The organism is Paraburkholderia sediminicola (assembly GCF_046026895.1).
Taxonomy (GTDB): Bacteria; Pseudomonadota; Gammaproteobacteria; order Burkholderiales; family Burkholderiaceae; genus Paraburkholderia; species Paraburkholderia sediminicola_C.
In genome coordinates this window covers 1-115,343 of sequence record NZ_JAQQEU010000008.1, presented here as the reverse complement: position 1 = coordinate 115,343, position 115,343 = coordinate 1, and the positions used below count along the sequence as shown (strand labels likewise).

Sequence of the window (115,343 nt, the reverse complement as noted above, 5' to 3'; positions counted from 1 at the left end):
TCAGCTATGCCGACCAGGTGACGATCACGCAGGGCAACAAGGCCTACGTGGTCAATGGATTGAGTCAGATCGACAGCAATCCGCTTACCGTGGAAAGCAGCCACAATGGCCGCCAACTCGACCAACAGACCCCGGACGGCTATACGCTCGCCGCCAATAGCGCCGGCACGGGCTGGATCGATCCGCAGACGGGACGTGCACCGACTGCGGCAGACTTCAGCAAGGTCTGACCGTAGCAGCCAAGGTCGCCGAAAAACGGCGACCTTGGCTGCACTGGATTTTAACTACCGAAGTCTCGCACGGACTATGGCGACGGGTTCCATCCGGCGTTAGATCATCAATCGTCGGGATCGCTATCGTCCTGCTGCGCAGCGATGAGACGATAGCGATCCCGCGCATAGTCCAGCCCGCGCATCTCCTTTTGCAGAACATGCAGCGCAGTCACGACTCGTTGCTGTGCTTTCTCCGCGGCATGGCATGCAATGGCAAGCGCCGATTGCAGAGCGAATTTACCGGAGTCGTGCCGATGCAACGCCATGCGCCACAGCGACGCGCCCCTCTCGCCAGAGGAACATGCGGCCAGAATTTCGCACCGCCTTGCCTCATGCTCCGCGATGACATTCCTTTGCCACGCAGTATCTGCTGCCGCCCGCTGAACGCCAAGGCGCGCCTCGTTCAACAGGCGACGCGCGCGCTGGACCCTTAGCTGCCGCACACGTGCGAGCAGGGTCCATACGCGCAACTGGGTCGCGTTCTTCATTGGCGCGCCACACGGCAAAGCGCGCGCAACGATGACATCGTGCTTTCCCAATCGCAATACTGGTCATGCGGCTGACTCAGGAAGCGTTCAATCAAATTATGACGATCGATCGCGAGATCGCTTTCGGAATCGTTGCCACGCCGATACTCGCCTATCTGCAACAACAGTTCGACTTCCTGATACCGACTCATCCAGCCGCGCACGCGGTTTGCATCGTCGCGATGGTCCTGACACGTCACGCGTGTCATCACGCGGCTCTTGCTCTTCAGCACGTCAATGGCCGGATAGTGTCCCGCCGCACCGAGTCGCCCCGAGAGCTGGATATGTCCGTCGAGCAGCGAGCGCGCCTCTTCCGCGATAGGGTCCGTCATTTCTTCATCTTCGGCCAACACCGTAAAGAACGCGGTGACCGAGCCCTGCCGCGTCAGCCCCGCCGCTTCGGTCAATCTCGGCAACTCGGCGAACACTCGCGGCGGATATCCGCGGCGCACTGGAGGCTCGCCTACGGCCAGACCAACTTCGCGCAGCGCGCGCGCATAGCGCGTCAGAGAATCGAACAGCAGCAGGACCTGCTTTCCCTCAGCGCGCAGCTCGCTCGCGACGCTGCACGCCAGCTCGGCGGCCTTGATGCGCTCGGCCGCCGGACGCTCGGCCGTCGACGCGATCACAACCGATGATGCGCGCCGCGGACCAAGATGATCGTGAATGAACTCGGCCACTTCGCGGCCACGCTCGCCGATCAGCGCGACGACAATCGCATCGACGTTCGCCCCGTTTGCGATCATACCTATCAGCGTGCTTTTGCCGCCGCCTGCCGGCGCGAAGATGCCGACGCGCTGGCCAACTCCGCAAGACAAGAGGCCGTCGATTGCTCGTACACCGGTCGCGAACGGCGTCGAAATCACCGGACGGTCGAGTGGATTGACAAGCGGCAGCATGTCCGCCGGCTGCCGCGCGTTCGCCGTCGTCGGGGCGGCGCCGTCATCGAGCGGCCGCCCAAGTCCATCAACCACTCGTCCGAGCAGGGAAAGTGCGTCGAAGCTACGCCAGTGGAGCCCGCAGCCCTCCACCTGGGTGATATTCGACAATCCCGTCAGTCCGTCGAGCGGTACGACGAGCGCCCCGTCCTGCGCGAAGCCGACCACTTCGCCGATCTGCGCCTCCTGGGTATCGGGCCGGATAAGACGCACCATTTCGCCGACGCGCAACGAGGCGCCGACCACACGCACGATGACACCCCGCGCTTCTACAATCCTCGCATTGAGCACGAGCTTCGTCGAGAATAGTGGCGTTTGCGGCACAAGCATTTTCCTCTTGCTGTTCATTGGCTGCATGGATCAACCCGGTTCGAGCGTCGCGATCACGTGGACGCGATACGTGTCGAGCGGAATTTCCTCCGTCGCGAGCACATCGGTGCGAATGCCAAGCGTGCGCAGAACGCGCGCGAGATGAGGACGCAGAAAAGCCGTCGTCACCACGAGCCGCACCGTATCCCGTTGCGCGGCAAAGGCTCGCTGCAGGATTTCCAGTCGATCGGCGTCGAGCACGCATTGTGGTTCGCCATCGGGGCCGACTTCAATCTGCGCTTCGAGATCGGCTTCCCACGCCGGTTCGAGCACGGCCGCATTGACTACCCAGTTGTTCAGATCGGCAAGCGGGCGCACCACTTGCTGCCCAAGCGTGATGCGTGCCTCCCGCACCATCCGGTCGAGCGAGCGCCCCGCATCCGGCACGCGAAGGATTGCCTCGAGAATGCCGCGCAAATTGCGGATCGGAATTCGCTGCTCCAGCAGACTGCGCAGCACGCAAGCAAGCTGCACCGTGGTTATCACCTGCTGAATCTGCTTCACGAGTTCACGGAACTCGATGCTGATCTGATCAAGGAGAAAGCGCGTCTCCTGCGTTCCGATGAACGACGACGCATGCTGCTCACACACGTCCATCAGGTGATCGCAGAGCGCCGCATCGACGCTCGATTTCATGACGCGTGCGTCGTCGATCACGGCGGCCGACTGCTCAGGCACCCAAACCGATTTCTCCGCCTGCGGGTGATAACCCGGAATGCCATCCACCGTCACCAGGGATTCATCACCGCTCACCAGCACGTGTCCGGCAACCAGCGTACCTCCGTAGAACGACACGTCCGCGATATCGACGATATAGCGATTTTCGTCGAGTTGCGCATCGCGCAAGAGCCCGACGCCCGGAAACGGCACACCGAGCCGAACCATCAGGTCGCGGCGCATGAGCGCGAAGCGGCGGTTGAGTTCGGCTGGGTGCAGCGCGTCGCACGCCTTGACGCCGAGACGCACACGAAGCGGCGAACTCGTGCCAAGCTCGACATCGTCGAGAATGCGTTGCACGTAGGTTCCACCGTCGCGCGTCATCGCCGGCATCCGTGGCCGCTCCAACCTGTCCAGCGCCGCGCGCTGGCGCTTCGTCACGACAGCCAGGCCGATCTGCGTGACCGCCGCGAGGATGAACTGGACGTGAGGAAAACCCGGAATGACGGCGAGAGCAAGGCACGCAACGCCCGCCATCGTCAGTGCTGCCGGATGCAGCGATAACTGCCGGAAGATATCCTGGCCGAGATTCGTACTGCCGCCGCTCGACGAGACGCGCGTGACCAGCAAACCCGCCGATATCGATACGATCAACGACGGAATCTGCGACACGAGACCATCGCCAACCGTCAGGATCGTGTACGTGTGCAGCGCGTCGCCGAACGACATACCACGTTGCCCGATGCCAATGGTAAGACCGCCGACAATATTGACAAGTGCGACGATGAGCCCCGCAATGCTATCGCCCTTGACGAACTTCATCGCTCCATCAAGCGATCCATAAAAGTATGTTTCGCGCTCCAGCACGGCACGTAGCCGGCCGGCTTCGGAGGGCGCGATCTGGCCGCTGCGCAGATCGGCGTCGATGCTCATCTGGCGCCCGGGAATGCCGTCGAGCGTAAAGCGTGCCGACACCTCGGCGACGCGGTCAGCCCCTTTCGCCACGACGATGAACTGGATCACCGACAACACGACGAACACCACGATACCAACCGCGACATTGCCGCCAACCACCATTTCGCCGAACGCGCTGATGATCTGTCCGGCGTGCGCGTCGAGGAGAATCATTTTCGTCGACGCAACCGCGAGGGCAAGCCTCAGTAAAGTCGTCACGAGGAGCAGCGACGGAAAGCTCGACAGCTCCGCCGGTCTCGCCGCGTAGATCGTTGCCGTGAGCATCACGAAGCTGGTCGTGAAGCTCACGCAGATGAACAGATCGAGGATGAACGGAGGAACCGGCAGGATCAGCAGCACCAGCACGCAGAGCAAGCCGGCCCCCACGCCAAGGTCCGCGTAACGCGTCAACAGCCCCGGCAAATCAACATGGTTCAAACGGGTTTTTTCGAACATCTTATTGGCTCAACTCCCTATGCATGGCCCGGCGACGCCCCTTGACAATGGGATCACCTTCTTCGTCGCGGTATTCGCGCTTGATTTCGCTCTTGTCCATTCTCAAACGCCGCCGCCACTGAAAACGCTGCAATCCGACGTCAACGGCTGCGGGTACGAGTTGCGACGCGCTCATCATGGCCAGCAGACGCGCAAGCGACTGGCAGGCGGCGCTCAGTTGGCCGTCGAACGAAAGCGCAAACGAAGGCACCAACTGCGCACACCACATCTCGAACGCATAGCGGAAGATGAAAAGCAGGATAGAAAACTGCGCCAGCGTGATTGCGGACTCAATCAACGTCTTCAGCCCGAACAGGTTCTTCAATCCCCACACCGGGTTCAGGCGTTTAATGTCTGGCGCCGCACGCTTGAATGCAATCAGACCGCCGGTCTGCGCCGCTTCGGGCACGATGATCGCGATCATGCTCACGCCGAGCGTTGCGATCACGCCCGGCAGCATCGCGGCGAGCGCACTTCCCACCTGCATGAAGCGCTCATCGAATCGCAGCGTTTGATCGATTTGCATCACAGACTCCACCACATGAGTGCAGACCTGATACATGTGCGCCCCTTCGATCACCAGAAAGAGCCACCAGAAGATGCCACTCGCCGCAACAGTCATATGCGCACTCTTCGCAATATCGCCTTCTTTGCGCGCACGTCGCAGCCGCTCGGGAGTCGGGGCTTCGGTCTTCTCACTCATTGCAGTATCGCGCCCGCCAGGAAAATAGCGTTGAGTCGTTCCAATAGAATCGGTGCGCAAAAGACAATCGCGAACGACAACACGATCGCCTTGACGGCGGGCGCAGTCATGAACGGATTGATCCGCTTCGCGTAGCGGGACATCAATCCCAGCGAAATATCGACGAGGAACATCAGGCCGATGAGCGGCATCGCCAGTTTTACGCCCTCGACGATCGACAGCGCCGGTCTTCTCTCCGCCAACTCCTGCATCACTCGCATGTAATCGGGACGTGGCGCACCGGGCGGCCAGAGCGCCCATGCATCGGCGAAGAAGCCGTAGACGGCCCGCAGGCCCGTTCCGGTGAAAAACGTCAACGTTGCGCACCAGACGAAAAGCCTCTCGAAGTGCGCTGCTTCGTCGCGGAAATTCGGATCGTAGGACGCGCCGATCATGTACCCGCCTTGCTGGTCGATCAACGCACCGGCAGCCGCAGCCGCGTGAAATGTCACGCTCAGCAGGAGGCCGAGCGTCAGGCCGATCAACACTTCAACCCCGATTGCGATGACCGGATTGTCGGGCCAACCCGCCTGATGCGGCAGCACGGCGAGCAGCAACGTCAACGGCAGCCGCAACGCTATGCCGAGCGACTCCGTGCCCGCAAATGGAATCAGCGATAGCGCGACGATCGGGCGGATGCTGCAAAACGCTAACCCCTCGATATATCCGATGTAGTCGGTCATCATTGCCCACGTCCCGTTGCAATATATGAAAACGTCTGATCGAGAAAATGAAAAACCTCGTTCTCGCCCCACGGCACCGCGATCATCAACACAAGCCCGACACCGATAATCTTCACGCTATACGGCAGAGCTTGATCCTGAATCTGCGTGATGGACTGCACGAGACCAATCAGCAGACCGATCACCGTGGCGACCACGAGCGCAGGCAACGAAAGCCAGAACACAAGCAACAATGCATCGCTCGCCAGCGAGTGAAGTGAAGGACTCCAGTTCATTTTGCGTAGCTGACAATGAGGCCGTGCATCAGTTTTGAAATACCTGACACGGACACGAGCACAAAGAGCTTCAACGGCGTCGAGACTGTCGTGGGCGACAGCATCACCATGCCCATCGCCATCAAGACGTTGGCCACGACGAGGTCGATGACGAGAAATGCGATGTAAAGCAGGAAGCCAGCTTCGAAGCCGCTCGAAATCTCGCTGATCATAAACGCCGGAATCAGAACCGAAAAATCGGTTTCCTGCACATTGTCCGCAGGATTGAGGCGCCTGACGGCCGTCACCATAAACGCGCGCTCCGCGGGCCTTGAATGTTGGAGCATGAAATCACCGAGCGGCCCCCTTACGCCCCGATAGAGGTCCGTGACGTCGGGCAGCTCACCGCGCTCGATGCGCTCGTTGATGGTCGGATCGGCGCCGATCTTCTCCAGTGTCGGCGCCATCACAACCAGGGTCGCCGCGAGCGCCAGCGCTGAGATCGCCATGTTGCCCGGCGCCTGCTGCACGCCAACTGCGGAACGCAGCAATGTCAACACGATGCTGATCTTCGTGAACGAAGTGGTCATGGTGACGATCAGCGGCAGCAGTCCAAGGAAGAAAAACAGGACGACGAGCTGAAGATTGACAATCTGATCTCTCATGACGAACTTTGCTCCGCCATGTGCGCCAGATCGACAATGCGTACACCCAGCGCGTCATCGACGTCGATCAACTCGCCACGGGCGAACGGTACGCCCTGGCACAGCAGCAATACCGAGTTTCTGCGCACCGGCAACTGCAATGACACGATCGAGCCCGGGCGCAGGCGAGTCAGCTCATCGAGTGTCAGCGACAGTGTGCCAATCACCGCATCGAACGAAAACGTGAGGGCGCTAGCGGGAACCAGCTCGCTTGTCATCTCTACGGATTCAGTGTCTTCGTCGATCATCGGACGGTCTATCATCATGTAGTCCCCTGAAGGTTTGAGAAAAATACGGCGCGCCCCACGGCAGAGCGGCAGGCGCAAATACAGCGACGAGCGGTTAAGAAGCAGCGCGTCACCGCGTCTGATCCTGCGCAGGCGCCGCAGCGTCAGCGCGGGGCCGGCCTTGCACACGGGCACGGGCACCAGCAGCCGGTGCGATAGACGGGCCATATCCTCCACGGGAACAGGTTGAAGTTTCAACCATTGATCAATTGCTTCGCTGTCCAGCGCGAAGTGTGCTGTGCGATGGCTCCTCGCGTGCGTGAGGACGAGGCCATATGCGCCGGGCTGCGGTGCCACATCGAACGAAATGCCGCTCACGTCGACCGTGAATCCGAACACGCCTTCGAGTGCACTCAGCCAGTCCTCGAAGGCTTGCATGATCAAGCCATGGGCCCTGGCTCCGGCCTGCATCAGCGATTGCAGGGCCAGCTCGGGAAAAAGCGCCTGTGCGTCGCAGTCGAGCGTAAGCGTCGCCCCCCCTGCTTGTCCGTGAAGCCGCAATGGATAGCTGGCACGACACGGCTCGAATTGCAGCGTGAACGTTTGTTTGCCGGCGTTGACCGGATAGGCCGCGCCGAAGTGCAGCGCGGCAACGTTTTGCCGCCGGGCATGCTCAAGCGAGATCCGCTCGATGTCTCGCCACGGACTCATTTGCCCTCCCCGTCATCCTGCCCATCTGTCGGCTCCGCAAGCACAGCGATCACCTCGCGCAAACCGCTCTCGACCACGCCAAACTGCCTTGCCGAGTCGTCATCGATGTAGCGGTACTCATCGAGCAGCGTCTTGATTGCATCCCTCATGCCATGTTCCAGCGCGCGTAGTTGCGGTGTCAGGCTGCCGTCGATCACACCGCGCTCGGTTTCGACGACAAGCGAATGGGGCGGCAAGCCCGCATCGGCCAGCACCGTGAAAATGGGGGCGCTCAATTCCTGTTCGATCTTGCGCACACTGCGTTGTGTCTCTTCGTAATCGTCTGCCGACACGCGCACTGAGAGCACCTGTTGCGCACATGACGCATCAAGGCATTGCCGCAGCCGACTCGGCAACACCACGTCAGCAGGCAGTTCTCCGAGTATCCCCGCGACCGTCTTCAGCACCACGTCGGCGAGCCGTCCTGCCAGACAACGCGACGTGAACGATACGGCTGCCGGTTGCGCAACGAACTTGTACAGTGCGGCGCGCCGGCCAGCCTCGTACCCTCGGCGCCACGCGCGGCGCTTCAGTGCGCGCACGCGGTCCGCGAGGCGTGCTGCCTCGCGTTCGGCCTCCTGTGCGCGGAACGATTCCATTTTCGACAAGCCGTCAAGCCCGTAAAGCTCCGTGGACGACACATAGCCATCGGACTCCACGCGCCACTCACCTCTTCGGCAAATCAACATGCTTCACCTCTTGCAAGCGTGTACGCAGCATCAAGCAAATCGTGGGCGGTCTTTACACGCGTGTCGCACACTTCAAAATGCGTCATGCGCTGCACGACGGTGCGCGGCAGACGCAATTCCATCAACACGCGCAGCGAAGGGTCATCAATCGCACGCAACGCCACCCTAAGGCCGGCCGCCGTCATTTCCGCGCGGTCCAAGACGTTTAGCGTCATGCCCGGCTCCACATCCTCCTCATCTCCGCGTATATCGCGTTGAATCGCGTGTAGCACGTGCGGCGCAATACGGACGGCAAAAATCTTCTGCGCCTCCGCGCTGACGACCCTGCGCAGCAAACGCGCGTACGCGAGCGCCGCGGTCACACGCAAAACCTTCGCGCATGCCGGCCGCGGCAATGCGGCAAACGGCGGCATGGCTGGCTTCGTCTGCATCGCGGCCAGTTGCGGGAAGCGCGCGAGCAGATCGGCGTTCGCGTCAGCCTGTGCCCGCTCTGTAATCGCGCGTTCACCACGCGGCAGCCAACTGAAGTGCGCCCACTTCGACAAGTCGAGTACGGTGATGCGGGTCATGACGCGTCTTTTCCACTGGAGGTGGCCGCCTTCTTCCCGGCAGACTGCTCTGCCGTCATCCTGATCTTTCTGCGCCGAAAGAATGTCGGTGCGAACGAGCGAATGCCTTTGCCCCACACCCACGCCGAAACGATCAACGCCATCGCCATCATCATCATAACTATCAGCGTCAACGTATGGGCGCGGCGCGGTTTGTCATCGGACGCGGCGACGCACGCCCTCCTGTTGCTGCTCGCATCGCCCGATTCGACGATAGGCGTGACCGGGACCAGCGTCAGATAAACATGGTCGGGCGTCAGCCCCTCCACGCTGCCTGCCACCAGACCGCGAATCTTGTCCCTCATGTAGTCGAGGTTGTAGTCGCTGCGATAGCGAATCATCACCGACGCCGATGGCGCCGTGACCTGCCGCATAAGCGGATCGCGCTCCGGTTGTACTATGTGTACGCGCGCAACGAGCACCCCGTCGATTTTTTCTAGCGTCTCCGATAACTCTTGCGTAAATCCATACACGTAGCGCACCTGGTCTTCCCCAGGATTCGAAATCAATCCTTGACGGCTGAACAGTTCGCCCAGATTCGCATGGCCGCCATGAGGCAACGCATATTCGCGCGTGATTTCAGTTGCGGTGACGACGTTCTGGCTGTCCACGGAGACGTTCCATGTCTTGTCGGCATTGCGTTCCTTGACGCCATCAACACCGTGCTGGCTCAGCACGGCGATGATCTGGTTTGCCTGGTCCTCGTCCAGGTTTTCGAACAGTGACGATTTGCAGCCGACGAGGAATAGTAGCGGCAGCAGGATCAGTGCGCGGCGCATCAGTTTCTCTGTGTAAGTGTGGTCAATGCCTGACTAAATTGATTGGCGATGTTTTTCGCCATCGTGGCGCTGACTTGCATGTCGTCGAGGTCGTACTGCAGCTGCAGGAGATTGAGAAGTTTCGCCGTCGAGGACCGGCTCTTCGCGTGCGCGTCGAGATCGTCAGCAATACGCCTGTCCTGAGCCTTGCAGATTTCTTCTGCACGCTCGAGGATCTGAAGAAAGGGAGAACTCCCGGTGTCGCCAAACGTGTTGGTGGACGAATGGATCTGCCACGAATCCGGAACCGGATTCCGGGAAAATACATTCATCACCACGGGTTGCAGTAGCATGTCGTTGTCTCTTCATGGTGGTCACATTCGAGGCGCCGTCACCGCGGCGCCTCAATCAGGTAATTACTTCAGGTTCGCGATCACGCCCATACGGGTTTGATTGCGCTTCGATTCCATGTTGCTTTCTTTGGTGATTTCTTCCTGGAAAGCGTTTTGAGCCTTTTGATCCTGAAGATCCTGAGTGGTCTGCCCATTGCCCGCACTGGCCGCCGGGCTTGCGCCACCCGTATTTCCAGCGTAAGGAGAGTTCATACCAACGCCACCGATTTGCATACTAAATACTCCTAATCACAATAAATAACGCGCGTTTTATTTATGTCGACTTATTGCGCGCCGAGCCACGCGCGTACATGCCCGGCAGGCAAAACCTGTCCGGCTACTCAGTTACACTTCTTGTTGCCTTCGTCGCCCTGAGCGGAAAGCTCATATCGCGTTCCATCGTCGTTGCGCACAATCTTCACCGTGCACCCCGATATCCCCGTAATCCTGCCAAGCGGCAGCTGTGCGCCTATGAAATAACGCGCACCCCGCGTATCGACGAGCCAAGTGCCATGGGCCGAGCGCGCCAGGTTCATGCCAATGGCTCCGAGCGGCGCTCGCACCAGACCGCTATCCGAAACATGGCCTTCGAACCCAAGGTCGCGCAAGCCGTTGATCGATTCGTAGGCAAGGCGCGCGACGCGTGCGTAATCCCACGATTCCGGCAGAAGGTAACCCTCTTCAGCCGGAGGAATGACAGTGAACGCGCCCGGAGCGCCTGGCCTGATCTGCGCGCCGCGATAATACCTGGTCAGAAAGTCCGCAAGTTGCTCCTTCATCTGATCGACGACGACCACGCGCATCACCGACGCACACGTATCGCGGCGGACAATGGCTGCCAACGTGGCAAGATCCGGCGAGGTCGACACATAGCCATCGTAGATATACGCATGCGTTTTCGGATCTTCATGCACCGTCACGAAGCGGAATGCGCCGTCGAGTTTCGGCGTCCCGCTCTCGACGTCACGCGGGCCGTACGTTTGCCATATCGCGCCTGCCCCGGCTGACATCAGCACTAGCATCAGCATTAGCTTCACGCCGCGCGAAGCCAGCGCCCAACGTTTCGCCACATAGGCGAGGGGCGCATGCGCCATCATCCACGCAAGCTCTGCCGAGCGCACTGCAGCCGGCGTCAGCAAGTCGCGACCGCTGAACTGTATTTGCGCATCGCCCACCGTGAACGACGCACCCTGTCTCAACACGGTTGTTTTGCCCGGTGCCAATGCGTGACCGAACACCCGCACGCCGTCATGGTGCGCAGTCAGTCTCAGCAAATTGCCGTTCAGGCAAATGATCGCGTGGCGTGCCGCGATGCCGTCATCGACAAGCACGAAATCCGCGTCTTCTCCGTTTCCGATCGCCATGTCATGAGCATCGGACAAAAGCACGGTGGCCCCGGCATGAATGCCGCCGGTAACGGTAATGATTCCGCCGGTGCTCATCGGATTCGCCCCTTCGTCGTGGATGAACCCGGCAACGAGCCGGAAGGAAGCGGGGGAGGCGAATCAGTCCACCCCGGCGTGTACCCAGCAGGGTGCATCAGCGGCGTGTGCGGGGTCGCGTCGCCAACGCCGACTTGACCTATCGGCTGCTGAAGGCTCGATGGCAAAGGCTCCCTGCCGACAGCAGGTCGGACAGCCTGGTTCGTCATCGACTTGATACGTGGAGTGATCAGGATCAGCCGTTCGAGACGCTGCGTTTGCTCCTGCTTATCGCTGAACAAATGACCAACGAATGGCAGATCCGACAGCACGGGCACCCGCGACGTGGAGTTCGTGTTGCGCTCATACTCATAACCGCCGACGAGCAGGCTTTCTCCGTCCACGATGACGGCTTGCGTCACGATGGAGTTGTGACTGACCTTCGGAATGCCATCGACCGATGCAGACGAATCGAATGCGCCGTCTTCGATTTGCACGCTCAGCAGGATATTCTTCGCGTCGCCCTGCACCGACTCCACAGTGGGTGTCACCTTCAATGTCAGCCCGGTATCGACGTTATAAAGGTCGACATCCTGATTACCTGCTACCCGCACATAGACAGAATTGCGCGATGACAGAACCGCTTCCGTGTTGTTCAACGTCAGCACCTGCGGCCGCGACAAGATGCGTGCCTTGCCGCTTTCTTCGAGCGCGCGAATCTTTGCGAATAGATAGGTTGTCGGACTGCCGATCATCGTCGCAAGATTGACGCCCGGCAATATCGGTACGTTGGGCGCGTTCTGTTCGGACGACAATGCGCCCGTAATGGCGGAAGCCGCGCCCCACCCGCCCCTCGCCCCGCTGGCCAGGCGTATGCCCAGTTCACTCGCGGCATCCGTCGACACATCGATGACTGCCGCCGTAATTTCGACGAGATCCTGTGGTTTATCGAGCATCGCGATCGTGCGTTCATAGTTCGGCATCATCGATGGCACGTCATAGATCACAACGGAATTCGTGCGCGCATCGGCCATGATATTGCGTCGCATTGGCGCAGCAATGGCATGAATCACGGCAGGGTCGGGCAACGACGTGTCGATCTCCGCCGCCGTATCTGCCAAACCCAAGCCGCGCAGGCTAGGCAGCGGCGGAGGGCCGCCACTGGCCTCCCGGCGCCGGCTGCGCACTGTCACCGGCGTTTCCGGGCTGGGCACGGAAGCCGGGACATCCGCCATCAGCTTGCGCAATAGCGATGCCACGCCGGGCACAATCTGCTGTTGGTTGCCGGTCGTGTATGTGATGTCCTGTGCCTGCGCGTAGTGAAGCGGAAAGACGCGGATCGCCATCTCGCTGACCGCCGGGCTGACGACAGTCTGCTCCTGTGCCTGCGCAACGGCATCGGCGACCGCATCGACGTACTCGGACGGACCGGATACGCCAGCGGTCGTATCCGAATAGCGAACCGGCAGGTGACTGTCATCGAGACCGAGATTAGACAACAGGCTGGCCACATCCCCGCGCGTCAAGGGCGCGAACGGAATAGTCCGGCTTCGGATGTCGCTCGTGCGAGAGACGTGAATGACATGTCCATCGAAGTACCAGGCGAGTCCGTACGCCTCGATCAGCCTGGCGAACACGCGTTCTGGAGGTTCGTTGAACCCCCCGTTGACAGACTCCTTCACACCCGGCGAGATTTTCATCTGAAGGCCGCCCGCGCTCACCACCTCTCTCAAAAGCTCTGGCAGAGGCGTGTCTCGTGCGAAGTAATGCATCGGGTTCCCGCGCCAGACCGGCTGGACGGCATTGCCTAGCGAAGCGTGCAACACGATTCCAGCAACCAGGGCCCCGCGAATGCCTACGGCGGCTCGATATCGCCCGACACCTATTTTTTCGTTTCTTGAACGCTCGCTTCGCCGCGTCATGAACATATGAATTTTCCCAAATGGGCATTGGATTTGACGTGACGAGACTTTATCGTGGCTTTTGTGCATCAAGGTCATACGCATATATCACCGACAAAAATCTCAGCCCTAGAGCATTGCAAGTACCTAAATTACTCTGGACTCCAATGCTGCGAACAACGTATTGCAATTTCAACACCGATCTTCTAAAGCTCAGACAGCGATCAGTTCGCCTCAACGGTATCGCTACGTGTCTGAGGCTGGAAGAAATCTACTGGTCGATCATCGAGGAACTTGCTCGTGAAGAATCACTAACTGTAGGAAAGTTGATATCACGATGGGCCATGGAAATGGATCTCGCGCACGAGTCCACATGGAACTTTACGGGCTACGTACGCGTAGTCTGTGTTGTTCAACTGATGAGGCGCGCGGATCCGGCTCGTCAGATGGATCTTGCCCAATACCCCGTTGTTACCTGAAGCGCGCGACGCTCTGTAATGCTTGTCGCTGAACGTGACGCATTCGTGCATCGGGAGGTTCCAATGTAAAAATTTGTCTTTGCACTCCTACATCGCGGGCACTGCTGTGCCTATCGCAAGTTTGCCTTTCCTAAAAGGCGTCTTTCATTAAGGAAATAAACATGTCGGTCAATATCTCGCAAATGAGTGCCACGCAGTTCTCCTCCGTTGGTAATTCTGGTTGCACGCCTTGTTCGCCCGCCGCCCAGCAAGGCCAGTCGGCTCCGATGTTTTCTCCTGATTCTGCCTCGAATGGCGATGGCGGGACGGGTGGCCAGGGCGATCTCCTCAAAGACCTGATGAAGCTCGTCCAGGATGTGATGGGCCTCGCGGGCAACACCAGCGGCATGCCGGGGGGCACGGGCGGCATGATGGGCTAACGCACATTATTTGCCGCTGAGAGGGCCGCCGCATTGACTGTATGGGAGACGTCATCCGTATCTGGTGTTGCGGCGGCCGGCGCAAACGAGTCAGGTAGACGAAGGTGGATGCACGATTCCGTGACCCTTGAGCCCGAACCGGAATTAGTCCCGGTCTGAAGTAGAAATTTCCGGCCTGGTTGAGTAATCAGGCGGGGCGGAATCCCTTTCCCGATGGGCGAATCTGGCGGGTGTTATCCACTGTAATGCGGAGGGGGACATTCGGCCGTCGCGCTTTCCCAAGCCTCGAAGGCCTGGCTGCGTAGCGCCCGCTTCTGCTTTGCGACGTTGTGGTAACGGCAATGCGTCAACAGATTGACTACCTGACCGAGGATCGAAGCGAACCGTTGCAGGTGACGTGCCGACTTGAATCGGCGCATTACCTTCTCGCGCACCCGAGTCGGCTGGTGCGAGTTCTCTGCCCGGTTGTTCAGCCCCTTGTGCTGGCGGTGTTCGACGTCGATCCCCACATCCCGGTTCGCCGCCGCATCGCTCTTGAGTTCGTCGGTGATCAATACACGTGGGGCGCGCCCTTGCTTCCTTAGCAGCTTGCGCATCAGGCGCCGGGCCGCGCGCCGGTCGCGCCGGCTTTGCACCAGCACGTCGAGCACCACGCCATGCTGGTCCATTCTCGCCCCATCTCCCTCAACCTGCCAACCACGTGACAAAACCAGCCAGTCTTATTTGAAATTGACGAGAAAGGTAGCGATGGTGTTGATCGCACCTGGCGTGACAGTAGCCTGGGTCTGCCGCATGCGCGCATAAAACATCAGGCTTGCTGTCTTATTTGAAGTCGTAATACCCGACTTGGTCCAGTTGGTACTCAGATCATTCGGTCTGAGCAAATTCTGGCGGGTAGTGCTGTCGGATTGCAGCAACTCCACCGCCACTCCCGTGGCGTTGCCGTCGCCACTCATGTTGCCGATCAGATCGGCACTGGTGGTGTCAGGATAATCGGTCGCGAAACCGTAATACACGCTGCCGCCGGAAATCATACCGGGACAACTGATCGTGATCGGAACTGGCACGTTGCTGGTTGTTTTTCCGACCGCACTAAAAAAATTCAGCGGATAAGTTCCGAGGTTAACAACGGAGTTTTGCATGACAAGCGGGTCGCACGGTGCGGATGTCGATTGCGTGGGCGAGATCTGAAAAAGACCAAGGACGTGGTTGTAGTTTGCGCTACCCCAATTGGTAAAGAGCAGATTCAGGCTCACGCGGCTGTAGCCGCCAAAATTGGCGACCGAACCGACCGTTGTCTGTTTTTCAAGCTCGGCCGTGACAGTCAACGGGATGAGCTGCATCAATCTCGCGAGCGTCAGATTGTAGGTTCCGGCCGGCTGATTGTTGAAGTTAGCGCTTCCGAGCGAGGGGTTCAGGGGGCCGCCGCCAATATCGGCGACATCGGGAATCGCATTGGGAATGGTAATGATGTTGCCCGCGCCCGTGGTGCTCATCCACATGGATTGATTGCTGGTGTCGGTTCCGAGGGTGAACCGGACATTGATGTTGGGTGACGACGTTTGGAGAAACCCCGGCGAGCCACGAGGCGTCGGGACATACTGATCGGCGACGATCTTTATCCGCAGATCGCCGGGTTTTCGGCATTGCAGGATGATGACCGAAGGATTGTTCAGCCCCGATGATGGCGCGTTCCAGGTCTGCGTGGCGACGGTGGTGCCTACCGCCGCCGCATAGGGCACCGCCACATTCGCCCCGAAGTTCACCTGGTTGACCGTATTGACCGACCCTGACAGACCACTCGGCCGACAATCGGCATCGACTGCATACGCAATGGAAACTTTGCCCATCAGCAAGGTGGTAAAAAAAAGTGCGGTACCGACGTATTTAAGTAGTCTGTCAATCATGCTGTTCATATCATTCCCCTTTGACGGCCATGCAGGTCCCGGTGACATGGGTCATGGCACGCGCTGCGGCAGAGTTCTGGTTCTGTTTCGGCAATGCATAGGCATACGTGCATTGCTGCGTATCCGACTCGCCCCATCTGATGGTCCACGTTCCCGCGTCGTGCGCGCTGCGCACAAAAGCGCGGCTACCTTGACCGAAGACACCGATTGGGTCGTTGCTTTGGTCGTACACGTCGGCCCCCGCGGGAATCGGCTTGCCAGACGGCTGTTTCAGGTCGAGCAGCACGCCGCGCCCGTACTGAGTCGCGAACTTCAGAAGTACTCCAGCCCCGGCATAAGGCGCCACCGTTTGACTCGTCTGCTTGAGCTCGATGTCCGGGCTCAGCCCTTCGGGCGAGAGCATGACTTCATTCATGCGGAACGCAGAGAGATACGGAACGATGGCGTAACCGGAACTGCCGACGTAGGTATTGTTGGCATTGAGCACCTTGGCGCCTTGTGCGCCCGGCGCATCGACGACGGCGAACGATTCACCGAGCGTATGACCGAGCGTCACGCCGCCCGGGTGAGCGACGACGCTGCCCGCAAGCCCCGCCGAATACTGGCGATAGCCACCGGTCTGCGATGCCGCCGCCTGCACGTCCACGTTGCGGAACTGACGGTCGACATTGACGCCTGCAGCCGTCTGCGCCCCTGCCTGGTCGTAACTCATGTGCGCGCCATAAGATAGCGAATTGTCCGCCAGCGCCGTGCCAAAGATCTGCGTTTGCACGTTGTAACTGCCGCCGGTACTCGTCAGGTTCGTGGTCGAGTTCAGCGTATGTTTAGACTGGTCGCCGAGCGGAATCGTAAGGCTCAGGAATACGCTGTTCTGCTGCCTCTGCAAGCCGGCGCCCGTAAGCACCCGGCTGAAGTTGAGCGAGTAGCTGACGCGCTTGAACGTATTGGAGTAACCCAACTGGAGCTGCGTGATCTGTCCGCTAGCATCCCATTGATTCATCGTCGAACCGACGACATATAGTTGCCCGTATGTGCCAAGCGGCTGGCCCAAGGTCAGGTCGAAGCGGCTCTTTGGGCGCGGCAGATTCATCGAAGCAGTGCCATTCGCGTCGATCTGGTCATTCAGGTACGCAGCTTGGTTCAGCGTCAGGTAGCCGCCAGTCGAGTAACGGTATGCCGCAACCGAAATGCTGGTGTCACTGGTAGGAACCAAATAGCTGTGGGTCAGCTTCAGGCTCATACCCTGCCGCGCCCCAAGCCGATGGAGCGTCGCATGCGACATTGTCACGTCGGCCGTCACCGCTCCGAATGGCGTGTTGACGCCCATTCCGCCCAAAGCGGCGAAATAATTGTTGGCAAATTGCGTTGCCCCGTATGCCGTGATGAAATTGTTCACGCCCCGGCTATAGGTGAACTGGGAGAACATTGGCTTGTTGCGCAGGCCCGGGTCGCGCAGTTGTCCGGCGGTTGCCGAATAACGCCACTGACCTTCGCGCAGCATGTTCGGCACAGAGGCGTATGGAACAGCGAACGACTGCACGCTGCCATCGGCTTCGGTTACGGTCACCTGCAGATCACCGCCGTAGCCGGTCGGGAAAAGATCATCCAGCTCGAATGGACCCGGTGGCACCGACGTTTCCAGCAACACATAGCCGCCCTGCCTGACCGTTACTTTGGCCTGCGTCCGCGCTACCCCGCGAATTACCGGGGCATAGCCGCGCTCGGCGTCGGGAATCATCCGTTCGTCGGTGACGATTTCGCCGCCGGTATAGCCAATGCTGTCGAAGAACTGGCCTGAGGTAAACGACTGGCCGACGATTACGCGACTCTTGATTTTCGGCAGGCTGGCTTGCAGGTAGGACTGCTGGTTCTGCCAGTGATAACCGTTGATCGAATCGCCGGTATAGCTTGCGTTCGAACGTAGCTGAATCGGTCCGAGATTAATGCCGCTGTTAACGTTCAGGTAGTCATTGCGAACCATGTGGCGTCCGTCCTGACCGAAGCCGGGCTGACTCGACAAATAGGTGTTGTAGTTGTAATTGGCAAACGCTAGCGGTACGCCCTGATCCCACAGTGAGGGGTCGACAAAGCCGCGACTGCGCTTCGACAGAGCGATTTGCGGCACCTCTACATTCAAGCGCAACTGGGTGCCATCGTACTCGCTGGACGCTTGCGGCCACAGCTGCGCAATACGCGCGCAACCATCGCCCTGCTCGAAAAGCGCGTGCTGTGCATCGTCGAGTTTTCCGAGGTCCAGCCCCCAGGAGGTCAGCATCTCTTTCGGAAAACAGGCTTGCGGCGTGTCCTGTCCTTCGACGCGAACAAACAGGACGTCGGTCGACGATACGCGGTTGTTGTTCAGGTAGATGTCGACGAGATGTTTGCCCGGCTCAAGCGGCGTCTTTTTGGAAAAGCGCGAAACGTCAACCTTTTGCGCGCCGTACAGGAAGGCGTCATTGAAGATGACGGTGTCGTCGTCGGTGTTCGAGGCAGGCGACGGCAAGGCATCGGCGGCGAACGTCGTGCCGCTCAGCGAATAGCCGGTGATGCCCGTCATTGCAAGGACGAGCGCTTTAACTTTGAACGATGACACGGCAATCAGTCCTTCGTCGTGGACTGCGAGGACGTGCCAGCATCCAGATGGGCGGTCCCGGCGATCGCGGCGCCAATGTCGTCGATCAGCTTGAATTGAACGTCTTTTGCCTGTCCTGACAGCCGGGTTGGTTTGAGCAGCGGGAAGGTCGCGCGTTCCCCCGGGCCGACCATATCGGTGGCCAGCTCGTACGAGGTCCCGTCAACGGTCACGTAGGCCTCGAGGAAAGAAGCGAAGAACGGTGTCGGGTTTTTGACGGTTACGCTCGTGTGCTCGCCCTCACCGGTGACTTGCCACTGAAGCTGCCTGACGAGGTCCTTCGGCCCGTCGGCAAGCGCCGTGGGCCGGAAGAACAGCTTGATGCGATTACGCACAGCGATCTGCAGCGTATTTGTCTTCCCGATGGCAGCCGACTTCGGCGGAATCTCCAGGACGTTGAGCCAGAAAACCGATTCCTTGTCTCCGGGCAGGGCTTCTCCTGTATAGCTGATGCGCAGCATCTGACCTTGGTGCGCGTTCATCCGGAAAACGGGCGGAGTAATCACAAACGGTACTTGCTGTTCTGCTATCGGCTTGTCTTCTCCTGTGTCCAGCCACGCCTGGATCAGCAGCGGTACAGCGCCTTCATTGCTCAACCGGACCAGCGTCTCGCGCGATGCTTCGTTATAAATCACGCGAGTGCCATAGATCAGCACCGCCGCGTGCGACGACGCGATATTCAGCGCCGCCAACAGGAAAACAACGCCTAGCCTTCGTAGAAATCTCGTGATTCGCATATCAGGTCACTCACACTCTGTTTTTATAAGGAATACTGAACAAGGCATGGTTTGAGACTCATACCCTGTCCTGTTCAGTACACCCTCGCCCTGAAAAACAGAGACGGCGTGCGGACTCGCTCGTCCCTGTCCACCATCCGTAAACCGCTTACTGATACGAGAGTGTGTACGTCGCGTTTGCGTTGGCGGTACCCACCGTCGCCGCACCCGTCGCTGCGTACCAGGCGCTGTAGTTCAGGGTGGCGGCGCCGCCCGTCAGCGTCTGATATGCGCTGGGAGCCGGAGCCTGGCCGAACTTGTTGTCGGTGTCGGTGGTGTCGAAAATGGCAACCTGGACGTTCTTCGCAGTGCTCGAAGCGTCGAGCGGCAAGTGACCCGTTGTCGGGTCTGCGAGGCCCGATTCGAACTTGGCCGCGACCTTTGTCGAACCACCGGTGCAGCCGGTCAGCGCGATCTGAAACGCGGACTGGCCTGCCCGCTGGCCTGCCGAGGCAAGTGCGCTGGCCGGCACGTTGCCGAGGTCGATGTTCAGATTAGGCGAATTGGCGTTGATCACGCAGCTATTGGCTGTGATGTTGCCGGTGAAATTCAACGTACCGTCGGCAGCATGAGCGGCCGGCACAATAGCGATCAAAGCGGCAATCGCAACCGGGACAGTTGAAATTGTTAATTTTTTCATTTGGTGATCCAAAATGTTATGTAAGACACCGTACTTAGCTGTAGCGCCCGCTATTTGCGACTGAAATGAACGAGGCGCAGCGCATTCTATGGATCACCTCTGTCGGAGGCTATTGGACGAGTATTAGATTCTTTCAATTTGTTATTTTGAGGGGCGAGAAGGGTATTGCACGTTGTCGGCAGGTTGAGGGAGACGGGGCGAGAATCCGGGGTATGAAACGAAGCACATTGGCGCAGCGTGCGCCGGCCACTGACACCATTTCCTGTGCCGGCTATCGGTTTCGCCTGATGTGCTCAGGTACGCGCTGTGGCTGTACTACTTTCCCGTTCAGCCTGCGCATGGTTGAGGAACTGCTGGCTGCACGCGGCGAACTAACCTACGAGACGGTGCGGCGCCGGGCAGTGAAGTTCGGCCTGGGCATGGCCCGGCCTATCCGGTCCACCGCCCAGGCGCGAGGAGCCCAGTGGCACCTTGATGAGGTCGTCGTCACGACCAACGGCAGAAAGCACTAGCTTTGGCGCGCAGTGGACCAGTGTATGGCGCGGTGCTCGACTGCATCGGGACAGTGGGACGGAGCAAAGTCGATGTCAACGGGCGGGCGCATCCAGACGGACGTCTGCGACGACCTGGCGGAACAGACAAGGACGTTTCTGGAGCAGGACACTTATCCCTAAGGGGAGTTATGTGAACGCATACCGCAATAGCGCGGCGCGGCTGGATCAGGTTTGCTTGATGGAATGCGCGTGCACCGATCGGAAGATCGAAATGCGCGCTGATCCGCGCGACCACAACACGACCCGGGCCCGGACGCCGGGTCTACCGTTCGTCCGGGTGGGGAGGCGGGGCGGCGCGAAACCACCCCGCTCTGTGCGAAGCATCACGCCTGGCAAAACCTGTAGCGCTTCACCGCGAGCGGCCCGGTACGCAAGCAGCGCCGCTGCGCATTCGCGGAGTAACCATGCGCGTGATTCATCGAACTCAAGTGCCGGGACGTGGCCTGCGCGGGCTTAATGGTCGGCTGCCAGCGCTTTCAGATGCGCGTCGCCAGCATCCTTCGCGGCGGCACGCGTTTCGTAGGTGCCGTCCGAAACGAGCGAACGCTTCACCTCCCGGCTGCCGAAGTCGACTAGCGTGATGACCCAGACGAAGCCCCCGGTTTGCTCGGCCGTCTGTACGAAAGCTTGCGTGTCGCTCCTGTTGTCCGCATTCATCGTCATCTCCTGAGGAAAGTCGCGCGAGTTAGGGGAGCCGAGCAATAATCGAGCCGATGTCGTCCTTATTGAAAGCCCGTAGCGTCTGTGTGCGGATATTGCCCGCTGAACCCAGCGCCAAACCGAAGGCGGTGAAACTCTGGTCGTCGGCCGCCTCGATGACCGTGACGATGTCGTATTCGCCTAACGTCCAGTAGATCTGTTTCATTTCACAACCAAAACTTTTCGCCATCTCCGCCGCCTGAACAGCTCGCTGAGGACTGTTCTTGATCGTGCGGATGCCCTGATCGGTAAATTGCGCCAGAACCACATAAGTCACCATAATAATTCCCCTTACGATTGAAACGTGTTGGGACCCGCGCGCCGCCGACACCGCAACATCCCATTTCATTTTCCGTATTGCCAGGGCCGTCCCGCGCGTAAACTGATTCTAGGCAATCCATTCGCGCGCCACGCGCTATTTGCCCGCATCTGGCGCAGCGCTGGAATGCGACGCGCGGGCAGGCGCGCGCCGGCTGCAATACGGAGGTGGCTATGACTGACTTCAAGGAGGCCCGTGAGTGGATGGTCGAGTGGCAGATCGAGCGGCGCGGCATTGGCAATCCCCGCGTACTGGCCGCAATGCGCTGTGTGCCGCGTGAGGAATTCGTGGCCGCCGAGCTTCGGCAATACGCGTACGAGGACACGCCGCTACCCATCGGCAACGAGCAGACCATTTCGCAGCCCGCGATGGTCGCGTCGATGATCGATGCAGCGGAACTGAGCCCGGGCGACCGGGTGCTCGATGTCGGCACCGGCTCGGGCTACGCCGCCGCCGTCGCCGCAGCGATCGCGGCTCACGTGCACTCGATCGAACGGCACGCCGGCCTCGTCGATACGGCTCGCGAAATCCTGGCGCGGCTGGAAATCACCAATGTGACGGTTCATCTCGGCGACGGCACGCTCGGCCTCGCGGAATATGCACCGTACGATGCGATCATCGCGGCGGCCGGCGGACCGCGCGTTCCCGACGCGTGGTGCAAGCAGCTCGCGCTCGGCGGGCGGATCGTCATGCCGGTGGGTCGCGATCAGCACTATCAGCGGCTCATCAAGGTCGTCCGGCGCACAGAAGCCGACTTCGACAGAAGCTGGCTCGGCGACGTGAGATTCGTGCCGCTCGTCGGGGAAGACGGCTGGCCCGTGCGGGACGGCGAACCGCGCAATGCGGGCAGCGGTATCTGCAACGGACGGCTCGGCGCAATTGCGCGCGCCGCTTGCATCGGCTGCGGATAGCAGAGAAAGGACGCGGATTCGCTCAGCCGAAGCGGCGAGAAGGAAACTGAAGCTCTCGTCGCGCGGCTCTTCTGATTCTGCGCAGGCGTGCCGATTTCCATCAGGACTTCTGCGCATCAAAAAGCTTCCGGTTTGATGATCTCGGTCCAGGCAAGCACGATTCCCAGCGGAGTAAGATGCAAACGCGGCTACGCCCATGAGCAGTCGCGCATCAGCCGCGCCGTGTTCGCTGTCGGCACCGGTCTGTCGAAGGAAGTGCGAGCACCCTTGTGAGATGCTGTTGACCCAAACCGGAAGGAGACGTTCATGACCGCCATGATGAAAGCCGCCGTATTCATCGAACCAGGCCGTATCGAACTTGCCGACAAGCCGTTGCCCGACGTGGCCGCCAACGACGCGCTCGTGCGCATCACCACCACCACGATCTGCGGCACCGACGTGCACATCCTGAAAGGCGAATACCCCGTCGCCAAAGGCTTGACGATCGGGCACGAGCCTGTCGGCGTGATCGAAAAGCTCGGCAACGCGGTGGTCGGCTATCAGGAGGGGCAGCGCGTGATCGCCGGCGCCATTTGTCCCAACTTCAATTCCTATGCTGCGCAAGACGGCGTCGCGTCGCAGGACGGCAGTTATCTGATCGCCCGGGGCCAATGCGGTTGCCACGGCTATAAAGCGACCGCGGGCTGGCGCTTCGGCAATATGATCGACGGAACGCAGGCCGAATACGTGCTCGTGCCCGATGCGCAGGCGAACCTCGCGCCCATCCCCGACGGCTTGACCGACGAGCAGGTGTTGATGTGCCCCGACATCATGTCGACGGGCTTCAAGGGGGCGGAAAACGCCAACATCCGTATCGGCGACACCGTGGCCGTGTTCGCGCAAGGACCGATCGGCCTGTGCGCCACGGCGGGCGCGCGACTGCTCGGCGCCACCACGATCATCGCGGTGGACGGCAACGACCATCGTCTCGGCATGGCCCGCAAGATGGGCGCCGACGTCACGCTCAATTTCAAGAATTGCGATGTGGTCGACGAGATCCTCAAGCTCACCGGCGGGCGCGGCGTGGATTCGTCGATCGAAGCGCTCGGCACGCAGGGCACGTTCGAGTCGGCGCTGCGCATCCTCAAACCGGGCGGCACGCTTTCGAGTCTCGGCGTGTACTCGTCCGATCTGACCATCCCGCTTGCGGCATTCGCCGCAGGCCTCGGCGATCATAAGATCAACACCGCGCTGTGTCCCGGCGGCAAGGAGCGCATGAGACGCCTGATGAACGTGGTGGAGTCGGGGCGCGTCGACCTTGGCGCGCTGGTCACGCACCACTACAAGCTGGACGACATCGTCGCAGCATACGATCTGTTTGCGAATCAGAGAGACGGCGTGCTCAAGGTGGCAATCAAGCCGCATTGAGCGGAGTGGGGTGCGGGAGCCGGTCCGTTGTGCGAAGGCGCGCAGTGGACCGTTGCCGGGCCTGGCCGCTGTTGGTGGCATGGGTCCCGGCGCGCGCCCGCCTGCCGATGGCGATCCGAGTTAAACCAACAGGCCACCCGGACCATGCAAGCTACGGAACTCGAACAGCGCATACTCAAACGATCGCTGCTCGGCACGGTGCTGATTGCGGTACTCGGCATCACGATCGGCATTCTCAGCGGCTCGCTCTCGATCATCTTCGACGGGATGTTCTCCGCACTCGACGCGGCCATGTGCAGCCTCTCGCTGCTCGTGACCCGCCTGCTCAGCCAGCAGGCCAGCAGACGTTTCCAGCATGGCTTTTGGCATATCGAACCGCTGGTGCTGACCTTCAACGGCAGTCTGTTAGCGGTGCTGTGCTTTTACGCGTTCGTCAACGCGATCAAAGGCATGCTCGATGGCGGGCATGAACTGGAGTTCGGTTGGGGCATGTTCTATGCCGTGGTGGTCAGCCTCTTCTGCTTCTTCATGTTCTTCAGACAGCGTCGCCTGAATCGCAGCATCGAATCCGAACTGGTCGGCCTCGACACCAAAAGCTGGCTCATGTCGGCCTGCATCACCTCGGCGCTGTTGCTCGCTTTTTCGATAGCATGGATTCTGGAAGGCACGCGTTACCGCCATATGACGCCGTACATCGACCCCGGCGTGCTGGCGCTGCTGACACTGGTCCTGATACCGATGCCGGTCGGCACGGTCATCGGCGCGGTCAAGGAAGTACTGCTCATTACCCCGCACGACCTCGACCGCACGTTGCGCGAGCTGATGCACGCATTGACGTCGGACTATGGTTTCGTGGCGCACTCGCACTACGCGACACGCGTGGGGCGCGGCCTGTTCGTCGAAGTCCATATCGTTCTGCCCGAGGCGATGGAGCACGCCGGCATCCGTCAGCTCGACCTGATCCGCGAGCGGATCTCTCACGCGATCGGCGAACCGGGCCCCGACCGCTGGCTGACCGTGGCGTTCACACGCGACGCGCGCTGGCTGTAACGCCCCGCCCGAAGCGAAAGCAAATTCCGCGCGCGATCCGGCCCGCGGTTGATTTGCCCCAGGTTGTCACCTAGAATTTTCGCTAGCGCCCTCTTCTGGAACCTGAAGACGTGACTTCGAACAGCGGAAAACCGGTGTCGTCATTGGTTCCTCAGGGCATGCCAGGCCTGTGGGTCATCCTGTTCGTCATCTGGATGATCGCCAACGCGTCGCTGGCCGTGGAGCCCACGCTCGTCGGCGCGGCGATCACATTCGTTCTGGCCCGCGTCTTTGCGTCGTCGAGCGAAGCATGGAGCCGGCTGCGGCTCACGCCTCGCGCGCTCTATCACTTCGTCGCCTATAGCGGCACTTTCGGCGTTGAACTGGTGCGGGCCAATCTCAACATGATGGCGTATGTGTACGCGCCGCGCATCGATATCAAGCCGGGCATCGTCAAGGTCCGCACCCGTCTGAAATCGCCGATCGGCCGCCTCGCGCTCACCAATTCGATCGCGCTCACGCCGGGCTCGCTGGTCATGGATATTCGGGACGACACACTATTCATCCACTGGCTCGACGTCAAGACAACGGATATCGACGAGGCCACGCAAGCGCTGGTGACCCCTTTCGAGAAGCATCTGGAGAAAGTCTTTGGCTGAGATCATGCTGCGGATCGCCACGGTATTGATCTTCTTCGCGATCCTGTTCGGCGTGATCCGCCTCATCCTCGGCAAGACGCTGATCGACAGGATCGTCGCCATCGACATGCTCACCGTCATCTCGATCTCGCTGATCGCGCTGTACGCGCAGTTGTCGGGCCGTTTCGTCTATATCGATGTGGCGCTCGTCTACGGGCTGCTCAGCTTTCTTGCCGTGCTCGCGATGGCTCGCTTTCTGGAACGGGGGCTTTGAACCGTGCTCGAATTGCTCCTGCTGCTGGTGTGCGCCAGCATTCTCGTCAGCGGCATTGTGGCCGTCTGCCTGAAGAACCTGATGGCCGCGATGGTCAGTTCGGGGCTCGCGAGCCTGTTCACGGCGGTGGCTTTCCTGCTGCTCGCCGCGCCCGACGTGGCGATGGCCGAGGCGGCGATCGGCTCGGGACTCGCGACGTTCATCTTTCTCTACGCGATTCGTAAAACCGGCTATCAGAAGGGCTAGCGCATGATCGAACTGATCGGCAGCGTGTTCATCCTGGCGGGTGCGATATTCCTGTTCTCCGCCGGCCTCGGCCTGTTGCGCATGCCGGACGCGTACACCCGCATCCAGGCCGGCACCAAGGCCTCGACGCTCGGCAACATGCTGGTGCTGATCGGACTCGCCTTCTATCACCCGAGCTGGACGTTCAGGCTGATCCTCGTCATCTATTTCGTGCTGGTGACGAACCCGGTGTCGTCGCATGCGCTGTCGCGCGCGGCGTGGCTGATCCGCACGCCGATGACCTCGTCCACCGTGACGGACGCGCTCGCCGCCGAGGACGAACGCGGCGCCGCGCCGAAGGAGTCGTGATGCGCCGCGTGTTCGTGATAGTGACGGTCGCGCTGTTCGCGCTCGTGTTCTGGCGCCTCATCGACGGCTACAGCGAGTTGCAGGCGCTGCGGCCGCTCGCGCAATACTACGTCGTGCAGGGGCCGATCGAACTCGGCGCGCCGAACATCGTCACCGGCATTCTGATCACTTACCGTGGCTTCGATACGCTTGGCGAAGTTGCGGTGCTGTTCATGGTCGCGGCGAGCGTCGGCTTGCTGTTGAAAAGCGAAGGCGCTGCAACTGCAACCGCGCCAGCTACAGAAGCCCAAGCCGAAGCCGAGGCCGACAACGGTCCGCGCAGGCAACCTGGCGAGATCGTGCGAACCGGCATGCAGGTGCTGCTGCCGATGATCCTGACCTTCGGCGCGTACGTGATCGTCAACGGCCATCTGTCGGCGGGCGGGGGCTTCCAGGGCGGCGCAATCGTCGCTTCCGGCGCGATGCTGATGCTGCTCGCGCGGCCGGGCGCGGAGTTGAACGTCGCGCTGCTGAGCGTCGTCGAATCGTTCGCCGGCGTGATCTATGTGATGATCGGCATCCTGGGTCTGGTGCTGGCGGGCGGCTTTCTCGACGCCCGCTTTCTGCCGCGCCGCGAGTTCGGCGCGTTTTTCAGCGCCGGCGCGATACCGCTCATTTCGGCGTTGCTCGGCATGAAGGTCGGCGCGGAGCTGAGCGTCATCATCGACCGGTTCAGAAGCTGACCGAGGAGAACGACGCATGACCACGGGCCTGCCGGTTTCGACCATCCTGCTGATCACGGGCTTCTGCCTCGCGTTGATCGGCTTGTGGGGGATGCTGACCCAGCGCAACATCCTGCGCATCATCATAGGCTTCGCGGTGATCGACACGGGGCTGCATATCGTGATGGTCGCGACGGGCTATATCCGCGGCGGCACGGCGCCGATCATCGACGCCGCGTTGAGCAAGGCGGACGCCGCGCGGCGCGCGATCGACCCGGTGCCCTCGGCGCTGGTGGTCACGGCGATCGTGATCGGCCTGTCGGTCACGGCGGTCATGCTGGCGTTCGCGATCCGCCTGTACGCGGCGAAAAAGACACTTTCCATCGACGCATTCACCGAGTCGAAATGGTAGCCGCGCTGTTTCATCCGCTGCATATCTTCATTCTCGGCCTGGGGGGCGGCTTCGTCATTCCGCTGCTGTACCGGCTCGGCAAGCCGTGGCTGACCGCCGGCTTCTTCATCGCGCTCGCCGGCATCGTGCTGGTGAGCGGTGTGTCGTTCTTCGGTCTGCTGGACGGCGGCCAGACGATCGAAGTGCTGACGGCGGGCGCACAGCCGCCGGTCTCGATCAATCTGCGCTTCGGCATCCGGGAAGGCTTCTTCACGCTCAGCGTCAACGTGGTGGCGCTGCTCGGCGCGCTGCAATTGTGGGACCGTCTGCGCGGCAATTACGCCGCGCTGCTGCTGTATCTGATTCTCGTGATGGGCATCGACGGGATGGTGATGACCCGCGACCTCTTCAATCTGTTCGTGTTTATCGAGATCGTCTCGATCGCCACCTACGGGCTGCTCGGACTGGACCGCACGCCAGCCGCGCTGGCCGCCGCGTTCAAATACATCATGGCGACCGTCATCGCGTCGACCCTGTTCCTGTTCGGCGCGGTGCTGCTTTACTACGTGACCGGCACGCTGAACATCGACGACCTGATCGCGGTCCGCGCGGGCCTCGACAGTCCGATCGCCGTCACGGCGGTGCTGCTCGTGTTCGCCTGCCTCGTCATCGAACTCAAGCCCTTTCCGGCCAATGGCTGGGGACTCGACGTCTACGAAACCGCGCCGAGCGGCATTGCCGCGATGGTGTCGGTCGGCGTGTCGGCCGGCGTGTTCTTCGCGCTGCTCAAGCTGCTGCCGCTATTTGAAAATCTACTCGGGCTGATTGCGGTCTCCGGCGGCCTGACCTTTCTGTTCTCCAATCTGCTCGCGCTCAAGCAGACGAAACCGCAGCGGGTGCTCGGCTATTCGTCGATCGGACAGATGGGCCTGCTGATGCTGGCGCTCGCGCTGTTGCGGCAAGTGGGAGCCGATACGTCGATCCCGCTGGTGGTCGGCGGGTTGTTTATCAACCATCTGTTCGCCAAGGCAGGGCTGTTCTGGCTCATCGGCATTCTCAGGCGGCACGGCATCCACGCTCGCGCGGTGCTGTCGCGCAGTCCGCTGCTGATCGGCCTGCTCGGCCTCTTCATGGTCGCGATTGCGGGGCTGCCGCCGTTTCCCGGCTTCTGGGCGAAATGGGAACTGGTCCTGCAGTTGACCGTCGCCGGCAAGCCCTACTGGATCGTGCTGATTCTGACCGGCTCGCTGCTCGAAGCGGCCTACATGTTCCACTGGTTCGTGCGGGCGCTGCATCCGGCCGACGACGAGGTCACGGCCGGCCCCCAGCCGGCCGCGCTGCTGCCGCTATTTGGCGTGGCGGTGCTCCTGATCGCCGCGGGGTACGCCGGCGCTTCGTTCTCGGGCGCGGGATCGGCATGGCTGTTTTCGCCGCTCGTCGCGGGCGCGCTGTTCTATGCGGGCGATCGTCTGCCGGGCCGGCTCAAGGGCGTGCTGACGCTGATCGCCGTCGCACTGGTGGGCTCGTGGCTCGCCGAAGCGGCACATGGGATCGCCGAGCTGTTTGCGTGGCTGCTGCTTGCGGGCAGCTTCGTCATCGCGGCGGCGAGCCTCTATCGCAACGATGTGCGCTCGGGCTTCTATCCGATGCTGGTGGTTCTACTGCTGTCGATCCCAGCGCTGCTGCGTGCCACCACGACGCTCGAATTCTTCTATAGCTGGGAGATCATCACGCTGTCGTCCTGCTTCCTGATTGCCAAATGCCGCAGCGCCGGACCGCACGTGCTGACCTTCCTGCTGTTCTCGCTGCTGTCGGCGTTCTTTCTGCTGGCCAGCTTCGCCGCCGTCGCCGCGCTCGACGGCAGTATCGAACTGGCGGCGTTCTCCCGATCGGGCCCGGACGTGAGCCGCGCATTCGTGTTGCTGGCCGCCGGCTTCCTGATCAAGGCGGGCGCGATCGGCGTGCATGTGTGGATGCCGGGCGCGTACACGGAAGCGGAAGACGACGTGACCGCGATGCTGTCGGCGGTCGTCAGCAAGGTGGCGATGTTCGGCCTGCTGATCGGCACCTATCTGACGATACGCTCCGAAGTCGGACTCGACCTCGCGCACGTGATGGCGTGGATCGGCATGCTGACGACCCTCGCGGGCGCACTGATGGCGTTGCGGCAAAACGACTTCAAGCGGATGCTGGCGTATTCCAGCATGAGCCAGCTCGGCTATATCGTCACCGCGATAGCGTTGATGAGCCATCTCGGCTGGGTCACGGCGCTGTATCTGGTCGCCAACCACATGCTGGTGAAGGGGATTCTGTTCCTCGCACTGGCGGGCATCATCCTGCGCACAGGCACGCGCAACTTCGCCGAAACGGGCGGCCTTGCCCGTGCGATGCCGTTCACCTTCGCGCTGGTGCTGGTCGCCCTCGTTTCGATGTCGGGCTTGCCGCCGCTGATGGGCTTCGGCGGCAAGCGGCTGCTGCTGAGTGCGATGACGGACAAGGGCTGGTACGGCCTCGCGGTGTGCGCACTGATGGCGACCTTCGTCGGCTTTCTCTACATGATCCGTTTTGTCAGCGGTCTGTTCCTCGGGAGTCGACAGGCGGGACAGCCCGAAGTGCGCGAAGCGCCGCTTCTGCTGCTCGTGCCGCAACTGGTTCTGGTCGCCGGCATCATCGTGTTGTCATTCTTCCCGAAGCTTTTGATCGAACCGGTTTCGGCGGCGATCGATCCGCAGTTTGCCTCGACGCTGGTGTGGGAAGGCATGTCGCTGGAGAGCATCTACGGTTTCTGGAATCCGACGCCGGTCGTGCTGGTCGTGCTGGCCGTGGCTGCTGTGCTGTTCGCGCTGTTCATGCTGTTCTATCGCAGCCGGCGCCGGAAGGGCAGCGTCCCCGGCTTTTTCAGGTTCTACCGGCCGATCCTCGCGCGTACGGTTCCGCCGTTTGCGATGATATTCTGGCGCGGCGTGTCGCACTTCGCGCTCGCCGCCGCGGGCAGGATACGCAAGGTCTACACCGGCAATGCGCAGACCTACGCGCTTTACGTGCTCGGCTATTTTCTGGTGATTTATTTCGCCAGCACAGGGCTTGGCGGCGGGTGGGCGCGTTAGGGACCGCGCTGATAGCGGCCCGCGGTTTCGTGTCCGCTGCCTAACGTCTTAGCGCAACTCCTCTGTAGTTTTGGCGATCGCCCTTGCGAACTGCGCGATCTGCCGGCCGTGTTCGATCAGATCCATCGCCAGCCGGAAGGTCTGCACATCGGCCTTGTCCGCGAGTTGCAGTTTCGCCAGCACCACCTGGCGCGCCGCCGACGCCAGCTTCTCGATCTCGCCTTTCGCCGCGATGACCGCGGACGCTTCGCTCGCGCCGGCCTCGTCGATCGTGCGGATCGCCTGTTCGAGATTGCGCATCACGACGTCCGTGAACTGCGTGGTCGCCGGATCGCGCAAACGCGTGAGGTCGATCTGGTGCATCAGCCTCTGCTGGCTGGCCGACACGAGGTTGGTCCCGACAATGCCGCTGATGCTCTCCAGGTTGGACGCGACCTGCGTGAACCCCACCATCTGCCGGCCCTCGTCCTCCGAGTGCTCCACCTGTGACAGGTGGCCGATATAGTTAAGGATCTCCAAGGCCAGCCGGTCGGTCTCCTTGTCGTGATCGAGCAGAAGGTTGATCTCTTCGATGGTGCCGTTGGACACCATCTGGGTGCCGCGCCGGACGATCTTCAGTACTTCGTTGCCCAGTCGCATCAGCTCGATGCGCACCCGCTGAAGTCCAACCGAAGGCACCGTCAGCGACGACTTGTCGAGATAAACCGGATCGCCTGCCCGTTTGGGCTCCTGCGCGCGCTTCGGCACGATGAACTTGGCAAGCCGGGCAATCGGTCCGGTGAACCAGATCAGGATCAGCGTGCTTGCCACGCTGAATATCGTGTGAGCATTGGCGACCTGGCGCGGCGTTTCGGCCGCCAGCCGCGTCACGCCTTGCAGCTCCGGATACGACGGCGAGACATGCCGCACCATGTCCGCCATCTGCGGGATGAAGAACACCCAGAACAGCACGCCCAGCAGATTGAAGATCAGATGCACGGCACCCACCTGGACCGCTTCGGCCGTCTTCCCGATCGACGCGAGCAGCGCCGTGCCGCACGTGCCCACTTTGGCGCCCAGGATCACCGCGATGCCCACTTCGAGCGGCATCAAGCCCTGCGCGCCTAGAGCGATCACGATGGCGAGCGTCGCCGCCGAGCTTTGCACGACGGCGGTGAAAATGGCCCCCACCAGGATGCCGACCACCGGGTTCTCCATGTCCTGCATCGCGTCGATGAAAGGCTGGAACGTGCGCAGCGGACGCGTCGCGTCGCCCATCAGTTCGATGCCGAGGAACAACAGACCGAGCCCGAGCAGCACCCGGCCGATCTGCCGCAACAGATCACGCCCGCCGAACGCGTGCAGCACGAAGCCGATCGCCAGCATGAACGGCGTCAGTCTCGATACGTCGAAAGCGATGATCTGCGCGGTGACTGTCGAGCCGATGTTCGCGCCCATGATCATCGGCACCGACTGGGTCAGCGTCATCAAGCCGGAGGAAACGAACCCGACCATCAGGACCGTGGTGATGGTCGACGAATTCAGCAGCGCGGTCACGACGGCGCCGGCCAGCACGCCGCGGAACCGGCTCGCGGTCAGCATGCCCAGCAGCGCCTGCAACCTCGATCCGGCGATCGCCTTCAGGCCGCTGGTCATGAACTCCAGGCCGAGCAGGAACAGCGCGAGGCCGCCGATCAACAGCCCGAAGATCTGGACCAGATTCAGGCTGCTGGCATCTATTCCTGCGGAATAAGGAGTCATGGTGCTGTGCCTTTGGTCATGATGCGCGTTCATGAGAAGAATCACCGCGAACGGTCTGCCGGTTCCTTCCGGCTCGCGCGATGACGCGCAACAAAGCGTTCGTTCCTGTTCGGCCGCCTCACGCGACCGGCGAGTTTTCACCGTAATTCAGCCGGCCGTTTTTCGACAACAAAACCGCGACGGGCCTCGTCATTTCGAACTCCGAGAAGATGATGATCACGATGACGGTGATCGGCACCGCGAGGAACGCGCCGGAGACGCCCCAGATCGCCGACCAGATCGCCATGCTCGCCAGGATCGCAAACGGACTCAGGTTCAGCGAGTTGCCCATCAGGTAAGGGTCGAGTATGTTGCCGATCACGAATTGAATGGCGGTCAGCGACAACAGCACGATCAGTATTTCGTTGCGATGCCAATTGGCACAACGGCACCGGGTTCGGGCCATTCGTTCCGGCACGGCAGCTATGCCTTCACCTTCGCCGCGACCTGCGAGATCCGATCCCTCACGACGCCAATCGCCTGCTTGAGCGCATACACGTCCTGAAAGTAGCGATGCGGAATCCGTATCTCGCTCGCATGCGCATCGATGTCGTCGATTTCATCGCGCCACTTTGCAATCTGGCTTGCGCTCGGCTGCGTGTTTTGCCACGTTTCATCTTCCAGCGATTTGATTTCCCGGTACCACACGACCAATCTCTTTTTGATCCGCGCCTCCACCATGCGCGGCAACGCCTGCAGCAACCCGATCAACAAGGCCATGAACGGCAGCAGAATAAGGAATCGTCTTTCGATCAGACTGGCCAGCCAGAAGGGAAGGTAACGCTGCAGGAACGGCCGGCCGGATTTGAAATAGCGCGTGCTTTCGTCGGAGAGGGGAAACTCCTCGGTGTTCAGATTGGGAAACGTACCGAGCGGCGTGAAGTAGTCTTCGCCGCCGTGGACCGTTTTGGCCGCGTCCAGCAGCAGGTAGACCAGCGCCGGGTGCAGCGTGTCCTTCGAGACCAGCAAAGCCGTGGCGGCCAGCAGCGTGACATCCTCGCGCGGCAGATCCTTGGCGATATTGGTCGACGCGCGCGGGTAGATGAGCTTCGAGAGCGACGGGAATTTCTGCACCAACGCTTCGGCCTGCGCGAAGCTCATCAGCTTGAGGTCGCTGTTCAGCAGCGCTTTCTGCCTCGGCGCGTCGGGTCAGATGATGAGAACCCGCCGGCGCTCCCGGGTCATGCGGGCTTTCTTGACACGATGAAGCACCGGATTGTGTCTGACCATGCAAGCCCTCTTTCGTCAGGCTTTCCTTGGGTGGACTGGCTCGCGGCAAGCGTTGTTTTGCAGCGCAGTTGGTGCTCGCCGGAACCTGGATGTGTTCATTGCCTCACGCGTGTGGCTTGCTCGCCCGCTTGCCATGCCGAACAGAAAACCGGATAACGCGGCCGCTCGCGAATCCTGAGCCACCGCTTTCGTGTTCATTCTGGTCGCTCAATTCTTCCGGTTCTCCGGTCTTACGATACCAGATTGTCTTGTCGCGACGACGGCCATCGAGCGCTGAAAAGCCATTGAAAGCCCGCCGAAGGTCAAAGCGCAAATCCGGTTGCGGTCGGTATGTTGCGAGACTTCTGCTAGCGTTCGCGTGGTGATTACTTATACGTCATCCTATCACTTACCAATTCTTAGAACACTTTCCGAACCCGTGCCATTCCCCTGCTATCCCTATACTTATAGGTATATAACAAAAATTTGTCCTGCACTTCGGGTAAATACGGCATGTACGACGACGGCCATATCCCATAGAATTGATACGTCATCGTATACCCTGTATCTGGAGACACGATGAACGGGGATTCTGCCGAACGGCGCGTGCATGGGCGCAATGTCTCTCCATTCTCTGACTCTGACCGGCCACGTCGCGAATGAGAAATCAGCCCGTTCCGCGCGGTCACAGTCAGCGCGCATTCGTCAACGTGATCGATGTGCCGGCTCACGTATCGCCGCTTCAAAGCGCATTCCAGTTTGATCGACAACTAACCCAAGCCACCAATCATTCCGGGCGACGGCCCGGTCGCCGGACTCGTCGAGAACAAAAAGAGAGCCTCCGCAACCCCGTTGAACTGAATCGACGAAGCATCTTAATAGTTAGTATTCTTTATTAAACGGATCGTCCATGCTTTATAGATTTGGCGTTATCCCATGTTTAGTCGTCACCCTCGCCGCCTCGCTGGCCGCTTGCGGCAGCGGTGACAACTCGCCGTCCGCTTCGACCGGCAACGCCGCCACGACGCCCGCGGCGCCGCCCGCTCCGTTCAAGGTCGGCGTGACGACGACCGATGCCGCGCTTCCACCGGCACCGCAACTGCCTACGGACGCCCAAGTCTGCAGCACGCTCCAGGCAAGCAACTCGCTGGTGCGCCAACCCAGCGGCGCGCTTGGACCCGAGGCCGACAACGGCACGACGTCGGCCATTCTGAATCCGGATCAGGCGCGCATTCAGGCGGCGCTCGACGCGTGCGGCGCCGCAGTCGACGCCCAGGTCGGCGCGGCCATCTCCGCAGCGGACGCCGCTGCCGCGGCATCGCAGACTGCCGCGGCGGTGCCGAACGTCAACATCGCGGGTGCGTCCGCGCAGCAACTGGCGGCTCCGAAATACCGCGCGTCGCAGTTCGCCGTGCGTCTGGTCGTGTCGAGCACCGGTCCGGGCAATGCGTTCATCACCGGACCGCTCACGTTGCCGTCCGGCGTCACGCTGTGGATCGATACCGGCGTGACCGTCTACGCGACGCGCGACGTGATGGCCTATGCGCCCAATGCAGCCGGCCCGTATTGCGCGAACACGGCCGTCAGTTCGACCAAGGCCGGCAGTTCGAGCAACTGTCTGCCGCTGATCGGCGGCAGCTATCTCGTGAATTCGGCGGTGGTCGGCGGCGGCAGCATCGACAGCCGGGCCGCGTCCGAGATCGTCAGCTCGAACAACCTCTATCCGCTGATGCGCATCGACCTGACCTGCACGAACACCTACGCGGCCTATTCGCAGGGTCTGCAGGCCACCACCGGCACGCCTTGCGACGACGGGGGCACCTTCGTCAACACAACGGCCTCGGCCCGGCACATGACCTGGTGGGATCTGGCATGGCTCGGCAACATGATCGAGAACGGTACGACCGGCGTCGGTTCGCAGTCGAATTTCCGCATGATGGTGTTCAACTACGCGAAGAACCTGACGCTGTTCGGCATCACGCTGAACAACAGCGCCAACTTCCACGTGGTGCCTAGCGGCGTCGACGGCCTCACGGTCTGGAACGTCAAGGTTCAGACGCCCTCGCTGTCCGCTTCGGCGAGCCCCGCGGGCAACGGCAATCCCAACTATCTGGGCATGGTGCCGACGGTCGACACGGCCAAGAACACCGACGCGTTCGATCCGGGTTCATCGTCCAAGCCCATGGTTCAGGCGTTGACAATCGGCAGCACGAAGATCTCGACGGCCGGCAAGATCTCGTTCGACGGCTACCTCAAGAATGCCGTGTTCGCCTACAACTACATCAGCACCGGCGACGACGACATTTCCCCGAAGGGATCGAACAACCCGAGCCCGGCCGGCTCAGGACTGTTCGGCATCGACGGTAATCGCGACGTCGCGACCGACCGGAAGTACGGTTTCGTGATCGCACACACCCATATCTACGCGGGCCACGGCATCTCGATCGGCAGCGAAACCAATGCAGGCGTCACGAACATCCAGGTCTACGACAATTCGTTCGACGGCTCGGAACAGGCACTGCGCATCAAGTCGGACTGGGCGCGCGGCGGCATCGTGACCAACATCAACTACAACAACATCTGTATCCGCAATAGCGGTCAGGCGCTGCTGTTCACGCCGTACTACAGCACCAAGGCGTTGCCGAATCCGACCTCGCCGCTGTATCCGGACTTCCACGACATTTCGCTGTCGAACATTCATATCATCGGTGGCACGTCGGCGATCTTCGAGGGATTCGAGGCGAATAGCGGCGGCATCACGCACGCGGCACTCCCGCTCGGCATGACGCTCACCAACGTTCTCGCCGATTCGCCGAGCAACGTGGCGGTCACCACGTCCGACGCGAACCTGACACTGAACAACGTGAATCTGCCGATCTTCCCGTCGACCGCGAACCGGGTCGTGCTGAACGGCAGCGCATCGCAGTCGCTGAGCACCGCGAACGCGGTGGATTGCAGCAGCGCGTACGTCGATTTTCCGGGCATCGGGGATTCGTCGCCGTCCGGTCAGACGTGGACGGGTTCGCAGTAAGCAGGGTGAGCGATAGCGTGCAGCGTGAATCACGCTGCACGCACTGATGCCGACGCTAGCGCTGACGCATCCGTTTGAACGGCCCGTTCGAGGTTTCTCGAACGGGCCGTGCTGTTTTTACGTTGCACCTGGTCGCTGCTTGGCAGATGGAACGGGTGCGCGGCCGACAAGCTGCGCCGATAGTCACTGACCTTCCGGCCGAGGCCGACTATGCCCGATCACTCGCTCGCCGAATCGACGGGAATTTCAGACCCGCTGTCGTCCCTCTCCTCTCGTTTTGGCCGCCGGACTGCTCTCACCTTGCCGCTGTTTCCGCCGCCGCAGAAGAAACGCTCGTCACCATCGGACTCCAGCCCCGACACGGTCACGCCGTCCGGCATCTCGACGCTCTCCAGCACTTCCCCCGTTCGAGGATCGATCCTGCGCAGCTCGCTCGCGTCATCTTCCCAGGTGCCGTGCCACAGTTCGCCATCGACCCAGGTGACGCCGGTGACGAAGCGATTGGACTCGATCGTGCGGAGAATCGCGCCCGTTTCGGGATCGATCTGATAAATCTTGCGCTCCGGATACTGCCCCACCCAGAGGGTCCCTTCGGCCCAGGTGAGCCCCGAGTCGGCACCGCCGCCAGGCGCGGGGATGGTCGCGAGCACCCGGCCGGTGTTGGGGTCGATCTTCCGGATGCGGCCGCCGGCGATCTGGAACAGATGCTCGCCGTCGAAGGCCGTGCCCGCGTCCGCGGCGACGTCGATCGAGCGCAGCGCGTTGCCCGTCGCGGGGTCGAAGGCGTTCAGCCGGTCGCCGCCGGCAATCCAGACTCGCTGGCCGTCAAACGTGACCCCATGCACTTTATCGACATCCGGAAAGGGCCCATATTCACGGATGATTTCTGCCGCCGATCGCTTCATGTCGCCATCCTAATCACAGGGTAGTGGAGAGGGGAGTAACAAGGTCGTCGCGAATCCGGGCACGGGCGGCGTCGACCAACGCTGCGCTCGCCCGCGGCCGAACGACTGCACCTTGCCCGCCGCCGCGAGCGAGTCGAGTGCGCGCTGCACGGTGCGCTGACTCGCGCCGAGCACCAGCGCGAGCGCCGAACTGGACCACGACTCGCCGTCGGCTAGAAAAGCGAGCACTTGTGCATGCTCGCCGTCCACCGGCCGCGCGAGCACGACGACCTCGCTGGCGCGGCGCGGTATCAGCGCGAATCCGCGCCTGGTCGCGCTCACGCCGGCTAGCGTTCCAAGCGCCGCGCGCAGCCGCCCGAGTTCGACACGCAAGCGCGCGCGGTGCGATTCGTCCGCGCGCTTCGCCCGGAACGCACGCGCGACGAGGGAGTCCCTCGGCACGTCGTCGGGCCACGCTTCGCCCAACGCGCGGACAAGTGCGAATAGCACCGGCCGGCTGGCAAGCGAAACGATCGTGCTGCCGTCACGCACGACATGACGGCACGCATCCACGACGAGCGCTTTCGACGCCAGCAAGGTTTCGACCTCTTCGAGCAGCAGGAGCCGCTCCTCGCCACGCGCAATCAGACGCGCTGCTGGCGTGTTCAACAAGAGCATCGCACTGTCGACCTCCGCCAGCAGCGCCGGAATGCCGGACTGGCGCGCGGCGCGCTCGGCCCGTGCCAACGCCGCGCGCGCGGTCTTCGTGTGCAGGCGCCGCAGCGCGACGCCTGCCGCGACCAGTTCATGAGCGGCCCTCAAGGCCGGCGGGAAAAGTGTAGGGACGAGTCCGGCAAGCGCCCGTTCCGCGTCGTCTAGATGCCCGACCAGCAGCAGACGCCGCACCAGCAGATAGCGCGCATGCGCAGCGTTCACGCGGTCTCCGTGCGCTTCGAGCGTGGCCCGCGCCGCGTCGAGCACCTTCGCGGGCCAGCCCAGCTCGCGCGAGGCGAGCGCGATCTCGGCCTCGGCGACGACACATCTCGCGCGGGCCACGGGGTCGCCGGACCCGAACGCTCGCGCCGCGCTTCGCACGAGCAGCCTCGCCCGGGAGAAATCGCCGAGCTGCGCCATCGCGATGCCTCGCAGCGCGAGCGCCGCCGCGTCGCCGCGCAACGCGACCCGGTTCAACGCGCCGAGTGGATCACCCGCCGCGAGCGCTCGCGCCGCGGCCGTGATCAGCGAATCCATGGGTCATCCCAATCCCGCCACACTTGTCACTCCCTTCCGCCGGATGTCCGGTACTAATCTAGCACGACCATCAACCCGTACACGACGCCGTAGCGGGAATGGCTCGCACGGCGACGCCCAACCCATGGAGGAACTCATGATGACGACACACATGACCGGAACACGTGAAGAGTGGCTGGCCGCGCGGCGCGAGCTGCTCAAGGCGGAGAAGGAATTCACGCGGCGCGGCGACGAGCTGACGCTGCAACGCCAGGCGTTGCCGTGGGTGAAAGTCGACAAGGACTACCGGTTCGAGACCGATGAAGGCAACGTATCGCTGGCCGGGCTCTTCAAAGGACGCTCGCAGCTGCTCGTCTACCACTTCATGTTCGGGCCAGACTATAAGGCGGGTTGCCCCTCGTGCTCGTCGATCGCGGACGGATTCGACGGCTTCGCGGTGCACCTGGCGAATCACGACGTGATGCTGTGCGCGGTATCGCGCGCGCCGCTCGCGAAGCTGCAGACGTACAAGCGGCGGATGGGCTGGACGTTTCCGTGGGCATCGGCGGCGGGCGGCGATTTCAACTTCAACTTCAATGTCTCGTTCACCGAGGAACAGCAGCGCAACGGCGACATCGAATACAACTTCGCGCGCGGCGGCCACGCGATGGACGCGACGCCGGTGCCGCCGCCCGTCGCCGAATTCGCGGCCATGTCCGGCACCGACGCGGCCACCTACTCGCGCGAACGGCCGGGCGTGAGCGCGTTCATACTGGAGGACGGCGTGGTCTATCACACCTATTCCACCTACGCGCGCGGCGTGGACGCGCTGTGGGGCATGTACCAGTGGCTCGACCGCGCGCCCAAAGGGCGTAACGAGACGGGCATCTGGTGGCGCCGCCACGACGAGTACGGCGAGCGATGAAATCGCTCGCGCGTGCCGTGCACGCCGCCGTGGCCGTGCAGCGCTCGCGACGCGTGACATCCGACGCGGTTTTCGTCGGCGTGTGCGCGCTGTGCTTCGCCGCCAGCACGGCGGCGACGATCGCGGGCAGCGCGTCGATGTCGGCGATGGGCGAATTGCCGATGCCCGGCGGCTGGACGATGTCGAGGGCGTGGATGCCGATGTGCGGACAGACGTGGGCCGGTGTCGCCGCGTCGTTCGCCGGCATGTGGGTCGTCATGATGGTGACGATGATGCTGCCGTCCCTCATGCCGATGCTGTGGCGCTATCGCGAAGCGGTTGGCGGGACGCGCGTCGGGCGGCTCACCGTGCTTGTCAGCGCGGGGTATTTTGGCGTGTGGGCGATGTTTGGCTTCGCCGTTTTCGCGCTGGGCGCCACGCTTGCCGCGCTCGTGATGTGGTCGTCCGCGCTGGCGCGCGCCGTGCCGCTTGCGCTCGGCATGGTCGCGCTGCTCGCCGGCGCGCTGCAGTTCACCGCGTGGAAGGCTCGCCACCTCGAATGCTGCCGCGCGACACGAGGCCACTGCCGCAAGCTGCCGACGGATGCCCACGCCGCGTGGCGGCACGGTGTGCACCTCGGTCTCCACTGTTGCCACTGCTGTGCGGGACTGACGATGATCCTGCTGGTCGCCGGCGTGATGGATCTGCGCGCGATGGCTGTCGTGACAACGGCCATTACGTGCGAGCGTCTGGCGCCGGGTGGCGAGCGCGTCGCGCGTGTGGTGGGCGCGGTGCTGGTCGGCGGTGGGCTGTTCCTCGTCGCGCGCGGCGTCGTGACCGGATGAAAGCGCGGCAATTGCAGTGTCCTGGCGCCGCTGCGTTCGGCTACAGGAAGTGGCTCGAATGAATCAATCTTCGGGTGCCCATTGGGTTTCTCAAGCATCGTCAGCTCGAGGCCGCGGCCGGCCGGTCTCGATCCCTCCCGACATCCGGCATCCTGGGGGATTGCCCGGCAGTGCGAAATGTCGAACACACGTTGACCGACATCGCGAAATACGTGCTCAGCGAGCGGTCCAAAGTGGCGCTACCGGCCATTTCCAGATCGAGGCAACGGGCCAGCTTCGCATTTCGAGCGATCTCTACTCTGCGATACGTCCTGTGATCGGCTCGAAAGAGTCCACTGGGTCTAGTGGCTCGGCAGCTTGCGAGGCACAGCTGCTTCACTTATAAAGTCTGAGCCGTGCCTTGAAGCGGAATATGACCCGTCCCCGGTTTACGCAATCATGCTTACCTGACAGAGGTTCGTTCGATGCTGCGACGTATCCTCGCTTCGAGCCGCTACATCATGATCATTCCCGTCGTTGGGACGTTTGTGGGCGCGCTGGCGTTGATCCTGTACGAGTCGGTCGTGCTGTTCTCGAGTGTCATCTTTGCGATCCGCAACGGCCCCGTGGCGACCAAATCGGTGAAGATATTCGCGGTCGGGATCGTCGAGGCGGTCGATGTCTTTCTGATCGCTATCGCGGTCTACATCATCAGCATCGGCTTCTATTCGCTGTTCATCGATGACAAGCTGCCGTTGCCCAAGTGGCTCGAAGTCAACAACCTCGAAGACCTGAAGGGCAATCTGGTCAGCGTCGTTATCGCGGTCCTCGCCGTTCTGTTCCTGCGCGAAGCCGTCGCCTGGGACGGTACGCGTGAAATCGCGGCTTTTGGCGGCGCGCTAGCACTGCTAATTGCCGCGCTGACATTCTTTCTGATGAAGAACAACAGCCGGCGGCAATGATGCCGCGGTAGCCGCGCGGCCGGCCGGCTTCAGGACGTAACGATCATTTGAATTGCCATAGCGGCGCAGTACGCGTGCAAACAGCTAGGTGCTGGCGACCAGCAGTTCCTCGGCGTTGTTCGGCGGGCGCAGATCATCCGGTCTGCCGGCGAAATAGCGCTGCGTCAGATCGGCCGCCGACACATGCCGGGCCTCCCGGAAGCCGGCTTCATGGGCCAGCGCCAACATCTGCCGGGGCGTGAAGAAGCTCAGGAAAGGCGTGCCGCTCTCGCGCGCGCCCTTTTCCGCCATTTCGAGCCCGGGCCGCACTTCGGGGTCGGCCATCTCCAGCGGCAACAGAAACGTCATCGCGAGCGTAGAGCCTGGCGCGAGGTCCGCAACCTGACGCAGCGTCGCCGCGTTCGCCTCTTTCGTCAGATACATGCTGACGCCGGTGGAGACCACGATCGCCGGCTTGCTGTCCTCGAAGCCGGCAGATGCGAGCCCGTCTCGCCAGGTGTCTCCCGCCTCGAAGTCGACCGCCACGAAGCGTAACCCGTCCGGCACGCCGAAGCCAAGCTCGATCAGGCGCTGACGTTTCCATGCCTGCGGCCCCGGCTGATCGACCTCGAACACCGTGAGGCGCGACGCGATCTCCGGCCTGCGCTGCGCGAAGCTGTCGAGGCCCGCGCCCAGAATGACGTACTGTGTCAGCCCGCGGCCGGCCTGCTCCACGACCAGATCCTCGATGAAGCGCGCGCGTGCCACGATCGAAGCGCGGAAGGGGCGCGTGAATTGCGGGTCCATGTCCCCGCGACTGCGCCAGCCGTCGCCGGGCGCCAGCAGTTGCAGGCCGATTCTGTCTTCCAGCACGTGGGGCGGGGCATCGGCCTCGACATGCAGGGCGCGCCACAAGGCGACTCGCGCCGCCGTGCTGTCCGGCGCCGCATCTCGCTTGTCGTTCATGACTTTCAATCCTGTTTCTTCGTCGTTGGCAAATCGCGGAGAACGCTTTCACGACCATCCGCACCGAGCAATGCGACGAGGATATCATCTGAAATAGACAGTCGACCTCCAACAAAAAAGGCGGAGTGCGATGCACTCCGCCTTTTACTTCGGTTACCGAATCAAATTCCGGCTTGCGTTAGCGAGATGGTTTGCATTCCCGCTCGCACGCCCGGCGTTCAACTCCCTTGCAAGCGAATATCACGCGATGACGCGCCGACATAAACCGTCCCGCCCGGCACATACCGCCAGCCGTTGCGCGACGTGTCCCACACGCTCTGCATACGCGGCGTGACGGTGATGCGCACATGGCGCGCTTCGCCAGGATTCATGCCGATCTTCTCCCAGCCGACCAGCCGCCGCGGCGGTTCGCCGCTATAAGGCACGCCGAGATACACCTGCGGCACTTCCGCGCCCGCGACGCGCCCGTCGTTGCGCACCGTGAACGACACGTCGATCGAGCCATCATGGCGATGTGCAACCGACAGCCCCGAGTACGAGAAGTGCGTGTAGGACAGCCCGTAGCCGAACTCGAACATCGGCGTGATGTTCTTCGCGTCGTACCAGCGGTAGCCCATGTCCAGCTTCTCCGCGTAGACCGGATCGGGTTCGAACGCGCCGTTCTGCCCCCACGTCGGCGTGTCCTGATCGCGTACCGGGAAGGTGACGGGCAGCTTGCCGGACGGATTGACCTTGCCGAACAGCACGTTGGCGATCGCCTGGCCGCCGCCTTCGCCCGGATACCACGCTTCGACGATCGCGGCCACGCGGTCCTTCCACGGCATCAGCACCGGGTTGCCGCTTTCCACCACGACGATCGTGCGCGGATTGGCAGCCGCTACAGCGTTGACGAGCGCGTCCTGGTTCGACGGATTCGCGAGGCTCAGACTTTGCAGGTCGCCGAAGTCCTCACCAGCCGGCTGCGCGACGACGACGATGGCGACATCGGAGTGGCTCGCGAGCGCCGCCGCCTGGTCGATCTCCGTTTGCGTGTACGTGCGGAACGGGTTCTGCTGATCGCTATTGCCGGCAAAGCTCACCTGCGCCGACGGCGCGAGCGAGCGAATCGCCGCGACGATAGGCGTATTCAGCTTCAGCCACGGATTGGTCCACCAGCTGCAACCCGTCGATGTGCCGAACGTCAGGCCGCCGCAACCGGCAAACGCGCCGGTGACCGGATGGCGCGTATTGCCCGAGCCGCCGCCCGTCAGCACGGCCGCATCGGCGTGGCCGCCGATCACCGCGATGCGGGTCAGCGACGCAGCGGAAAGCGGCAACTGATTGTTGTCGTTCTTGAGCAGCACCATCGACTGTTCAGCGGTTGCCTGGACGAATGCGTTCGCACGGGCGAAGTCGATGCTCGCGCCGCCCTTCGCCGGATCGTCCATCACGCCGGTGCGGATCATCACGTACAGCTTGCGGCGCACCATGTCATCGAGACGCGCGGTCGACACCGAGCCGTTCGCGATCGCCTGGCGAACCAGGTCCGGCGTCAGATAGACGGTCGAGCCGACATCTTCTTCCTCGTCGAGTCCGGCGTTGATCGCCTTCGCGGTGCTGTGCGTCGCGCCCCAGTCCGACTGGACCTGCCCTTCGAAGTGCCAGTCGTTCTTCAGCACGTCGTTCAGCAGATGCGAGTTCTCGCACGCATAGTCGCCGTTGAGCCGGTTGTAGCTGCACATCACGCTGCCTGGCTCGGCGCGCCTTGCGGCGATTTCGAACGGCAGCAGATACAGCTCGCGCAGCGTGCGTTCGTCGATCTGGCTGTTGCCGCCGCCCCGGTTGTGCTCCTGCTCGTTGCCCGCGTAGTGCTTGATGGTAGCGATGACCTTCTGACTCTGCGTGCCGTCGGTGCGCTCGGCGAGCATCTCGCCGGCGAGCAACGGGTCTTCGCCGAGATACTCGAACAGCCGGCCGCCGCGCGGTTCGCGCGCGAGGTTGGTGCCGCCGCCGAGTCCCATGCCGAAGCCTTGCGCACGCAGCTCCACCGCGACCTGTTTGCCGAACTCGGACGACAGCCGGCGATCCCAGCTTGCCGCGAGTGCGATCGTCGCGGGGAAGGTCGTGCTTGCCTGCGTCGTGCTGCCGGAGCCCGTCGCGGAGTCGACCATGTTCAGATCAGGAATGCCCAGACGCGGCACGCCTTGAATGTAGCCCGCGCCGCCGCCCGGCACGGCGGACATCGCGTACTGCGAGTGAATGAACTGCAGCTTTTCGTCGAGCGTCATTTTGCCGACGAGGGAGTCGGCGCGCCGATGCGCGACCGCCGATTCGAACGCACTGAGCACGGCAGAGGTAGGCGCGAAATCGAGTGGAAAATTGGGCACTTCCGCACGGGCAGCGACGCACACTGTCGCCGCCAACGCGACGGCCGGCCATAGTTTCATCTGCATATCTGTGTCTCCGAAATTCTGCTTGGATGGGGCGATGCGACAGCGGAGCGCGTCGAATGGGTTGACAGCGGACGCGAGGGCCGGCGATGCAGGGTGACTGCGAAGACGGGGTGCCTGCCAGCAGGAGGATCGGGCCAGCCTGATTGGCTGTTAGCGATCCTCCGTGTGAGGCACTGTAAGAATGTAGTCTGACTACAGCATCGGTATTTTTACTAATACGCTATGCTTTTATGCTGAATAGCGGCTGTTAATTACAGCGAATGGCGGTTCAAAGCCTTGAATGGCATGCCGTCGATGCATTTAGCACCTCAATCACGGGAATCATCGCGAGATTTCATGACTTACGAATTCATTACCTCTGTTGCTTTTTATTACGAATATCACATTGATATTTTTATTAATCCGGTCTAATAGCAATACGCTCGCGGAATGGATGATTTATTGAATCTCAACGCCCGTATTCGGGCTCTTGATGCGCCGGCTTTTGTTGTCGGCGCGGGCCGGCCCGCGCGTTAGAAGCGGTAGCCCACGCCAGCCAGGATCACGTCCGTGTCGCGGCTATGACGCGTCATCACGCGATTCCACGTCAGACGCGCCGACCAGCGCTGTGTGACGCGATACGACGCCCGACACCGACATGAGTCCTGACAGAACGCCGTCGCCCGAGCCGCTGTTTTCGTCCGCATTGCCGTGATGGATCGCCGCGTAGACGCCCGCGCCGATGCCCAGCGTCAGGCGCTCGTCGAAGAAAGCCCGCGTCAGCCAGAGTTGCGCCGTCGCACCGTCGCGCCGCGCGGACAGGCCGCTGCCTTCGTGCAGATAGCCGTGGGTCGCGTCGAGATAGTGGGTCAGTGAACCGTCGGGCCATCACGGTGATGATCGGGGATATGTCCTTCGTTCAGCCACGTGATGCTGCCCGCGAGGTAACGGCCTAATCCTTCGGTATAGTCGAGCGCCCACGCGTAGGAATGGCTATGCTCCCCCGTCAACGGACCGGCGTACAGCGCAAGCTCCTGGGCGCACGTTCGGGCCGCTGCCGCGCACAAAGCCGCGGCGGTGATGAGAAGCGTGCAGGTACTCTTCATCGTCATGTTGCAGGCCCGTGGTAACGGAAAACGCACTGCCTGACGACCGGCGACTCTGGTCGTAGCTCGCTCGCACTCTGGCATGAATTCTCCCCAATCCCCCTTCAAAAATAAAACGGATTTGTCGTAATTCTGTTTGCGACGCAGCTTGTCTGCCGGCCTTCGCCCAACGCGAACTTCCCGCCGTGCGGTACTTCCCAGACGGTATGTTTTAACCGGACTTATTCAGGCATGGCGCATCTGAATAGCTCATTTAGAATGGGGTTTTTCCCGGCGTATTGGTCGGCAATAGGCGATTACATGCGGCTTGCCCCCGATTTCCGACGTCCGCTATTCGATCCAATTTGCATAATTGACGGCCACTTTATTGGCCTTTATTACACCGGTCCATGCATGTCCCATTGCAGCCCTGTACGGAATTTGCTCATTTACCGTGACATTAACGGCACCGTCGGTCAGAATTTGCGTGCATGCCGCGTCAAAGGCCACCACGTAATGGCCGAATCGCAGTGCCGCCGCATGCGTTGCTGTGCCGGGCGCAGCGTGCGAACGGGGAGCGACCGTCGGGACAAGAGCCGCTCTGGACATTCCAGGTAGATTGCTGACTCCGCACAAATGAGTACAACCAGATTACCGCCTTGGGGCATTCGCAGATTGGTGTCGATCCGCCCGCTGCTTGCTCAGGCATTCGTCCCTGCCGCACGCAACCTGCAATATATGCATCGCAGGATGCGCCCTTTCGCCATTGTTGCGATCGTCGGCTTCCCGCTTTATTTCTTCATCTGGCACCAGCTCTTTCCGCAGCCTTACGAGAACTTGCCGCTGCGGCTCGTCGGCTCCGCGCTGTTCATCCCCATCCTCTTTTCCGAGCGCTGGCCGGCACGAGCCAAAAAGTTTTTGCCCTATTACTGGTATGCAACGATCTTCTATTCGTTGCCGTTCTTCTTCACATTCATGCTGCTGAAGAACGACGGCTCCAACGTGTGGATCGAAAGCGCGTTGATCGCGGCCTTCGTGATGGTGCTGCTGCTCGACTGGTTCATGCTGCTGCTCAATTTCGTGATCGGCATCGGTGTGGCGTTCCTCGCCTACTGGCTGACCACGGATCCCGTCGTCCTCCATGCGGCCTATTCTGCACACCTGGCGATTTTCTCGTTCGCGGTCGCAATCGGCGTCGTGGCGAACTACGACATGGACCGCATCCGAATCGAACAGGAGCGCGCGATGCTCGCCACCGCCGGCAGCATCGCGCACGAACTGCGCACGCCGCTGCTTGCGATTCGCTCCGGCGCGTCGGGTCTTGGCCGCTATCTGCCGTCGTTGCTCGAAACGTACTCCATCGCGCAGCAGGGCGAGTTGCCCGTGCCGAAGATCCGCCTCGTGCATCTTCAGTCCATGGATGGCGTGCTCTCGCGTATCGAGCAGGAAGCCATTCATTCGAACGCGATCATCGACATGCTGCTCGCGAACGCGCGCTTCACCGGCGGTTACTCGCACGGCGCCACGACGTCCTCGATTGCGCAGTCGGTCAAAAGCGCGCTCGAACGTTACCCGTTTCGCGACGGCGAGCGCGAGCGGGTGCTCACCGACCTCGCCACGGATTTCTCCTTCCACGGTTCGGAAATGCTGATGGTCCACGTGCTGTTCAATCTGCTGAAAAACGCGTTGCGCGGGATTGCAAGCGTCGATAGCGCGCTGATCTCGATCCGTCTCGTGAGCGGCCCGCGCACCAGCCAGCTGCTGTTCCGCGATACCGGCCCCGGCATCGCGCCCGATGTTCTGCCGCACATCTTCACCCGCTTCTATACGTCGTCGGCGGGTATCGACGACGCCTCGATCGGTACCGGCATCGGCCTCGCTTTCTGTCGCGACGTGATGCGCGCGGTGGGCGGCGCCATCGACTGCAGGTCTGTCGAAGGGATGTTTACCGAGTTTGCATTGACCTTTCCCCGGCCCTAACGATGCACACGATCAAACCGTTCTATTTTCCGACCACGGTCACCTTCGTCGACGACAGCGCGACGTTCCTGTCCAATCTGTGCCTTCAGCTCGACCCGCAGCTCGCGTTCCGCCTGTTCAGCTCGCCGGGGGAAGCGCTCGAGTTCGTGAACAGCCGCCCGCGGCCCGGATCCTCGGACGAGCCGTTGTTCACACCGTTTCGTGACCGCACCGACGAGGATGTCGCGCATCAGGTGATCGCGTTGAGCGTGAACACGGTCCGCAAACAGGTTCACAACGCGCAGCGGTTTCTGGCGACGTCGGTGGTGGTAGTCGATTACGACATGCCCGGCATGAACGGGCTGGAGTTCTGCCGCCGCATGACCGACCCGGCGGTGCGCAAGATCATGCTGACCGGCAAGGCGGACGAACACATCGCGGTGCAGAGTTTCAACGAAGGCATCATTCACCGCTTCATCCGCAAGCAGGATGCGTCGGCGGTCGCGAGGCTCAATCGCGCGGTGCGCGACCTGCAGAATGCCTATTTCGACAACGTCTGCCAGTCGATCCTCGACACCCTCGCGGACTCGGAGTACGCGTTTCTGCGCGATGAGGCGCTGGCAGCACGGGTGGCCGAGCTGTCTAGTTCGCTGGGTATCGTCGAGCATTATCTGTCGTACTGCCCGAGCGGCCTGCTCATGCTCGACAGCGCGGGCAGCGCGTATCTGCTGATCGTCCATACGAGCGATACGTTGCGGGGTCTGCGCGAAATCGCCGTCGAACAAGGCGCGCCGGCAGGTTTTCTGAGCGCGCTGGATAGCCGCCGGAGTCTGCCGTACTTCTGGCAAACCGACGGCCATTACCCCGCGAACTGCGTCGCGTGGGAAAGCTACATGCATCCGGCGACGCGGTTCAGCGGCCACCAGGAGTACGTGTACGCAATCGTGCCCAACCCGCCGGGGCTGGATCTGAGCCACGTGCTCAGCTACGACAGGTACCTCGAACGGCTCGACGGCACCAAGTAAGCCGCGAGCAAAAGTCATGGAGTCCGCGCGAGCGGACTCCATGTCAAACTGCTTATCAGGCGGTCACAGCGGTCCTCTCTTCATGGCTCTCGCGTTTGCGTCTGCGCGACGACAATTCGTCACCGAGACGCCGCGTGGACGCCCACTTGTCGAGTTCGACCTCACTACGTATGTCGCGGCACACGCCCGCGATCTTTTCGACCTGGGCATCGGTCAGCGCCGCATGGATCGACAGGCGGATCAGCGCACGATTGCGCGCCGTCGCGGGCGCACAGAACACCGAGCCGAAAATACCGCGCGACTCCAGCGCGTCGCGCAACACGATCGTGCGCTGCTCCGTGCCCGCTTCGAGTGCGATGATCTGACTCTCGCTGCCGTTCAGGTTGTACCCCAGTTCCGTCAGCCGCTGCCTCAACCACGCGGCACTCGACATGAGTCTCGCGCGGCGTTCGTCAGCGCATTCGATCACCGAGAGAGTTGCGTCGAGCCCGCTGATCTCATGCGGCAAGAGCGTCGAGCTGAAGATCGCGGGATTCGACTCGAACTTGAAGTACTCCTGGAACTCGAGCGGACAGGTGATGAAGCCCGCGCGACCGGCGAACGCCTTCGCGAGACTGGCGGTACGAAACGCGACGCGCGACTCCAGCCCGAGTGCGACTACCAGCCCAGCGCCGCGCGGACCGTGCGTGCCGAGCGAATGCGACTCGTCGACGACGAACACGCAGCGGTACCGGTCGCAGATATCGGCGATGTCGGCGAGCCGGCAAACGCCGCCGGTCGTGCTGTACACCGAGTCGACCAGCACCACGCCCTGCCCATACCGCCCGATCTGCTGTTCCAGATGCGCGACGTCGTTATGCCGGAACGCGACCGGCACCGCGCCCGCACTGCGAATGCCTTCCCATAACGACATGTGCGCCATCATGTCGACATAGACCGGCGTCTGCGCCGACGCAATCGACTGGATCAGCCCGGTGTTCGCCGCATAGCCGGACTGGCACAAGACGCCTGCCTCCGCGTGCATGAACGTGGCCAGCCGGTTTTCGAACTGCAGCTGCGGGCAGTCGCCGTGCAGGAAGATGCCCGACATCAACAGGCCGTTGCCGTTCTCCAGCAGCGTGTCAGCCATGCTGCCGATAATGTCCGGGTGCCGGGCGATCGCGAGATAGTCGTTGCTCGACAGATGCAGCGCATCGGCCCCAGCCGTGCGGCCGCGCATGATATGCCCTCCGCCCCAGGTCTCCTGCACGCGCTCGCGGTAATAGCGTTCGACACGCGTTGCGACGAAAGCCGGCAATGCCGGCCGGCCATGCCTCTGTGCAGTCAGATCATGTACGTTTTTCATTCTTGGCTCCATATGGTTAGCTGCCGTAGCGGACAGCGGGTCCATAGTGAGCCCGTCATTTATGGCTTGTGTGGAAACTCAGGCAAGTTATGCGTAATGGGTCATGTGGTCGTTTCAATGCGACGTCGGGCAGGCTGCGCGACTGTATTCCAGCCGCGCGAGGCGTTATTTCCTGATCACCGTCCTCACTCGTACCGCACTCTTTCTGCACTCGGCGCACAGGCCGAACACCACCAGTTGTCGTCCGGACACCTCGAACTCGAAGCTGTCCGCGACGGCCTGCTGGCGCTTCTCGATCTCGGCGTCGAAAAACTCGCGGATCGCGCCGCACGCCGTGCACACCAGATGATCGTGCTGCTTGCCGTCGTTCAGTTCGTAGACCATTCGTCCGTCGCCGAAGCTACGCCGTGCAGTAGTTTCGCGTCCACCAGCAGCCCGAGCGCCCGGTAGAGGGTGCCCAGACTCAAATTGCGCACGTCCTCGTTCAGACGTTTGTAGAGATGCTCGGCGGTGAAGTGCTCGTGCGCGTGCTGCTGGAAGAGCTCCAGCAGGGAGACGCGGGGAAACGTAGGCCGCAAACCGGCATGCTCCAGGATTCGGTGAGTGTTCATGAATGTGATGGCAACGCCAAACAGGCGGTTGGACGTACCTGGGCCGCCTGTCGATGCGAGGAAGTGTCGGGAAGGCTGTCGCCCCGCGTGGCGGGGCGATCTGCGAGTGGCAAAACTATGTGAGCGACGTGCTTAAGAGAACCTTAAGTCCGAGGTCGAATGACAACGAACCAGTTCGAACAAGGGTTTCGAGCAAACTCCTGATTTTCCTAAGGATAAATGGTTCGCGTGGGAGCACGACGGATCAGTTCATTAAGCCGCCAGATGGTAGCTAGACTGGTAGCTGGAGGGCTCACATAATCCGCGTGCCGACACGCCGGAATTAATCGAAATGGCGCGTCGATCGATCTACTACGGCGCGTCCGTGCCTAGCTCGAGGCGTATCTCCTGGATAGCCACCGCATCGCCTCTCGGCGAGACGGCAGCATTGATACGCACGAACGAAACCACGATCTGGGGCAGTTTGGTCACACCTTGCTGGGCCAGCAGATCGGTCACGTCGTAGTCGATCATATTCTTGCCGTGATGGGCCGCGGTCGAAATCTGGAAAGCGCCGAGCGTGCCGACGAAGTATTGCCCCTTGACGGCATCCACATCTCCGGTGGCGGGCAAATTGAGATACACGTTGTAGAAGAACCCGCCGGCTTTCGCTGCCTGAGCAATTTTCACCCCATCGAGAACGAGCTTCACATATGGGAAGGACTTCGCGGTCGGGGTCACGGCCTGTGAACTCGCCGGTGCCGCTGTGGACGACTCGCTCAGACCCACCGCCGGCGAAGACACGAGCACATCCTGCAGCGTTGTCGTGCTGGCTGCCTGAAGCGGAATGACGGCGCTCACGGAGCTAGCGCCCAGCGACACGCCCCTGACGCCCCCCAACGACTCGCGCGTGGAGGACACGCTGCGCGGCGGGGTCATCGTCAATGTGGCGAGTGGCGGACGCGCCTGGATCGCCATGGTCTGAGCCTGCACGCGCATAATCCTCCCTTCTTGTGCCTGTGGCGGCAGTGCGGTCGGCGTCGTGTCGTTGGCATAGTCGTAGCCCAGCCCCGTCGTCGTGCGTGTACGCGACTTCGCCATTGTCAGACCGCCTGCGTATGTGAAGCTACCGTTCCAGTAACTAGTGCCCGCCGCAGGTACTTTGCTCGTCGATCGCCGCGACCACGCGTTCCACAAGCGGTCGAGATTGCAATGATGCAAATAGAAAATCGGATCTACCGGGGCCGTCGAGATGTCGCCCATATAGCTGCCGATGATGTCGTGTACAGGATTGTGCGGCGCGTTCTCCAGCGCGGGTTCGAATGCGTTGCTCAGGCCGCGCTGAAAGTTTGTCACACCTGACCCGAACGGACTCAGATCGAGCGCCTGATATACGTTTGTGTTCACTCGCGAAACGTAGAGCGGATTGCCACTGGCAGGATCCGTGAATTCGGACGGAATGACGGGATACGTGTAGTAATCCCAGTAGGGGAGAACGAGGCGACTATCGCCCGATACGGTCCTCAACTGCTGCTCGAAATAATAGATATACCCGCGATGCCACGTCAGAAAATTCGCTACACTGTGGGGGCAATAATTGAGGTGAACGTTAACCCAGTACTGCCAGGAATTAGGCTGACTGGAATTGCTGGTGTTTTTCATCGTGCGAACCGCGTTCAGAAACGACGCATAGTGCGGAGTCGTCTTGAACGCTTGCCACTCAAGCCTGATGACGGTGGGCGTCGCTCCGATGCTTAGCTTGGGGAGTGATGCGAGTGCGATTGCCGACGCGGTTCCCTTGACGAAGGCGCGCCGCGTGAATGAAGCGGAAGCCATAGCTACTCCCCTGACGATAAGAGGAAAAGAGCAGGCGGTTTTGGGTCCGGCGCATTGTCGTTACCGTCAAACGACGGACTGGCTGCCTGACATGCAGTCACGAAGTATGGTTTAGTTCTCGAAAGATTCAACCTGACTTCTGAAGGCATCCGGCTTCTTGTGTGCGCTAGCGCACATATTTGTCTATGAAGTATAGGCACGTTTTCTGCGGGGAGACGTCCGCTTTTGAAACTGACAGGCACACTCTGCTCGGTTTGGCCATGGCGTGCGCAGCCTGTTTATCGGACGCTACACACGGGCATGGCGGCCCGGAAGTGTCTACTACGTTCCCTGGAAGCGTCGGCGATGTCTTGGTATTAAACCCGGAATGTCAGCTCTAGCTCGACCGTTCCAATACGACCCTGACGAGACATTCGACCTTCCGAGTCGCAGCCTTCAGCTCACAGGCGTGGAACGGCCATTCGAACCAGTACGCTTCGGCACGAGGCGAATTAGCACGATCGATCCAAAGCTGTCCTTCCGATCCGGGAAAGGCAATCGCGCATAGAAGACGGGCAGTGGCCGAATTGTTTCGATGTCGGACCTTGGTCCGATATCGGCATCCTCACTACTCGCATAGACTATCTTCTGGGCGAGCGTGGTTGATCACGCGCTCCTGGACGAGGCGCGTAGACGAAATCAAGAAGCATGGCTTGCGTGCGGAAGCGCCGATCCTGGAACTTTTCCAGACCGGTAGCCTCATTGTGAGAATGCGAGGGTAATCCCATGAACAAATGTCTTTGGTATGCGATGACCTACAAGTCGACCTTCAACAGCGACTCACTGATTCGCGAATTTGAAAACGGCGATTGATTGCGTTTATCGATCGCCACACCCGCCAGCTGTGGCATTTTCCTCGTGCCACGCGCCAACCCTAATTTAGGGCGCGGCCGTCGCTGCGTTGAACAAAACCAACTCATAAATGAAGATGAAGATGAAGAGCATATTAACCTGACGAAACATAGGGAGCGCAACTATGCAAATGAAGCAGCGTTTTGCTGCGGAAATGTTTGGCACTTGCTGGCTCGTTCTTGGCGGGTGCGGTAGCGCAGTATTGGCCGCCAAATTTCCGGGCACTGGGATCGGCTTTGCAGGCGTGGCGCTCGCTTTCGGGTTGACCGTGCTGACGATGGCCTACACTGTCGGGCACATTTCGGGAGGCCATTTCAATCCGGCGGTAAGCGTAGGCCTGACCGTTGCGGGGAGGCTTTCGGTCCGTGATCTGCTGCCCTATATCATCGCGCAGGTTATGGGGGGCATCCTAGGCGCCTTCTTGCTCTCCGTAATCGCGAATGGTGCGCCCGGGTTCGACGCCGGCGCAAGCGGGTTCGCTACAAACGGCTACGGCGCGCACTCGCCTGGTCACTATTCATTACTGGCGTGCATCGTTTGCGAAGTTGCCATGACGTTTTTCTTCGTACTCGTCATACTGGGGGTCACGGACGGACGGGCCATTTCCGGATTCGCCCCGCTAGCCATCGGCCTCTGCCTCACGCTCATTCACCTCATCTCCATTCCGGTCACGAACACGTCAGTCAATCCTGCACGTTCAACGGGACCCGCATTGGTAGTTGGTGGCGCGGCCCTGTCGCAGTTGTGGCTCTTCTGGGTCGCCCCTATTGCAGGAGCATGCATCGCGGGTTTCGTGTATCCGAGGCTCTTCCCCGAATCGATCGTTATGGTCGCCCCCGGACCGCTCGCGATCGACGCGCCTTAGCCAGAGGGTAAAAAGCGCACAGAATCGTCAAGTTGGGGCGTCACTTAGCCCTTCATTAGCCCCTTCGTTACCGGCTTTAACGTGGACAACCGGAGCGACCCAAACGATCCCGGCCAGATCCTCCTTTGTCGGTGCTCAAGCCGCCGATAGCACGATGGCGGTCTAGCGCCTGATAGCACGCAACGCAGAAGCTAATCGCAATACGCGGCACTGCGCAATCTTGCCCATCGGCTGAGCGCAAGCTGTTCGGGGAGATTCGACATGCGAGTTTGCATCGGGGCCGAACCTTTACGCAGTAAGGGAAAATCTGTGGCCGGCGAACACGGCGGACGTGCCGTCTGCGACGGGCAGAGGCCGTGATGGCCGTCTCGGCGACAGTAATGGCCCCTCGCCGACCCGCACCGGTCAGTTGCGGTAGCGGGTGCGACCACTGCGAGCAACGGTATCGCCCCAATTCGACTAGTCTTGTCTAAACACTCGATCTTGCTCATGAACGTCGTCCGCCCACTTAAACGCGACTTTGGCAGGCCCGGTCATGGCTGGCGGCGGCGCCTATACGCCATCGTTGTTGAAGCCGAGACGGACGCCGGGCGGCGCTTCGATGCCTTGCTGCTGTCGGCAATCATACTCAGCGTCGCTGTCGTCATGCTGGACAGTGTCGAGGCTGTTCGCGCCCGTGAATTGGTAGTACTCGATGTTCTAGAGTGGCTCTTTACGCTGCTGTTCACTGCCGAATACATTCTCCGGCTCCTTTGCGTGGAACGTCCGTTGCGTTATGCATTGAGCTTTTTCGGTGTCGTCGACCTCATATCGATCCTGCCAACCTATCTGGCCATTCTCCTGCCAGGCTTTCATGTCCTCGTGGACATCAGGCTGTTGCGCATGCTGCGCATCTTCCGCATCCTGAAGCTGCCCTTGTACTTCGACGAGTCCCAGGTTCTCTGGCGCGCGTTCGTCAGGAGTCGGCACAGGATCATGGTGTTCCTCGGTGTCGTGCTGATTCTAATCGTGGTACTCGGCACGGTTATGTATCTTGTCGAGGGACCGTCGAACGGCTTCACGAGCATCCCGGTCAGCATGTACTGGGCTGTGGTCACCATGACCACCACAGGCTACGGTGACATTCATCCGAAGACTCCGCTCGGGCAATTCGTCACGTCGTTGGCCATCCTGCTCGGCTATGGCGTAATTGCGTTCCCGGCGGGCATGGTCGGTGGAGAAATGGTCACGGCGATGCGACAGAGGCAGCAGCCCGCCCGCGCCTGTCCGCACTGCCATACCGCAGGGCACGATGGTGACGCAATCTATTGCAAACACTGTGGCGCACAGCTTCCCCCCAATTGACGGTCGATAGCCGGGTCACCCACAGCGAACGGCTCTGATGCAATGGACGAGACTTCTCTGACCGCTCAGCTGCGCTCGCGAAAATGGCGTCACCTGCCGCTTGCGCCGTATTGGTATTTGGCAGCGTCCCATGACCCTGAGAAAACGAAAGTCGACGGAATGAACAGGCCGCCGGTGTCAAGGTATCGCGGTCAATGAGCGTCCTGACGACTTGCCATTGCGGTATCACCGTCTGCGAGATCAGCGGCGAAAAGGTCGCCGTGGCGAAACCTTTCATCCGTCGACCAACGAACGTTCATCTTCCCAAGTCCAATGACCGTTTTGAGAGACCGAAGCCGACGCCTGAGCGTCCGCCCCACTGCACTTCTGAATGACGCTTGATGGCCGGAAGTACGCGTTCTCAAAAACCGCCGGAAAGCTGCCATTGAGAATTCCACATCCTCACGGCGGCACCTTCGTCGAACTGGTGCTATCGGCCATGATACGTCATTCGTCGCACTATTCTCCGCGCGTTCAGGTAGCGTCGTAACCACTTGCGAAGTGTCGGCCTTGAGATACCACACCGCGCGCATACGAGACCGGCGTTGCCGGTCTCTTGATACATCAACACCCACCGCAATCGGGTCGCAATCTCACGGTCCATCGCTCAATTTTAGTTGAAACGATGTGTGTAAATCACACGGCTCACGCGCGTCATGACGTTGCCCGTCTGTGTCTAACACCGCCTTCGTCGCCCCAACGGCGAGATAGTCTGCCCACGTTGCCTGCCTCTCCAGGAAAACCGGCGGCGCAGCAGCTCAGTACGCTCTAGCGCTTTCTACTGGGGGGAAGGCGGATTCAAAAGCTTACTCAACGGCTTCAGTGGGCCTATTGGGAGGAGCGAGAATGTCATTAACTGCGCTTTCCCCAAGGGAAGTGCCTCAAGCATTTCATGCGCTTGACTTACGTCCGTAACGTTCAGGATGAACGCCACCCCAGCCCGGTCTTGCAGTGAATACCACTGGTCGATCTTGCCTTCGAGGTAGAGCTGCGCCGTCTCGCGAACTTCGGTCGGAAGAATGTGTTGGACAAGTTGCGTGTCCGTGCCCGGCGGAAAGGTGCCAATCGCCAATATCTTTGTGGTTGGCGTGGTTGGCATCGGAGCAGGTTGCGCCACGGAGAGTCCGGCAGAAGCGACCAGCACAGAGGCTGTAGTCAAATTAAGAAAAAGGCGTTTCATCATGTCCTGTTCTTGTCGGATTAGCCTGAAAGCCGCTGCGAGCCGCCGCCGGCTTTATGCATCGCGCGATAGTGTTCGCGTACGCCATCAAGTGCATCAGTCATTGCAAATTCCTCGCTGCTTCGATCGACAGATCGTTCGTTATGGCAACTCTTCAATACCCGGAGGCTGGCGCGAGGCCACACCGGATGCCGTACTCAGCGCTGCGGCTTCTGGTCCCGTCAGATAGCAATCGCGGAAGCGCTCCTCGACGCGTTCCCACATCCGTTTCGAAAACAGCAGCGCTGCGTTGATCGGGCGATGATTGATGACCACGGAATCCGTCTCGCCCTGTTCGTTCAGATGCGCGACGACCACCGTTTCGATCGGCACGCCCTGGATCTGCGACCGATAGGATTCCATGTATAAACCGTTGCCGATCTCGCCCTTGTAGCTGTGATGCTGGAATTCGTAGAGCGAAACCGCGTGTTGGATCACGGAGAGAATATCGGCTCGTCCCTCGATCGGACGCTTCAGGACGGTGGCTTCGAGCGTCGCGTTTTCGGCGAGCCTCGCCAGCCAGAGCGGCGGACCGTCTGCGGCCGCGAGCACGCGGGCCGTGTCGTTGAATTTCATGCTGGGCGCTCCAGTTCCGGTTTGCTCGTCATGCCTGCGCTAGCAGCATTGAGCGCTGCTTCGAGCGTGATGCGCGCCTTTTCGAGGCGGCGTCGCGCGAGGCGTCCATCGCCCGCGCCGCGCTCAGACTCGCCCGCCAGCAGCGCATGAATATCGGGCAGCATCCAGATCGCGCCGCGCGTCCCCCAGGCGCCATCCGGAATCTCGGTCGGGAACACCCAGACGCGCGGCGCGACGTCATCGAACGGCCGGTTCTCCGCGCGCGCCACCGCTTCCGTGACGTTTATAACGAGCGAGCGACGCGATTCGTCGGTGTATTGCCCTTCGGGCGCAGACGGAATGATCCGGTAGCGTATCGTGTTCGTGCGTTCGCCGCCGATGTAGATCGCAGCAGGCCGATGAAGATGGAACACGGTGACACGCTGTGCGATCGGATTGGCGGGATCGTACCCTTCCGCCTTGATGAGGATGTCGGTCAGTTCCTTGACGAGGCGCGCTTCGGCCTCGGGCGTCAAGGCGTCTTCGGGCCACAATGCATCGATCATTGGCATGGTGCTGCTCCTGCTTTCAGGTCATTGGATGTGGCCATGATCTGGGTTTACTCCGGCGGCAGGAAGTGGCAGTATCGCCATTATTCGTGGAATTTTAGACACGCAATGGCCATCATCCGCATCTGGGCCTATGACGGAATCCTCGCTTCCGGCGTTGCGGGCCCTGTTGACGTCTTTAGCGCGGCCAATCAGTTCCATGCGCGCAAGGCTGCGCCGGGCACGACATCATCCGCGCCCGTGTTTGCATGGCGCGTTGAGTCTCTCGACGGGCATCCCGTCACGGCTGCGTCGGGCCAGACCATTCACGTCGACGGCAAGATCGACCCGCGCAAACGGGCGGACGCCGTTCTGCTGACGGCACCGTTTTTCTCGAACATCGACGAGTTCATCGGGCGCCGCGAGCAGTTAAACGCGCTGTCTTCCGCACTGCGGCGTCAACGCAAGGCAGGTGCCGTGCTGGCGGCTTATTGCACGGCCAACTACCTGCTCGCCGAGGCGGGCCTGCTGGATGGCCGCGCCGCAACGACGCACTGGGCGAGAGCCGCGGACTTCGCGCGCCGCTATCCGCGAGTCGAAGTTCGCGCACAGGAACTGCTGATCGCGCAAGACGGCATCATCTCGGGCGGTTCCGTGACGTCGTATCTGAATCTCGCGGTGCGGCTCGTCGAAACATTCGCCGGCGAAGAACTGGCCACGATGACCGCGAAAGCGCTGTTGATCGACATGAACCGGACTTCGCAGGCTTCCTTTGCAACGCTTCTCGACGAACATGGGCATACCGACACGCTCGTCGCGCGCGCCCAGCAACAGATGGAGGCTACGTTGCAGCAGGGATTCCGGTTGAGCGATCTGGCGGCGTCGCTTGCTGTCAGCGAACGCACGCTCAATCGACGTTTCAAGGACGCCGTCGGGCTCGCACCGTTGACGTATCTGCAGAATCTGCGCATCGAGGTCGCGAAAAGGTTGCTGGAAACGCGGCCAATTGGGCTTGAGGCGGTGAGTCAGCGGGTCGGTTATGGCGATATCAGCACATTTCGGCAATTGTTCAAGCGCAAGCCCGGGTTGTCGCCCAGTGAATATCAAATGCGGTTCTCGCGTGCCGCGGCGGAGAATATAGAAGCCGAGTCAGGCCGCAACGGCGGCTGAGGCCTCGCGAGATCATCACGCCGCAGCCCTCGTCATTTCCCTCCCTGTTTCTCCGCACTGTCCTTTTGTATCCCAACGTATCTACACCAGATAGGGATACGCACTCTTACATAAAACCGACTTTCGGACATAAGCGGGATACTTTCATCCGCTCAAATACGCCCATCGCGAGCAAAACACCGCACCGCAAAAACTGGGGCTTACCGAGGTAGTGCATATGCAACACGGGTCGAACGGAACCGTTGAACCGGACCGCACCGCGGATGAACCGCCGAGCAGCCAGATTGCGCGCAATTGTCTGCTGACGCGCGCCCGGCAGATCTCCCGCGTCCTGACTTCCGTCTATGACGATGCGTTGCGTCCGTTCGGCATCGTGGCGCCGCAGTTCTCATTGCTCGTGCTGATCGCGGAGTTCGGGCCCGTTAGCCGCTCGGATCTGGGCCGACGGAATCATCACGAGCGCTCGACGCTGACGAGGAATCTGCAGCCGCTGATCGCGCAGGGCTGGGTTGCCGAGGGCGTCCCGGCAAGCGATGGTCGAAGCCGCCCTCTCTCGCTCACGCACGAAGGCAAGATGCTGCTCAAAACCGCCACGAGCGCGTGGTCGGCTGCACAGGGCCACGCGACGCGTCTCCTCGGCGAAGGCGGCGCCCATGAGCTCATGAATATCGCGCGCAAATTGCCGCTGCGCATGGTCTGAAGTTTTTCGGTCGATGTTGCATGTGCAAGATTGACCAACGCCTGGTACCCTCCCCCCGTCAAGGAGTTTGTCATGAAAGTCGTCAGAGCCGCCGCCGTCCAGTTCAGCCCGGTGCTCTATAGCCGTGAAGCAACCGTCGCCAAGGTCGTGCAGAAGGTCCACGAACTCGGCAAGAAAGGCGTGCAGTTCGCCACCTTCCCCGAAACGGTCGTGCCTTATTACCCTTACTTTGCGGCCGTCCAGACGGGCATCGAGCTTCTGTCGGGCACCGAACATCTGCGCCTGCTCGAACAGGCTGTGACTGTGCCGTCCGCTGCCACCGACGCGATCGGCGAAGCCGCGCGAAAGGCCGGCATGGTCGTGTCCATTGGCGTCAATGAGCGCGATGGCGGCACGCTGTACAACACCCAATTGCTCTTCGATGCTGACGGTACGCTGATCCAGCGCCGCCGCAAGATCACGCCGACGCATTTCGAACGCATGATCTGGGGCCAGGGAGATGGCTCGGGCTTGCGTGCAGTCGACAGCGCAGTCGGCCGCATCGGCCAGCTCGCATGCTTCGAGCACAACAACCCGCTCGCCCGCTACGCGATGATCGCCGACGGCGAGCAGATCCATTCGGCGATGTATCCGGGCTCCGCCTTTGGCGAAGGCTTTACCCAGCGCATGGAAATCAACATCCGCCAGCATGCGCTCGAATCCGGCGCGTTCGTCGTCAATGCAACGGCGTGGCTGGACGCAGACCAGCAGGCGCAAATCATGAAAGATACCGGTTGTGGAATCGGCCCGATCTCGGGCGGCTGCTTCACCACGATCGTCGCTCCTGACGGCATGCTGATGGCCGAGCCGCTTCGCTCGGGTGAAGGCGAAGTGATCGTCGATCTCGACTTCACGCAAATCGACCGCCGCAAGATGCTGATGGACTCGGCCGGCCACTACAACCGCCCCGAATTGCTGAGTCTCATGATCGACCGTACGCCCACCGCGCATGTTCACGAACGCGCTTCGCACCCGATGATCGTCAACGACCAGGGTTCCGACGATCTACGCACCCAGGCTGCGTGACCTGCGAACTTCGAATTGCCCCTCTATCGGAGGAGTTGCTTTGAAAGCAATGATCAGGACCGGCTGCGCGAGCATCGTCGTTGCGGCGCCAACGGCGGCCGCCTCGCCCGGCTACACGCAGACGTTCGCAACGAATGCACCCGTCGCAACGCATGCGCGCAGGTCCGCGGTCGCAAAGACCGACATCTCGGACGGCACGCTGGTGAAGTCACTGCCCGGTGGTATCAGGCCTTCCCTCAGGACGTCAGCGACAACAAGGATTATGGCCCGCTGCAAGTGCCCGTTCTCGTGATGGGCGGTCCCGCATACAAGTGGATGAAAATGGTCGTCGGCGAAAAAGCGATCAATATGAGCGCCGTCGACGTAGAAAACAGTGTGCACTAAGGAGCAGCCCGAACTCGTTACGAAGACAATGCTCGGCTTTCTGCAAGGCGCACGCGACTGATGACCCGTCGGCGCGTTGATCGACGTATGCACGCGCACATTCTCATCCATAAGTGTGTATATGCATACATAACTAAAGTGAAGTCTCTCCTTGAAAGGTATGTGATATGACAACGAAACCTGCCCATGACGGCCCCATTCTCGTGACGGGTGCCGGAGGCGCGATTGGTGGAATTGGCCGCAACGTGACAACGTCATTGCTCGCGAAGGGCTATAAAGTGCGGGCGCTGGTCCGCAAGGAAGACGATCGCGCGAACGAGTTGCGTCGCCTTGGCGCCGAAGTCGTGGTCGGCGATCTGACCGATCTCACTGCGATGCACCGCGCAATCGAAGGCTGTTCGCGCGTCTACTTCGGCATGTCCGTCTCCGCGGCCTATCTCGAAGCAACCGTCAATTTTGCTGCGGTGGCGCGTCATCACGGCGTCGAAGCCATCGTGAACATGTCGCAAATGACGGTCACGGAAATGAGCATTACGGAGACGACCGACAGCCCCCAGCACAAGCTGCACTGGCTAGCCGAACAGGTCTTGCAGTGGTCGGGGCTGCCCGTGGTCACGGTACGGCCGACGGCGTTTCTCGAGAGTTTTTTCCTGACGCTCGGCGCAGCGGGCGTGCGCGAGAACGACGAACTCGCGTTGCCGCTCGGCAACAGCAAGACATCGCCCATTTCAGCCATCGACGTCGCAAATGCGGTTTCGGTGATTCTCGAAGATCCGGCGCCGCATATCGGCAAGATCTATAACCTGACGGGCCTCGAATCAAATGATCTCGAGCAGGCCGCGCGCGTCTTTTCGGAAGCGCTCGGCCGGCCCATCCGTTACCGGAATGTGCCTGTCGCGCCGTGGTCGGACAACTTGCGCGAACTCGGCATTCCCGCCCACGTCGTCGATCATCTGGCCGTAATGGCCGACCTGCACGTTCAGGGACGATACGACCGCATGACGAACGACCTGTTCGAACTCACGGGCCGCAAACCCATGAGCATGTACGACTTCGTGAAACTGCACATCGCAGACTTCACCCGCAACGCAAGACGCTGATCCAAGACAGGAGACGATCCCATGTCAAAAGACACGCCCCAATCCTCATCGCGCCGGCACTTTGTCGGTATGGCCGCCGCGGCGCTCGCGGCAGGCTCGCTGAGCCGGCTCGCCTTCGCGGAAACGAGCCCGGCAATCGGCAAGATCACCGAACCCGCGAACGGCGACAAGACGGCGATCCGGCCGTTCCTCGTTCACGTCCCCGACTCGCAGCTCGTCGACATGCGGCGCCGCATCAAGGCCACGCGCTGGCCGGATCGCGAGACGGTGCCCGACGAATCACAAGGCATTCAGCTCGCCACCATTCAGGGACTCGCGCAATATTGGGCAACCGGCTACGACTGGCGCAAATGCGAAGCGCGGCTGAATTCGTATCCGCAGTTCATCACTGAGATTGACGGACTCGATATCCATTTCATCCACGTGCGGTCGAAGCACGAAAACGCCATGCCATTGATCGTGACCCACGGCTGGCCCGGCTCGGTCATCGAACAGTTCAAGATCATCGACCCGCTCGTCAATCCGACTGCGTACGGCGCGCCGGCTTCGGATGCCTTTCATCTCGTGATTCCATCATTGCCCGGTTACGGCTTTTCGGCGAGACCTACCATAACGGGCTGGGGACCGGAGCGCACCGCGCGCGCGTGGGTCACATTGATGAAACGCCTCGGCTATGAGCGCTTTGCTTCGCAGGGCGGCGATCTCGGCGGGATTGTCACGAACATCATGGCCAAACAGGCGCCGCCCGAACTGATCGGCATTCATGTGAACTTCCCTGCCTCCGTTCCGGCGGAGATTCTGAAGTCGCTGGCCGCCGGCGACGCAATGCCTGCCGGCTTATCGGACGAGGAAAAGCACGCGTATGAGCAGTTGAGTGCCAACTTCAAAAAGAAGCGCGGCTACGCTTTCGAAATGGGCACGCGCCCGCAGACGCTGTACGGACTCGCCGACTCGCCCGTCGCGCTGGCTTCCTGGCTACTCGACCACGGCGACGGCTACGGCCAGCCCGCGGCGGCGTTGAGCGCAGCCGTGCTCGGTCATCCCGTCAACGGTCATTCAGCCGGCGCGCTGACGCGAGACGACATACTCGACGACATCACGCTTTACTGGCTGACCAACACCGGCATCTCGGCGGCGCGTTTCTATTGGGAGTCGCACGCGAATTTCTTCCTCGCGGCCGATGTCAGCGTGCCCGCCGCTGTGAGCGCTTTTCCGGGAGAAAACTATCAGGCGCCGAAGACCTGGACCGAAAAGGCCTATCACAATCTGATTTACTTCAACAAACCCGAAACGGGCGGCCACTTCGCGGCATGGGAAGAACCGATGATCTTCGCGCACGAAGTGCGCACAGGGTTAAGGCCCTTGCGCGCCTAAAGTGCGAAGCGCTCCGACGCGCATGCGTGGGAGCGCTCCTCGATGTAATCGTGCTAGTCGGATCCATGCGATGTTGTTCGGATTGAACCGCCGTTTGGTTCGGCCCCGGGTCCGCTTGCGAAACACGGGTGCAACGTGAGCGCGCCGTCTTCCACCCGCACCGCACCGGGCGCGATCCGGTCCGGACACTCGGCGACACATGCGTCGAGTTCGTCGTTGATGGTGCGCTCGCGCCACCAACCGTTGGCGAGGCTCGCCGCCCTGCGCGGCGCAATCAGAACGGCGTCGAACTCCATTCGCGGGCCGTCGAGGCCGAAGGTTTGACGGACGCAGCAGTGGGCCGTGCTCGGCGCGCTGTCGCGGCCCGAGGCGGAGAAGGGAATGAGCGTCGGCGACCTGGCGCGTTATCTGATGGTGAGCCGGCAGAATCTGTCCGGCCTGATTAGCCGGATGGAGCGTGACGGCCATCTGACCGGCACCGCGGACGGCCGGGACCGCCGCTCGCGTCTGATCACCATGACCACGTCAGGGCGCAAGTTACGGCTTCATCAGGCCACCCCAAAGATTCACGGCTATTACGAGCAGGTGCTGGAGAACTTCTCGACGGATGACGTCACGCACACGCTGCATTACCTGCTCAAGCTGCTCGACAATATGAAGCGCCTCGACGAAGCGTCGAGAGAAGCGAATGAAGGTGAGGAAGGGTGACACGTGTCGCCGATGTGGACGGCGAGCGCGTCGCGCGTGCGATACGGCGCGCCGTTCGCTCAGATCACGACGGCGCCGGTCATCAGACCGACGAGCGCGGCAAGGGCGCCGCACACCGCCACCGCAAAGATGATCCACTCGGCGCGGACAAAGACCGGCAAGCCGCGCTCGCGTCTGGCGAGGATGAACAGCACGGTGCCCGGCGCGTAGAGTAGCGCCGACATCATCAGGAATTTGGCGCCGCCCGCGAATAGCAGGAACACTGTATAGAGCGTCGCGAATGCGGCGATAAAGTAGTCGCGGCGCAATGCGTTGCGCTGCGCACCACCCTCTTCGATGTCATGACGTGCCGCCTTGATGCCGTAGGCGGCGACAAGAAAATACGGAATCAGCGCCATCGAACTGGTGAGGTTGATCATCAGCGCAAAAGCGTCGATCGACCAATACGTGCTGATCACGAACAGCTGTACCACGGTACTCGTCAGCCAGATCGCGGCGACTGCCAGCTTGCGCTCGTTTTGCTGGAAGAATATTCGCGGCATCGTGCCGGTGCGCGCGGCGGCGAACAGCACTTCGGCGCAAATGAGCGACCACGCGAGGTACGCACCGAGAATCGAAAGGATCAACCCCGCGCCGATGAATACCGAGCCAAACGGTCCAAGCAAAGCGCCGAGCACGGCCGCCATCGACGGCTGGCGCATCACCGCGATGTCCGCGCGCGGCAACGCCGCGTAGGGCAGCAGCGTCACCAGAACCAGCAGACACAACACCGCGACGAAGCCGGAGAGCGTGGCGGCGCCCGCATCCGAGCGCCGCCTTGCATAGCGCGAATAGACGCTCGCGCCCTCGATGCCGACGAATACGAACACGGTGATCAGCATCGTGGCCCGCACCTGCGAAAACAGTCCCGCCGACAGTGCATCGCTGCCCTCCCACAGGTTCGCGCGCAACATGTCGGCGCGAAACAGCACGATCGGAATGACCTTGGCCACCGTGACGATAGTGTTGATCATCGTGGCTTGCTGCACGCCTCGCAGCATCACGAAATGAAACAGCCAGATGCCGACCGACGACACGACAATCGCCGTGAGCGTATTGCCGTTGCCGAACGCCGGAATGAATGCCCCGAGCGTCGACTTGATCAGCACCCAGTACGAGACGTTGCCGAAACAGCCCGCCATCCAGTAGCCGAACGCGGAGAGAAAGCCCGCATAGTCGCCGAAGCCCGCTCTCGCATACGCGAACACGCCTGCGTCGAGTTCTGGGCGCCGTTCGGCCAGCGCCTGGAAAACACGCGCCAATGCATACATGCCGATACCGGCCACGCACCACGCGATAATCGCGCCGAGCGGCCCCGTCGCTCGCGCGAAGTTACGCGGCAGCGAGAAGATGCCCGCGCCCACCATTGATCCGACGACCATCGCGGTCAATGCGGGCAGCGACAGTTTTGTCTCGACCTGGGACGCCATGGCTCACCATTCAGAAAGGAGAGTTCTTCCGGTAAGAGACGAATGCGAAAGAGCATCGCGACTCGCCACTGCGCTGGGCGATGGCGCGCTGCGCACGCGGCACGCCGCTATTCGCCCGTTACTGCGAGACCGGTGCGCTCGCTGTTGCGGGTCCCGCTGGAGGCTGCGGCGTACTCGCGTTCGGCTGACCCGCCGTCCAACCGCCGCCCATTGCCCTGAACAGAGCAAACTGGGCTTGCAACTCGCCCACCTGCTCGCGCACTTGCGACGACTGGCTTTCGAGCAGCGCAACACGCACCTGGTCGATATCCAGGCGGCCCGTGTCGCCCACTTCGAAGCGACGCTGCACCTGAGTCAACTGGGTGCCCCGCTGCGTGACTTCCTCGTTGCGCGCGGCAATGAGTTCGTCTTGCCGGTTCAAGCGTGCGAGCGCGCGCTCCACGTCGTACAGTGCACCCAGTGCGGTCTTTTCGTAATTGAGCATGGCTTGCTGCGCCTGGGCATCCATCGACTCTACCTGCGCACGCCGGGCGCCGAAATCAATCAGCGGCATCGCCATCGCTGCGCCGAACAGCCAGAAGGTGCTGGGGCCAAGGCTCTGGCCGGCCAGTTCCCAACCATTGCGCGCGAGCAGCCCGCTCAGCGAGATGGTCGGCCAATAGTTGAGGCGTGCGACATCCGTCTGCTTGACCGCCGCATTCACACGAGCTTGAGCCGCAATCAGATCGGGCCGCCTCATCAGCAGATCGACAGGCTGTCCTGGCGCGATCGTGCCGAGTGCTTGCATCAGCGTATCGCTCTCGTCGAGGATTCCCGCGAAATCTTGCGGTTGCACGCCGCAAAGATTCTGCAAGTTCAGGCGAGCCTGCGCGATACCGTTCTGAACTTCCACCAGACGTGCGTCGACCTGTGCAAGGCCGGCGCGGGCCGCCTGGACGTCGGTGCTGAGCACCACCCCGGCGGCAAAACTTTTCTCAGCGATGCTGACGAAGTCGGTGGCGATCGAATGGCTCTGTTGAAGCAGCGTGCGCTGGCGCAACAGTCCGCGATAAGTCACGTAAAGATCGGCAACGCTCGACACCACGCTCAGGCGCACCGCTTCGGCGTCGCCGGCGGCCGCGCGCGCCTGTTCGCGCGTCGCCGAGAGGCGCGCGCGTCCCTGACCGAACAGGTCGATTTCCCATTGGGCCTGTAGCCCGAGTCGCCAGAAACTCGCGTCGGTGTTCTGGATGCCCAGCACTTCCTGGAATTCGAGTTGCGTCTCACCGCCGTGGTATTTGGCGCCGCTGACTGAGGCGCCAATGGACGGAAACAACTGCGAGCGAGCCGCCCGAATCCCGGCTTGCGCCTGATCGACGCGGGCATACGCAATGAAGATATCGAAGTTGTGCGCGAGCGCAAGTTCCACCAGACGCGTCAGCGCGGGGTCGTTGTATTGGGTCCACCACGTCGCCAGTTCTTGCGGGGACATGGGTGCCGCCGCCGCGCTCGGCGTCTCCGAGTACTGCGCAGGGAGCGTGGCCGGCTTATGGAGTTGCAACGAGCCCGTGCATCCCGCCTCCAGCAGCAGGGCCGCGACCGCAAGAACGTAGTAATGCCGCGCGCGCATCATGTCGCGTCCGGGCGTTGACCCGGCTCCCATTCCGCTTCCTTGATCGAAAACAGCAGCGCGTACAGTGCGGGCACGGCGACCATCGTAAGGATGGTGGCAAAGGCCAGACCCGACATGATCGTAATCGCCATGTCCCTGAAGAACGGATCCCACAGCAAAGGCACCATGCCGAGCGCCGTCGTCCCCGCGGACAGCGCGACCGGCCGAAGCCGGCTCATCGATCCCAGCGTCACCGCCTGCATGCGAGGCACACCGCTGGCAATCTGCTCGTCGATCTCCTGCACCAGCACGACGCCGTTCTTGATGAGCATGCCGATCAGGCTGAGGAGCCCCAGCAAGGCCATGAAGCCGAACGCGCCGCGGAACAGCAACAGACCGAGGGTCACGCCGCAGATCGACATCGGCACCACGAGCAACACGACGAGCGCGGGTTTGAGCCGCCCGAACATCATCAGAACCAGTAGCGCCATGCCGACGAAACTCAGCGGCAGCTGCCGGAACAGGCTTTCCTGCGCACGGGTCGACGATTCATGTTCGCCGCCCCATTCAAAGCGATAACCGGAAGGCAGCTTGATGTTCTCGACCCCGGATCGTATGCGGCGGAACGCGTCGACACTGTTCTGGCCGTAGACCGGATTGGCGGAGACCGTCAGCGTGCGGATGCGGTCTTCGCGCGCGATCGCGCCTTCCTCGGGGGCGACCTCGAAGCCGTCGACCACATCTCCCAACGGCACATAGCGGCGCAAACCCGCGCTGAAAACCTGTATGTCCTGCAGACCCGCAACACCCTGCGCGAAATCGGGCGAGCGCAACACGATTGGCAGCAACTGGTCGTTCTCGCGATAGATGCCGGCGGTCAGCCCTTCGGTCGCGTAGGCCAGCATGTCGTTGACCTGCCGTCGCGTGACGCCTGCCGAACGCGCACGCGACTCGTCAAAGCGCGGCCGCACGACACTGATCGGATTTTCCCAGTCGTCACGGATCGCGATGATGCGGCCATCGGCCCTCAGCACGTCCTTCGCCTCTTGCGACAAGCGGCGTAGCACCGCCGGGTCCGGACCGGAAAAGCGTGCCTGAATCGCGGCGCCGCCGCCTGGTCCGAAGTTCGGACGCGTGATGGTCCAGTGCTCTTCAGGGAAGCGCTTCTTCAGATCCGCCTCGATCTCGGGGATCATGTCGTCGATGAGATTCGGGTCCGTCACGCCGACAATGAACTGCGCATACGACGCATCCCGCGTCTCCGGATCGTACAAAAGGAAAAAGCGCGTGGCCCCACCGCCTATGTACGTGCCGACCTGGGTGACGTCTTTATGCTTCAGCAGAATCTTTTCCACCTGCTGACTCTTCTCGGTCACCGCGCGAATATCCGCGCCGCGTGGCAAACGCATGTCGACATAGAAAATCGGCGTGGTCGACGCTGGGAAAAAGCTCTGTTTAACGAAACGAAATGCCCATCCCGCCAGCACGGTCAGCACGACGAGCACGGCGATCACGCCCACTCGCCGTCTCGTGACCCATGAAAGCAGGCCGCCATAACGCTGGTACATCTTCCCCTTGAACGGGTCTTCCTGCGGGCCGCTTGCGGGCTTGAAAAGATAGGTGCCAAAGAGCGGTGTCAAGCCGATCGCGATCACCCAACTGAACAGCAGCGAAATCGCCGCCACCGCGAACAGTGACGCGCAGAATTCGCCGACCGCATCCGGCGACAGGCCGATGCCCGAGAAAGCGAGAATCCCGACCACCGTCGACGCAAGCAGGATCCATTGGCTCTGCTTGAGCACCTCGGTCGCGGCATCGAGATGCGACATGCCTCGCTGCACGCGGACCAGCATGCCTTCGCAAACCACGATGGTGTTATCGGTCAACATGCCCATCACGATGATCAGCGCACCGAGCGAGATCCGCTGCAACTCGATGCCCGCGGCGTACATCACTGCGAGCGTGCCGAGAATCGACAGGAACAGCTCCACCCGAGGATCACGCCTGCACGCCAGCCGAGCCCGATTCCCAGCGCCACGCCGACAATCGCCACGGACAGCAGCACGTCGAAAATGAAACCGCGCACGCTTTCGTCGACCACCTGAGGTTGATCGTAAAGCGAGTTCAGCTTCATGCCGATCGGACGGTCACGTTCCAGTTCGACCATCTTCGCCTTGATCTCCTCGCCGACCCTCACCACATTGACGTTTGCGCGCGCGCTGATGCCGATGGTCACGGCCGGTTGACCGTTGTAGTGAATCACGTGCGTGGGGATGGCCGCATAGCCGTGGCTTACGCGCGCGATGTCGCCGAGCAGCAGCGGCCCCGGCGTATTGCCGACCGGCAGCGAACGAATCGCTTGCAGTGAATCGAGCGAGCCCGTCGGCGCGATGCGCAGCGACAGGTCGCCTACGCGCTCGCGGCCCGCCGGACGGATCTCGTTCTGTATGAACAGCGTTTGCGCGAGATCGTCGGTGGAAAGGCTGTTGGAGATCAGTTGCGCCTGGTCGACTTCGACGGCGATCTGCTCCTGCTGCTCGCCGGCAATCACGATGTCGGACACATCGTCGAGCGTCAGCAACTGCTTACGCAACTCCCGCGCATATGCATACAGTTGCGCCTGGGTGTAGCCTTCGCCGGTCAGCACGTAGAACATCCCGTAGACGTCGCCGAACCGGTCCAGCACGATCGTCGGCGCGGCGCCGGGCGGCAGCCTGATTTGCGCATCGGCGGCCGACTTGCGCAACTCGTCCCAGACCTGAGACAGTTGCGCCGACGTATAGGCATCGCGAATCTGCACACGGATCTCCGAATAGCCCGGCAACGAGCGCGATTCCTGTTTCTCGACCTGCGGCATCTGCTGAATCGTGCTTTCCATCCGGTCGGTGACTTCCTGCTCGACCTCGCGTGCACTCGCACCGGGATACAGCGTCACGACGACCGCGGTCTTGATCGTGAACTTCGGGTCCTCCAGCCGGCCAATGTTGAAATACGCGATCAGGCCACCCACCAGCGAAATGACGGTGATCACCCACGCAATGAGCGGCTTCTCGATCAGGGGGCGCGCGAGACTCATTGCGGAGTTTCCATGGGCCGCACCGCCATTCCCTCCTTCATGAACTGCGAGCCGCCTGCCACCACGCGGTCGCCGTCCGCCACTGCTCCCGACACCACCGCGTCATCGTTGCGGATTTCACGAACGTTGACCGGCACTGCATGCACACGGCCTGACGCGGCGTCGTAGCGCCACAGACTGCGCTGACCGTCCGCGCCGACCGCCACGGCGGCCATCGGTATCGCGAAGTAGTTATTGTCACGCTGCACGACCTGGCGAGCGGTGTCCGAAATCTGCACGCGCACGGCCATCCCGGGGAACAGCATGGCCGCGGTGGTGCCTTGCACGGAGAACACGAGCCGGTAGCCGCTCGAGGTCGGCGTGGTCTGCGTGGTCCGTTCGCGGAACAGAAGCGGGAAGCGCGAGTTCGGGCGTTCGGGCAGCCACGCCTCGGCCCTGAGCGTTTTGTCGACCAGCAGCCGCTCCGCGATGCTTTGCGGAAGATCGACCCCGATATCGACGCGGCCGACGTTTTCAAAATTGAGCGCCGGCACGCCAGCCTGCACGACTTGCTGGATCTCGACATTGCGACGCGAGAGCCGTCCGTCGAAAGGCGCAACGAGCCGCGTATTGCGCAGATCGCGGTTCGCCATGTCGCGTTGCGCGCGAGCGGCCTCCGTTGCCGCCGCCAACTGGTCGTAGCCGGCCTGCGACAGGATGCCATCCTTGCGCAGCACGGACTTGCGATTCAGGTCGTCGCTGAGTTGCTGATATTGGGCGCTGGCGCGCTGCAGTTGCAGCTTGTACGGTTCTTCATCGATCCGCGCGATCAGTTGCCCGCGTTTCACCGACGCGCCTTCCAGCACCGCGATCTGCACGACGCGCCCCGCCACCTCGAACGCCAGCGGCGAAATGCTGGTCTGCTCGACACGACCCGTGAAGGTGCGAATAGCGGTGGCATCCGCTGGTGCCACCTTGGTAAGTTGCACGGCCGGCCTGTCATCGCCGCTCACCGTTTCAGCCCGTCTTTGACAGGCCGTGAGTGACAGCGCAAGCACACAACATGTCAACGCGACGCCAGCCCATCGAGGGGCACGGAGTGCATCGATTCGGTAAGCATTCCTGACGTTCTCGGCTGACTTCTCACGCAACCCGTGTCGTTCAAAGGCGGCAATGCACCCCGAGCCTCGACAATATACGGGGCTTTATGTACTGGTCAGAAAATCCGCGGTGTTCCGTATCAGCAGACATGTCATCAGGAATCTGCCGCACCGTCGACGGCCGCCTGCGGCGCCGGCGAGCGAAGCACCGCAAGGCATTCCTTTCGAAGTTGTGTGTTGGTATGAGTTGTGCCTCCACCGTCGAGGCCTGTTCCAGCGTGCGTGAATTCGTCCATGTTGACTCCCCACGCTCCAAGTTGATCCTGCCCGTCACTACACCGGAAAGTCAGTCGGCAAAGCGCCGACCAGGATGATTGAGCAAATCATCCATTGGGATCGAGAGACGATGACTGGAACACCATTGGCATAAGCATCCTGACCCCGGGTTTCAGACATCTGGTCGAAGTGCCAAACCGTGATACGGGTGAGAACTGAAGAAGATGAAGCGGGCACGTTAAAGCCGTTGTACGAAGGTCATTGCGCCAGAACTTCACAACGAAAGCTTTTGCGTGTCGTCTGTTGCTGCGCGCGGCACGGCGGATTCCGTGCGACAAGCGTTCCTGAAAAAGTATTTCAGTTCCCAAACAAATCGTTGTCAAGAATTTCGCTGCTACCGTGTGGTTGAGCCGAGAGAAACCTTGGTGCGGACCACGTCCATCCAGATTGTTTTGCTTTTGTCTGTAAGCATGTCGAAGATTACGACGAATTGCTTGTATCAGGCAGTACGCGCAGCTGTCATGAGCACGTCATTGTGTCCCGCGAATGTGCCTCGTTGTAGAGAACGTTTTCAGACTGCGGGCTGCGCTGCATGCGCATTGGCATGATGGCTGATCGAAGCAGTCGCCGTCAATGACTTCCAGGCCGCGGCCGGGTGATGTGGTTGTCTGGTGGAGACGTTCTGCAAACCATGTAGGACAACGCAATGTGCATGACCAAGGTTTCAATCGTTCGAAGAAACCAGCGGCTAATGCGAATCGAATCCGTGCCCGCAGAGTCATCTTCACTCAGTGTTGCGCCCGTTCGCTAACGGCGGCTTGTTGCGTAAGCAATCTGCCAAGCGTAGAGTACTCTGCGGTGAATAATATGCGTGCGAGTCTGCAAGTGCCGCGCATAATGCCGCGTTTCATGAAACAAACCTGGCGCCGAATAATGGCCCGAAGGGGCGATATCGCGGAGAGCTGATACACCCTCCATCATTTTTACGGTTTCCTTGGCCACGCATGCCATGGCCTGTGAGCCGGAAAGTCCCTGTCAGCACTGCAGCCATGGCAACAGTCCACTGCAAGACTACTGATTGCGCGGCACTACGGAAGAATGGCCCACGTTCACGTGGCCGCGTGGACCTTCCTGTTAGCGGATATGCGGACGTCGGCATGTTGGCAATGCGGCCCCTGCGCCACTTTTGCTCCTGGTGCGCCAGCAGATGACCCGGTACGAAAGCTCCACTGCGGCGTCGGTCTTGCGACCGGCGATCCGCGTGCCGAATCGTTCCCTTGAAGCAAAGCGTCGACGGACTGAAGACTTGCGCGCGCCTCGCAAGGGCGCACGCGCGGTCACGCACTGTTTCTCGCCATGGAAGTCGCGTTGCTTTGCCTTCGCCCTACTGGTCGTCTGTCTTCTATCCGGCTGCGCGATGGTGCGCGTCAGTTCGCTCGGCCCGCAGCAGTACATCGCCATGCGCCGTGGCGATATCCTGTCGACCGGCCGGCTCAGCGCGGCGACGCGGGACACACTGCGCGTCGCCGCGCTCGATGAGGGCCCTTGTCAAAGCACGCCGCAGGACTGCATCGCTACGATCACGACCGTACCGGGCATCAATGTCGACCGCCGCCTCGCCAGTCTGGCGGAGCTTTCGCTGCAAATGGCGATCGCCCAGACGCCCAACAACGGCCCACCGTGGAGTGACGCGCAATTCGATTTGTGGCTGAGGACGGCCCGCTATGCGTATGCGTTTCTCTTTCTTGGTCAACGCACAGCGGGAGAACGCGCGTTCGAGGACCGGCAGACGCAAGTTCGCGACTACTACAACTACGCGGTCCAGGAACTTGGCGGCGGGCTGTTCCGGCGAGCCACCCTCGAAGCGAATTCCAGCAATGGCGATCCTGGAATCCAGTCGATAGCGGGCTGGACCATTCATATCGACCTGAGCCGGCTTCGGCTGCCTGAAGGCGTGCGAGAGTTGCGCGAGGTCATTCCGGCCTCGCGGCTCTCGTTTGCGGGACTGCGCAGCATCTACCGACGCGACGGTTTGGGCGCGGAACTTGTCGCGGTTACCGGGGTACCCGCGCCGGCTTCGGCTTCGGCTTCGGCTTCGGCTTCGGCTTCGGCTTCGGCTTCGGAAACAGCGGACGCAGCGGACGCACTGGACGTATCAGACGCAGTGGAAGCATCGAAAGGCAACGCAGACACCAGCAGGAAAACGACCAACTGGATGACACTACCGGCTCGTCCTTTCAGTGAAATGCCTTCGCAGAACGTCACCGTACTTCTTGCGTTCAACGCCGAGAATCTCGACCAGTTGCGCAGCGCACATGACGTGGTCTTGACCGTCTACGACCCCTACCGCGAAAAGAGCGTTGAACGGCACGGCCAAACTGTGCCGCTGGCTGCCAATTTCAGCGCGGGCTACGGCATCTGGCTGGCCCGCTCCGGCTTTGCCGGACAATCTTTGCGCAACCTGTTTGGCCGGTCGCGCGCCATTGATAGTCCGCGCATCTATTTGATGCAGCCCTTCGATCCCGACAGACGCATCGTTCTGATGCTGCACGGCCTGGCCAGCAGCCCCGAAGCGTGGGTCAATGTCGCCAACGACATTCAGGGCGACGAGATTCTCCGCCAGCACTTTCAGGTCTGGCAGGTCTACTACCCGACCAACGTGCCGATACTCGTCAGCCTCGCGCGGATTCGCCGAGCGGCGCGCATCACGCTCGCGCATTTCGATCCGGCAGGCACGCTACAGCCTCTCAAGGCATGGTGTTGATCGGACATAGCATGGGCGGTGTGCTGGCGAGGCTGCTCGTCTCGAGCTCCGACGAAGAGCTTTGGATGACGGTCGAGGACAAGTACCTGCCCAACGGTGCCGAGCTCGATCGCAACGACGAGCGGCTCAATCGTCTGCTGAGCTTCACGCCGATGCCGCAAGTCGTGCGGGCGATTTACATCGCGGCACCGCACCGCGGCACGCCGTTCGCCAGCAATCGCATTGCTCGCTGGGCGTCGAACCTGGTGCGCTTGCCCCTCGCGCTGCTGCACGAATTCGAAGATGTGATGCAGACTGCGACCAACAAGGATAGTGGACAGAACGAAGGCCAATCCTTCCACGTTCCGAACAGCATCGAGCAGTTGCGCGAAACCGATCCGCTTATTCGTGCCACCGCGCAGTTGCCGATCAGCCCGACAGTCTGTTTTCACTCGATCATCGCACGGCGCCGGCCAACCGGCCCTCTCGAGGACTCCGACGACGGCGTCGTCCCCTATCGCAGTGCCCATCTGGCGGGCGCGGTCTCCGAAAAGGTAATCGTCGCGGGACACAGCGTGCAGGAGACGCCTCAGGCCATTCTTGAGATCCGGCGCATCTTGCATGAGGATATCGAACAGGCAGCTCAAAGAGGCGACTCCGGATTTTCTGTGGGCTGCGCGCGCGTCAGCGATTCAATAGGGGTGACGGCCCTTTGATTTCCGGCATGCACACTCGCCACGGGGCTTGCACCGTCAAACCCGGTTCAGATCTCTGGCCTCCCGTTGCTCGGAGTGTCTCGTACAGAGTTTCAATCGCTGCAATCGCGCGAGGTCAGAGTTCGGCGCACCGCACTGCGATCCGCGGCTCACCTTCGGGACAGCGTCAACTTGAATGCATTGTCGATCGGATTGTTGACTGTCTGCGAAGACTTTGAGCGGGTCGAGTTGCAGGGAACTGGGCATATCGGGCTTCATCACTCGCGTCGAGTTTGACCTGCTGCCGAATGAAACGCGCAGCGTGCTGCCAGGACGATTCATTTTCGAAAGGTCCAAGATGTGGTCGACGCCCTGCAACAGACCCGTAGCCGACAGCTGCATGGCGAGATCGCGCGTGCCCTGCCCGGCGCCATTGGACCCAGCGCGATGAGTTCCATGCTCCTCACAGATTATTCTAGAGGAGTGCGAATTTCGTTGCTCTCATAGATCTGCACGATTCGCGCAGCAATCGCGGCGTGGATGCACACTCTGCCGCTCGATCAATCGTTATTGAAGTCCTCTCCCCAGATCTGGACCGCTTGCGATTCACGCGCAGCGACGCGGCTACACGCAGCACGACGACCGCAAACGACACCTGGCGACTTGAGGCGAGTTCGCATGCAGACGTTCGACCCGGTCGATCATTCTTCCGGAGTCTGTCTTCGTCGGTCGCATTTTGCTGCACGGCGAAACCCGTGACGACTGGATCGCGCGTCACTTCCTGGAGGCCGGCAAGCAACGCGGTGCTCGGTTGAGCGGTTTCGACGACCCGGGATTGTGCCATCTCCTTCTCGAATGCATCCGGGACTGTGGTCCCGCCCCCAGGTCACAACAGCGGAGTTCGGCCAAGGGGACGTGGTGCCATCCGCATCCGCATCCGCATCCGCATCCGCATCCGCATCCGCATCCGCATCTGGTTCGAGGTGAGCGCAGCTTGTTCGCGGCTTGTTGGTTTTATCTGCCTGGGCGCCGGAGTTAGATAACGGATTTTTTGGTAGCACTCGTGAAGTCGACGAGAATGCCTCCTGTGACGCAGCGGGGGCGTTCCTTATCTTCGGACTGGCCGGCTATGCGGCAAACGGGTGCAAAGTTGGAGGCGATCGAAGCACTACACATTACGTAGCAGCTGCTACACCGGCGTATGCTCGCCCATTAATTCCGAATATAGACAGAAAAACTGAGGATCGTCCTCGGAGAGCTGCCTGAAATGACAATATTTCGTGAAACATATGGCGTTGTGCGAGAAAAACCACATACAAAACATTAAGTTAGCGACCTAACTCGATTTCCTGAAATGTTTCACGGGGCGGTTTCTGCACGGTGCCCGATTAAGAAGCGACGCGGTATTTGGCGTGCCTAAGTTCGACTTCGAGCCGCAGCGCTTTTCCCCGATGCTGACGATGGCTCATTTTGCGAAAGTGGCGTCCCTCTCGTGGTCAGTGTCGGGCCGTGAAGATGCGCGGTCGGGCCCCAATTAACTATCAGCGACCGACTACGTTCTCCCCAACCGGATCGGATAAGTCCGGTGGTAACTGGCGACAGCTTTTTCAACCCCTGCCGGCGATGGCGCTTCTTATTGCGTTTCGCACCTATCCAATATCGTTAAGTTCGTGGTGGTCCATTTAAGGCTGTGGCAAAGCGCAAGCTAACCGGGCTTCCGTTGCGTCTGCGCATCGAATTCGCTTGTGAGAACCTCGTCTTGGTTTCTGCGACGTTTGGGATATTCGTTGTCAGGCCGCAGTGTACTGCTCCAGTTGACTGGAAATTCTTCGCAATTCCGAAATTCATCGAGGCCTTGCGGGTATGAGCGGGGCTACAAATTCTGTCCTGAACTATCGACACTAGCCTGATGGCGCTCAAGCCGACAAGCGCGAGGAAACCCGCCGGCAACACGGCAATAGCCACAGAGAGGGGTAAGTCATCATCCGGGCTGCCGGCCCGACGGCCATGGAGTCGCGGCCGCAATACTCGCATGAACCAAATAGTGCTTTAGTGTCGCAATGTTTTGGCCAGATTGCCGCGGCCTTAAGGTGGTCAACATCTCATGACGGCTATTTCCACCGGGCGGCAGGTCGGCAACGCTCTCACAACCCACACAACGTAAAATAGTCTGGTACGTCAAAGAAGGCTGGCGATGTTAAGAGTGGCTCCGTCACCCAGCTTCAAATGTGGCCATTTCCGACTGCGCTGATATGAAGTACACGCGAACCCGCGTTTCACCTCAACTCCGGGGCCGGCGCCCGCGTAGCGGATCACGCGAAGAGGGGCAACTCACGGACACACAAAATATTGGCTCAGTTCTGCGAGGCATCTTGCTGCCGCGCTCCAATTCTCTCGTCAATCTATATGCCCTCTTCCGTAACATCAGAAGGCGGCCGCAAGTGCGTGTCACTTTTCCACCGCCCTTTTTAAATCGCATGGAGCGGCGCGCATTGACACGCGCACGTTTTCACTTCGTGTAAGAGCGGGAGTGCCGCGCGATCTAGGTCAAGAAGACGGCTCTCAAAGGCTCAACATCACCGCCATGAACGATTGCGTCCGATCACAGATGCATGGCTCACAAGCCAAAACATTGCGGAGCGCCGATCATGACTATTTGAAGAGCGACCATCGTGTCTGCTCTGCTCCTGCCGAACGCCCCGGATGTTCTCCCAATCTCCTGTCCGGCTCACTAGGCAGTTTTACGGGCGACCCGGAAGAGGAGCACTTTCGGCGAAGAAAATTTTCCGCGATGACTCTGCACGCTCCCGCTCAGCGGGCATTCACATTCCTAGCCTGATGTCGCTAGACCGGAAAGCGGCCTATCTGTGTAGCGGCGCAGTCATAGGGAACGCTAGCAGTTTCGAGGATCCGCATCTGAGGGCGGTGTCAACGATGCTCGTGAGCGCACCGCCGCCGAGCATTCTCATTGAGATAGCAAATGTGCACCGAATAGCGTCTCAGGAGACCAATCCTTCTGGAGGCCGTTGGAATACAGAGACGTTGCCTAACTCCATCAGTCACACGTCACAGAAAGAAACCGCATGCATTTGCTTATCATAGGTGTGGTAACAATCGTTGTTTCAGACCTGATATGAATTGCTACTATCGAACTCGGCTATCCGCGTCGATCAATTGATTCGGTCATGGCTCATAGTCTGATCGTACACGCTCTGATGCAGATGCAAGTGGAGACCAGGTGCGGCCCCCATATCCGTTTTGGCGGCAGTGTCTAGACTCTAGACACTGCCGCCAGCCGTCTGCCAGCGCCGCTCACGAAATAAAAAAGCCCGCAGTATGCGGGCTTTCTCTCCGGGGCAGTGCTCGATCAGTTCGCCTTCGGTTGAGGCTGGAACATCCGACCGATCAACTCCCTGATCTGCGCCTCTTGCGCTTCCGTAATCACGCCGGTCTTAATTTTCACAGTGAAGTTGCTGATGTCCTTGGTGATACTCCCCGCATGTTCCTTGCCGGAGAAAAATTTGTCGATGCTGCGTCCGCTGGTCCCGGTAGAGGTGGTTTGACGAGTCGCAAGCGCGCTAATCGCGGCTGCGGCCTTCCCTTGGTCGATTTCGCCCTTCAGAACAAGTGGCCAGATCTCCATTGCGGCCTTCTGTCCGTCGTCGCCATGTTTCTTGATAGCCGCGGCAATGGCCTGAGCCGCAGTCCCCCCAAGCAGGCGAGGCTGGATATCAAGATCCTTCTTGATAAAGTCCGGCAAATTCTCAAATGCAAGAAACTGATAGAGGCCTGCACGCGATAGGCCCATGGCCTCAGCCAGCCGCTTCCGATTCGGAAACTCCGCTTCGGAGCGACGAATCGCAACACCGATTTCATAATCAGCCAGATCGTCCCGACTGATGTTCTCGACCATGGCCAATACCGCCATGTCCGAATCGGAACAATCAGCGACGACGGCCTTGATCGTGTCGATTCCCAACATCTTGTGCGCGCGCCACCGGCGCTCACCCGCCACTATCTGATAATCGTTCTCCACACGCCGAACGACGATGGGCTGCATAAGCCCAACCTCGCGAATCGACTCCGCGAGTTCCGTGAGCTTGGCTTCGTTGAACACCCGACGCGGTTGCCAGGGATTCGGGAGGATTCCGGCAACCTGCAATTGCGATGCGACACCGGTCGCCTCCAACTCCTGTACCCGGAGCTGAGCAACCGCCAAGGCCCCCGCGAGCCCAGGCGCCGTCTGCGTCCGCGTGCTGCGCTTAACTTCGTCTTCGTTGATCGACGAGGTCTTCCGGATGCCAGACGTCTTGGCCAGCAGCTGTTCCCGCATGTTGCTCATTGCGCGTTCCTCCATTTTTCCGAATAGATTTCGTCCACCCATCGGCAGTAGTCGACCAAAGGTTGACGTACACGTTGCAACGACTTGGACGCACTATGTGTACTGCTGATGTCGAAGACCGTCGAGAAAGCCAAGGCCCCCGTGCTCATCACCGAACTCGCCGGCACTTCGATCGAATGCAGCCAATTCTCATAAGCGCTTTGTGCCCACGCGCGCACGATCGGCGCAGAAGAATTGCGGCCGTAATCGACTCTCGACAACATCAGTGAAACGAAGTCGTATTTCTTGTCTTTCTCGTACTTGATAAAGCTCTTGGATACATCCGAAAAGAGTCGCCAAAACGAGAGCGAACTGATGAAGTCGAGATTCTCCGGCACCATGGGCATGACCATCGCATCTGCCGCCATCAACGCATTTAAATTGAGGTACGACAGCGACGGCGAGGTGTCCATGAGGATGTAGTCATACTTCTTCCGAAGCGGCTCGAGTCCTTGCCGAAGCACGGTCCAAAACCGGAAGCCCGGCCTCATCTTCTGCATCGCGGGCAGATGGAATTCGGCGCCGATCAGTTCGGTATGCGCGGGGATCACGTCGATGCCGTCCCAGTACGTTGACTGGACCCGCGCCTCGAGACCGCCGTCGATGTCCTGATCGTAGACATACGGCAACACCGTGTCTTCCGGCGTGACATCTTTCTCTGCGTAGAGTCCACAGAGTTCCGACAGGGACGCTTGCGGATCAAGGTCAACCACCAGCACTTTGCGCCCGCGCAGCGAAAGCCCTTGAGCGAGACACATCGTCGTGGTGGTCTTCGCAGAGCCGCCTTTGAGCTGCGCCGTGATGATGATTCTTCCTTCCGGTTCCTTTAGCCGCGTGACGAGCGGAGTCTGGTAGATGTCGGACACTTTCTGCACCCAGATGCGTGCTTCTTCCAACGTGAATGTGCGCGTGCGGCCAGTGCCAGCCGCAGTGCCGGGGGGCAACTCACCGTCGCCTTTGGTCGCGAGGTATTGAACCTGAGAGTGGGAGATATTGCACATCTCGGCAATCTCCCCTGTTTTGAATACAGGAGCCGTCTTGCGCGGACGGGGAGCCAGAATCGTGTCACGCAGCTCGTTCGTGAAAATCGTGACCTTTTCCGCAAACTGGCTGATCTGTTCAAAGTGAACGGTTCGGTCTACGGCAGGGAGTTGACTCGTTCTGACCATTCTGAGGTTTTTCCATAAAAGTCCAGAAACCTCAGAATACAGGAAATGCTTGAAGTTAGCTTCTTAAATCGCTGTTTTCACGCAGATTTTATACAAAAATATGGAATACCGCCCCTTTTTCGGGGCTCGAAACGTCCTGAATCGCCTGCAAATGCGCTCCCCGCTTCCGACAAACCGCCGGTCTACCTCTCTCCAAAACTGAAATAGGCACAAACGACCTCACCATCCTTCCGTGGAAGGCCTCTCACAGCCCATCCGATGCTCGATAATTCAGCAGAGGGTGAGGTCATTTGTGCATTTTTCTATTTCTGCACTGTCGGCGGGCCTGTTTCGCACAACCGACCTCACCTTCATCACCGTAAGCAAGCAGCCGGGGCCCTCGGCAGAGCCTGTTCACGCGAACGCACAATCAACCTCACCTACCTTCGACTCACCAGCACGGTCAATTCGCCGCATTCCCGATCCCAATCGCACCTCCGAGATGCAGATCTACACAATGAACCTCACCATCGAGCGTCCCTGGACCGATTCGATCATCTGCACAATCAACCTCACCATAATTTCCAACGCTAAACACTTGGGATCTGGCTGCTAGTTTGTTTGTTCTTTTAGAAAACACAACAAGCCAACAAACCAACAGCACATTTCGATACCGATTTAATTCAACCACTTAACGTCAAAAAGGTGAGAAGCATTGTGTCAAAGGTGAGGTTAAATGTTCATGTAGGTGCTGTCTGTTGTGCAGGAAGGTGACCCTGCTTCCACGTCAAGGTGAGGTTTGATGTGCTCGAAGGTCTACAGCAATCCAGAAGGTGAGGTAGGTTGTGCACACACCAGCCCGATCCGTTACCACCCCGGCGGGATAAGGCATTGGGGGGAAATACCGCGCCGCAGTGGTGAGGTACGTTGTGCGGATGGTGAGGTTCTATGTGCGTAACTGGACGAGCCAGTTGCACACTCGCCGCCGACTCCACTGATGGTGAGGTTCTGTGTGTTGACAGCTCACCACCGTGTGCTTACAGTCCCGGGAGCGAAAAAGAGCGGACGAAAAACATGGCGGCGGACAATCCGGAAGAGGGTAAGTCAAAGGCGACGTCGCGCCAGATGGCACTCGCCTTGTTCGAGGACATGTTCGATCTGGGATTGCGGATCAACGAAGCGAATCGTGAGATCGGCTATCAGCGCAATGACTTTTTCACGGAAATCGTCAACATGGGGTTGCCCGCGCGGCGATTCCTCGATGCGGCGTATTTCATCGTTGCCCAGGAACCCGAACAGCGCGACCAGTACGACGTGGAGCTGAACTACTTCAAGTGGCTGATGCGCTACGACAGCCGCAACCTCAAACACTTGCGTACCATCGCCGACGAAGCGCAGAACGCGAAAGTCCGCGTCACCAATACGCCGATGGATCGCGACCCCAACGAGAACGACCTCTGGGTCCAGGTCCAGTTGATAGGGATGGTGGGCTTCCATCGCGGGCGGATGCGTTTCGACGTCCATCCGCGCCTCGTTCCTCACATTCGCGACCCCCAGAAATCTCACTGGCTGAGTCTGCGCATTTCAACCGCGTTCACGCGCAGCCTCGCGCGCGCGATTTACGACAAAGTTCTGCCGCACGTCCCGGCCGGTCGCACGGACTGGATCCAGCTCGACGAGATGCGCAACTGGCCTGGCAGAATGGGTGCCAACGCGGCCATTTTCAAATACTTCAAGCGTGACTGGCTCGAGCCGGCCGTGCGCGAAATCAACGACGTGTCGGACATCGAGCTGTCGTACGAGACCAGGACCGCGTCCACTTCGTCGAAGAAAATCGACCGCATCAGGTTCCTGCTCAAACGCAAGGACACTGCGGACGCGGTGCTGGCCAGTCTCGCCGACGCCAGCCACCTGTACAAGATCCTCACGGACGAATTCGCGCTGTCGACCAAGCAGTTCAGCGAGATTTCCGAGAACCGCGATGTGTGGACCGACGAGCGCATTCAACAAGCGGTCGAGTACACGCGCTTCAGGATCCAACGCGGGCAGGTCAAGAAGAGCCCCGCCGGCTATCTGATGCGAGCGTTGCGTGACAACTGGAAGATGTCCGATGCCGAGCGCACGATGGTCGACGTGCAGGCCAAGCTGATCGCCGACGAAACGCAGGAACAGGTGGCCAAATCCGAGACGAGAAATTCGGTGGCGCGCAGCGTTGCGTCGCGTGAAGAGGAAGTCCGCGCGCGCATGAACGAGGATTCGCGCAAGGGCCGCGACCACTTCAACGCGGCCGACGCGAAAACGCGCAAAGACCTGATGCATGCATGGACGACCTCGCGGGAAGGCAAGCTGATGCTGCGACGGATGAAGCTCGAGCCGTCGACGGTAACGGAGGACCTGATCCTCGCGAACACGGAGTTGGTCTGGTATCTGGGCCAGTTTGTGTTCGGGCGAATGAATTCGTCGCGTGTGCCGGCCTGAAGCGATCTGGGTTCGAGCAAGCATCACCCTCACGGGTGGCAGAAGCGAAGGCCAAGCAAGCCGAGCGCTATGCGCTGCCGCTCCTCAACGCAATCTAGAACGACCCGGCGATCGACCCCAGCACGATCACGACCACCAGCGCCAGCAACGCACCGAGTATGCCGACGATCACAATATCCCGGTAGCTCTCCCGATGCGTCGAACCGCACACCGCCAGCAACGTCACGACCGCGCCATTGTGCGGCAGGCTATCGAGCGTGCCCGATGAAATCACCGCGACCCGATGCAGCAACGCAGGGTCGATCCCATGTTGCGCGGCCAGTTGCAGATAGGTGCTGCCGAGTGCATCGAGCGCGATGGTCAAGCCGCCGGACGCGGAGCCGGTGAGCGCCGCGAGCAGATTCGTCGCGACCGCGAGCGACACGAGCGGGCCGCCGCCCACGCCGAGCACCCATTCGCGCACCAGCGCGAACGCGGGCAACGCGGCAATCACCGCGCCATAGCCGACCAGGCTGCCGACGCTCAACACCGGCAGCACCGACGCGTTCGCGCCGGCATCGATCGTGTCGCGCAGAGCAGGGAGGCGCCGGCGGTTCAGCACGACCAGCACGACGATCGCAACCGCCAGCGCAACGCACACCCCCCACACGCCACCGACCGCCGACAGCGAAGTCTCGCCCCAACGCACGTCCGCGAGATAGTCGGCGTCGATGCGCGGCAGCACGATCACGCTCATCACGAAGTTCACGCACACCACCAGCACGAGCGGCGTCATCGCGACAGCGAATGACGGCAGGTCGCTGCTGATATGGCCGTGCTCGATTTCCTCCGGGTCGAAACTCTGCGAGACGGTCGCGCGTTCACGCACGAGGTTCGCATTGACCGCGGGTTTCGAAGCGGGCACCGCGGCCGCGGTGCCGGCGGCCGCACTGAGGCCTTCAAAACCTTCATTCGCCGCCTTCGCGCGCGACTGTTGCAGCGAGAGCCACCATAGCCCGAAGGCCACCATCACGATGCTCGCAATCACGCCGAGCCCAGGCGCGGCGAACGGCGTCGTGCCGAAGAACGGCATCGGAATCGCATTCTGGATCGCGGGCGTGCCCGGCAACGCGGACATCGTGAAGGTCGACGTGCCAAGCGCGATCGCGGCCGGCATCAAACGGCGCGGAATGTTGGCGGCCTGAAACAGTGCGGTCGCCATCGGCGCGATCACGAAGAATGCGACGAAGAGGCTCACACCGCCATACGTCACCAATGCGCCACCGATCACGACCGCGAGAATCGCCCGATGCGCGCCGAGCTTTTCAGTCATGAAGCTGGCGATCGCCTTCACTGATCCGCTGTCTTCCATCAGCTTGCCGAACAGCGCGCCCAGCAGGAACAGCGGAAAGAACTGCGCGATAAAGCGCGCGGCGCTGTTCATGAAGGTCTGGGTCCAATGCGCTAGAACGGGCTCGCCGGAAATCGCGGCGGCGAGCATCGCGGCAAACGGCGCGAGCAGCAACACGCTCCAGCCCCGATACGCAAAGCCGATCAACAGCGCAAGGCTCGCGAGCATGCCGAACAACCCCAAACCAACCGCGAGCGGGGACAGGATAGTGACGTCCATGGTCAAACTCCGTCGAGCAACACGTCCAGGTCGAGCGAAGAGCGCACGCCGATGGAGTCGCCGTGTTCGGCGAGAAAGGCTTCGGTGGCTCGCCGGCCTTCGTCGCGCAGCATCGTCAGAAATGCCCATTCGGCATTCAGCTTGGACGAGTAGCCGAGCTTCGTCATCTCTTCGCTCGCGATCCGGTGAATGCGCATTTCGGCCCAGTGACGCCCTTCGTCGCTGCCGGCGTCCGCCGCGCGACGCAGCAGTGCCATCATCCGCAGTTCTTTCATCAGCGGCGAGTTGAACGCGACTTCATTGAGGCGGCTGATGATGTCGCGCGCGGAGCGCGGCGTTTCATCCCGCTCGACCGGATTGACCTGGACCAGCAGCGTATCGCTCGACGTGCATTCGCGAACCAGCGGCGTGATGGTCGGATTGCCCGCGTAGCCGCCGTCCCAGTAGTCTTCGCCATCGATCTCGACGGCCTGGAACAGCGTCGGCAGACAGCCCGACGCGAGCAAGACATCGGGCGACAGATCGGCGTTGCGGAACACGCGCCCCTGACCGGTGCGCACGCGGGTCGCGGTGATGAACAGCTTGATCGGCGCGTCGCGCAAATGGGCGAAGTCGACCGATTCATGCAGGATCTTTTTCAGCGGGTTGACTCCGCGCGGATTCATGTCGTAAGGCGAGAACATGCGCGCTGCGAGATCCATCGCGATGAACAACGGCGAATGATCGAGCGTCCAGCGTCCCATCAGCGCGTCGAAGGGGCTGCGCCGGAACGGACTGAACACCGCGGCGTCGGAGACGCGTCGCCAGAAGGCTTCGAGCGCGGCTCGCGCGCCAGCCGGCCCATCTATCTGATAGCCGCTCACGAGCACGGCTGCGTTCATCGCGCCTGCCGATGTGCCGGAGATGCCCTCGATCTGCAGCCACGGCTCTTCCAGAATCCTGTCGAGGACGCCCCATGTAAAGGCGCCATGAGAGCCGCCGCCTTGCAAGGCGAGGTCGATGTGAGCGGGCGCGTGACGCACTGGTTGATCTTTCGAAGCAGCCAAGACAACTCCGTTGTGAGGAGTGCTCCATGTGGCGAGCTAAAGCCGAAATGCACGGCGGACAAAGAAAACCGGTGGGACAGAAACGACAGCAAAAAAACCGGGAGCGGCGGGCGGCTATTCGATACAAGCGGCGGACGAACGAACCGCGCTGTCAAGAACGTATGAAATTCCGAATGGACGTGCGGAATGTTTTAGAAGGCCAAACGTGATCCCGCACGATTCGTATTGAAAGGGGCTACTGCCCAAAAGTCAAGGGTAATCGCCAGGGCGCGCGCATCGCGTACCGCCTTTGTGACGCGAAATTTGTTCACTTGCGGCGGTGGCACTGATGATCAGTGACAGGGGACGGCACGCGCGGTCATGCACGAGCCGGTCATGCAACGGTCAAAAAATAGGTGTAGCGAAGTCGTGTGCAACGAGGCGCGGCCTGTCATTCATTGAGAGGGTCACGTGTCGTCGTGATGAGATCGTGACATGAAAAGCATCCCCGATTCAGATCGTCCCGAACAGCGCACGCGGACGGTCTTTGAGCGTCCCCGTCAACAAGCGTAACGCACTGACCAGCTGATCGCGGCTCGTCGCGCACGCAAGATTGATCCGCACGCCGTGCTCGATCTCCGAGCGGTCCACCGCAAACGCCGACGACGGCATGACCACCACGCCACGCGCCTTCGCGTTCGCCGCGAAATCATCGGCACGCCACGGCGGCGGCAGCTTGAGCCAGACAAACATGCAGGCCGGATCCGTCTGCAGCAGTTCCGGCGGCAGCAACTCGCGCGCGAGATCCTGCCGCGCGCGGATTTCGGCAAGTTGCGCGTCCATGATGTGGCGCGCGGTGCCGTCCTCGATCCAGATCGACGCGATCAGCATCGACATCGGCGCGGGCATCCACGCGGTGGTGCGCACGGCTTCCGCGCACAGCGCCGAACTGTCCGGCGGACTCAACAGATAGCCGAGCCGCAGCCCGGGCGCGAGGATCTTCGAGGTCGCCGCGATATGAAACGTCAATTCGGGACACAGGCTCGCGATCGTCGGCAGGCGCTGCGAGACGAGCGGACCATAGACGTCGTCCTCGATGATCGCCACGCGGTGCCGCCGCGCAATGTCGACGAGCGCCATGCGCCGTTCGAGGCTCATGGTGATGACGGTCGGGTTCTGCAGGTTCGGCACCGTAAAGATCGCCTTCACCGGCCGGCGCCGGCACACGGCTTCGACTTCGTCGGTCAGCAGGCCGTCGCAATCGCTAGGAATGCCAACGATCTCGAACTGGAAGACCGGTGCGAGCGCCTTGAGGCCGTAGTAGGTGAGTTGATCGGCAAGGATCACGCCCTCGGTGCCGATCAAACTGTTGAGCACCGCATATAGGCCGTGCTGCGCGCCGCTCGTCACGACAACATGATCGGCCGACGGCGTGAAACCCGGCGCAGTTATCCAGCGTGCGCCGGCCGCACGCGCCCACAACGGCCCTTGCGGCGGCTGGTACTCCTGCAGCTGCGGATAACGCGGATCGCGCGGCAACTCGGCGAGCGTGCGCGCGAGACAGGTGAGGAATTCGCCGGTGGCCGGCCGGTTCACGGTCAGGTCGATCGCCGCATTGGTCGCCGGCCGCACGGGTTCGACGCTCGGCATCGCCCCGCCGGTGACCAGCGAGCCGCGCCGTTTGCTGCCGATCACGAGGCCGCGCAACTGCAATTCCTTGTATGCACGTGACACTGTGGACACGTTGATGCCCAGTTCAGTCGCCAACTGCCGCTGCGGCGGAAGCCGGCTGCCCGGCGGATAGACACCGCTGCGGATTTCGCCCTCGATCGAACTGGACACCTCGATATACGTGGAACGCTTTGCCTGCTCCAGCGCGCCTTTGGCGATGCGGGCAGCGTCTTTTGCAGAAGCCATCTTTTCGCGTGTCTCCATACAAAAACAGCTTTGTCCGCAATTGTGCGGAGGTTTGCCGATTTTATACCACACCTGCCCAAGTGCAAGTCCTGCACAGCGCCACGCGGCGTGGGCGACACTTGACAAGAAACGCACCGGGGCGCGTCAGGGAAAATACCAGGGCCACACCACACAATAAGCGTTTTAATTGCACACAAAAAAATATTGTGTGATTCTAGGCGTTAGAGTTTGTCTGGTGGCGTGGCTCGACACGGTGCCGCCGGCAAGGCCCAGCCATCCATCAGCAGGAGTTTTTTGATGAGCGTTCCGCGGTTGTCTGCCTCCGAACCCGCATCAAAACTAGGCGCCGCGCTGCGTCAGCGCCACGTCACGATGATTGCGCCAGGCAGCATCATCAGCGCGGGGCTTTTTGTCTGCAGCAGCGCGACGCTGGCTACTGTTGGGTCGGCCGCCTGCGTGTCATATCTGGGGGCCGGCATTGTCGCGTTGATGGTGATGCGCATGCTTGGGGAAATGGCGCTCGCATCGGTCGCGTGTCTGCTGGCGGCCAAGCCGCAGCCGCAGCCGCAGCCGCAGCCGGGCTACGGCTGCGCCACCGGTTATCTGTCGCCGATCAGGCAACAGGTCATTGAAGGACGCAAGTGATGCCGGACATCGCCATCGTAGGAGCGGGATTCATCGGCCTCGCGAGCGCGGCCGCGCTGATGCGCGACAATCATCGTGTCACGCTGTTCGACCCGTCCGGCGTCGGGCAAGGCGCATCGTTCGGCAATGCTGGAACCTTCGCGCACTATGCGTGTATCCCGGTGAACAATCCATCGGTGTTCCGCGATCTGCCGCGTTTCCTCTTGTCGAACGACAGCCCGTTCAGGCTGCGTTGGCGTTATCTGCCGCAGCTCGCGCCGTGGCTCGCGCGCTTCCTTATGAGTTCGCTGCCGCGCCGTTACGAGGCGAGCGCCGGCGCGCTCGCCGCGTTGCTCGTCCGCGCGCAGGACGGCTACGCGCCGCTGCTCGCGAACGACGCACTCGCGCGCTTCGTGCGGCCGCGCGAGTGCCTCTATCTGTATTCGAACGCAGCCTCGTTCGACGCCGCACGTCCCGCGCTCGATCTGCGACGCAAGCACGGCGTTGCCTTCGACCTGCTTGCCCGCGATGACATCTGCGCGCTGGAACCGTCGCTTGCGCCGATCTTCGAGCGAGGGGTGCTGTTCAGCGACAGCTGGCATTTCTCCAACCCGCTGGGCTTCCTGGAGACGCTGTACCAGCAGCTTGCCGCGCAAGGGCTGAAGCTGGAGCGCGCGGCCGTCGGCGCAGTGCAGCCTTACGCTGACGGCGCGAGCGTGACGGCCGACGGCAGCGAGCGGCGATTCAGCCACGTGGTGATCGCTACTGGCGCGCGCTCCGCGCAATTCGCCAGACAATGCGGCGATATCGTGCCGCTCGATACCGAACGCGGCTATCACGTGCGCTTTCCAGGCGCGCAGCAACTGATTTCCCGGCCAGTCGGCTGGGCCGAGCGCGGCTTTTACATGACGCCGATGAGCGACGGCATTCGCGTTGCGGGCACCGTCGAACTGGGCGGCTTCAGCGACACGCGCAATCGCTCGCTGATCGATTTGCTGACGTTTTCGTCGAAGCGCGCGCTGCCCGCACTCGGTACACCCGACAATAACTGGTTAGGATTCCGTCCGACCTTGCCGGATGGCGTACCGGTACTGGGCCGCTCACGCGCAAGCGAGCGCGTGATCTACGCATTCGGTCATCAGCATCTCGGTTTGACGCTGGCGGGCGTGAGCGGACGCATCGTCGCCGATCTGATCGCGCGACGAACACCACCGCTCGATCTGGCGCCTTACGCGGCCACGCGCTTCCAGCGTCGCGCGGCGGCCGCAACAACGGACGGTTTTTTGCAGCAGGCATCTCAGGACAATCTCGACGCGTCGCGCATCGGATCGTTCGACCCACAACGCGCGACGCGACATCTCGCAAGGAGCGCATCATGAATCGCCGCTATTGGCTTTTGAGTCTGGCCGTTTGCGCCTTCGGCACGCACGTGCCACTGTCCTGGGCCGCCGATCCGCAAACCGTCAAGATTGGCTTTGTCGGACCCTTGACCGGGCCTGTGGCACGCGTCGGCAAAGACCTGCAGTACGGCGCGCAGCTGGCGCTCGATGAGGAAAACGCCCGGCATCCGACGGTGGGCGGCAAGCCCGTCAAGTTCGTGCTCGACGTGCAGGACGATCAGGCAGACCCGCGCGTGGCGATTCAGGTCGCACAGAAGCTGGTCGACGATGGCGTGGTCGGCGTGATCGGCCACTACAACTCAGGCTGCAGCATTCCCGCGTCAACGGTCTATCATCAGGCGAACGTCGCGATGATTACGCCCGGATCGACCAACCCGCAACTGACCAAACAGGGCTACAAGAACGTGTTTCGCACCATGGGGCATGACGGCATCGGTGGCGTGGTTGCCGGGCACTTCGTGGTCGATCAGATGAAGGCCAAACGGATCGGCATTATCGACGACCGCACGGCATTCGGGCAGGGGCTCGCGGACGCTTTCGAAAAGGGCGTGAAAGAAGCGAACGGCAATATCGTCGATCGCGAATTCACCAATGACAAGGCTGTTGATTTCCGCGCCATTCTGACGACGCTCAAGAGCAAGAACGTCGACCTGATTTTCTTCGGCGGGCTGGATGAGCAGGGTGCGATGCTGATCAAACAGATGCGCTCGCTCGGCATGCCCGCGCAACTGTTCGGGGCGGGCGCGCTGAAGAGCAATGCGTTCCTGCAGATCGCCGGTACGGCCGGTAACGGCACGCAGGACCTGGAGCCCGGTCCTGCGCTCGACACACTTCCCGCCGCGCAGGATTTCGGCAAGCGTTACAAGGCGCGTTTCAATCAGGATGTTGAACTGTACGCGCCGTTCGCATACGACGCCGCGCTAGCGTTGGTCAAGGCGATTCACGACGCCGATTCGCTCGATCGCACGAAGATCGTCGACAGTCTTGCGAAAGTCTCCGTCAACGGTGTAACCGGCAAGATCACGTTCGATCCGTATGGTGATCTGATCAAGCCGCCTTACACGCTGTTCCAGGTCCAACAGGGACAGTGGAAGAGCGTGAAGACGGTCGGCGGTGCCTGATGGCGCCCACCGATCGCCGTGCATTCAAACGTGGGACACCCGCCGTGAAGCATTGACGAGGAGTTTCGACGGTAGCCGCTATGCGCTGTTGAGGCTGCTTTCGTCGCGCTGAGCACCGGCATCCCATTGCCGCAGATTGCAATTCCTCAACGGCTGGCTATTCACAGAACGCAGTAGCGGCAGCGGCTGCAATCCCATTGCGCGGATTGCATGCCGCAGTCGCTGCTTCCTTCGACAATCGCGCTCCGTAGCCTTTCGCCTGAACCCGGAAATCGCGGCGGAATCGTATCCAGAACACCGTCTATTGCAATGTTGTGTATCGCCTCGGGCAGCAGATACATTGCGACACTATCCGCGTGGCAAACCAGGCTATAAAGCAGTCGTTGCCAATTACTGAGAACACCATGAGCGCCGACTTGTTGCAAGGTTCCTGCCACTGCGGGGCCGTCAAATTCGAAGTTCGTACCGCGATCGTTCCCGCCGGTCGTTGTAATTGCAGTCTGTGCCGTCGCAAGGGAGCACTGATGACGCCGCTGTTCCCCGCCAGCGAACTGAAGATTCTGAGCGGCGAGGATGCGCTCACGCTCTATCAGTTCAACACGAAGGTCGCCAAACACTACTTTTGCAAGCATTGCGGCATCTATCCGTTTCATCAGACGCGCAAGGACCCGCTGCAGTGGCGCGTCAATATCGGCTGTCTCGACGGCGTCGATCCGTATGCGCTGGAAGCCGGCGTCGCCGATGGCGCCAGCCTGTCCGTACTGGAGGACGCGTGAAGCGGCTATTGGCGATCGTCGTCTTCCTGACCGGAGGACTCGCGGCTGAACTGGCGCATCCGCTGCAATGCTCGCTGATCCAGGCGAGCGGGGAGCAACTGAAACGACGCAAGAGAGAGGGCCCGCGATCGTTCTGATCTTGAGCGGCGCGCGTGAGCGATCAGCACTGTTGCGATCATGCGCGCGAACCGCATTCCCGTTTGTGCGCCCTGCGGGCGCAGCAAGGTTCGGAAATGGGCATTCGTTCTGCGTGAACGCGAAACAGCACGCCACGCGTTGTAATCATTTTTCATTTCAGGCAGAAAGGGCGCCGATGCCTCATCAATGGCATAACAATTGCCGCGAATCTGGAACGCGATGTCGAACGACGCTGATTGACAATTTTGCGTCACCGAATAAAAGCAGTAAGACTCCGGCAAAGTCGTTCTGCATAAAAGCGAATAATCAAAATCAACAGCACATCGTCCGCTGTCCGTGACAGCTTCGATGAACGATCTATTATTGCCTCGCGTCACAATTCTATCGCCGCCGTTCGGGATCACCCGCTGGATCTGACAGTTCCGGTTGCTCGCGGCTTGCTACTCCACCTTTGGTTGATTACGAGTGAACCGAACCGGCTAACTCCACTAACTATCTGCTCAGCCAGATTTTTAGGACTGGCAAAAAATGATCAATCACGGGTGCTGATCTGCATTCGCCGATGCCTGGGTAGACACCGGGAAAGGTGATGTCACTCGGCCGGGCAGTTATTTACTAGTCCCCGGTTATTTGACAAAACCCTACGGACGTACCATTCTTTTTTGGGTGCGTGGAAGAGAGTTGTACGACCCGGCCGGTCGCTATGAGCTGTGAGGAAACGCGTTACGTTCGTTCAAGATGACCCTAGTTAAAAAGATAATTAAAAAGGAATCCGAATGGCGTCCCCAGCAAAAAAAAGTCGAAGATGCAGCTCACCGGGATGGTGGTGGGCGGTATGAAAAGACATTGCGCGCCGTGACACCGTGAGCTTCCTTTCTCCGTAGGGAGGTTTGATCATGAACAGGCAGATTATCGTGCCGCTTGTTGCTCTTTCCTTTTCCGGCGTCTCTCTGATTGCAATCGCAGCAGGTCCGCCGCCAGATCAAGGCGGCGCACCCATGGCGAGCCCGATGGGCCGCCAGCAGGTCATGCCGTCGATTCCACATCGCGACTGGCATAAGGGCCAACGCATTCCCGCTGAATACCGTCACTACAACTTCGTGATGGATGACTGGCGCAGCCATGGACTCAAAGCGCCGCCGCGGGGACAAAAATGGCTAGGGGTCAACGGAGACTACGTGCTGGTATCGACGAACAACTGGACTATCTCCAACATCGTGGCTGGAACAGAATGACCCGATTCAGCGGCGAATGCGGACAACGTCACGCTGTTTCATTCGCCATAGCCCGCGTTTCAACGTCCGGCGGCGCGCGCGACGATCCTTACGCCGATTGCGCGAGCTTCGTGTTCAACCGGCGCATGCCGCCAAAGACCGCCTCGGCCACGTCCATCGGAAAGTCCTCGGGCAATTGCGCCGACACGGCTTCGATCACCGCGTCGGTTCGCGCAGTCAACTCGTCGATCATTGCCTCCACACTCGCCGCGGACAATCCCACGCGCTGCCCTTCGGCAATCCAGTGCCGCCGCTGGATCTGATTGAGCAGATAGTGGACGTTCTTGCTACGAACCGCCATCGCCAGTTTGACCTTTTGCGCGGGTAAGCGGCCCGCGCCCGCGCCGATGATCGGATGCGCGGAAAGCACATCGTAAAGCGGAGTGGATTCGTAGCGGTTGCGCGGCAAGTGCGCGATGCTGAAGTTTTTCGCATGACCGTCGGTCGCGGCGAGCAGCCAGAAGATCATCTGCGTCGTGAAGAAGTTGCGCCGGTCGTTCGCTGCGCGCGCGGAGCCGGACAGCACTTCCATGATCGTTTCGATGCCTGGGCCGCCGTCGGATTCATACTTGTGAAGCGCCGAGGTGGCCGTCGCCTGGCACATGTCCTCCTGAGGAAGCCGCACGATCCATGTTGCGTCGCTGGACGGGCGGCGGTCGAATCGCTCGACGATCAACACCTTCTGATCTTCGAATCGCGCGATTTCACCACGCGCGACAGGTAGCCCATAAGCCGCGACGATCTGCGAGCAGAGCCATTCGTTTTCCACCGACGTGCGCATGTCCGCACGCATGTTGCCGACCAGTCCGAGCGGCAACTTGAAGATATGCGTGGTCGGCGTGCTGCCTTCCGGCAGCAGCCAGCGGCCTCGATGGCGCAGCAGCGCGGTCTTTTCCTGCGCGCCCGCGATCGACAGGCGCAGATCTTCCAGCGGATCGTGCTGTCCGAGCGGGGACGTCGATGTCGTGCCGCGCAGCAGGCCCGCAATCTCGCTGTCGCTGAGTTCGCGTCCGCTGATGCTGGTGAGGTCGGCAGGTGTCTCGTCCGGAGGCAGCATCTGCAGCGCGCCGACGCAGTCGCGGCCGAGCGCGGCAAGCAGTGCGAATGGCGCGGTGCTGCCGGTCCGGTAGCGCGTGGCGATACGGCGGCGGATCGGTTCGCTGTCGGGCAGCAGGTTGTCGAAATAGTCCGCGACGACCTGGCCGCGATACGGCTGGTTGCCCGGCGTGAAAGGCAGCGACAGGGACAGCGGGCGCCCCTGCGGATCGTCGATCCAGTCGTCGCGATACACGAGGCGTTCGCCGTGGCGGGTCGTTTCCCAATGGCCGACTGGCAAGCCGTTCATCCACAGATTCAGGCGAGTGGGTTGCGTGCTGCGGGCCATGCTTACCAGTCCTCCCGTTTCTTGCCGGCGCTGCGGGATTTCGCGGCGGCGCGAGGAGCTTTAGACGCGGTGGCGTCGCGCGGCTTTCGCGTGGCTTTGCTGGCGGCCTGTTTCGCAGGGCGTGCGGCGCGCGGCTGCGTTGCGGAGGAATCTTCCTGCTTGCGCGACGCTGACGTTTTGCGCTTTACATTGCCCGCCGCTGCCGCCGACGCATTTTTCGCGGGACGCCCGGCCGCCGCAGGGTCCGCCGGTTGCGTGGCGCGCGGGGACGACGTGACATTTCTCCCGGCGACGCTGCTTGCCGATGACCCGTCTGCGGTTGGGGTCAGCTTCAGATCGACCTGTAGCACCCGCAAGACCTTGAGAAGCCGTTCCACGCTGACCGTGGCCGGATTGGCCTCGAGTTGTGCGTAGGTCTGCTGCGTCACGCCGAGATGGCTGGCCATTGCCGCCTGGGTGAGCCCGGCGGCCTTCCTGAAGCCCTGCAGAATCGGTTTCAACTGGCTCAGTGTCTTGATGGGGTAGTCCACGGTTCATCTCCGGCAGGTGCTTCGGCACCTCGACAGGTTAAAGCCTGTAAATTTCATATACAGTCTATACGCTGTATTTAGCGAATACAAGCCAAAGGCTGTCAATGCCGAATGCGCGGCAAGAGGGCATCCGCGCAGGCCATGCCGGGTCGCAGGGCGTGTGGGCGCAAGTTGGACGCGGCGTCGTGGGTATGGGCGTCATGGGAGACCGGCGATTACGATGCAACTAACGGTCAAGCCACTTCCTACCCGCCCGGCTGCTCCGCAGCCCGTCAGGCGCCATCAGGCGCCATCAGGCGGAAGCGGCCGCCATCGAGCCTACGGCATGTGCCCATGCATGGCGGCGCAATCCGCGCGATGAAGCCCCCTTCGATTGCTTCATTGAAATCGACACACGGCGGCATTGGGAAGGCACGAACACATCCACAATTCCACACCGTCTTTCAGAATTTTCCGGTGTTTGCTGGATGAGACGTGCTTTATTCTGAAGACGATTAAAACGTATAAACGTCGAGTGTCACGGTGATTAAGTCAAGTCTGAGCCGATTGCGTCCGGTCATTAAAGCGAGAAGCTGTGTCAGTCGAGTGTGGAATGTCGTTGCCACGAAACTTCACATGGACTTCAAAGATACAGTGCGGAATTGCCGGGGTTAACTTCATCCTGGCAAACCCTCCAGGCTGTTGTTCTGGCACTCAGGCATCGCATCCGCGCAATCGCGCCCGTAAGTCGGTGTAAAGAATCTATCGAAGTGACACTGGTGAAATTGCATTTTCAAACTTCAGAAGCGAAATGCATGGCAGGCGATTCGATTACGGATTGCTTTTTTCTTTGTTCATTTAACATGCATTTAACAAAGACTCGATTGGCATGAAATGCGACTCCACGGGGAATTTTCGGCCAGTTTATTAATTGTTTCTTCAGAAGAATTAACTTTCCATTTATTCAGAATAACTATAATGCGCGAAATTGCTGTGGTTGGAATGGCATGCCGCCTTCCGGGCGGACTGGACGATCTCGATTCGCTACTGGCCGCCCTTCGTGAACGTGTCGTCACCGCCGGGCCCATACCGGCGGATCGCTGGGATGCAGCCCGTTATTACTCCGCTGACGAGAGCGTGAAGGGCAAAGCCTATGTCGACCATGCCAACTTCCTGAAGCAGGACGTCCGGTCGATCGATGCGGAGTTCTTCGATCTGCCCGCGCGCGTCGCCGAGAACCTCGATCCGCAGCAGCGGCTCTTGCTCGAACTGATCTGGGAAGCATTCGAGAACGCCGGTCTCGACCTGCCCGCTCATGCGGGCCGCAAGGTCGGGGTGTACGTCGGCGGCTTCATGCTCGATCACATGATCACGCTGATGCAGACCGCAAACCGCGCCCGGCACAACGCCAACACGGCAGCCGGCATGATGATGACGATGCTGGCGAACCGCTTGTCGCACGTCTTCGACCTGCGCGGGCCGAGCCTGTCGATCGACACGGCCTGCTCGTCGTCGCTGGTCGCATTCAGCTACGCGTGCCGCGATATCTGGTCGGGCGAGTGCGATATAGCCGTGGTCGGCGGCGCGAACATCATGACGCGGCCCGAATACTCGATCGGCATGAGCAAGGGGCAATTCCTGTCGCGCGACGGGCAGTGCAAATCCTTCGACGCACGTGGCGACGGCTACGGCCGTGGCGAGGGCGGCGGCATCGTGCTGCTGAAGACGTTGGAGAAGGCGCTTGCCGACGGCGACACGATTCTCGCGACCGTCGCGGGCGCGGGCGTCAACTCGGACGGCCGCACGCCTGGCATCTCGATGCCGAGTGCCGACGCGCAAAGCCTGCTGATCCGCGAAGTGTGCGACCGCTTCGCCATCGATCCCGCGCAGGTGCGCTACGTCGAATGCCACGGCACCGGCACCGCGGTGGGCGATCCGCTCGAAGCGGCGTCGATCGGCTCGGTGTACGGCGCGGGCCGCCACGGCGACGAGCGCGTGGTGCTGGGCTCGATCAAGAGCAACATCGGGCATCTGGAGGCGGGTGCGGGGATTGTCGGCGTGATCAAGGCGGTGCTCACGCTGATGCATCGCGAGGCGTTCCCGCTCGGCAACCTGCAAACGCCGCATCCGGGCATTGCGTTCGAAGAGCTGGGCGTGCGTCTCGCCGACAAGTCGATCGCGCTTGCCGGTCCGCACGAGTCATGTCTTGTCGCCGTCAATTCATTCGGCTACGGCGGCACTAACGCGCACGTGGTGCTGCGTTCGGCGTCAGCAGTACCGCACTCGAACGTGCCCGAAGCGCTCGCGCGTGCGCGTCCCGAAGGCTTTCCGTTGTACCTGCCGTTGTCCGCGCGTAGCCAGCCGGCGCTCAAGGAACTCGCACAACGCTATCACGACCTGCTGTCGAAGCCCGGCGCGCCGGTCGCCGATCTGCTGCATTCCGCCGCGCTGCATCGTGCTCCGCTGAGCCATCGCGCGGTCGTGCTGGGCGCCGGTAAGGGCGAATTGCGTGACGCGCTCGCCGCGTGGCTGCAAGGCGGAAAATCGGAGCACGTGATCACCGGCCAGCAGGTTGTATCGTGCCGCACGCTGCCTGTGTGGGTGTTCACCGGCATGGGTCCGCAGTGGTGGGCGATGGGCCAGCACCTGTATCGCGACGAGCCCGTGTATAGCGCAGCCGTCGACCACGCGGACCGCATCTTCCTGCGCATCGCCGGCTTCTCCATTCTCGCGGAAATGCTGAAGAGCAAAGCGGAATCGCGGATGACGCAGACCATTTACGCGCAGTCGGCGAACTTCATGATCCAGTGGGGCATCGTCGCCGTGCTGCGCGCCGCGGGCATCACACCGGGCGCGGTGGTGGGCCACAGCGTCGGCGAAGTGACGGCCGCTTGCGTGAGCGGCGCGCTGAGTCTCGAAGACGCATTGCGCGTCAGCTACGAGCGCAGCCGCCTGCAGGCACGCACGGCGGGCAGCGGCAGCATGCTCGCGGTGGGCGGCCTGGACCGCGAGGGTGCCGCCGCGCTGCTGCAGCCGTTCGAAGGACGTGTCGAAATCGCGGCGCTCAACGGGCCCGGCACGCTCACGCTGTCGGGTGAGACGGCAGTGATCGAAGCGCTTGCCGCCGAGCTTGGCGCACGAGAGATATTCCACCGCGTGCTGAACGTGGAGGTGCCTTACCACAGCTACCTGATGGACCCGATCCTCGACGAACTCGCTTCGTCGTTGAGCGCGATCGTCCCTTGCGAGCCCCAAGTGCCGATGTATTCGACAGTCACGGGGCGCCGTGCACAAGGGCCGTCGTTCGGCGCAAGCTACTGGCCGCACAACGTGCGCCAACCGGTCGCCTTTGCCGACGCGGTCCAGTCGCTGCTCGACGACGGCTTTACCGCTTTTGTCGAGATCGGCCCGCACCCGGTATTGTCGAGCGCGCTGCGCGATTGCGCGAAAGCGCGCGCCAAAGAGATCCGCCTGGTCGAGACGTTGCGCCGCAACGAGGCGGAGCATGTGCGTCTGCATCGCGCCGTGGCCCAGGTGTTCGCGAGCGGCTGCGAAATCGATTGGACGAGGCTCAGCGGGCAGGGCCGCGCGATCCCGCTGCCGAACTATCCATGGCAACGCGAGCGCGCGTGGGTCGAAACCGAGCGGGCGGTCCATCAGCGCGTGGGCGCGACCGCGCGTCCTCTGCTCGGCAGCGAGCAGTATCCCGCGCCCGACGTGTGGATCAACGACCTTGAACACCAGGGCCTGGCTTATCTGAAAGACCATATCGTCGCCGGCACGGCGATCATGCCGGCCGCGGGTTACGTGGAGACGCTGCTCGAAATCGCCACGTTGCTGCATCCCGATGCACCGGGCTGGCGCGTCAACGATGTGGAAATCCGCGCGCCGTTGGTGATCTCCAGCGATCGCGCGATCGACTACATCTCCAGCTACGAGCGCAGCACGTGCCGCGTGTCGATTCGCAGCATCGAAAGCGGCAAGACCGGCGATGGGCAATTGCATCTCACCGGCAGCGTCGGCGCATTGCAGGCTGCGGAAGTTCGTGCTGTCGATCTGACCTCGCTGAAGGCGTCGCTGTGCGTCGAGCAGGATCCGGCGTTGTTTTACCGCGAGCTGTCGCGCATCGGTTTGCAATATGGGCCGCATTTCCGGTCGGCGCGGTCGCTGCGAATCGACCCGCAAGGCGGGCGCGTGCTCGCGCTGATCGAGCGCGGCCCCGACTTGCGCAGCGCCGGCTATTGTGCGCAGCCCGTGATGCTCGACGCCTGCTTCCAGGTGCTCGTCGGCATGCTCGACGACAACGAATCGACGTTCCTGCCAACCGGCTTCAAGGAGTTGCGCCTGCTCGTGCCTGCATTGCCGGACCGTTACTGGTGCGAGGCGGTGCGGATCGACGCCACGCCGCGCCACGTCGACGCCGACCTGACGATCGTCGATGACGCGGGCCGCGTGCTCGCGGTGATTCGCGGGCTGCGCCTGACGGCGTCGTCGGCGAAGGTTGAGCGTACCGATGCGCACGGGGACCTCGTGAAGCTGCAAATGCCGCGCTACGAATGGGCCGATGCTGGCCGCCTGTCCGAACCGAGGCGGCTCGGCCACTGGCTGATCGTGGAAGAGGCTGGCACGGCGACGCTGGCCGAGCGGCTGGCCGGCGGACTGGAAGCATTCGGCGCGCGCGTCTGCGCGCGGCTGAACGCGGGTTCGTCGTTCGCCGCCGAGGGTGTGCGGATGACCGCGCGCCCCGATTCGGCCGACGACATCGCCCGCGCACTGGAAGCCGCCGGCGCGCTGCATGGCGTGGTGTTCATCCACGGCGCGAACGCGAAGCTCGACGGCGCCGACCCGACCGGTGCGCAGGCATTGCTCTTCATGCACGCGGTGACGCGCCAGCTTGCAGGCTTGCCGGTGGCGCAGCGGCCACGCGCGTATGTGCTCACACGTGCTGCGTTCAAGACGAGCGAAAACGATGCGCCCGTGCAACCCGCGCAGACTGCGTTGAATGGCTTCGCGCGCGTCGCTTTCAACGAACTCGAAGGCATGCGGTTCAGTACCGTCGACATTCCGGCGGCCGCCAGCGAAGACGATGTCGACGGGGCGATCCTCGAATTGCTGTGCGACGCGCCGGAAGACGAGGTTGCGATCCGCCGCGGCCGCCGTCTCTTCAGCCGCCTCGCGGTGAGCCCGCTGCTTGCGCAGCCGCGCATCGCGCCGGTGCCGCTGAGCGCGGACCGCGCAGTCCAGGTTCGCCATGCCGCCGAGCATGAAGAGCATACCGGCAGTGTCAAGCTGATCGAGATCGCCCGCCCGCTCTTGCGAGACGACGAAATCGAACTGAAGGTCGATTGCGTCGCATTGACGATGCGAGCGTTGCGCGGGTCGAACGGAGACACGCTCGATCTCGACTTCGTGGAAGTGGTGGCAAGGGTCCAGCGCGTTGGTGCGGCAGTGGCCGACCTGCGCGTCGGGCAGCGCGTCTACGGTCTCGCGCCTGCCGAATTCGCCAGCCACATTCGCGGGCCGCGCCCGGCCTTCCATCTGGTCGAAGTGGCCGACGGCGCAGCCGCTTCTTCGCTGCTGCTCGCCGCCGCGCGGGAAGCGGTGGCCGACCGCGTGGTCGAGCAAACCGACCTCGACGAGCACGCGCGAGTGCTCGTCGAAGCTGACGAACTGGGCTTGTCGGTGCACGCCGCGCTTCGCCGGCGCGGCATTCATACCACGCTGCTCGCGTGTCCGGACACCGGCGTCGCGCAGCAGGCCGCCGGCTGCACGCCGATCGCGGCCACCCATGCCGCGCTCGAAGCGGCAGTCGCCAGTGTCACGAACGGCAAGGGCTTCGACGCGATTGTCGGACCGCTCGCCGCGTGGGCCGACACCTTCGGCTGGCGTGCGCTTGCCGAAGGCGGCGTGCTGATCGACAGCGGGCAGCGCGCACGTGCATTCACGCTGCCGAACTCGGCTGCGTCGGTCGTGCGCGCCGATCTGTCGGTGCTGACGCAGCGCGCCGAGCGTTTCGCCGCGGCGCTGCGCAAGGCCGTCGAGCGCGCGGGCCGTGGCGAATTCACACCGGCCGAAAGCCTGTCGGTGTCGATCGTCGATCTTGCCACCAGGAAATTTGCGCTGCCCGATACCGACATTCCACTGATCGTCAGTTTCGACGATGCATCCACCGCGTTGCAGGTTCACGTGCTCGAAGCGTTGGCCTTCAGGCCCGATGCGACTTACCTCGTGACGGGCGGCCTCGGCGGGTTCGGTCAGAAGACCGCGCGCTGGCTGGTCGAGCGCGGCGCGCGTCATCTCGTGCTGGCCGGACGCAGCGGCGCGGATACGCTTGAGCGACGCGCGTTCGTCGACGATTTGCGCGGGCGCGGCGCAAACCTCGTCTGCGTGAAGTGCGATTTCGCGCACGAGGGCCAGGTGCGCGACCTGTTCGCCACGATGGCGGCCACAGCGCCGCCGCTGCGCGGCGTGTTCCACGCGGCGGCGGTGATCATCGACCAGCCGATCGTCGAACTGGTCCCGCAAGACCTCGTCGCGGTGATGAGCGCCAAGGCCGAGAGCGCGCGTCTGCTGCACGAGCTGACCCGCGAGATGACGCTCGACTACTTCGTGCTCTATTCGTCGATTGCCAACCTCGTGGGCAATAGCCGCCAGGCCAGCTACGTCAGCGCCAACGGTTTTCTTGACGGCCTCGCATGGCACCGCCGCGCGCTTGGACTGCCGGCCACCAGCATCAACTGGGGGGCGATTGCCGACGTCGGCGTGGTGACGCGCGACGAGAAGCTCGAACAGTTCATGCGCTACATGGGGCTGCGCGGCATGGACTCGGCCGAGGCGTTGCGCTGGCTCGAACGCGCGATGCTGCGCGATTTCACGCAACTCGGCGTCACGCTGATCACGAACTGGAGCGAGTGGGGGCGCTACGAAACGCTCGGTGCGCAGTCGCCCCGCTATGCGCAGCTGATTGCCGCCGACGCGAGCCCGGACGCCGATCCCGCCGCCGTATTGCGGGCCGAACTGGTGGAACTGCCGGCCGCCGACCGCTTTACGGTGTTGGCGAATCTGGTCGCGTCGCTGATCGCCGATGAACTGGAAACCGCGACGGACGCTATTCCGGTCGACAGGCCGATTCTCGATCTCGGCGTCGATTCATTGATGGCCACCGAAATCCAGTTGCTGCTCAGCCGCGATCTCGGCATCGGCGTATCGGTGCTCGAGATTCTGGACGACCTGACGATCCGCGCGATCGTCGACAGGGCGCTGACCGCGTTCGGCTGGGGCGATGCGAACGACAGCGTCGCGCCGGCGGCCCAGGCTGCGTGATCGCGGGTTGACCCGGGCCCGCTCCAGCAACATCAAAGAGAGTTGAAGATGAGTTCTGACAATCACGTCGAGCGGCTGCGCGCCAGATTGCTCGGTAAACAGCGCGCGGCGACCGTCGGCGACGAGGTGTCCGCCGCGCGCGCCGTTGCGCCGAAGATCACGATCGGTCCGGAGCATTACGACTTCGCGCGGTTCCCCGAACTGCGCGAGTACGCGAACACGCGCTGGTACTACGACAAGCAGGGCTACGAATGGAACATGTTCCGCGAGCATGTCGACGTGGCGGGTCGGCGGATGATCAATTTTTCGTCGTACAACTATCTGAACCTGTCGGGCGACCCGCGCGTGCAGGCGGCCGCGAAACAGGCCACCGACGACTACGGAACGTCGACGGGGTCCGGCCGCATCATCATGGGCGAGATCCCGATCTTCGGCGAGTTCGAAAAGGAACTGGCCCAAGCGCTCGATGTAGAGGACGCGGTGCTCGGCGTGAGCGGCTACGGCACTAACGTCGCGGCGGTCGGCTATCTCGCGCGCAAGCAGGACCTGGTGCTGTACGACGAACTGGTCCACAACAGCATGCTGGTCGGCGCGAAGTTGAGCGGCGCGCGCCGCTTCGCATTCGCGCACAACGACTGCGACGCGCTGGAGCGGCTGCTGGTCGAGCATCGGGGCAACTTCGAGCGGGTGCTGATCTTGACCGAAGGCGTGTTCAGCATGGACGGCGATATCCCCGATATTCCGCGGCTGATCGAAATCAAGAAGCGCCATCATGCGCTGCTGATGGTCGACGAAGCGCATTCGATGGGCGTGATCGGGCCGCGCGGGCTCGGCGTGGTCGATCACTTCGGTCTGAACGGCGCGGACATCGACATTCATTACGCGTCGATGAGCAAGGCCTTTGCGACGATCGGAGGCTACGTTGCCGGGCGCCGCGAGTTGATCACGATGCTCAAGTACTACGCGCCGGGACTCGGGCTCTATATCGCGTCGCCGAGTCCGGCCAACGCGGCGGCCGGACTCGCGGCGCTGCGCATCATGCGCGCGGAGCCGCATCGCGCGCGATGCACGGTGGAGAACGCCGGCTATTTCCGCGAGCAGGCGCGGCTGGCGGGCTTGAACATCGGGCGGAGCGAAGGTTCGGCGGTGATCCCGGTGATGCTGCCCGACGCCGAGCTGGCGCTGTGGATGGCCGCGCGCATGTTCGACAACAACGTTTTCACATTCCCAATGATCTTCCCTGTCGTGCCGCGCGACGCCGCACGTCTGCGCTTCTTCGTCAACACCGCTCACACCCGCGAACAGATCGACCGCACGGTTCGTCTGCTGGCCGAGCTGAAGGCCGTCGCGCCGGCTAGCAAGGGGCTCTTTTGAAGCAGATTCGGATTGACGCGTTCGGTGTGCCGTCGCAGGCCGCGCGCTGCGTCGAGGTCGCCGCTCCCGGCGCGCCGTCGGCGTGGGAAGTGCTGGTCGATGTCGAGGCTTGTGCGATCAATCCCGCCGACCTCGCGCGGCTCGCCGGCCGCTACGGCGAATTGCCGAGGCTGCCCGCCACCGTCGGCCTGGAAGCGGTGGGACGGGTCGTCGCTTGCGGCGCTTCGGTGCGCGAGCTGGCCGTAGGCGACCGGGTCATCGTGATCGGCAACGACAACTGGTGTCAGCAGAAGCGCGTGGCCGCGTCGCAAGTGTTCAAAGTCGCGCCTGAGCTCGACCCGCTGCAACTCGCCGCGCTCAAGGTGAACGCCTGTACCGCGCTCGAACTGGTGCGCCGCCACGCGGCGCTGGAGCGCGGCGCGTGGATCGTGCAGACCGCGCCGCTGTCGGGTGTCGGGCGCGCGGTGATGCAGATCGCGCGGCACGATGGCCTGCGCACGCTGAATATCGTGCGGCGTGCCGACGCGATCGCGCAGGTGTGCGCGGCGGGCGGCGACGTGGCGCTTTTCGATGGCCCGGAACTCACACAGGCGGCCCAGGCCGTCACGGGCGGCGCGCCGATGATGCTCGCGCTCGATGCGGTCGGCGGCGATGGTGTCGCGCGTCTCGCGCCGCTGCTCGAACGCGGCGCCACGATTGTGAACTACGGGATGTTGTCGGGCAGGCCGGTTCAACTCGACAGCGACGCGCTGATCTTCAGAGGCATCGGCCTCAAGGGTTTCTGGCTGACGCAGCGTTTGGCGCGCATGACTCTCGCGCAGCGCGACGCGCTGATGGCGGAAGCCGTCGAGCTGCTGCGCGCGGGCGTGCTGCAGGTCGAAGTGGCCGCGGCCTATCCGCTCGAAGCGGTCGGCAAAGCATTGCGCCATGTGGACGAGCCTGGGCGTCGCGGCAAGGTCTATTTGCTGCCGAACGGGCCGATTGGCTTAAGCGGCTCGGTTGGCCCTGTCGTGCCGATCGCCGGCGTGGCCGCGAGCTCGCAGAGCACGTCGCCAGTCCCCGCCACTTCGGGCCACCTTTGGACAGACATTCGGGACGTTCATGAAACTCGAACTGCATGAATTCGCTTTGCCTCACACGCATAGCGCGGCGGCCACGGGCTATGCGATGCCAGTCGCCCGTCTGAGCGGCGTCGGTAAAACATATGGCCAGGTCCACGCGCTCGCCGATATCAATCTGGATGTTCAGGCCGGCGAGATGCTCGCGATTGTCGGTCCGTCCGGCAGCGGCAAGACCACCTTGCTGAATCTGATCGGTCTGCTGGACAAGCCGTCGGCCGGAGAGGTCGACCTGCTGGGTGAGCCGACCGCTCGCCTGAGTCCGGTCGAGTACGCGCGGCGCCGTCAGTCGTCGATCGGCTTCGTGTTCCAGAGCTTCAACCTGATCCCTGTGCTCGACGCGCTCGACAACGTCCTGCTGCCATTGCGGCTGGCCGGTCGCACAAGCGCCGCGCAGACCCTACAGGCGCGCGAACTACTCGATGAAGTGGGACTCGACGGGCACCACCACAAACGCCCGGAGCGCATGAGCGGCGGACAACGCCAGCGCGTGGCGATCGCACGCGCGCTGATCGCGAACCCGCAACTCGTGATCGCCGACGAACCGACGGCCAGTCTCGACAGTGGCAACGCGCGCGCCGCGATGCAACTGTTCCAGCGCCTGAATCGCACGCACGGCGTGACCTTCGTGTTCTCGACGCACGATGACCGCGCGCTGAACTATATGACCCGCTCGGTACGCCTGTGCGACGGACGGCTGCCTGATGGAGATGAACGTTGACGCATTCGCTGCTTCTCGCGTTGAAGAACGCTTTCCGGAACCGTCGCCGCAGTTTTGTCACGCTCGCGGCGATCGCGCTCGGCCTTGCCGCGATCAATCTGTTCAGCGGCTATATCGCGAACGTCTATGCGGGACTCGAGCAGCAGGCCGTGATGGGCGAGCGCCTTGGGCATCTGACAATCTTCCGGCGCGGCTTCCTGCTGGAAGGCAAGCTGAAGCCGAAACGCTATCTGTTCACGCAGGAAGAAGCCCGCAGGCTAGAGGCACTCGTTCTGCGTGAACCGGGCACCAAGCTGGTGTCGCCGCGCCTGAGTCTGAATGGCCTGATTTCGAATGGCGAGGCGTCGACCGTGTTCATCGGCGAAGGCATCGTCGCCGAACATAACGACATGCTCGGCGCGGCCGACGAAGGCGATGCCGGCGGCCGGCTCGACCGGCACCGGCAAGCGGGCGTGGCTGTCTCGTCGGATCTCGCGAAGCTGCTCAACCTTCATCAGGGCGAGACGTTCAGCCTGCTCGCGTCGACCATCGACGGCCAGGCGAATGCGGTGGATGCGGATGTCGTCGATATCTTCAACACGGGCAGCGCGGGCACCAACGACAAATATGTGCTGACCACGCTCGGGCTCGCACAGTCGCTGATGAACACCGGCTCGGTGGAGCGCTTCATCGTGCTGCTCGACAACGCGGCATTGACCGAGAAGGTGAAGCTCGACCTGAGCCGCCGATTGCGTGCCGAGGGTTTCGACATCGAGATCAGGACGTGGCAGGAAATGTCGAGCTTCTATACGCAGGTGAAGGGCCTGTTCGACATGATCTTCTCCTTCATTGCAAGCATCGTGCTGGTCATCTCCGCGATGAGTGTGGCCAACACGATGTCGATGGCGGTGGTCGAGCGTACCCGCGAGATCGGCACGTTGCGCGCAATCGGGTTGAGCAATAGAGGCGTGGTCCGGCTATTCGCGTTCGAGGGACTCTGGATTGCGCTGCTGGGCTCTCTACTCGGGCTCGTCGTCACGCTCGCCGCCGCGTGCGCGATCAACGCATCCGGGATCGGCTATACGCCGCCCAACTCGTCCTATCGTGTGCTGCTGCAGGTCGACCTCGACTGGCTGCGCATGGGCGCGATCGCGCTCGCGGTGAGCTTTTTCGCCGTGCTGTGCGCGGCTTATCCCGCCTATCGCGCGACTCGTATCGAAGTCGTCGAAGCATTGAGCTTCGTGTGAGCGCGCAGCCACGGTTCATCGTTTTCTCTATTAGGCAATCAGGTATCCCGATCATGCAGCGTTATAAAAAGACCGTTGTTCTGCTGGCTTCATTGCTTCTGGCGAGCGCTGGCTCACGCGTTGCAGTCGGCGCGACGGCAACGGAAGCCCCAAACGCCGCGCAGATCGTCGCAGCGAGTGACCGCGCGCGCGGCGGCGGTCTGAACGGCGTGCAATGGGTTATCGATATCACCGGCCAGGATTCCGGCGGCCCGATCGACCGACGAACCTATGTCGTGCGCGCGAGCGGCGCGGACAGTCTCGCGGAAGCGACCTATCCGCCGCGCGAAGCGGGCAGCCGCCTGTTGCAGAATGGCCGCAGCATGTGGTTCGGCAAGGCGACATTGACCAAGCCCGTGTCCATTTCGACACGCCAGAAGATGGTCGGCCCCGCGTCGAATGGCGACATCGCTTCGACCAACTACGCGAAGGATTACGACGCAACCTTGCTGCGCATCGAGCCGGTGAACGGTGAAGACGCTTACGTCCTCAATCTGCTCGCGAAGAACAGCTTCGTCACCTATGACCGGATCGTCTATTACGTTTCCATGTCGCGTCTCGTGCCGTTGAAGGCCGAGTTTTATACGGTGTCCGGAAAGATCTTCAAGACGGCCGTGTTCGAGATGAACAACCGGCTGGATATCGACGGCAAGGCGCAGACGTTCGTCAGCAAGATGAACATCCAGGACGCGATCGAAAAGTCGAATTACTCGCTGCTGCAATACAGCGACGTGAAGGCGAAGCAGTTCGACGCCGACACGTTCAACCTCGGTTCGCTGAATCGTCCCTGATCGCAGGCTATCGAAGTCATGCATCTGAAACGGGCCGACGGGCGCCTGCGCCATGAGCCGCGCGGGACGAGGTGCGTCATACTCGGTCTGTTGCGGCTGTTCGCGCTGATTTGCACGGGCATGCCGGGGACGGCATCGGCGGCGGATGGGCAGGACGACGGGGCGTCCGGTGGCATCGTTTTTCAGCAACACACGCAGATCGTCGGCTTTGCGACGGGGACGGTGCTCAACCTGCGCTCACTGGTCAATCCTGACAACCAGATAGCGAAGCTGCCGAGAACCCAGGCCGAAATCGATCCTCGGGTAGATCTGACGCTGAAGGCCGATCCCTGCTATCTGCAACTCAAGCCGCGCGCGTTCTTCGTCTGGCAAGGCAGTACGCCAGGGCAGGGCGCCCGCACGACGACGGACGCGTACCTGAACGAAGGGCGGCTGTCGTGCCAGTTGCCCGGCAACCTCAACGTGGAGGCGGGCCGTAGCGTGCTGCTATGGGGCAGCGCGATACTGCTGTCGCCAAGCAATCCGTTTTTCGCGGAAACGGGCAAGACCGATCCCGTCCGGGAGCAGCTCGGACGGGATATGGTCCGCGTGAGCGCGCAGATTACGCCGGCGTGGAGTGTCGAAGGCATCAGCAACTTCCATGTCGATACGCGCGATCCGACGAAGGCCTACTTCTCTCCTGTTACGGCGCTCAAGGCCAACTGGAGCGGGGACTCGGTGTCGGCAAGCGCGCTCGTGTCGCATCGTAACAATGGCGTGAACCGGCTCGGCGCATACGGGACGTGGACGGTGTCGGACGCGCTGCTGTTGTACGGCGATGCGTCGCTAGGGCAGGGGCGCAATGCGCTTTTCGCCGAGCAGGATGCGCAGGCGCCGGCTGGCTGGACGTTCTCGCAGAATCAGACGCGCGACACTTCATGGCGTGCCAATGCGTTGCTCGGCGCGAGCTACACGCTGCTGTCCGGATGGACCCAGACACTGGAGCTGCTCTACAACGGCGACGGCTATACGAGCGGCGAGAGGCGCGCGTATCAGAACGCGATCCGCTCCGGTAATTCCGCGCTTGCAATGGGTAATGCGGCGGGCGCCGGTTTGTTGGGGCAGGCGTTGAACGCGCAGCAGAGCTTGCTCGGACAACGTTATGCATTGGTGCAGTTGGGCCGCACGGACCTGTTCAATAAACTTGATTTGACGCTGCGCTATATCCAGGCAGTCGACGCGCCATACGGGGGAAATCTGGCGTTGTCGCTCACCTACAAGTTGAGTCCCGCGGCCGAGTTGTTTGCATTCGGACAATGGAATGTCGGCAACCCCCAATCGGAGTTCTTACAGCTTTATCGCCTTTCTGTCATCAGCGGTTTGCACTACTACTGGAACTGAATTCAACGCGGTATGGGCGAGTGAGAATCTCTTCTACTCCCGATCGACCGGCGCCGTTTTCCTTACGTTTAAACTGCTTTGCATCATACTGCGAGGCAAACGCGCTCTTCTGTGAACTGCGCGGAAATGAGCTTGGAAAATATAGAAAACGCCCTAGACTCTATATCGTGCCCCATCGTCGATACCGGACTGGCGGTGCCCCTCGACGCGTCGTGTCCGCAATCAACTCCAGTGCTTCAGGTTGACTCCGCCATTCAGTGCGACGGCGGAATAACAGTCCGGTACGGCAGGTGGCTGTAGGCGGCTATTCCCAGCAACGCCGGAACGGATGACTCCACTGCGTCAGTTGAGACCGAGAAAAGGAGGCCCGATCGGACACAGAGCCCATTCCTCTACATAACACTATCGACGCCACCGGATGCGGTCGGCGCAGGCTGCTGGAGAACATAACTTCCATGGAGTACGTGATGGCAACCAGACCACAATGGCGAACGCTGTTATCTCTGACTTTCCTGACGTTCGCAATGATGAGCAATGTCGCCCGCGCAGAAAGCATTCCGATTGTCACGGGCGAGCAATGGATCCACTCGTCGGATGAAGCCAAGAAGGCGTATCTCGTCGGCGTCGCCAATGTGCTTGAAATCGAGCGGGCGTATTACGCGGGCGATAAAGCCGCCGACAAGGATATCGCGCCGCGCTTCGCGAAAGGCATGCAAGGTCAAACCCTCGACAGCGTGCGGCAAGGACTCGACAACTGGTACGCCGCGAATCCCACCAGAATCCAGCACCCGGTGATCGAGACCTTGTGGTTCGAAATGGTCGTGCCAGGCCTGAAGAAAAACCCATAAAGGAGACGAGCATGAAACGACTTGGATGGATCGTGGGCATTGGGGCGTTCGTGGTCGTGGTCGGCTGCACGGACATGAGCGCGCAGCAGCAGGGCACGATGAGCGGCGCCGCAATCGGCGCGGCGGGTGGCGCAGGCATTGCGGCGATCTCGGGCGGCGACGCGTGGACCGGCGCGCTCATCGGCGGTGCTGCCGGTGGTGTGGCGGGCAATATCAGGGGTGGCCGGCAGTAGGCATGCCGGTCGGAGCGTCGGGGCGATGCAACACGCCCCGCGCTCCGGTCCGGGTCGCAGGGCTCCTCGAAAGCGCGCCGAGCCGCGCCAAGCAGCGGCGTCGTCCGTTGTCGCTCGCATGAATGGCTGTCGGACGAGCCTGCGCGCCGCAAGCACCTTGCCGCGAGAGGACGCCACTCAACACGCTTCTTTTCGCCGCCTTCACGCCGCATCTCGCGCCAAACAGTGAAACGCGGCTGTCAGCTCCGCTTCTCCGCTCGACCGCACCTTACGGCCGGCATACTGCCCGGCAACGCAGGCATGCATTGGTTCAATCCCACAGCCCAACTGATCAAACAACGCGGGAATGCAAGCAAGTGTCAAGACTCGGGCGCATACAACGCGGCCATTCATCGAATTGCGGCAGAGTTTGAACAGATGGATAAAAGACCTTAGGATATCCAGGCGGGATCTTTCAAACGACGCACGCGATGACCGTGGCCGGACGGGAAAGCCAACATCGTACGGGTCGATCGCGTCGGCCATCGGCACGATGCATCGGTCCGAAGACGTTCATGGGGGCACCGGGGGCGCCGATGCTTGCCTTCACGTGGCAGACGCCGACGCGGCGTAGCGGCGTAGACTGATCCTGCTGTATTCCGGATGTGGCGCATCATCGTCTTGCAGGCCGTTGCAACCCTCACCAAGAGGCACGAATGCTACGCACTTCGCTAAAGGTAATAAAGATAAGTGCATTGATTCTGGTCCTGCTGATGGTAGCCGCGCTGGGGATGCGCGCTTGGTACTCGCAGCGTGCTCCGGAACTCGCGGTCTGGCATACCTATGTGCCGCGCGAAATGACGATCCAGGAAATGGACGCCGGTGACTGGAACGCCTACCTCAAGTCGGAGTCGCGGATTTTCGACGACGTGCGCACCAACGTCGTCGAAAAATTGCGCCCGGCCGAGCGCGTGCCGGCGAACCGCTACTACGAAGGCTCGCCTATCTTTCCGGCGCACTTCGCGCAAGACTGGAACCGCTCGTACATACTCGAACCGTCGGGGCCGCCCGTGGGCGCCGTGGTGTTGCTGCATGGTCTGACGGATTCGCCGTTCAGTTTGCGGCACATCGCGCGCCGCTACCGGGACCGGGGCTTTGTTGCGATCGGCATCCGTCTGCCGGGGCACGGCACGGTGCCCGCTGGCCTTACGCGTGTCGAATGGCGTGAATGGGCCGCCGCAACGCGGCTTGCGGTGCGTGAGGCGCGCCGGCGCATCGGTCCCGACAAGCCGTTGGAACTGGTCGGCTTCTCGAACGGCGGCGCGCTCGCGCTGCAATACGCGCTGGATTCCATCGAGAACCCCGCGCTTTCGCGCCCGACCCGCGTCATTCTCGTCTCGCCGATGATCGGCGTGACCCGTTACGCCCGCTTTGCCGGTCTCGCCGGACTGCCGGCGGTGCTCCCGGCGTTCGAACGGGCCGCGTGGCTCGGCATCGTACCCGAGTTCAATCCGTTCAAATACAACTCGTTTCCGGTCAACGGCGCGCGCCAGTCGTACCTGCTCACGAGTACGATCCAGGAGCAGATCATCAGGCTGCATCGTGAGAACCGGCTGGTTGCATTGCCGCCCGTGCTGACGTTCCAGTCCGTGACCGATTTCACTGTCAGCACGCCGGCGGTGATGTCGCAGCTATACGACCAGCTTCCTCAGAATGGCAGTGAAGTCGTGCTCTTCGATGTGAATCGCAGCGTGCGATTCAGAACCTTTTTGCGCGTGGCGTCGTACACCGCGCTCTCGCGGCTGCTACGCACGGGTCCGCAGAACTATCGCACCACGGTCATCGCCAACGCGTCGCCGGAGTCGAGCCAGACCGTTGAGCGCAACGTCGATGCGGGCCAGGTCGAAACGCGCGTCAAGCCGTTGGGCATCGAATATCCGCAAGATATTTTCTCGTTGTCGCACGTGGCTATTCCGTTCCCGGTGACGGACGCGCTCTATGGCATCGCGCCGAGCGACGAGGAAAATTTCAACGAGAACCTCGGCACGCTCGCGCCGCGCGGCGAACGCGGCACGTTGATTCTCACGCTCGACTCGATGTTCCGGATCGCGTCGAATCCGTTTTTCCCCTATCTTCTGCAACGCATCGACGAGGGCATCGGCAAGATGCCACCGCCGGTCGTGCAGTCGCCCGAGCGTTCTCACGAAACTGCCGCCGGGCAGCCGGACCAGACAGCGGACGAATTGCCTGAACTCAACGAGGCGGGCTCTGACGAGCCGTGAGACAGCGATGCGTCACGGCTGGTAAGACGGGTCGACGATCCTCCAGAAGGCCTCTTTGGGTTGCAGGTTGGCTTCGAACAGCAGCGGCAGATTCGTGCGCGGCACCGGCGTCGAAGTCAGCCATGTGTGCTTGTCCGAGTAACCCAGAGCGTGACGGCCCTGATGCTCGGCTCTTGCTCGAGCAGATCGAACACGGCGCGATAGCGCTGTGCCTGCGCGCGCATCACGTCGTTCGGCACGGCGTGACCGAGGTCGGGCAGGCACGCATGCGGGTTGCTCCAGCATTCGCCGGAATCGGTGTAGAGACTCATGTCGTGTTCCGTCACCTGATTCTCGAATCCGAGCGCCGCGACATCGTCGAAAGCCTGCTTGATGTTCGGCAGCGGCGGCCAGTTCACGCTGATGTGCGTCTGACGTCCCACGCCGTCGATCGGCACGCCCTCGGCGCGCAACTCGCGGACCACGGCGAGCAGCTTCGCGCGCTTGCCTGCATCGTCCGTGTTGTTGTCGTTGATATAGAGCTTCGCGTCCGGATCAGCCGCACGCGCCGCACGAAAAGCAATCGCAATGTAGTCCTTGCCGAGCGCGCGATACCACGGGCTGTCCTCGCGATAGACCTGATGGGGATCATCGCTGATGACTTCGTTGACCACATCCCACGCATAGACCTTGCCCCGAAAGTGTGTGACAACGTCAGTTACATATCGCTGCAGGCGCGCTCCCACGATGTCGTGATAGTGTGGACCGTCACGCCAGTATGGCTCGGTCTGCGCCCCGAGCATCTGCGTTTGCGAAGCTGCGATCGTGGTGGTTTCGCATGCCGGTGTTTCCACTTTGCACAGCGGAAACTCGATACCGGGCTGCTGACCTGGCGATTCTTTTCTCCGCAAAGCGGCGTTATCGGCGTGACCATCGAGCATTTCGCGGCGCGCGCGAGAGCGGCCCGCACTTCACGCTCAAGCGCGAAAACGTCGCGGTGCAAACGCGCAATAGCGCGGACGAAGCGACCCAGTGGTTCGCTCAGCGTGCGCATCGTCAAAACCGGCGACTGGGCGGTGGTTTTCCTGCGCGACGGCGAACGCATCACGGGCAGCGGTTTTCGCGGCGCCGGTCATCTGAGCGTCGCGCATCAGAACGACGCGCCGTTCATGTTCGAGCGCCTCGACCTTGGCGTGGGCGAGAACGTGTACGGCTTGGGCGAGCGCTTCACCGCGTTCGTCAAGAACGGCCAGGTGGTCGAGAGCTGGAATCGCGATGGCGGCACCGGCACCGAGCAGGCCTACAAGAACGGCGGCCCTCACGTTTGCGCTTGATTGTGCTAGTCAGCGGAAGTAGTAGTGCATGCCCAGCGTGAAGCTATTGTTGTGCCAGCTGCTGTTTTCTGCGTTTGCGTGGTCGCTGGTCCATTCAGCGGTCACGCCCAGATTCTTCGTCGCGGCGTATTCCACGCCAAGCCCCCAGTGCGGGCGCGTGGCGGGCCAGTCCACGGTGAAGCCTAGACGGGCGTAAGGCATGATCTGACCGAACGGCATGCCAAGCTTCGCGTCTATGCCGCCATCCTTGTACGTTGCGGAACCGTGATGCAGGTCGGCAAACGCTTCAGCGCCGAGCATCAACGGCCCAACATTGAAGCCGTAGCCTGCCGTGAAACCGGGGAAGACTGTCGTGTGCGAAGGCTTGTTGATTTCTCCCGCCGCGCTGGACACGTTTGCACCTACCTTGAAGCCAACGTAGGGTCCGGAGAACAAACTGGCCGTGGGGGCCGACGTGATGTCATCAGCGTGAGCGAAGCCGGATGCGGTCGCCAGGAAGACGACAAGTGTAGCTAATGTTTTTTTCATAAATATTCGATGACGTTCGCGACAGGCAAAAGTGCCTTGCGTGATAACGATGGCAGATGCATTGCGGTGGACCCGATCGTGTCAACGATTGTCAAGTCGCATATGAAAGCGGGTTCCCTTCGCCATGGACTCGACTATGAAGAACCACCCCGGCCGCAGTGATGCCGGAATCGGCGCAACAGAATACGCCGGAAACCGTGCGGGTAGCGACCGCCAGGTCAGTCGCGCATGTAGCCCCTGTATGGCACATGACCCTCTGGCTTGTGATGAAACACGCGCTCCGAAAGGCTTTCCTTCGTGTGGAATGCGCCCGGATTGGCGGCACGGATTCCGGCTACGATCCGTTCAAGCGCTTGATTGGACTTATCAGCGGCAAGCTGCAATGTCCGACGTTCCTGATGAGTGAGATACATGTGACGACTTCTTCTGTTTGCAGACGGGTGACCACACAAATGTAGATGTTTGGGAACTGACCGGGCAGTAGACGAGTATGAAAGCGGGTTCCCTTCGTCATGGGGCACTGTCACGGTGCTGAGATGGTCGAGTAAGATCTCGCGATGAAGAATGCAAGATCGCTTTACCACGGTCATCGCTTTCCGGCGGCGGTCATCAGTTGCGCGGTGCGGTGGTATTTCATGTTTCAGCTCAGCCTGCGTGATATCGTCTTGACGAAGTG

94 protein-coding genes and 8 pseudogenes (1 of these 102 running past the window's edge) are annotated in these 115,343 nt (G+C 61.5%); 48 read left to right on the top strand and 54 right to left on the bottom strand.

What is annotated here, in order from left to right; genetic code table 11:
- Positions 1-230, top strand: partial view of a DUF1521 domain-containing protein gene (locus PQR02_RS08350; protein ID WP_408228202.1) — the 3' end only. Its footprint begins 703 nt before the window's first position; only the last 230 of its 933 coding nucleotides appear in the window; its start codon lies off the left edge, out of view; the stop codon is at positions 228-230.
- A 107-nt stretch (positions 231-337) separates the two neighbouring features.
- Here the strand turns inward: PQR02_RS08350 and PQR02_RS08345 are convergent, their stop codons facing one another.
- From PQR02_RS08345 to sctC, 15 genes are all read right to left on the bottom strand, one after another.
- On the bottom strand, positions 338-760 hold the full coding sequence (locus PQR02_RS08345; protein WP_408228199.1) for a hypothetical protein: 423 nt from the start codon (positions 758-760) through the stop codon (positions 338-340).
- Positions 757-2,067: a FliI/YscN family ATPase gene (locus PQR02_RS08340; protein WP_408228196.1), complete on the bottom strand. Its 1,311-nt coding sequence runs from the start codon at positions 2,065-2,067 to the stop codon at positions 757-759. Before PQR02_RS08340 ends, PQR02_RS08345 begins: the two co-directional genes overlap by 4 nt.
- A gap of 30 nt (positions 2,068-2,097) precedes the next feature.
- Positions 2,098-4,173, bottom strand: coding sequence for a flagellar biosynthesis protein FlhA (locus PQR02_RS08335; protein ID WP_408228193.1), 2,076 nt, complete (start codon positions 4,171-4,173; stop codon positions 2,098-2,100).
- A gap of 1 nt (position 4,174) precedes the next feature.
- On the bottom strand, positions 4,175-4,975 hold the full coding sequence (locus PQR02_RS08330; RefSeq protein WP_408228190.1) for an EscU/YscU/HrcU family type III secretion system export apparatus switch protein: 801 nt from the start codon (positions 4,973-4,975) through the stop codon (positions 4,175-4,177).
- Positions 4,912-5,637, bottom strand: coding sequence for a flagellar biosynthetic protein FliR (locus PQR02_RS08325; RefSeq protein WP_408228410.1), 726 nt, complete (start codon positions 5,635-5,637; stop codon positions 4,912-4,914). Before PQR02_RS08325 ends, PQR02_RS08330 begins: the two co-directional genes overlap by 64 nt.
- Entirely contained in the window at positions 5,637-5,912 is a 276-nt protein-coding gene (gene sctS, locus PQR02_RS08320) for a type III secretion system export apparatus subunit SctS (protein ID WP_408228187.1), read from the bottom strand. Before sctS ends, PQR02_RS08325 begins: the two co-directional genes overlap by 1 nt.
- A complete protein-coding gene (locus PQR02_RS08315) occupies positions 5,909-6,556 on the bottom strand; it encodes an EscR/YscR/HrcR family type III secretion system export apparatus protein (protein WP_408228184.1) in 648 nt (215 codons plus the stop codon). The genes sctS and PQR02_RS08315 overlap by 4 nt, the downstream gene beginning before the upstream one ends.
- Positions 6,553-7,260 (bottom strand): FliM/FliN family flagellar motor switch protein, encoded by a 708-nt coding sequence (locus tag PQR02_RS08310; protein WP_408228181.1) that lies wholly within the window; start codon positions 7,258-7,260, stop codon positions 6,553-6,555. Before PQR02_RS08310 ends, PQR02_RS08315 begins: the two co-directional genes overlap by 4 nt.
- Before the next feature lie 269 nt (positions 7,261-7,529).
- Positions 7,530-8,231, bottom strand: a complete 702-nt coding sequence (locus PQR02_RS08305; protein WP_408228178.1) for a flagellar biosynthesis protein — start codon at positions 8,229-8,231, stop codon at positions 7,530-7,532.
- A gap of 23 nt (positions 8,232-8,254) precedes the next feature.
- The gene (locus PQR02_RS08300; protein WP_408228175.1) at positions 8,255-8,674 is read right to left on the bottom strand and encodes a hypothetical protein; all 420 of its coding nucleotides are present in this window, start codon (positions 8,672-8,674) and stop codon (positions 8,255-8,257) included.
- A 152-nt stretch (positions 8,675-8,826) separates the two neighbouring features.
- Positions 8,827-9,648, bottom strand: a complete 822-nt coding sequence (gene sctJ / locus PQR02_RS08295) for a type III secretion system inner membrane ring lipoprotein SctJ (protein ID WP_408228172.1) — start codon at positions 9,646-9,648, stop codon at positions 8,827-8,829.
- Positions 9,648-9,980: a hypothetical protein gene (locus tag PQR02_RS08290; RefSeq protein WP_408228169.1), complete on the bottom strand. Its 333-nt coding sequence runs from the start codon at positions 9,978-9,980 to the stop codon at positions 9,648-9,650. Before PQR02_RS08290 ends, sctJ begins: the two co-directional genes overlap by 1 nt.
- 63 nt (positions 9,981-10,043) lie before the next feature.
- Positions 10,044-10,253, bottom strand: a complete 210-nt coding sequence (locus PQR02_RS08285) for a hypothetical protein (protein WP_408228167.1) — start codon at positions 10,251-10,253, stop codon at positions 10,044-10,046.
- A 107-nt stretch (positions 10,254-10,360) separates the two neighbouring features.
- Positions 10,361-11,461 carry an FHA domain-containing protein gene (locus tag PQR02_RS08280; protein WP_408228164.1) on the bottom strand — a complete coding sequence of 367 codons (1,101 nt, stop codon included), beginning with the start codon at positions 11,459-11,461 and terminating at the stop codon, positions 10,361-10,363.
- Positions 11,458-13,440: a type III secretion system outer membrane ring subunit SctC gene (gene sctC, locus PQR02_RS08275; protein ID WP_408228161.1), complete on the bottom strand. Its 1,983-nt coding sequence runs from the start codon at positions 13,438-13,440 to the stop codon at positions 11,458-11,460. The genes PQR02_RS08280 and sctC overlap by 4 nt, the downstream gene beginning before the upstream one ends.
- On the opposite strand from sctC, the gene PQR02_RS08270 reads away from it, so the two are divergent.
- Together PQR02_RS08270 and PQR02_RS08265 are read left to right on the top strand one after the other, a co-directional pair.
- Complete coding sequence (locus PQR02_RS08270; RefSeq protein ID WP_408228158.1) at positions 13,383-13,820, top strand: ribbon-helix-helix domain-containing protein; 438 nt, start codon at positions 13,383-13,385, stop codon at positions 13,818-13,820. The two genes, sctC and PQR02_RS08270, sit on opposite strands and share 58 nt — an antisense overlap.
- A gap of 161 nt (positions 13,821-13,981) precedes the next feature.
- Positions 13,982-14,239 carry a hypothetical protein gene (locus PQR02_RS08265; RefSeq protein WP_408228155.1) on the top strand — a complete coding sequence of 86 codons (258 nt, stop codon included), beginning with the start codon at positions 13,982-13,984 and terminating at the stop codon, positions 14,237-14,239.
- A gap of 233 nt (positions 14,240-14,472) precedes the next feature.
- Here PQR02_RS08265 and PQR02_RS08260 read toward each other — a convergent pair.
- From PQR02_RS08260 to PQR02_RS08240, 5 genes and pseudogenes are all read right to left on the bottom strand, one after another.
- A pseudogene (locus PQR02_RS08260) lies at positions 14,473-14,907 on the bottom strand (DDE-type integrase/transposase/recombinase); the annotation flags it as partial.
- 51 nt (positions 14,908-14,958) lie between these two features.
- The gene (locus PQR02_RS08255) at positions 14,959-16,155 is read right to left on the bottom strand and encodes a fimbrial protein (protein WP_408228149.1); all 1,197 of its coding nucleotides are present in this window, start codon (positions 16,153-16,155) and stop codon (positions 14,959-14,961) included.
- 1 nt (position 16,156) lies between these two features.
- On the bottom strand, positions 16,157-18,739 hold the full coding sequence (locus PQR02_RS08250; RefSeq protein WP_408228146.1) for a fimbria/pilus outer membrane usher protein: 2,583 nt from the start codon (positions 18,737-18,739) through the stop codon (positions 16,157-16,159).
- A 5-nt stretch (positions 18,740-18,744) separates the two neighbouring features.
- Entirely contained in the window at positions 18,745-19,470 is a 726-nt protein-coding gene (locus tag PQR02_RS08245) for a fimbrial biogenesis chaperone (protein ID WP_408228143.1), read from the bottom strand.
- A gap of 193 nt (positions 19,471-19,663) precedes the next feature.
- A complete protein-coding gene (locus PQR02_RS08240) occupies positions 19,664-20,194 on the bottom strand; it encodes a fimbrial protein (RefSeq protein WP_408228140.1) in 531 nt (176 codons plus the stop codon).
- A 212-nt stretch (positions 20,195-20,406) separates the two neighbouring features.
- On the opposite strand from PQR02_RS08240, the pseudogene PQR02_RS08235 reads away from it, so the two are divergent.
- A pseudogene (locus tag PQR02_RS08235) lies at positions 20,407-20,703 on the top strand (IS6 family transposase); the annotation flags it as partial.
- Between the two features lie 498 nt (positions 20,704-21,201).
- Here the strand turns inward: PQR02_RS08235 and PQR02_RS08230 are convergent.
- Together PQR02_RS08230 and PQR02_RS08225 are read right to left on the bottom strand one after the other, a co-directional pair.
- On the bottom strand, positions 21,202-21,405 hold the full coding sequence (locus tag PQR02_RS08230; protein ID WP_149674847.1) for a hypothetical protein: 204 nt from the start codon (positions 21,403-21,405) through the stop codon (positions 21,202-21,204).
- 28 nt (positions 21,406-21,433) lie between these two features.
- Positions 21,434-21,727, bottom strand: a complete 294-nt coding sequence (locus tag PQR02_RS08225; RefSeq protein WP_408228407.1) for a GYD domain-containing protein — start codon at positions 21,725-21,727, stop codon at positions 21,434-21,436.
- Between the two features lie 212 nt (positions 21,728-21,939).
- On the opposite strand from PQR02_RS08225, the gene PQR02_RS08220 reads away from it, so the two are divergent.
- The 10 genes from PQR02_RS08220 to PQR02_RS08175 all read left to right on the top strand — a co-directional run bounded on the left by PQR02_RS08220 (position 21,940) and on the right by PQR02_RS08175 (position 30,818).
- Positions 21,940-22,677 carry a protein-L-isoaspartate(D-aspartate) O-methyltransferase gene (locus PQR02_RS08220; protein WP_408228133.1) on the top strand — a complete coding sequence of 246 codons (738 nt, stop codon included), beginning with the start codon at positions 21,940-21,942 and terminating at the stop codon, positions 22,675-22,677.
- Positions 22,678-22,983: 306 nt separating this feature from the next.
- Complete coding sequence (locus PQR02_RS08215; protein WP_408228130.1) at positions 22,984-24,084, top strand: NAD(P)-dependent alcohol dehydrogenase; 1,101 nt, start codon at positions 22,984-22,986, stop codon at positions 24,082-24,084.
- A gap of 144 nt (positions 24,085-24,228) precedes the next feature.
- Entirely contained in the window at positions 24,229-25,134 is a 906-nt protein-coding gene (locus PQR02_RS08210) for a cation diffusion facilitator family transporter (protein ID WP_408228127.1), read from the top strand.
- Between the two features lie 110 nt (positions 25,135-25,244).
- Positions 25,245-25,772, top strand: coding sequence for a Na+/H+ antiporter subunit E (locus PQR02_RS08205; RefSeq protein WP_408228124.1), 528 nt, complete (start codon positions 25,245-25,247; stop codon positions 25,770-25,772).
- A complete protein-coding gene (locus PQR02_RS08200; protein WP_408228121.1) occupies positions 25,765-26,025 on the top strand; it encodes an MrpF/PhaF family protein in 261 nt (86 codons plus the stop codon). Before PQR02_RS08205 ends, PQR02_RS08200 begins: the two co-directional genes overlap by 8 nt.
- Positions 26,026-26,028: 3 nt before the next feature.
- Entirely contained in the window at positions 26,029-26,271 is a 243-nt protein-coding gene (locus tag PQR02_RS08195; protein WP_408228118.1) for a hydrogenase subunit MbhD domain-containing protein, read from the top strand.
- Between the two features lie 3 nt (positions 26,272-26,274).
- Positions 26,275-26,619, top strand: coding sequence for a monovalent cation/H(+) antiporter subunit G (mnhG, locus tag PQR02_RS08190; RefSeq protein WP_408228115.1), 345 nt, complete (start codon positions 26,275-26,277; stop codon positions 26,617-26,619).
- Positions 26,619-27,341: a hydrogen gas-evolving membrane-bound hydrogenase subunit E gene (gene mbhE, locus PQR02_RS08185; protein ID WP_408228112.1), complete on the top strand. Its 723-nt coding sequence runs from the start codon at positions 26,619-26,621 to the stop codon at positions 27,339-27,341. The genes mnhG and mbhE overlap by 1 nt, the downstream gene beginning before the upstream one ends.
- Before the next feature lie 16 nt (positions 27,342-27,357).
- On the top strand, positions 27,358-27,732 hold the full coding sequence (locus PQR02_RS08180; protein WP_149674838.1) for a sodium:proton antiporter: 375 nt from the start codon (positions 27,358-27,360) through the stop codon (positions 27,730-27,732).
- A complete protein-coding gene (locus PQR02_RS08175) occupies positions 27,726-30,818 on the top strand; it encodes a complex I subunit 5 family protein (RefSeq protein ID WP_408228107.1) in 3,093 nt (1,030 codons plus the stop codon). The genes PQR02_RS08180 and PQR02_RS08175 overlap by 7 nt, the downstream gene beginning before the upstream one ends.
- Positions 30,819-30,866: 48 nt before the next feature.
- Here the strand turns inward: PQR02_RS08175 and PQR02_RS08170 are convergent, their stop codons facing one another.
- The 3 genes and pseudogenes from PQR02_RS08170 to PQR02_RS08160 form a co-directional block, all read right to left on the bottom strand.
- Positions 30,867-32,558 (bottom strand): Na/Pi cotransporter family protein, encoded by a 1,692-nt coding sequence (locus PQR02_RS08170; protein ID WP_408228104.1) that lies wholly within the window; start codon positions 32,556-32,558, stop codon positions 30,867-30,869.
- Positions 32,559-32,676: 118 nt separating this feature from the next.
- Positions 32,677-33,003: an AI-2E family transporter gene (locus PQR02_RS08165; protein WP_408228101.1), complete on the bottom strand. Its 327-nt coding sequence runs from the start codon at positions 33,001-33,003 to the stop codon at positions 32,677-32,679.
- Positions 33,004-33,020: 17 nt separating this feature from the next.
- Positions 33,021-33,746 (bottom strand): annotated as a pseudogene (locus PQR02_RS08160) (TAXI family TRAP transporter solute-binding subunit); the annotation flags it as partial.
- 970 nt (positions 33,747-34,716) lie between these two features.
- On the opposite strand from PQR02_RS08160, the gene PQR02_RS08155 reads away from it, so the two are divergent.
- Complete coding sequence (locus PQR02_RS08155) at positions 34,717-36,837, top strand: glycoside hydrolase family 28 protein (protein ID WP_408228098.1); 2,121 nt, start codon at positions 34,717-34,719, stop codon at positions 36,835-36,837.
- Between the two features lie 218 nt (positions 36,838-37,055).
- Here PQR02_RS08155 and PQR02_RS08150 read toward each other — a convergent pair whose 3' ends face one another.
- Together PQR02_RS08150 and PQR02_RS08145 are read right to left on the bottom strand one after the other, a co-directional pair.
- The gene (locus PQR02_RS08150; RefSeq protein ID WP_408228095.1) at positions 37,056-37,742 is read right to left on the bottom strand and encodes a Vgb family protein; all 687 of its coding nucleotides are present in this window, start codon (positions 37,740-37,742) and stop codon (positions 37,056-37,058) included.
- 9 nt (positions 37,743-37,751) lie between these two features.
- Positions 37,752-38,972, bottom strand: a complete 1,221-nt coding sequence (locus PQR02_RS08145) for a helix-turn-helix domain-containing protein (protein WP_408228092.1) — start codon at positions 38,970-38,972, stop codon at positions 37,752-37,754.
- Between the two features lie 139 nt (positions 38,973-39,111).
- Between PQR02_RS08145 and PQR02_RS08140 the strand changes: the two genes are divergently transcribed.
- The 3 genes from PQR02_RS08140 to PQR02_RS08130 all read left to right on the top strand — a co-directional run bounded on the left by PQR02_RS08140 (position 39,112) and on the right by PQR02_RS08130 (position 41,641).
- Positions 39,112-39,876, top strand: a complete 765-nt coding sequence (locus PQR02_RS08140; RefSeq protein ID WP_408228404.1) for a DUF899 domain-containing protein — start codon at positions 39,112-39,114, stop codon at positions 39,874-39,876.
- Positions 39,873-40,700, top strand: coding sequence for a DUF2182 domain-containing protein (locus tag PQR02_RS08135; RefSeq protein WP_408228089.1), 828 nt, complete (start codon positions 39,873-39,875; stop codon positions 40,698-40,700). Before PQR02_RS08140 ends, PQR02_RS08135 begins: the two co-directional genes overlap by 4 nt.
- A 464-nt stretch (positions 40,701-41,164) precedes the next feature.
- The gene (locus tag PQR02_RS08130) at positions 41,165-41,641 is read left to right on the top strand and encodes a YqhA family protein (protein WP_408228086.1); all 477 of its coding nucleotides are present in this window, start codon (positions 41,165-41,167) and stop codon (positions 41,639-41,641) included.
- A gap of 84 nt (positions 41,642-41,725) precedes the next feature.
- Here the strand turns inward: PQR02_RS08130 and PQR02_RS08125 are convergent, their stop codons facing one another.
- The 3 genes and pseudogenes from PQR02_RS08125 to PQR02_RS08115 all read right to left on the bottom strand — a co-directional run bounded on the left by PQR02_RS08125 (position 41,726) and on the right by PQR02_RS08115 (position 46,103).
- The gene (locus PQR02_RS08125) at positions 41,726-42,586 is read right to left on the bottom strand and encodes a class I SAM-dependent methyltransferase (protein ID WP_408228083.1); all 861 of its coding nucleotides are present in this window, start codon (positions 42,584-42,586) and stop codon (positions 41,726-41,728) included.
- Between the two features lie 218 nt (positions 42,587-42,804).
- The gene (locus PQR02_RS08120; protein WP_408228080.1) at positions 42,805-45,018 is read right to left on the bottom strand and encodes a beta-glucosidase; all 2,214 of its coding nucleotides are present in this window, start codon (positions 45,016-45,018) and stop codon (positions 42,805-42,807) included.
- A 512-nt stretch (positions 45,019-45,530) separates the two neighbouring features.
- Positions 45,531-46,103 (bottom strand): annotated as a pseudogene (locus PQR02_RS08115) (hypothetical protein).
- Positions 46,104-46,832: 729 nt separating this feature from the next.
- Between PQR02_RS08115 and PQR02_RS08110 the strand changes: the two are divergent.
- Complete coding sequence (locus PQR02_RS08110) at positions 46,833-48,062, top strand: sensor histidine kinase (RefSeq protein ID WP_408228077.1); 1,230 nt, start codon at positions 46,833-46,835, stop codon at positions 48,060-48,062.
- A 2-nt stretch (positions 48,063-48,064) separates the two neighbouring features.
- A complete protein-coding gene (locus PQR02_RS08105) occupies positions 48,065-49,066 on the top strand; it encodes a response regulator (RefSeq protein ID WP_408228074.1) in 1,002 nt (333 codons plus the stop codon).
- A gap of 55 nt (positions 49,067-49,121) precedes the next feature.
- Here PQR02_RS08105 and cqsA read toward each other — a convergent pair whose 3' ends face one another.
- From cqsA to PQR02_RS08090, 3 genes and pseudogenes are all read right to left on the bottom strand, one after another.
- Positions 49,122-50,411, bottom strand: a complete 1,290-nt coding sequence (gene cqsA / locus PQR02_RS08100) for an alpha-hydroxyketone-type quorum-sensing autoinducer synthase (protein WP_408228071.1) — start codon at positions 50,409-50,411, stop codon at positions 49,122-49,124.
- Positions 50,412-50,576: 165 nt separating this feature from the next.
- Positions 50,577-51,022, bottom strand: a pseudogene (locus PQR02_RS08095) (Fur family transcriptional regulator).
- 351 nt (positions 51,023-51,373) lie between these two features.
- Entirely contained in the window at positions 51,374-52,837 is a 1,464-nt protein-coding gene (locus PQR02_RS08090) for a tyrosinase family protein (protein WP_408228068.1), read from the bottom strand.
- 1,015 nt (positions 52,838-53,852) lie between these two features.
- Between PQR02_RS08090 and aqpZ the strand changes: the two genes are divergently transcribed.
- Positions 53,853-54,593 (top strand): aquaporin Z, encoded by a 741-nt coding sequence (aqpZ, locus tag PQR02_RS08085; RefSeq protein ID WP_408228065.1) that lies wholly within the window; start codon positions 53,853-53,855, stop codon positions 54,591-54,593.
- A gap of 489 nt (positions 54,594-55,082) precedes the next feature.
- Positions 55,083-55,937: an ion transporter gene (locus PQR02_RS08080; RefSeq protein WP_408228062.1), complete on the top strand. Its 855-nt coding sequence runs from the start codon at positions 55,083-55,085 to the stop codon at positions 55,935-55,937.
- A gap of 514 nt (positions 55,938-56,451) precedes the next feature.
- On the opposite strand, the pseudogene PQR02_RS08075 reads toward PQR02_RS08080, so the two are convergent.
- From PQR02_RS08075 to PQR02_RS08060, 4 genes and pseudogenes are all read right to left on the bottom strand, one after another.
- Positions 56,452-56,580 (bottom strand): annotated as a pseudogene (locus PQR02_RS08075) (helix-turn-helix domain-containing protein); the annotation flags it as partial.
- Positions 56,581-56,754: 174 nt separating this feature from the next.
- On the bottom strand, positions 56,755-57,159 hold the full coding sequence (locus tag PQR02_RS08070) for a hypothetical protein (RefSeq protein WP_408228059.1): 405 nt from the start codon (positions 57,157-57,159) through the stop codon (positions 56,755-56,757).
- Between the two features lie 138 nt (positions 57,160-57,297).
- Positions 57,298-57,771: a hypothetical protein gene (locus tag PQR02_RS08065; RefSeq protein WP_408228056.1), complete on the bottom strand. Its 474-nt coding sequence runs from the start codon at positions 57,769-57,771 to the stop codon at positions 57,298-57,300.
- Positions 57,768-58,322, bottom strand: coding sequence for a Tautomerase enzyme (locus tag PQR02_RS08060; protein WP_408228053.1), 555 nt, complete (start codon positions 58,320-58,322; stop codon positions 57,768-57,770). The genes PQR02_RS08065 and PQR02_RS08060 overlap by 4 nt, the downstream gene beginning before the upstream one ends.
- A 105-nt stretch (positions 58,323-58,427) precedes the next feature.
- Here PQR02_RS08060 and PQR02_RS08055 point away from each other — a divergent pair, with 105 nt between their 5' ends.
- The 6 genes from PQR02_RS08055 (at position 58,428) to PQR02_RS08030 (ending at position 64,091) form a co-directional block, all read left to right on the top strand.
- Positions 58,428-59,468, top strand: coding sequence for a GlxA family transcriptional regulator (locus PQR02_RS08055; RefSeq protein WP_408228401.1), 1,041 nt, complete (start codon positions 58,428-58,430; stop codon positions 59,466-59,468).
- A 217-nt stretch (positions 59,469-59,685) separates the two neighbouring features.
- Positions 59,686-60,168 (top strand): MarR family winged helix-turn-helix transcriptional regulator, encoded by a 483-nt coding sequence (locus PQR02_RS08050; RefSeq protein ID WP_408228050.1) that lies wholly within the window; start codon positions 59,686-59,688, stop codon positions 60,166-60,168.
- Positions 60,169-60,240: 72 nt separating this feature from the next.
- A complete protein-coding gene (locus PQR02_RS08045; protein WP_408228047.1) occupies positions 60,241-61,233 on the top strand; it encodes a carbon-nitrogen hydrolase family protein in 993 nt (330 codons plus the stop codon).
- Positions 61,234-61,248: 15 nt separating this feature from the next.
- The gene (locus tag PQR02_RS08040; protein WP_408228044.1) at positions 61,249-61,617 is read left to right on the top strand and encodes a hypothetical protein; all 369 of its coding nucleotides are present in this window, start codon (positions 61,249-61,251) and stop codon (positions 61,615-61,617) included.
- Between the two features lie 167 nt (positions 61,618-61,784).
- Complete coding sequence (locus PQR02_RS08035; RefSeq protein WP_408228041.1) at positions 61,785-62,717, top strand: NmrA family NAD(P)-binding protein; 933 nt, start codon at positions 61,785-61,787, stop codon at positions 62,715-62,717.
- 21 nt (positions 62,718-62,738) lie between these two features.
- Positions 62,739-64,091 (top strand): alpha/beta fold hydrolase, encoded by a 1,353-nt coding sequence (locus PQR02_RS08030; RefSeq protein ID WP_408228038.1) that lies wholly within the window; start codon positions 62,739-62,741, stop codon positions 64,089-64,091.
- Between the two features lie 53 nt (positions 64,092-64,144).
- Here the strand turns inward: PQR02_RS08030 and PQR02_RS08025 are convergent, their stop codons facing one another.
- On the bottom strand, positions 64,145-64,387 hold the full coding sequence (locus PQR02_RS08025; protein WP_408228422.1) for a hypothetical protein: 243 nt from the start codon (positions 64,385-64,387) through the stop codon (positions 64,145-64,147).
- Here PQR02_RS08025 and PQR02_RS08020 point away from each other — a divergent pair.
- Positions 64,388-64,799, top strand: a pseudogene (locus PQR02_RS08020) (MarR family transcriptional regulator); the annotation flags it as partial.
- Positions 64,800-64,858: 59 nt separating this feature from the next.
- On the opposite strand, the gene PQR02_RS08015 reads toward PQR02_RS08020, so the two are convergent.
- The 5 genes from PQR02_RS08015 to PQR02_RS07995 form a co-directional block, all read right to left on the bottom strand.
- A complete protein-coding gene (locus PQR02_RS08015; RefSeq protein WP_408228035.1) occupies positions 64,859-66,268 on the bottom strand; it encodes a basic amino acid/polyamine antiporter in 1,410 nt (469 codons plus the stop codon).
- A gap of 118 nt (positions 66,269-66,386) precedes the next feature.
- Positions 66,387-67,910 (bottom strand): efflux transporter outer membrane subunit, encoded by a 1,524-nt coding sequence (locus PQR02_RS08010; RefSeq protein WP_408228032.1) that lies wholly within the window; start codon positions 67,908-67,910, stop codon positions 66,387-66,389.
- On the bottom strand, positions 67,877-69,850 hold the full coding sequence (locus PQR02_RS08005) for an efflux RND transporter permease subunit (RefSeq protein WP_408228029.1): 1,974 nt from the start codon (positions 69,848-69,850) through the stop codon (positions 67,877-67,879). The genes PQR02_RS08010 and PQR02_RS08005 overlap by 34 nt, the downstream gene beginning before the upstream one ends.
- Positions 69,811-70,935, bottom strand: coding sequence for an efflux RND transporter permease subunit (locus tag PQR02_RS08000; RefSeq protein WP_408228026.1), 1,125 nt, complete (start codon positions 70,933-70,935; stop codon positions 69,811-69,813). Before PQR02_RS08000 ends, PQR02_RS08005 begins: the two co-directional genes overlap by 40 nt.
- Complete coding sequence (locus PQR02_RS07995) at positions 70,932-71,903, bottom strand: efflux RND transporter periplasmic adaptor subunit (RefSeq protein WP_408228023.1); 972 nt, start codon at positions 71,901-71,903, stop codon at positions 70,932-70,934. Before PQR02_RS07995 ends, PQR02_RS08000 begins: the two co-directional genes overlap by 4 nt.
- Positions 71,904-73,707: 1,804 nt before the next feature.
- Here PQR02_RS07995 and PQR02_RS07990 point away from each other — a divergent pair.
- Both PQR02_RS07990 and PQR02_RS07985 read left to right on the top strand, forming a co-directional pair.
- Complete coding sequence (locus PQR02_RS07990) at positions 73,708-75,054, top strand: lipase family protein (protein ID WP_408228020.1); 1,347 nt, start codon at positions 73,708-73,710, stop codon at positions 75,052-75,054.
- Between the two features lie 11 nt (positions 75,055-75,065).
- The gene (locus PQR02_RS07985; RefSeq protein ID WP_408228017.1) at positions 75,066-75,749 is read left to right on the top strand and encodes a hypothetical protein; all 684 of its coding nucleotides are present in this window, start codon (positions 75,066-75,068) and stop codon (positions 75,747-75,749) included.
- A 3,346-nt stretch (positions 75,750-79,095) separates the two neighbouring features.
- Here the strand turns inward: PQR02_RS07985 and PQR02_RS07980 are convergent.
- Positions 79,096-80,070, bottom strand: coding sequence for a ParB/RepB/Spo0J family partition protein (locus PQR02_RS07980; RefSeq protein WP_408228014.1), 975 nt, complete (start codon positions 80,068-80,070; stop codon positions 79,096-79,098).
- A complete protein-coding gene (locus tag PQR02_RS07975; RefSeq protein WP_408228011.1) occupies positions 80,067-81,278 on the bottom strand; it encodes a ParA family protein in 1,212 nt (403 codons plus the stop codon). The genes PQR02_RS07980 and PQR02_RS07975 overlap by 4 nt, the downstream gene beginning before the upstream one ends.
- Before the next feature lie 1,053 nt (positions 81,279-82,331).
- Here PQR02_RS07975 and PQR02_RS07970 point away from each other — a divergent pair.
- On the top strand, positions 82,332-83,735 hold the full coding sequence (locus PQR02_RS07970) for a replication initiation protein (RefSeq protein WP_408228008.1): 1,404 nt from the start codon (positions 82,332-82,334) through the stop codon (positions 83,733-83,735).
- A gap of 94 nt (positions 83,736-83,829) precedes the next feature.
- On the opposite strand, the gene PQR02_RS07965 is transcribed toward PQR02_RS07970, so the two are convergent.
- The 3 genes from PQR02_RS07965 to PQR02_RS07955 all read right to left on the bottom strand — a co-directional run bounded on the left by PQR02_RS07965 (position 83,830) and on the right by PQR02_RS07955 (position 88,286).
- Positions 83,830-85,344: a GntP family permease gene (locus PQR02_RS07965; protein WP_408228005.1), complete on the bottom strand. Its 1,515-nt coding sequence runs from the start codon at positions 85,342-85,344 to the stop codon at positions 83,830-83,832.
- A gap of 2 nt (positions 85,345-85,346) precedes the next feature.
- Entirely contained in the window at positions 85,347-86,390 is a 1,044-nt protein-coding gene (locus PQR02_RS07960) for a patatin-like phospholipase family protein (RefSeq protein ID WP_408228002.1), read from the bottom strand.
- A 492-nt stretch (positions 86,391-86,882) separates the two neighbouring features.
- Complete coding sequence (locus PQR02_RS07955) at positions 86,883-88,286, bottom strand: aminotransferase-like domain-containing protein (RefSeq protein ID WP_408227999.1); 1,404 nt, start codon at positions 88,284-88,286, stop codon at positions 86,883-86,885.
- A 297-nt stretch (positions 88,287-88,583) separates the two neighbouring features.
- Between PQR02_RS07955 and PQR02_RS07950 the strand changes: the two genes are divergently transcribed.
- From PQR02_RS07950 to PQR02_RS07935, 4 genes are all read left to right on the top strand, one after another.
- Positions 88,584-88,931, top strand: coding sequence for a hypothetical protein (locus PQR02_RS07950; RefSeq protein WP_408227996.1), 348 nt, complete (start codon positions 88,584-88,586; stop codon positions 88,929-88,931).
- The gene (locus PQR02_RS07945; protein ID WP_408227993.1) at positions 88,931-90,289 is read left to right on the top strand and encodes an NAD(P)/FAD-dependent oxidoreductase; all 1,359 of its coding nucleotides are present in this window, start codon (positions 88,931-88,933) and stop codon (positions 90,287-90,289) included. The genes PQR02_RS07950 and PQR02_RS07945 overlap by 1 nt, the downstream gene beginning before the upstream one ends.
- Positions 90,286-91,431, top strand: a complete 1,146-nt coding sequence (locus tag PQR02_RS07940; RefSeq protein WP_408227990.1) for a branched-chain amino acid ABC transporter substrate-binding protein — start codon at positions 90,286-90,288, stop codon at positions 91,429-91,431. Before PQR02_RS07945 ends, PQR02_RS07940 begins: the two co-directional genes overlap by 4 nt.
- Before the next feature lie 404 nt (positions 91,432-91,835).
- On the top strand, positions 91,836-92,207 hold the full coding sequence (locus PQR02_RS07935; RefSeq protein ID WP_408227987.1) for a GFA family protein: 372 nt from the start codon (positions 91,836-91,838) through the stop codon (positions 92,205-92,207).
- A 5-nt stretch (positions 92,208-92,212) separates the two neighbouring features.
- Here PQR02_RS07935 and PQR02_RS07930 read toward each other — a convergent pair whose 3' ends face one another.
- Complete coding sequence (locus PQR02_RS07930) at positions 92,213-92,749, bottom strand: hypothetical protein (RefSeq protein ID WP_408227984.1); 537 nt, start codon at positions 92,747-92,749, stop codon at positions 92,213-92,215.
- A gap of 492 nt (positions 92,750-93,241) precedes the next feature.
- Between PQR02_RS07930 and PQR02_RS07925 the strand changes: the two genes are divergently transcribed.
- A complete protein-coding gene (locus PQR02_RS07925; RefSeq protein WP_408227981.1) occupies positions 93,242-93,580 on the top strand; it encodes an RcnB family protein in 339 nt (112 codons plus the stop codon).
- A gap of 88 nt (positions 93,581-93,668) precedes the next feature.
- Here PQR02_RS07925 and PQR02_RS07920 read toward each other — a convergent pair whose 3' ends face one another.
- Both PQR02_RS07920 and PQR02_RS07915 read right to left on the bottom strand, forming a co-directional pair.
- Positions 93,669-95,003: a type II toxin-antitoxin system HipA family toxin gene (locus tag PQR02_RS07920; RefSeq protein WP_408227978.1), complete on the bottom strand. Its 1,335-nt coding sequence runs from the start codon at positions 95,001-95,003 to the stop codon at positions 93,669-93,671.
- A 2-nt stretch (positions 95,004-95,005) separates the two neighbouring features.
- The gene (locus PQR02_RS07915) at positions 95,006-95,533 is read right to left on the bottom strand and encodes a helix-turn-helix transcriptional regulator (protein ID WP_408227975.1); all 528 of its coding nucleotides are present in this window, start codon (positions 95,531-95,533) and stop codon (positions 95,006-95,008) included.
- 957 nt (positions 95,534-96,490) lie between these two features.
- Between PQR02_RS07915 and PQR02_RS07910 the strand changes: the two genes are divergently transcribed.
- From PQR02_RS07910 to PQR02_RS07865, 10 genes are all read left to right on the top strand, one after another.
- Positions 96,491-102,835, top strand: coding sequence for an SDR family NAD(P)-dependent oxidoreductase (locus tag PQR02_RS07910; protein ID WP_408227972.1), 6,345 nt, complete (start codon positions 96,491-96,493; stop codon positions 102,833-102,835).
- A gap of 48 nt (positions 102,836-102,883) precedes the next feature.
- Positions 102,884-104,209, top strand: coding sequence for an aminotransferase class I/II-fold pyridoxal phosphate-dependent enzyme (locus PQR02_RS07905; RefSeq protein WP_408227970.1), 1,326 nt, complete (start codon positions 102,884-102,886; stop codon positions 104,207-104,209).
- Complete coding sequence (locus tag PQR02_RS07900) at positions 104,206-105,330, top strand: zinc-dependent alcohol dehydrogenase family protein (protein WP_408227967.1); 1,125 nt, start codon at positions 104,206-104,208, stop codon at positions 105,328-105,330. The genes PQR02_RS07905 and PQR02_RS07900 overlap by 4 nt, the downstream gene beginning before the upstream one ends.
- Positions 105,311-106,048, top strand: coding sequence for an ABC transporter ATP-binding protein (locus PQR02_RS07895; RefSeq protein WP_408227964.1), 738 nt, complete (start codon positions 105,311-105,313; stop codon positions 106,046-106,048). Before PQR02_RS07900 ends, PQR02_RS07895 begins: the two co-directional genes overlap by 20 nt.
- Positions 106,045-107,274, top strand: coding sequence for an ABC transporter permease (locus tag PQR02_RS07890; protein WP_408227961.1), 1,230 nt, complete (start codon positions 106,045-106,047; stop codon positions 107,272-107,274). Before PQR02_RS07895 ends, PQR02_RS07890 begins: the two co-directional genes overlap by 4 nt.
- Before the next feature lie 53 nt (positions 107,275-107,327).
- Positions 107,328-108,104 (top strand): outer membrane lipoprotein-sorting protein, encoded by a 777-nt coding sequence (locus PQR02_RS07885; RefSeq protein ID WP_408227958.1) that lies wholly within the window; start codon positions 107,328-107,330, stop codon positions 108,102-108,104.
- Positions 108,105-108,122: 18 nt separating this feature from the next.
- On the top strand, positions 108,123-109,484 hold the full coding sequence (locus tag PQR02_RS07880) for a hypothetical protein (protein WP_408227955.1): 1,362 nt from the start codon (positions 108,123-108,125) through the stop codon (positions 109,482-109,484).
- 467 nt (positions 109,485-109,951) lie between these two features.
- The gene (locus tag PQR02_RS07875) at positions 109,952-110,332 is read left to right on the top strand and encodes a hypothetical protein (protein ID WP_408227952.1); all 381 of its coding nucleotides are present in this window, start codon (positions 109,952-109,954) and stop codon (positions 110,330-110,332) included.
- 11 nt (positions 110,333-110,343) lie between these two features.
- Positions 110,344-110,565, top strand: a complete 222-nt coding sequence (locus PQR02_RS07870) for a YMGG-like glycine zipper-containing protein (protein WP_408227949.1) — start codon at positions 110,344-110,346, stop codon at positions 110,563-110,565.
- A 695-nt stretch (positions 110,566-111,260) separates the two neighbouring features.
- Positions 111,261-112,826, top strand: coding sequence for an alpha/beta hydrolase (locus tag PQR02_RS07865; RefSeq protein ID WP_408227946.1), 1,566 nt, complete (start codon positions 111,261-111,263; stop codon positions 112,824-112,826).
- Positions 112,827-112,838: 12 nt separating this feature from the next.
- On the opposite strand, the pseudogene PQR02_RS07860 reads toward PQR02_RS07865, so the two are convergent.
- Positions 112,839-113,551 (bottom strand): annotated as a pseudogene (locus tag PQR02_RS07860) (endo-1,4-beta-xylanase).
- On the opposite strand from PQR02_RS07860, the gene PQR02_RS07855 reads away from it, so the two are divergent.
- Complete coding sequence (locus PQR02_RS07855) at positions 113,447-114,139, top strand: hypothetical protein (RefSeq protein ID WP_408227943.1); 693 nt, start codon at positions 113,447-113,449, stop codon at positions 114,137-114,139. The pseudogene PQR02_RS07860 and the gene PQR02_RS07855 sit on opposite strands and share 105 nt — an antisense overlap.
- A gap of 9 nt (positions 114,140-114,148) precedes the next feature.
- Here PQR02_RS07855 and PQR02_RS07850 read toward each other — a convergent pair whose 3' ends face one another.
- Both PQR02_RS07850 and PQR02_RS07845 read right to left on the bottom strand, forming a co-directional pair.
- Positions 114,149-114,667 carry an outer membrane protein gene (locus tag PQR02_RS07850; protein ID WP_408227940.1) on the bottom strand — a complete coding sequence of 173 codons (519 nt, stop codon included), beginning with the start codon at positions 114,665-114,667 and terminating at the stop codon, positions 114,149-114,151.
- A gap of 218 nt (positions 114,668-114,885) precedes the next feature.
- Positions 114,886-115,080 (bottom strand): hypothetical protein, encoded by a 195-nt coding sequence (locus PQR02_RS07845; RefSeq protein WP_408227937.1) that lies wholly within the window; start codon positions 115,078-115,080, stop codon positions 114,886-114,888.
- Positions 115,081-115,343: the final 263 nt, after the last annotated feature.

Excerpts from the sequence above, each read along its gene's own strand:
- PQR02_RS07845 (WP_408227937.1), bottom strand. The coding sequence starts at position 115,080 with ATGTATCTCACTCATCAGGAACGTCGGACATTGCAGCTTGCCGCTGAT.
- PQR02_RS08135 (WP_408228089.1), top strand. The coding sequence starts at position 39,873 with ATGAAATCGCTCGCGCGTGCCGTGCACGCCGCCGTGGCCGTGCAGCGC.
- PQR02_RS08130 (WP_408228086.1), top strand. The coding sequence starts at position 41,165 with ATGCTGCGACGTATCCTCGCTTCGAGCCGCTACATCATGATCATTCCC.
- PQR02_RS07865 (WP_408227946.1), top strand. The coding sequence starts at position 111,261 with ATGCTACGCACTTCGCTAAAGGTAATAAAGATAAGTGCATTGATTCTG.
- PQR02_RS08065 (WP_408228056.1), bottom strand. The coding sequence starts at position 57,771 with ATGAAATTCAACGACACGGCCCGCGTGCTCGCGGCCGCAGACGGTCCG.
- PQR02_RS08240 (WP_408228140.1), bottom strand. The coding sequence starts at position 20,194 with ATGAAAAAATTAACAATTTCAACTGTCCCGGTTGCGATTGCCGCTTTG.
- PQR02_RS08070 (WP_408228059.1), bottom strand. The coding sequence starts at position 57,159 with ATGATGAAACGCCTTTTTCTTAATTTGACTACAGCCTCTGTGCTGGTC.
- PQR02_RS08125 (WP_408228083.1), bottom strand. The coding sequence starts at position 42,586 with ATGAACGACAAGCGAGATGCGGCGCCGGACAGCACGGCGGCGCGAGTC.
- PQR02_RS08340 (WP_408228196.1), bottom strand. The coding sequence starts at position 2,067 with ATGCTTGTGCCGCAAACGCCACTATTCTCGACGAAGCTCGTGCTCAAT.
- PQR02_RS08270 (WP_408228158.1), top strand. The coding sequence starts at position 13,383 with ATGGGCATTGGATTTGACGTGACGAGACTTTATCGTGGCTTTTGTGCA.
- PQR02_RS08045 (WP_408228047.1), top strand. The coding sequence starts at position 60,241 with ATGAAAGTCGTCAGAGCCGCCGCCGTCCAGTTCAGCCCGGTGCTCTAT.
- PQR02_RS07985 (WP_408228017.1), top strand. The coding sequence starts at position 75,066 with ATGGGCGGTGTGCTGGCGAGGCTGCTCGTCTCGAGCTCCGACGAAGAG.
- PQR02_RS08050 (WP_408228050.1), top strand. The coding sequence starts at position 59,686 with ATGCAACACGGGTCGAACGGAACCGTTGAACCGGACCGCACCGCGGAT.
- PQR02_RS08150 (WP_408228095.1), bottom strand. The coding sequence starts at position 37,742 with ATGAAGCGATCGGCGGCAGAAATCATCCGTGAATATGGGCCCTTTCCG.
- PQR02_RS08055 (WP_408228401.1), top strand. The coding sequence starts at position 58,428 with ATGGCCATCATCCGCATCTGGGCCTATGACGGAATCCTCGCTTCCGGC.
- PQR02_RS08080 (WP_408228062.1), top strand. The coding sequence starts at position 55,083 with ATGAACGTCGTCCGCCCACTTAAACGCGACTTTGGCAGGCCCGGTCAT.
- PQR02_RS08315 (WP_408228184.1), bottom strand. The coding sequence starts at position 6,556 with ATGAGAGATCAGATTGTCAATCTTCAGCTCGTCGTCCTGTTTTTCTTC.
- PQR02_RS08280 (WP_408228164.1), bottom strand. The coding sequence starts at position 11,461 with ATGAGCACCGGCGGAATCATTACCGTTACCGGCGGCATTCATGCCGGG.
- PQR02_RS08210 (WP_408228127.1), top strand. The coding sequence starts at position 24,229 with ATGCAAGCTACGGAACTCGAACAGCGCATACTCAAACGATCGCTGCTC.
- PQR02_RS08015 (WP_408228035.1), bottom strand. The coding sequence starts at position 66,268 with ATGGCGTCCCAGGTCGAGACAAAACTGTCGCTGCCCGCATTGACCGCG.
- PQR02_RS07970 (WP_408228008.1), top strand. The coding sequence starts at position 82,332 with ATGGCGGCGGACAATCCGGAAGAGGGTAAGTCAAAGGCGACGTCGCGC.
- PQR02_RS08220 (WP_408228133.1), top strand. The coding sequence starts at position 21,940 with ATGACTGACTTCAAGGAGGCCCGTGAGTGGATGGTCGAGTGGCAGATC.
- PQR02_RS07855 (WP_408227943.1), top strand. The coding sequence starts at position 113,447 with ATGGGGATCATCGCTGATGACTTCGTTGACCACATCCCACGCATAGAC.
- PQR02_RS07880 (WP_408227955.1), top strand. The coding sequence starts at position 108,123 with ATGCATCTGAAACGGGCCGACGGGCGCCTGCGCCATGAGCCGCGCGGG.
- PQR02_RS08060 (WP_408228053.1), bottom strand. The coding sequence starts at position 58,322 with ATGCCAATGATCGATGCATTGTGGCCCGAAGACGCCTTGACGCCCGAG.
- PQR02_RS08105 (WP_408228074.1), top strand. The coding sequence starts at position 48,065 with ATGCACACGATCAAACCGTTCTATTTTCCGACCACGGTCACCTTCGTC.
- PQR02_RS07870 (WP_408227949.1), top strand. The coding sequence starts at position 110,344 with ATGAAACGACTTGGATGGATCGTGGGCATTGGGGCGTTCGTGGTCGTG.
- PQR02_RS08090 (WP_408228068.1), bottom strand. The coding sequence starts at position 52,837 with ATGGCTTCCGCTTCATTCACGCGGCGCGCCTTCGTCAAGGGAACCGCG.
- PQR02_RS08215 (WP_408228130.1), top strand. The coding sequence starts at position 22,984 with ATGACCGCCATGATGAAAGCCGCCGTATTCATCGAACCAGGCCGTATC.
- PQR02_RS07920 (WP_408227978.1), bottom strand. The coding sequence starts at position 95,003 with ATGGCCCGCAGCACGCAACCCACTCGCCTGAATCTGTGGATGAACGGC.
- PQR02_RS08345 (WP_408228199.1), bottom strand. The coding sequence starts at position 760 with ATGAAGAACGCGACCCAGTTGCGCGTATGGACCCTGCTCGCACGTGTG.
- PQR02_RS08145 (WP_408228092.1), bottom strand. The coding sequence starts at position 38,972 with ATGGATTCGCTGATCACGGCCGCGGCGCGAGCGCTCGCGGCGGGTGAT.
- PQR02_RS08175 (WP_408228107.1), top strand. The coding sequence starts at position 27,726 with ATGGTAGCCGCGCTGTTTCATCCGCTGCATATCTTCATTCTCGGCCTG.
- PQR02_RS07925 (WP_408227981.1), top strand. The coding sequence starts at position 93,242 with ATGAACAGGCAGATTATCGTGCCGCTTGTTGCTCTTTCCTTTTCCGGC.
- PQR02_RS07905 (WP_408227970.1), top strand. The coding sequence starts at position 102,884 with ATGAGTTCTGACAATCACGTCGAGCGGCTGCGCGCCAGATTGCTCGGT.
- PQR02_RS08325 (WP_408228410.1), bottom strand. The coding sequence starts at position 5,637 with ATGACCGACTACATCGGATATATCGAGGGGTTAGCGTTTTGCAGCATC.
- PQR02_RS08030 (WP_408228038.1), top strand. The coding sequence starts at position 62,739 with ATGTCAAAAGACACGCCCCAATCCTCATCGCGCCGGCACTTTGTCGGT.
- PQR02_RS07885 (WP_408227958.1), top strand. The coding sequence starts at position 107,328 with ATGCAGCGTTATAAAAAGACCGTTGTTCTGCTGGCTTCATTGCTTCTG.
- PQR02_RS08230 (WP_149674847.1), bottom strand. The coding sequence starts at position 21,405 with ATGAATGCGGACAACAGGAGCGACACGCAAGCTTTCGTACAGACGGCC.
- PQR02_RS08310 (WP_408228181.1), bottom strand. The coding sequence starts at position 7,260 with ATGCAAGCCTTCGAGGACTGGCTGAGTGCACTCGAAGGCGTGTTCGGA.
- mnhG (WP_408228115.1), top strand. The coding sequence starts at position 26,275 with ATGATCGAACTGATCGGCAGCGTGTTCATCCTGGCGGGTGCGATATTC.
- cqsA (WP_408228071.1), bottom strand. The coding sequence starts at position 50,411 with ATGAAAAACGTACATGATCTGACTGCACAGAGGCATGGCCGGCCGGCA.
- PQR02_RS07940 (WP_408227990.1), top strand. The coding sequence starts at position 90,286 with ATGAATCGCCGCTATTGGCTTTTGAGTCTGGCCGTTTGCGCCTTCGGC.
- PQR02_RS08025 (WP_408228422.1), bottom strand. The coding sequence starts at position 64,387 with ATGGAGTTCGACGCCGTTCTGATTGCGCCGCGCAGGGCGGCGAGCCTC.
- PQR02_RS08255 (WP_408228149.1), bottom strand. The coding sequence starts at position 16,155 with ATGAACAGCATGATTGACAGACTACTTAAATACGTCGGTACCGCACTT.
- PQR02_RS08155 (WP_408228098.1), top strand. The coding sequence starts at position 34,717 with ATGCTTTATAGATTTGGCGTTATCCCATGTTTAGTCGTCACCCTCGCC.
- PQR02_RS08300 (WP_408228175.1), bottom strand. The coding sequence starts at position 8,674 with ATGCCGCCGTTTGCCGCATTGCCGCGGCCGGCATGCGCGAAGGTTTTG.
- PQR02_RS08170 (WP_408228104.1), bottom strand. The coding sequence starts at position 32,558 with ATGACTCCTTATTCCGCAGGAATAGATGCCAGCAGCCTGAATCTGGTC.
- PQR02_RS08110 (WP_408228077.1), top strand. The coding sequence starts at position 46,833 with ATGCGCCCTTTCGCCATTGTTGCGATCGTCGGCTTCCCGCTTTATTTC.
- PQR02_RS07910 (WP_408227972.1), top strand. The coding sequence starts at position 96,491 with ATGCGCGAAATTGCTGTGGTTGGAATGGCATGCCGCCTTCCGGGCGGA.
- PQR02_RS08180 (WP_149674838.1), top strand. The coding sequence starts at position 27,358 with ATGACCACGGGCCTGCCGGTTTCGACCATCCTGCTGATCACGGGCTTC.
- PQR02_RS08165 (WP_408228101.1), bottom strand. The coding sequence starts at position 33,003 with ATGGCCCGAACCCGGTGCCGTTGTGCCAATTGGCATCGCAACGAAATA.
- PQR02_RS08285 (WP_408228167.1), bottom strand. The coding sequence starts at position 10,253 with ATGCAAATCGGTGGCGTTGGTATGAACTCTCCTTACGCTGGAAATACG.
- PQR02_RS08140 (WP_408228404.1), top strand. The coding sequence starts at position 39,112 with ATGACGACACACATGACCGGAACACGTGAAGAGTGGCTGGCCGCGCGG.
- PQR02_RS07935 (WP_408227987.1), top strand. The coding sequence starts at position 91,836 with ATGAGCGCCGACTTGTTGCAAGGTTCCTGCCACTGCGGGGCCGTCAAA.
- aqpZ (WP_408228065.1), top strand. The coding sequence starts at position 53,853 with ATGCAAATGAAGCAGCGTTTTGCTGCGGAAATGTTTGGCACTTGCTGG.
- PQR02_RS08335 (WP_408228193.1), bottom strand. The coding sequence starts at position 4,173 with ATGTTCGAAAAAACCCGTTTGAACCATGTTGATTTGCCGGGGCTGTTG.
- PQR02_RS08265 (WP_408228155.1), top strand. The coding sequence starts at position 13,982 with ATGTCGGTCAATATCTCGCAAATGAGTGCCACGCAGTTCTCCTCCGTT.
- PQR02_RS08035 (WP_408228041.1), top strand. The coding sequence starts at position 61,785 with ATGACAACGAAACCTGCCCATGACGGCCCCATTCTCGTGACGGGTGCC.
- PQR02_RS07980 (WP_408228014.1), bottom strand. The coding sequence starts at position 80,070 with ATGAGCAACATGCGGGAACAGCTGCTGGCCAAGACGTCTGGCATCCGG.
- PQR02_RS08290 (WP_408228169.1), bottom strand. The coding sequence starts at position 9,980 with ATGCTACTGCAACCCGTGGTGATGAATGTATTTTCCCGGAATCCGGTT.
- PQR02_RS07965 (WP_408228005.1), bottom strand. The coding sequence starts at position 85,344 with ATGGACGTCACTATCCTGTCCCCGCTCGCGGTTGGTTTGGGGTTGTTC.
- PQR02_RS08120 (WP_408228080.1), bottom strand. The coding sequence starts at position 45,018 with ATGCAGATGAAACTATGGCCGGCCGTCGCGTTGGCGGCGACAGTGTGC.
- PQR02_RS07945 (WP_408227993.1), top strand. The coding sequence starts at position 88,931 with ATGCCGGACATCGCCATCGTAGGAGCGGGATTCATCGGCCTCGCGAGC.
- PQR02_RS08225 (WP_408228407.1), bottom strand. The coding sequence starts at position 21,727 with ATGGTGACTTATGTGGTTCTGGCGCAATTTACCGATCAGGGCATCCGC.
- PQR02_RS07895 (WP_408227964.1), top strand. The coding sequence starts at position 105,311 with ATGAAACTCGAACTGCATGAATTCGCTTTGCCTCACACGCATAGCGCG.
- sctC (WP_408228161.1), bottom strand. The coding sequence starts at position 13,440 with ATGACCTTGATGCACAAAAGCCACGATAAAGTCTCGTCACGTCAAATC.
- PQR02_RS07955 (WP_408227999.1), bottom strand. The coding sequence starts at position 88,286 with ATGGCTTCTGCAAAAGACGCTGCCCGCATCGCCAAAGGCGCGCTGGAG.
- mbhE (WP_408228112.1), top strand. The coding sequence starts at position 26,619 with ATGCGCCGCGTGTTCGTGATAGTGACGGTCGCGCTGTTCGCGCTCGTG.
- PQR02_RS07950 (WP_408227996.1), top strand. The coding sequence starts at position 88,584 with ATGAGCGTTCCGCGGTTGTCTGCCTCCGAACCCGCATCAAAACTAGGC.
- sctJ (WP_408228172.1), bottom strand. The coding sequence starts at position 9,648 with ATGCGCCGCGCACTGATCCTGCTGCCGCTACTATTCCTCGTCGGCTGC.
- PQR02_RS07990 (WP_408228020.1), top strand. The coding sequence starts at position 73,708 with ATGGTGCGCGTCAGTTCGCTCGGCCCGCAGCAGTACATCGCCATGCGC.
- PQR02_RS08000 (WP_408228026.1), bottom strand. The coding sequence starts at position 70,935 with ATGAGTCTCGCGCGCCCCCTGATCGAGAAGCCGCTCATTGCGTGGGTG.
- PQR02_RS07875 (WP_408227952.1), top strand. The coding sequence starts at position 109,952 with ATGGCAACCAGACCACAATGGCGAACGCTGTTATCTCTGACTTTCCTG.
- PQR02_RS07850 (WP_408227940.1), bottom strand. The coding sequence starts at position 114,667 with ATGAAAAAAACATTAGCTACACTTGTCGTCTTCCTGGCGACCGCATCC.
- PQR02_RS08010 (WP_408228032.1), bottom strand. The coding sequence starts at position 67,910 with ATGGGAGCCGGGTCAACGCCCGGACGCGACATGATGCGCGCGCGGCAT.
- PQR02_RS07975 (WP_408228011.1), bottom strand. The coding sequence starts at position 81,278 with ATGGTCAGAACGAGTCAACTCCCTGCCGTAGACCGAACCGTTCACTTT.
- sctS (WP_408228187.1), bottom strand. The coding sequence starts at position 5,912 with ATGAACTGGAGTCCTTCACTTCACTCGCTGGCGAGCGATGCATTGTTG.